The sequence below is a fragment of the Duganella sp. Leaf61 genome (assembly GCF_001421905.1).
In the GTDB taxonomy this organism is placed as follows: Bacteria; Pseudomonadota; Gammaproteobacteria; order Burkholderiales; family Burkholderiaceae_D; genus Rugamonas; species Rugamonas zoogloeoides.
Window position 1 is genome coordinate 688,477 of sequence record NZ_LMLM01000012.1, and the last position, 112,408, is coordinate 800,884.

Annotated in this window: 105 protein-coding genes, 3 pseudogenes and 1 riboswitch (2 of these 109 running past the window's edge); of the genes and pseudogenes, 39 read left to right on the plus strand and 69 right to left on the minus strand. The window is 64.0% G+C overall.

Annotated features, from left to right (window positions below; all coding sequences use genetic code 11):
* A protein-coding gene (locus tag ASF04_RS11925) for a diguanylate cyclase (RefSeq protein WP_229205025.1) crosses the window boundary here: on the plus strand, positions 1-630 show its final stretch. The gene continues 855 nt to the left of window position 1, outside the view; 630 of the gene's 1,485 nt are visible here — the last part of the coding sequence; its start codon lies beyond the left edge, outside the window; the stop codon is at positions 628-630.
* On the opposite strand, the gene ASF04_RS11930 is transcribed toward ASF04_RS11925, so the two are convergent.
* A complete protein-coding gene (locus ASF04_RS11930) occupies positions 617-1,456 on the minus strand; it encodes an AraC family transcriptional regulator (protein ID WP_082488712.1) in 840 nt (279 codons plus the stop codon). The two genes, ASF04_RS11925 and ASF04_RS11930, sit on opposite strands and share 14 nt — an antisense overlap.
* A 48-nt stretch (positions 1,457-1,504) precedes the next feature.
* Between ASF04_RS11930 and ASF04_RS11935 the strand changes: the two genes are divergently transcribed.
* Genes ASF04_RS11935 through ASF04_RS11950 form a run of 4 tightly spaced genes read left to right on the plus strand, consistent with a single transcriptional unit; the run spans position 1,505 to position 5,095 of the window.
* A complete protein-coding gene (locus tag ASF04_RS11935; protein ID WP_056141543.1) occupies positions 1,505-2,437 on the plus strand; it encodes a 4-hydroxyproline epimerase in 933 nt (310 codons plus the stop codon).
* Complete coding sequence (locus tag ASF04_RS11940) at positions 2,434-3,537, plus strand: FAD-binding oxidoreductase (protein ID WP_082488713.1); 1,104 nt, start codon at positions 2,434-2,436, stop codon at positions 3,535-3,537. The genes ASF04_RS11935 and ASF04_RS11940 overlap by 4 nt, the downstream gene beginning before the upstream one ends.
* Positions 3,534-3,800, plus strand: coding sequence for a (2Fe-2S)-binding protein (locus tag ASF04_RS11945; protein ID WP_056141547.1), 267 nt, complete (start codon positions 3,534-3,536; stop codon positions 3,798-3,800). Before ASF04_RS11940 ends, ASF04_RS11945 begins: the two co-directional genes overlap by 4 nt.
* Positions 3,797-5,095, plus strand: coding sequence for an FAD/NAD(P)-binding oxidoreductase (locus ASF04_RS11950; protein WP_056141551.1), 1,299 nt, complete (start codon positions 3,797-3,799; stop codon positions 5,093-5,095). The genes ASF04_RS11945 and ASF04_RS11950 overlap by 4 nt, the downstream gene beginning before the upstream one ends.
* Here the strand turns inward: ASF04_RS11950 and ASF04_RS11955 are convergent.
* Both ASF04_RS11955 and rfaE2 read right to left on the minus strand, forming a co-directional pair.
* Entirely contained in the window at positions 5,079-5,366 is a 288-nt protein-coding gene (locus ASF04_RS11955; protein ID WP_056141554.1) for a hypothetical protein, read from the minus strand. The two genes, ASF04_RS11950 and ASF04_RS11955, sit on opposite strands and share 17 nt — an antisense overlap.
* Complete coding sequence (gene rfaE2, locus ASF04_RS11960) at positions 5,363-5,848, minus strand: D-glycero-beta-D-manno-heptose 1-phosphate adenylyltransferase (RefSeq protein ID WP_056142022.1); 486 nt, start codon at positions 5,846-5,848, stop codon at positions 5,363-5,365. The genes ASF04_RS11955 and rfaE2 overlap by 4 nt, the downstream gene beginning before the upstream one ends.
* A gap of 117 nt (positions 5,849-5,965) precedes the next feature.
* Between rfaE2 and ASF04_RS11965 the strand changes: the two genes are divergently transcribed.
* The 3 genes from ASF04_RS11965 to ASF04_RS11975 all read left to right on the plus strand — a co-directional run bounded on the left by ASF04_RS11965 (position 5,966) and on the right by ASF04_RS11975 (position 8,249).
* Complete coding sequence (locus ASF04_RS11965) at positions 5,966-6,901, plus strand: hydrogen peroxide-inducible genes activator (RefSeq protein ID WP_056141557.1); 936 nt, start codon at positions 5,966-5,968, stop codon at positions 6,899-6,901.
* Positions 6,902-6,961: 60 nt separating this feature from the next.
* The gene (gene ubiA, locus ASF04_RS11970; RefSeq protein WP_056141560.1) at positions 6,962-7,816 is read left to right on the plus strand and encodes a 4-hydroxybenzoate octaprenyltransferase; all 855 of its coding nucleotides are present in this window, start codon (positions 6,962-6,964) and stop codon (positions 7,814-7,816) included.
* A gap of 82 nt (positions 7,817-7,898) precedes the next feature.
* Positions 7,899-8,249: a YqjD family protein gene (locus ASF04_RS11975; RefSeq protein WP_051120404.1), complete on the plus strand. Its 351-nt coding sequence runs from the start codon at positions 7,899-7,901 to the stop codon at positions 8,247-8,249.
* A 14-nt stretch (positions 8,250-8,263) separates the two neighbouring features.
* On the opposite strand, the gene prfH is transcribed toward ASF04_RS11975, so the two are convergent.
* The 4 genes from prfH to ASF04_RS11995 form a co-directional block, all read right to left on the minus strand.
* On the minus strand, positions 8,264-8,887 hold the full coding sequence (prfH, locus tag ASF04_RS11980) for a peptide chain release factor H (RefSeq protein ID WP_056142025.1): 624 nt from the start codon (positions 8,885-8,887) through the stop codon (positions 8,264-8,266).
* A complete protein-coding gene (locus tag ASF04_RS11985) occupies positions 8,887-10,080 on the minus strand; it encodes an RNA ligase RtcB family protein (protein WP_056141564.1) in 1,194 nt (397 codons plus the stop codon). The genes prfH and ASF04_RS11985 overlap by 1 nt, the downstream gene beginning before the upstream one ends.
* Before the next feature lie 295 nt (positions 10,081-10,375).
* Entirely contained in the window at positions 10,376-11,203 is an 828-nt protein-coding gene (gene proC, locus ASF04_RS11990; RefSeq protein ID WP_056141567.1) for a pyrroline-5-carboxylate reductase, read from the minus strand.
* A gap of 1 nt (position 11,204) precedes the next feature.
* On the minus strand, positions 11,205-11,906 hold the full coding sequence (locus tag ASF04_RS11995) for a YggS family pyridoxal phosphate-dependent enzyme (RefSeq protein ID WP_056141570.1): 702 nt from the start codon (positions 11,904-11,906) through the stop codon (positions 11,205-11,207).
* A 51-nt stretch (positions 11,907-11,957) separates the two neighbouring features.
* Between ASF04_RS11995 and ASF04_RS12000 the strand changes: the two genes are divergently transcribed.
* The 4 genes from ASF04_RS12000 (at position 11,958) to ASF04_RS12015 (ending at position 17,328) form a co-directional block, all read left to right on the plus strand.
* Positions 11,958-13,001 carry a type IV pilus twitching motility protein PilT gene (locus ASF04_RS12000; RefSeq protein WP_019924644.1) on the plus strand — a complete coding sequence of 348 codons (1,044 nt, stop codon included), beginning with the start codon at positions 11,958-11,960 and terminating at the stop codon, positions 12,999-13,001.
* A gap of 2 nt (positions 13,002-13,003) precedes the next feature.
* On the plus strand, positions 13,004-14,140 hold the full coding sequence (locus ASF04_RS12005) for a PilT/PilU family type 4a pilus ATPase (RefSeq protein ID WP_056141573.1): 1,137 nt from the start codon (positions 13,004-13,006) through the stop codon (positions 14,138-14,140).
* Between the two features lie 10 nt (positions 14,141-14,150).
* Positions 14,151-14,639, plus strand: coding sequence for a glutathione peroxidase (locus tag ASF04_RS12010; protein ID WP_056141576.1), 489 nt, complete (start codon positions 14,151-14,153; stop codon positions 14,637-14,639).
* A gap of 130 nt (positions 14,640-14,769) precedes the next feature.
* Positions 14,770-17,328: a bifunctional diguanylate cyclase/phosphodiesterase gene (locus ASF04_RS12015; protein ID WP_229205026.1), complete on the plus strand. Its 2,559-nt coding sequence runs from the start codon at positions 14,770-14,772 to the stop codon at positions 17,326-17,328.
* Here ASF04_RS12015 and glcF read toward each other — a convergent pair.
* Genes glcF through ASF04_RS12030 form a run of 3 tightly spaced genes read right to left on the minus strand, consistent with a single transcriptional unit; the run spans position 17,320 to position 21,192 of the window.
* Entirely contained in the window at positions 17,320-18,552 is a 1,233-nt protein-coding gene (gene glcF / locus ASF04_RS12020; protein WP_056141582.1) for a glycolate oxidase subunit GlcF, read from the minus strand. The two genes, ASF04_RS12015 and glcF, sit on opposite strands and share 9 nt — an antisense overlap.
* Positions 18,553-18,563: 11 nt before the next feature.
* Entirely contained in the window at positions 18,564-19,688 is a 1,125-nt protein-coding gene (glcE, locus tag ASF04_RS12025) for a glycolate oxidase subunit GlcE (protein ID WP_056141584.1), read from the minus strand.
* A gap of 10 nt (positions 19,689-19,698) precedes the next feature.
* Positions 19,699-21,192, minus strand: a complete 1,494-nt coding sequence (locus ASF04_RS12030) for an FAD-linked oxidase C-terminal domain-containing protein (protein WP_056141586.1) — start codon at positions 21,190-21,192, stop codon at positions 19,699-19,701.
* A 94-nt stretch (positions 21,193-21,286) separates the two neighbouring features.
* Here ASF04_RS12030 and ASF04_RS12035 point away from each other — a divergent pair, with 94 nt between their 5' ends.
* Complete coding sequence (locus ASF04_RS12035) at positions 21,287-21,841, plus strand: cob(I)yrinic acid a,c-diamide adenosyltransferase (protein WP_056141589.1); 555 nt, start codon at positions 21,287-21,289, stop codon at positions 21,839-21,841.
* Here ASF04_RS12035 and ASF04_RS12040 read toward each other — a convergent pair.
* Positions 21,838-22,767: a LysR family transcriptional regulator gene (locus ASF04_RS12040; RefSeq protein WP_056141593.1), complete on the minus strand. Its 930-nt coding sequence runs from the start codon at positions 22,765-22,767 to the stop codon at positions 21,838-21,840. The genes ASF04_RS12035 and ASF04_RS12040 overlap by 4 nt on opposite strands.
* Positions 22,768-22,872: 105 nt before the next feature.
* Between ASF04_RS12040 and ASF04_RS12045 the strand changes: the two genes are divergently transcribed.
* Positions 22,873-24,144 carry an SGNH/GDSL hydrolase family protein gene (locus ASF04_RS12045; RefSeq protein WP_056142027.1) on the plus strand — a complete coding sequence of 424 codons (1,272 nt, stop codon included), beginning with the start codon at positions 22,873-22,875 and terminating at the stop codon, positions 24,142-24,144.
* A 7-nt stretch (positions 24,145-24,151) separates the two neighbouring features.
* On the opposite strand, the gene ASF04_RS12050 is transcribed toward ASF04_RS12045, so the two are convergent.
* The 4 genes from ASF04_RS12050 to ASF04_RS12065 form a co-directional block, all read right to left on the minus strand.
* Complete coding sequence (locus ASF04_RS12050) at positions 24,152-24,886, minus strand: M48 family metalloprotease (RefSeq protein WP_229205027.1); 735 nt, start codon at positions 24,884-24,886, stop codon at positions 24,152-24,154.
* Between the two features lie 196 nt (positions 24,887-25,082).
* The gene (gene dxs, locus ASF04_RS12055) at positions 25,083-26,960 is read right to left on the minus strand and encodes a 1-deoxy-D-xylulose-5-phosphate synthase (protein WP_056141599.1); all 1,878 of its coding nucleotides are present in this window, start codon (positions 26,958-26,960) and stop codon (positions 25,083-25,085) included.
* A complete protein-coding gene (locus ASF04_RS12060) occupies positions 26,961-27,857 on the minus strand; it encodes a polyprenyl synthetase family protein (RefSeq protein ID WP_056141601.1) in 897 nt (298 codons plus the stop codon).
* Positions 27,854-28,120 (minus strand): exodeoxyribonuclease VII small subunit, encoded by a 267-nt coding sequence (locus ASF04_RS12065; RefSeq protein WP_056141603.1) that lies wholly within the window; start codon positions 28,118-28,120, stop codon positions 27,854-27,856. Before ASF04_RS12065 ends, ASF04_RS12060 begins: the two co-directional genes overlap by 4 nt.
* 344 nt (positions 28,121-28,464) lie before the next feature.
* Here ASF04_RS12065 and ASF04_RS12070 point away from each other — a divergent pair, with 344 nt between their 5' ends.
* Genes ASF04_RS12070 through ASF04_RS12080 form a run of 3 tightly spaced genes read left to right on the plus strand, consistent with a single transcriptional unit; the run spans position 28,465 to position 31,373 of the window.
* Positions 28,465-29,565, plus strand: coding sequence for an aromatic ring-hydroxylating dioxygenase subunit alpha (locus ASF04_RS12070; RefSeq protein WP_056141606.1), 1,101 nt, complete (start codon positions 28,465-28,467; stop codon positions 29,563-29,565).
* A 12-nt stretch (positions 29,566-29,577) separates the two neighbouring features.
* A complete protein-coding gene (locus tag ASF04_RS12075) occupies positions 29,578-30,501 on the plus strand; it encodes a DMT family transporter (RefSeq protein WP_056141610.1) in 924 nt (307 codons plus the stop codon).
* Between the two features lie 17 nt (positions 30,502-30,518).
* A complete protein-coding gene (locus ASF04_RS12080; RefSeq protein ID WP_056141613.1) occupies positions 30,519-31,373 on the plus strand; it encodes a sulfurtransferase in 855 nt (284 codons plus the stop codon).
* On the opposite strand, the gene ASF04_RS12085 is transcribed toward ASF04_RS12080, so the two are convergent.
* The 5 genes from ASF04_RS12085 to polA form a co-directional block, all read right to left on the minus strand.
* Positions 31,370-31,678, minus strand: a complete 309-nt coding sequence (locus ASF04_RS12085; protein WP_082488714.1) for a type II toxin-antitoxin system RelE/ParE family toxin — start codon at positions 31,676-31,678, stop codon at positions 31,370-31,372. The genes ASF04_RS12080 and ASF04_RS12085 overlap by 4 nt on opposite strands.
* On the minus strand, positions 31,650-31,931 hold the full coding sequence (locus ASF04_RS12090) for a hypothetical protein (protein WP_019924661.1): 282 nt from the start codon (positions 31,929-31,931) through the stop codon (positions 31,650-31,652). The genes ASF04_RS12085 and ASF04_RS12090 overlap by 29 nt, the downstream gene beginning before the upstream one ends.
* Before the next feature lie 52 nt (positions 31,932-31,983).
* Positions 31,984-32,685, minus strand: a complete 702-nt coding sequence (locus ASF04_RS12095) for a ZIP family metal transporter (protein ID WP_229205038.1) — start codon at positions 32,683-32,685, stop codon at positions 31,984-31,986.
* Positions 32,686-33,045: 360 nt separating this feature from the next.
* Complete coding sequence (locus tag ASF04_RS12100) at positions 33,046-33,927, minus strand: dienelactone hydrolase family protein (RefSeq protein ID WP_056141617.1); 882 nt, start codon at positions 33,925-33,927, stop codon at positions 33,046-33,048.
* 84 nt (positions 33,928-34,011) lie between these two features.
* Positions 34,012-36,777, minus strand: a complete 2,766-nt coding sequence (gene polA / locus ASF04_RS12105) for a DNA polymerase I (RefSeq protein WP_056141620.1) — start codon at positions 36,775-36,777, stop codon at positions 34,012-34,014.
* A gap of 272 nt (positions 36,778-37,049) precedes the next feature.
* Between polA and ASF04_RS12110 the strand changes: the two genes are divergently transcribed.
* The 3 genes from ASF04_RS12110 (at position 37,050) to ASF04_RS12120 (ending at position 39,292) form a co-directional block, all read left to right on the plus strand.
* The gene (locus tag ASF04_RS12110; protein WP_056141623.1) at positions 37,050-37,457 is read left to right on the plus strand and encodes a hypothetical protein; all 408 of its coding nucleotides are present in this window, start codon (positions 37,050-37,052) and stop codon (positions 37,455-37,457) included.
* 90 nt (positions 37,458-37,547) lie between these two features.
* Positions 37,548-38,504: a homoserine kinase gene (locus tag ASF04_RS12115; RefSeq protein ID WP_056142033.1), complete on the plus strand. Its 957-nt coding sequence runs from the start codon at positions 37,548-37,550 to the stop codon at positions 38,502-38,504.
* Entirely contained in the window at positions 38,504-39,292 is a 789-nt protein-coding gene (locus ASF04_RS12120; protein WP_056141626.1) for a BPSS1780 family membrane protein, read from the plus strand. The genes ASF04_RS12115 and ASF04_RS12120 overlap by 1 nt, the downstream gene beginning before the upstream one ends.
* Positions 39,293-39,351: 59 nt before the next feature.
* Here ASF04_RS12120 and ASF04_RS12125 read toward each other — a convergent pair whose 3' ends face one another.
* The 13 genes and pseudogenes from ASF04_RS12125 to thiC form a co-directional block, all read right to left on the minus strand.
* The gene (locus ASF04_RS12125) at positions 39,352-41,649 is read right to left on the minus strand and encodes a UvrD-helicase domain-containing protein (RefSeq protein WP_056141630.1); all 2,298 of its coding nucleotides are present in this window, start codon (positions 41,647-41,649) and stop codon (positions 39,352-39,354) included.
* A 167-nt stretch (positions 41,650-41,816) separates the two neighbouring features.
* Entirely contained in the window at positions 41,817-43,823 is a 2,007-nt protein-coding gene (locus ASF04_RS12130; protein ID WP_056141633.1) for a M56 family metallopeptidase, read from the minus strand.
* Positions 43,824-43,912: 89 nt separating this feature from the next.
* Positions 43,913-44,477 (minus strand): zinc-binding dehydrogenase (locus ASF04_RS28190; protein WP_229205028.1); only part of this gene is annotated, 565 nt, incomplete at its 5' end.
* 1 nt (position 44,478) lies between these two features.
* Positions 44,479-45,098 (minus strand): annotated as a pseudogene (locus tag ASF04_RS28195) (alcohol dehydrogenase catalytic domain-containing protein); the annotation flags it as partial.
* 1 nt (position 45,099) lies between these two features.
* Positions 45,100-45,247, minus strand: a pseudogene (locus ASF04_RS28725) (alcohol dehydrogenase catalytic domain-containing protein); the annotation flags it as partial.
* A pseudogene (locus ASF04_RS28730) lies at positions 45,230-45,334 on the minus strand (S-(hydroxymethyl)glutathione dehydrogenase); the annotation flags it as partial. The pseudogenes ASF04_RS28730 and ASF04_RS28725, both read right to left, overlap by 18 nt.
* 122 nt (positions 45,335-45,456) lie before the next feature.
* The gene (locus ASF04_RS12140) at positions 45,457-45,906 is read right to left on the minus strand and encodes a response regulator (protein WP_056141636.1); all 450 of its coding nucleotides are present in this window, start codon (positions 45,904-45,906) and stop codon (positions 45,457-45,459) included.
* Between the two features lie 226 nt (positions 45,907-46,132).
* Entirely contained in the window at positions 46,133-46,762 is a 630-nt protein-coding gene (locus tag ASF04_RS12145) for an ANTAR domain-containing response regulator (protein ID WP_019924363.1), read from the minus strand.
* 82 nt (positions 46,763-46,844) lie between these two features.
* Positions 46,845-47,477 carry a thiamine phosphate synthase gene (thiE, locus tag ASF04_RS12150; protein ID WP_056141638.1) on the minus strand — a complete coding sequence of 211 codons (633 nt, stop codon included), beginning with the start codon at positions 47,475-47,477 and terminating at the stop codon, positions 46,845-46,847.
* Between the two features lie 15 nt (positions 47,478-47,492).
* Positions 47,493-48,278, minus strand: coding sequence for a hydroxymethylpyrimidine/phosphomethylpyrimidine kinase (locus ASF04_RS12155; RefSeq protein ID WP_056141642.1), 786 nt, complete (start codon positions 48,276-48,278; stop codon positions 47,493-47,495).
* A 37-nt stretch (positions 48,279-48,315) separates the two neighbouring features.
* Positions 48,316-49,098 carry a thiazole synthase gene (locus ASF04_RS12160; RefSeq protein WP_056141644.1) on the minus strand — a complete coding sequence of 261 codons (783 nt, stop codon included), beginning with the start codon at positions 49,096-49,098 and terminating at the stop codon, positions 48,316-48,318.
* A 16-nt stretch (positions 49,099-49,114) separates the two neighbouring features.
* Positions 49,115-49,318: a sulfur carrier protein ThiS gene (gene thiS / locus ASF04_RS12165; RefSeq protein WP_056141646.1), complete on the minus strand. Its 204-nt coding sequence runs from the start codon at positions 49,316-49,318 to the stop codon at positions 49,115-49,117.
* Positions 49,319-49,328: 10 nt separating this feature from the next.
* Positions 49,329-51,245, minus strand: coding sequence for a phosphomethylpyrimidine synthase ThiC (gene thiC / locus ASF04_RS12170; protein ID WP_019924368.1), 1,917 nt, complete (start codon positions 51,243-51,245; stop codon positions 49,329-49,331).
* A gap of 70 nt (positions 51,246-51,315) precedes the next feature.
* Positions 51,316-51,425: riboswitch (TPP riboswitch) on the minus strand.
* A 651-nt stretch (positions 51,426-52,076) separates the two neighbouring features.
* On the opposite strand from thiC, the gene ASF04_RS12175 reads away from it, so the two are divergent.
* The 4 genes from ASF04_RS12175 (at position 52,077) to ASF04_RS12190 (ending at position 60,447) form a co-directional block, all read left to right on the plus strand.
* Positions 52,077-54,668: a diguanylate cyclase domain-containing protein gene (locus ASF04_RS12175; RefSeq protein WP_373922134.1), complete on the plus strand. Its 2,592-nt coding sequence runs from the start codon at positions 52,077-52,079 to the stop codon at positions 54,666-54,668.
* 66 nt (positions 54,669-54,734) lie between these two features.
* Complete coding sequence (locus ASF04_RS12180) at positions 54,735-57,527, plus strand: valine--tRNA ligase (RefSeq protein WP_056141652.1); 2,793 nt, start codon at positions 54,735-54,737, stop codon at positions 57,525-57,527.
* Positions 57,528-57,649: 122 nt separating this feature from the next.
* The gene (locus tag ASF04_RS12185) at positions 57,650-59,242 is read left to right on the plus strand and encodes a class I SAM-dependent methyltransferase (protein WP_056141655.1); all 1,593 of its coding nucleotides are present in this window, start codon (positions 57,650-57,652) and stop codon (positions 59,240-59,242) included.
* Positions 59,239-60,447 carry a methyltransferase regulatory domain-containing protein gene (locus ASF04_RS12190; RefSeq protein ID WP_056141659.1) on the plus strand — a complete coding sequence of 403 codons (1,209 nt, stop codon included), beginning with the start codon at positions 59,239-59,241 and terminating at the stop codon, positions 60,445-60,447. Before ASF04_RS12185 ends, ASF04_RS12190 begins: the two co-directional genes overlap by 4 nt.
* A gap of 18 nt (positions 60,448-60,465) precedes the next feature.
* Here the strand turns inward: ASF04_RS12190 and ASF04_RS12195 are convergent, their stop codons facing one another.
* The 3 genes from ASF04_RS12195 to ASF04_RS12205 are packed head-to-tail and all read right to left on the minus strand — an operon-like array spanning position 60,466 to position 63,033.
* Positions 60,466-61,434, minus strand: coding sequence for a threo-3-hydroxy-L-aspartate ammonia-lyase (locus ASF04_RS12195; RefSeq protein WP_056141661.1), 969 nt, complete (start codon positions 61,432-61,434; stop codon positions 60,466-60,468).
* A 14-nt stretch (positions 61,435-61,448) separates the two neighbouring features.
* Positions 61,449-62,075: a transcriptional regulator gene (locus tag ASF04_RS12200; RefSeq protein ID WP_056141664.1), complete on the minus strand. Its 627-nt coding sequence runs from the start codon at positions 62,073-62,075 to the stop codon at positions 61,449-61,451.
* Between the two features lie 19 nt (positions 62,076-62,094).
* Positions 62,095-63,033, minus strand: a complete 939-nt coding sequence (locus tag ASF04_RS12205; RefSeq protein ID WP_056141667.1) for a pyridoxamine 5'-phosphate oxidase family protein — start codon at positions 63,031-63,033, stop codon at positions 62,095-62,097.
* A gap of 101 nt (positions 63,034-63,134) precedes the next feature.
* On the opposite strand from ASF04_RS12205, the gene ASF04_RS12210 reads away from it, so the two are divergent.
* The 3 genes from ASF04_RS12210 to ASF04_RS12220 all read left to right on the plus strand — a co-directional run bounded on the left by ASF04_RS12210 (position 63,135) and on the right by ASF04_RS12220 (position 65,719).
* Complete coding sequence (locus ASF04_RS12210; RefSeq protein ID WP_056141670.1) at positions 63,135-64,067, plus strand: LysR family transcriptional regulator; 933 nt, start codon at positions 63,135-63,137, stop codon at positions 64,065-64,067.
* An 84-nt stretch (positions 64,068-64,151) separates the two neighbouring features.
* On the plus strand, positions 64,152-65,144 hold the full coding sequence (locus ASF04_RS12215) for an alpha/beta fold hydrolase (RefSeq protein ID WP_056141673.1): 993 nt from the start codon (positions 64,152-64,154) through the stop codon (positions 65,142-65,144).
* A gap of 116 nt (positions 65,145-65,260) precedes the next feature.
* The gene (locus tag ASF04_RS12220; RefSeq protein ID WP_056141676.1) at positions 65,261-65,719 is read left to right on the plus strand and encodes a DUF2147 domain-containing protein; all 459 of its coding nucleotides are present in this window, start codon (positions 65,261-65,263) and stop codon (positions 65,717-65,719) included.
* A 104-nt stretch (positions 65,720-65,823) separates the two neighbouring features.
* On the opposite strand, the gene ASF04_RS12225 is transcribed toward ASF04_RS12220, so the two are convergent.
* A complete protein-coding gene (locus ASF04_RS12225) occupies positions 65,824-66,591 on the minus strand; it encodes a ThuA domain-containing protein (protein WP_056141679.1) in 768 nt (255 codons plus the stop codon).
* A 98-nt stretch (positions 66,592-66,689) separates the two neighbouring features.
* Here ASF04_RS12225 and ASF04_RS12230 point away from each other — a divergent pair, with 98 nt between their 5' ends.
* Positions 66,690-67,070 carry a YbaN family protein gene (locus ASF04_RS12230; RefSeq protein ID WP_056141682.1) on the plus strand — a complete coding sequence of 127 codons (381 nt, stop codon included), beginning with the start codon at positions 66,690-66,692 and terminating at the stop codon, positions 67,068-67,070.
* 6 nt (positions 67,071-67,076) lie between these two features.
* Here ASF04_RS12230 and ASF04_RS12235 read toward each other — a convergent pair whose 3' ends face one another.
* The 11 genes from ASF04_RS12235 to tyrS form a co-directional block, all read right to left on the minus strand.
* Entirely contained in the window at positions 67,077-67,535 is a 459-nt protein-coding gene (locus ASF04_RS12235) for a YaiI/YqxD family protein (RefSeq protein WP_019924387.1), read from the minus strand.
* Positions 67,535-68,593, minus strand: a complete 1,059-nt coding sequence (gene ruvB / locus ASF04_RS12240) for a Holliday junction branch migration DNA helicase RuvB (protein ID WP_056141684.1) — start codon at positions 68,591-68,593, stop codon at positions 67,535-67,537. Before ruvB ends, ASF04_RS12235 begins: the two co-directional genes overlap by 1 nt.
* A gap of 109 nt (positions 68,594-68,702) precedes the next feature.
* Entirely contained in the window at positions 68,703-69,281 is a 579-nt protein-coding gene (ruvA, locus tag ASF04_RS12245; protein WP_026637748.1) for a Holliday junction branch migration protein RuvA, read from the minus strand.
* 29 nt (positions 69,282-69,310) lie between these two features.
* Positions 69,311-69,883, minus strand: coding sequence for a crossover junction endodeoxyribonuclease RuvC (gene ruvC, locus ASF04_RS12250; RefSeq protein WP_056141688.1), 573 nt, complete (start codon positions 69,881-69,883; stop codon positions 69,311-69,313).
* An 81-nt stretch (positions 69,884-69,964) separates the two neighbouring features.
* On the minus strand, positions 69,965-71,551 hold the full coding sequence (purH, locus tag ASF04_RS12255; RefSeq protein WP_056141690.1) for a bifunctional phosphoribosylaminoimidazolecarboxamide formyltransferase/IMP cyclohydrolase: 1,587 nt from the start codon (positions 71,549-71,551) through the stop codon (positions 69,965-69,967).
* Positions 71,552-71,649: 98 nt separating this feature from the next.
* The gene (locus tag ASF04_RS12260) at positions 71,650-71,883 is read right to left on the minus strand and encodes a helix-turn-helix domain-containing protein (RefSeq protein ID WP_008445162.1); all 234 of its coding nucleotides are present in this window, start codon (positions 71,881-71,883) and stop codon (positions 71,650-71,652) included.
* A gap of 124 nt (positions 71,884-72,007) precedes the next feature.
* Positions 72,008-73,036 (minus strand): tRNA dihydrouridine synthase DusB, encoded by a 1,029-nt coding sequence (gene dusB / locus ASF04_RS12265; RefSeq protein ID WP_255360913.1) that lies wholly within the window; start codon positions 73,034-73,036, stop codon positions 72,008-72,010.
* A 109-nt stretch (positions 73,037-73,145) separates the two neighbouring features.
* Positions 73,146-73,793, minus strand: a complete 648-nt coding sequence (locus ASF04_RS12270) for a histidine phosphatase family protein (protein WP_056141694.1) — start codon at positions 73,791-73,793, stop codon at positions 73,146-73,148.
* A complete protein-coding gene (locus tag ASF04_RS12275) occupies positions 73,790-74,458 on the minus strand; it encodes a YbhB/YbcL family Raf kinase inhibitor-like protein (protein ID WP_056141698.1) in 669 nt (222 codons plus the stop codon). The genes ASF04_RS12270 and ASF04_RS12275 overlap by 4 nt, the downstream gene beginning before the upstream one ends.
* A gap of 11 nt (positions 74,459-74,469) precedes the next feature.
* The gene (gene dtd, locus ASF04_RS12280; protein ID WP_056141701.1) at positions 74,470-74,928 is read right to left on the minus strand and encodes a D-aminoacyl-tRNA deacylase; all 459 of its coding nucleotides are present in this window, start codon (positions 74,926-74,928) and stop codon (positions 74,470-74,472) included.
* A complete protein-coding gene (gene tyrS, locus ASF04_RS12285; protein ID WP_056141704.1) occupies positions 74,925-76,178 on the minus strand; it encodes a tyrosine--tRNA ligase in 1,254 nt (417 codons plus the stop codon). Before tyrS ends, dtd begins: the two co-directional genes overlap by 4 nt.
* Positions 76,179-76,338: 160 nt before the next feature.
* Here tyrS and ASF04_RS12290 point away from each other — a divergent pair, with 160 nt between their 5' ends.
* Positions 76,339-77,733, plus strand: a complete 1,395-nt coding sequence (locus ASF04_RS12290) for a peptidoglycan DD-metalloendopeptidase family protein (RefSeq protein ID WP_026637750.1) — start codon at positions 76,339-76,341, stop codon at positions 77,731-77,733.
* 156 nt (positions 77,734-77,889) lie between these two features.
* Entirely contained in the window at positions 77,890-78,987 is a 1,098-nt protein-coding gene (locus ASF04_RS12295; RefSeq protein ID WP_056142036.1) for an anhydro-N-acetylmuramic acid kinase, read from the plus strand.
* A 92-nt stretch (positions 78,988-79,079) separates the two neighbouring features.
* Here ASF04_RS12295 and erpA read toward each other — a convergent pair whose 3' ends face one another.
* From erpA to rplM, 4 genes are all read right to left on the minus strand, one after another.
* On the minus strand, positions 79,080-79,442 hold the full coding sequence (gene erpA / locus ASF04_RS12300) for an iron-sulfur cluster insertion protein ErpA (RefSeq protein ID WP_026637751.1): 363 nt from the start codon (positions 79,440-79,442) through the stop codon (positions 79,080-79,082).
* A gap of 97 nt (positions 79,443-79,539) precedes the next feature.
* The gene (argC, locus tag ASF04_RS12305; protein WP_056141706.1) at positions 79,540-80,577 is read right to left on the minus strand and encodes an N-acetyl-gamma-glutamyl-phosphate reductase; all 1,038 of its coding nucleotides are present in this window, start codon (positions 80,575-80,577) and stop codon (positions 79,540-79,542) included.
* A 167-nt stretch (positions 80,578-80,744) separates the two neighbouring features.
* Positions 80,745-81,137 carry a 30S ribosomal protein S9 gene (gene rpsI / locus ASF04_RS12310; protein ID WP_019924401.1) on the minus strand — a complete coding sequence of 131 codons (393 nt, stop codon included), beginning with the start codon at positions 81,135-81,137 and terminating at the stop codon, positions 80,745-80,747.
* Between the two features lie 9 nt (positions 81,138-81,146).
* Positions 81,147-81,575, minus strand: coding sequence for a 50S ribosomal protein L13 (rplM, locus tag ASF04_RS12315; protein ID WP_019924402.1), 429 nt, complete (start codon positions 81,573-81,575; stop codon positions 81,147-81,149).
* Between the two features lie 213 nt (positions 81,576-81,788).
* Here rplM and ASF04_RS12320 point away from each other — a divergent pair, with 213 nt between their 5' ends.
* Positions 81,789-82,214 carry an OsmC family protein gene (locus ASF04_RS12320; RefSeq protein WP_019924403.1) on the plus strand — a complete coding sequence of 142 codons (426 nt, stop codon included), beginning with the start codon at positions 81,789-81,791 and terminating at the stop codon, positions 82,212-82,214.
* A gap of 17 nt (positions 82,215-82,231) precedes the next feature.
* Here ASF04_RS12320 and coq7 read toward each other — a convergent pair whose 3' ends face one another.
* Complete coding sequence (gene coq7 / locus ASF04_RS12325) at positions 82,232-82,873, minus strand: 2-polyprenyl-3-methyl-6-methoxy-1,4-benzoquinone monooxygenase (RefSeq protein ID WP_056141708.1); 642 nt, start codon at positions 82,871-82,873, stop codon at positions 82,232-82,234.
* A gap of 40 nt (positions 82,874-82,913) precedes the next feature.
* A complete protein-coding gene (locus ASF04_RS12330; protein ID WP_227012449.1) occupies positions 82,914-83,348 on the minus strand; it encodes a hypothetical protein in 435 nt (144 codons plus the stop codon).
* A 132-nt stretch (positions 83,349-83,480) separates the two neighbouring features.
* Here ASF04_RS12330 and ASF04_RS12335 point away from each other — a divergent pair, with 132 nt between their 5' ends.
* The 4 genes from ASF04_RS12335 to ASF04_RS12350 all read left to right on the plus strand — a co-directional run bounded on the left by ASF04_RS12335 (position 83,481) and on the right by ASF04_RS12350 (position 90,098).
* Entirely contained in the window at positions 83,481-84,260 is a 780-nt protein-coding gene (locus tag ASF04_RS12335) for an ATP-binding cassette domain-containing protein (RefSeq protein WP_019924406.1), read from the plus strand.
* A gap of 3 nt (positions 84,261-84,263) precedes the next feature.
* Positions 84,264-85,460 (plus strand): ABC transporter permease, encoded by a 1,197-nt coding sequence (locus tag ASF04_RS12340; RefSeq protein WP_056141712.1) that lies wholly within the window; start codon positions 84,264-84,266, stop codon positions 85,458-85,460.
* A 173-nt stretch (positions 85,461-85,633) separates the two neighbouring features.
* Entirely contained in the window at positions 85,634-86,527 is an 894-nt protein-coding gene (locus ASF04_RS12345) for an ABC transporter ATP-binding protein (RefSeq protein ID WP_056141716.1), read from the plus strand.
* A gap of 10 nt (positions 86,528-86,537) precedes the next feature.
* Positions 86,538-90,098 carry a M1 family aminopeptidase gene (locus tag ASF04_RS12350; protein WP_056141718.1) on the plus strand — a complete coding sequence of 1,187 codons (3,561 nt, stop codon included), beginning with the start codon at positions 86,538-86,540 and terminating at the stop codon, positions 90,096-90,098.
* Between the two features lies 1 nt (position 90,099).
* Here ASF04_RS12350 and ASF04_RS12355 read toward each other — a convergent pair whose 3' ends face one another.
* The 5 genes from ASF04_RS12355 to ASF04_RS12375 all read right to left on the minus strand — a co-directional run bounded on the left by ASF04_RS12355 (position 90,100) and on the right by ASF04_RS12375 (position 97,547).
* The gene (locus ASF04_RS12355; protein ID WP_056141721.1) at positions 90,100-91,638 is read right to left on the minus strand and encodes a methyl-accepting chemotaxis protein; all 1,539 of its coding nucleotides are present in this window, start codon (positions 91,636-91,638) and stop codon (positions 90,100-90,102) included.
* A 196-nt stretch (positions 91,639-91,834) separates the two neighbouring features.
* Complete coding sequence (locus ASF04_RS12360) at positions 91,835-94,513, minus strand: DNA topoisomerase III (RefSeq protein WP_056141724.1); 2,679 nt, start codon at positions 94,511-94,513, stop codon at positions 91,835-91,837.
* Positions 94,514-94,708: 195 nt separating this feature from the next.
* Entirely contained in the window at positions 94,709-95,173 is a 465-nt protein-coding gene (locus ASF04_RS12365; protein ID WP_019924413.1) for a DUF494 family protein, read from the minus strand.
* Between the two features lie 67 nt (positions 95,174-95,240).
* Entirely contained in the window at positions 95,241-96,356 is a 1,116-nt protein-coding gene (gene dprA / locus ASF04_RS12370) for a DNA-processing protein DprA (RefSeq protein WP_056141727.1), read from the minus strand.
* Positions 96,357-96,524: 168 nt separating this feature from the next.
* Entirely contained in the window at positions 96,525-97,547 is a 1,023-nt protein-coding gene (locus ASF04_RS12375; protein ID WP_082488715.1) for a LysM peptidoglycan-binding domain-containing protein, read from the minus strand.
* A gap of 197 nt (positions 97,548-97,744) precedes the next feature.
* On the opposite strand from ASF04_RS12375, the gene def reads away from it, so the two are divergent.
* The 3 genes from def to ASF04_RS12390 all read left to right on the plus strand — a co-directional run bounded on the left by def (position 97,745) and on the right by ASF04_RS12390 (position 99,964).
* Complete coding sequence (def, locus tag ASF04_RS12380) at positions 97,745-98,287, plus strand: peptide deformylase (protein ID WP_019924416.1); 543 nt, start codon at positions 97,745-97,747, stop codon at positions 98,285-98,287.
* Positions 98,288-98,301: 14 nt separating this feature from the next.
* Positions 98,302-99,249: a methionyl-tRNA formyltransferase gene (gene fmt, locus ASF04_RS12385; RefSeq protein ID WP_056141735.1), complete on the plus strand. Its 948-nt coding sequence runs from the start codon at positions 98,302-98,304 to the stop codon at positions 99,247-99,249.
* A gap of 79 nt (positions 99,250-99,328) precedes the next feature.
* Positions 99,329-99,964 carry an NAD(P)H-dependent oxidoreductase gene (locus ASF04_RS12390; protein ID WP_056141738.1) on the plus strand — a complete coding sequence of 212 codons (636 nt, stop codon included), beginning with the start codon at positions 99,329-99,331 and terminating at the stop codon, positions 99,962-99,964.
* 31 nt (positions 99,965-99,995) lie between these two features.
* Here the strand turns inward: ASF04_RS12390 and ASF04_RS12395 are convergent, their stop codons facing one another.
* Positions 99,996-100,925, minus strand: a complete 930-nt coding sequence (locus tag ASF04_RS12395; protein WP_082488716.1) for a DUF2145 domain-containing protein — start codon at positions 100,923-100,925, stop codon at positions 99,996-99,998.
* 4 nt (positions 100,926-100,929) lie between these two features.
* Positions 100,930-101,391, minus strand: coding sequence for a hypothetical protein (locus ASF04_RS12400; protein WP_056141742.1), 462 nt, complete (start codon positions 101,389-101,391; stop codon positions 100,930-100,932).
* Positions 101,392-101,621: 230 nt separating this feature from the next.
* On the opposite strand from ASF04_RS12400, the gene metH reads away from it, so the two are divergent.
* A complete protein-coding gene (metH, locus tag ASF04_RS12405) occupies positions 101,622-105,395 on the plus strand; it encodes a methionine synthase (protein WP_056141745.1) in 3,774 nt (1,257 codons plus the stop codon).
* A 22-nt stretch (positions 105,396-105,417) separates the two neighbouring features.
* On the opposite strand, the gene ASF04_RS12410 is transcribed toward metH, so the two are convergent.
* The 8 genes from ASF04_RS12410 to ASF04_RS12445 all read right to left on the minus strand — a co-directional run.
* Positions 105,418-106,740: an ABC transporter permease gene (locus ASF04_RS12410; protein WP_056141747.1), complete on the minus strand. Its 1,323-nt coding sequence runs from the start codon at positions 106,738-106,740 to the stop codon at positions 105,418-105,420.
* Positions 106,741-106,751: 11 nt separating this feature from the next.
* Positions 106,752-107,702 carry an ABC transporter ATP-binding protein gene (locus ASF04_RS12415; RefSeq protein WP_056142039.1) on the minus strand — a complete coding sequence of 317 codons (951 nt, stop codon included), beginning with the start codon at positions 107,700-107,702 and terminating at the stop codon, positions 106,752-106,754.
* Between the two features lie 229 nt (positions 107,703-107,931).
* Positions 107,932-109,209 (minus strand): EAL and HDOD domain-containing protein, encoded by a 1,278-nt coding sequence (locus tag ASF04_RS12420; RefSeq protein WP_056141750.1) that lies wholly within the window; start codon positions 109,207-109,209, stop codon positions 107,932-107,934.
* An 89-nt stretch (positions 109,210-109,298) separates the two neighbouring features.
* Positions 109,299-110,084 carry a class II glutamine amidotransferase gene (locus ASF04_RS12425; protein ID WP_056141753.1) on the minus strand — a complete coding sequence of 262 codons (786 nt, stop codon included), beginning with the start codon at positions 110,082-110,084 and terminating at the stop codon, positions 109,299-109,301.
* Positions 110,085-110,176: 92 nt separating this feature from the next.
* A complete protein-coding gene (locus tag ASF04_RS12430) occupies positions 110,177-110,434 on the minus strand; it encodes a DUF3567 domain-containing protein (protein WP_019924426.1) in 258 nt (85 codons plus the stop codon).
* A 115-nt stretch (positions 110,435-110,549) separates the two neighbouring features.
* Complete coding sequence (locus ASF04_RS12435) at positions 110,550-110,957, minus strand: hypothetical protein (protein WP_056141756.1); 408 nt, start codon at positions 110,955-110,957, stop codon at positions 110,550-110,552.
* Positions 110,950-111,675 (minus strand): response regulator, encoded by a 726-nt coding sequence (locus ASF04_RS12440; protein ID WP_019924428.1) that lies wholly within the window; start codon positions 111,673-111,675, stop codon positions 110,950-110,952. The genes ASF04_RS12435 and ASF04_RS12440 overlap by 8 nt, the downstream gene beginning before the upstream one ends.
* 77 nt (positions 111,676-111,752) lie before the next feature.
* Positions 111,753-112,408: the 3' end of an ATP-binding protein gene (locus tag ASF04_RS12445; protein WP_082488717.1), read on the minus strand. It continues 1,639 nt past the right edge of the window; the window shows 656 of its 2,295 coding nt (coding positions 1,640-2,295); its start codon lies off the right edge, out of view — the gene reads right to left on this strand; it ends in the stop codon at positions 111,753-111,755.

Sequence of the window (112,408 nt, forward strand, 5' to 3'; positions counted from 1 at the left end):
GGCTTCGCGGTGCTGATCAGCGAACTGCAAGCGCGCGAGCGCGAGCTGGAACGCCGGGTGCGCGAACGCACGCGCGAGCTGGAACGGTCGAACCGCCGCCTCACCGCCATGAACGCCACCGACGGCCTGACCGGCATCGCCAACCGCCGCCACTTCGACGAGACCCTGGCAGCCGAGTGGAGCCGCGCACGGCGCAACGGCCAACAGCTCACGCTGGCGATGCTGGACGTGGACTATTTCAAACAGTACAACGATCATTACGGCCACCAGGCCGGCGACAACGTGCTGCGCCAGGTGGCGGCCGAACTGACCAGGCGCGGGCGCCGCGCCGGCGACCTGGTGGCGCGCTACGGCGGCGAGGAATTTGCCATCATCGCCCAGGCCGGCGGCGAGGAGCACGCGCTGGCGATGGCGGACCAGATCTGCCAGGCGATCGCCAGCCTGAAACTGACGCACCCGCACTCCCCGTTCGGGGTGCTGACGGTGAGCCTGGGCGTGGCGGTAACCATCCCGGGCGACCAGGACTCCGTCGTCGACTTCCTCAGGACCGCCGACACGGCGCTGTACCGCGCCAAGCAGCTGGGGCGCAACCGGGTGGAGCTGGCAGACATGACCTCTACGGCAAATTAAGCTGGCGAAATTGCGTCGGCGTAAACCCGGTTGTGGCTTTGAACTGGCGCGTAAACGCCGAATGATCGCCATACCCGCACGCCTGCGCGATCTCCGCCACGCTGGCCTCCCCCGCCAGCAGCCGCGAGGCGGCTTCCACCCGGGTCTTGATGATCATCTGGCGCGGCGTGATGTGGAAGATGCGCAGGAAGTACCGCTCGATCTGCGCCACCGACATGTGGGCAGTGCGCGCCAGCGCCGCCAGCGGCAGCGGTTCGCCATATGCTTCCTGGATCAGGTTCACCGCCGCCGCCACCTTGCGGTAGGCGGGATTTTTCTTGTCCGCCATCGCCAGGTCGCGCGAGATGCCGGTCAGCCCCACGATGCGGCCCGCCGCGTCGCGCAAGGCGGTCTTGCGGGTGAGGCACCAGCCGGGATCGCGGCTCGGGTACAGGTGCAGCTCCAGCTGGTCTTCGATGTTGTTGCCGCCGGCCAGCACCGCCTGGTCCTGCGCCAGAAAGGTCTGGCCGAACGGCGCCCGGAACAGCTCATCGGCCGAGCGCCCCAGCAGCGCCGACTTGTGCCGCTGGCCGCAACGCTGGACCAGCGTCTGGTTGACCACTACGTAGCGTCCGCGTTCATCCTTGACGAAAAATACCACGTCGGGCAGCGCGTCGAACAGCGCCTCGGCAAAGAACGGATCGGCGATTGCGCCAGCGACCATGCGGCGTGCGGCGTCATGGGACCGGTTTTCGATGTCGTGATTGTGCATGGTGCCGATTGTGCCAGCAACGCATTGCGCCGTCGCGACAATTTTATCGGTTGTGCAGATTTCGTCATCCATCATGCTTAGCCGGTGCAAGACAGCGGGCTCCCGCAAGCCTACCATCGCGGCATGAAACTCATCTCCATCATCGATTCCCACACCGGCGGCGAGCCGACCCGCCTGATCACCGCCGGCGGTCCGCCGCTGGGCGCCGGCCCCCTCGACGAACGCCTGGCGCGCTTCCGGCAGGACCACGACAAGTTCCGTACGGCGGTGGTGTGCGAGCCGCGCGGCTCCGACGTGCTGGTAGGCGCGCTGCTGTGCGAACCGCATGCGCCCGACTGCGTGGCCGGCGTGATCTTCTTTAACAACGTCGGCTACCTGGGCATGTGCGGCCACGGCGCCATCGGCCTGGTGGCGTCGCTTGCCTTCATGGGCCGCATCGGCGCCGGCCGCCACCGCATCGACACGCCGGCCGGCGTGGTGGAAGCGGTCCTGCACGACGATGGCAGCGTCACCATCGAGAACGTGCCAGCGCGCCGTACCCGTCATGCGGTCACGGTCGACGTGCCGGGCCACGGTGCCGTCACTGGCGATGTTGCCTACGGCGGCAACTGGTTCTTCCTGGTCGATGGTCATGGCCAGGACATCAGCCTCGCCAACGTCGAACATTTGACCAGCTACAGCGTGGCCGTGGGCGCCGCCCTGGCCCAGGCCGGCATTACCGGCGACCACGGCGCGGTGATCGACCATATCGAACTGTTCGGCCCCTCGCGCACCGGCGCCGACAGCCAGAGTTTCGTGCTGTGCCCCGGCAAGGCCTACGACCGCTCGCCGTGCGGCACCGGCACCAGCGCCAAGCTGGCCTGCCTGGCGGCCGATGGCAAGCTGGCCGAGGGCGACCTGTGGCAGCAGGAAAGCGTGATCGGCAGCGTGTTCGAAGCGTCGTACCGCTACCGCGACGGCAACCTGGTGCCGTCGATCCGGGGCCGCGCCTGGGTCACGTCGCAGGCGCACCTGGTGCTCGACCCCGACGATCCTTACGCCTGGGGCATTCGTTGAATGCTGTCGATGCGATCGTCATCGGCGCCGGCATCGTGGGCGCCGCCTGTGCGGATGCGCTGAGCGAGCGCGGGCTGCGGGTGGCGGTCATCGAGCATGACACGGCCGGCGGCGGCGCCACCGCTGCCGGCATGGGCCACCTGGTGGTCATGGACGACAACCTGGCCGAGCTGGCGCTTACGTCCTACTCGGTGGCGCTATGGCGCGAGCTGGTGGGTGAACGCCCGCACCGCCACGAATACAGCAACTGCGGCACCATCTGGGTGGCTGCCGACGAAGAGGAACTCGCCGCTGCGCGCACCAAGGCGCACACCTTATCGACCTTCAACCTCGCCTGCACGATGCTGTCGCCGGCCGAGCTGTACGCGCGCGAACCGCAGTTGCGTCCTGGCCTGGCCGGTGGCTTGCTGGTGGCCGGCGACGGCCTGGTCTATGCGCCGAAAAGCACCCGCATCCTGCTCGACCGCGCCATGCGCCGCGGCGCCGTCACCCGCCGCACGCGCGTGACGGCCATCGAGGACCACGCGGTGGTGCTGGACGACGGCGCCCGCATTGAGGCGCAACACATCGTGCTGGCGGCCGGCACCGGTTCGCGCGCGCTGCTGCCGGAGCTGCCGGTGCAACCGAAAAAGGGCCACCTGGCCATCACCGACCGCTATCCCGGTTTCGTGCGGCACCAGCTGGTGGAGCTGGGCTACATCAAGAGCGCGCACGCATCCAGCGGCGACTCGGTAGCCTTCAACCTGCAGCCACGGCCCACGGGCCAGATCCTGATCGGCTCCTCGCGCCAGTTCGACACCGTCGATCCGGCCGTGGAGCCGGCCATGCTGGCGCGCATGCTGCGCCATGCCGCCACCCTGACGCCGGCGCTGGCCGAACTCAATGTACTGCGCTGCTGGACCGGCCTGCGCGCTGCCACGCCGGACGGCCTGCCGCTGATCGGCCCCTCCGGTGCGCGGCGCGGCCTGTGGCTGGCCACCGGCCACGAAGGGCTCGGCATCACCACCGCGCTGGCCACGGCGCAGCTGCTGGCGGCGCAAATGCAGGGCGAAAGTTCAGTCATTCCCTACCACCCCTATCTGCCGCACCGCTTCCAATGACCGCCACTACCCTTGACCTGACGATCGACGCGCGCACCATCCACGTGCCGGCCGGCGTGACCGTGGCTGCCGCCATTGCGCTGGCGTGCGACGGCGTGGCGCTTACCCGGCGCGCGGTGGGTGGCGCGGCGCGCGCGCCCTTGTGCGGCATGGGCGTGTGCCACGAATGCCGCGTGACCATCGACGGCCGCACCCACCAGTTGTCGTGCCAGACGCTGTGCGCGCCCGGCATGCGGGTGCAAACCCTGGGAGGCGCGACATGAAGTATTTCGACATCGTGGTGGTGGGCGCCGGGCCGGCCGGACTGGCCGCTGCAAACGCGGCGGCGGGCGGCGGCGGTTCGGTGGCGATTGTCGATGACAACCCGGTTGCCGGCGGCCAGATCTGGCGCGGCGGTCCGCAGCAGCAAAGCGACACCCGGGCCGGCGCCATGTGGGCGGCCTTGCAGGCGGCGCCCAGCGTCAGCTTCCTGCCGCACACGCGGGTGCTGTACGCGCCCGCGCCCGGCCAGTTGCAGGTGCAGACGGCCGCTGCTGCAGGTTCGGCTGGTTCAGCAACTACCCTGCACTTCAATCACCTGATCATCGCCACCGGCGCGCGCGAACGCTTGCTGCCCTTCCCCGGCTGGACCCTGCCCGGCGTGACCGGCGCCGGCGGCCTGCAGGCGCTGGTCAAGGGCGGCTACCCGGTAGCCGGCAAACGGGTGGTGGTGGCCGGCACCGGCCCGCTGCTGCTGGCGGTGGCGGCCACGCTGAGGGAACGCGGCGCCCATGTCGTCGCCATCGTCGAGCAGGCGCCCTTGCCGGCGCTGGCGCGCTTCGCCGGCGGCCTGGCAGCCACCCCGGCCAAGGCGGCGCAGGCGCTGCGCCTGTTCGCGCAATTGCGCGGCATTGCCTATGTGCGCCACAGCCACGTGGTATCGGCACGTAGCAACGCAGCAGGCGTACTGGATGCGGTGCGGGTACAACGGGGAAAGAGCGGTACAGAAAAGGTATTCGACTGCGACTACCTGGCCTGCGGCTACGGCTTGCTGCCCAACCTGGAGCTGGCGCAGGCGCTCGGCTGCGCCACCACTGTGCACGACGGCCAGACCGTGGTGCAGACCGGCAGCTGGCAGCAAACCGATGTTCCCGGCGTGTACTGCGCCGGTGAAGGCACCGGCATCGGCGGCGTGGACCTGGCGCTGGTGGAAGGCCGCATCGCCGGCCTGGCCGCCAGCGGCCAGACCCAGCGCATGCAAACGGCGCTCGACGAGCGCGCCCGCTGGAAAAAATTCGCCGCCCGCCTGGCGCGCGGTTTTGCGCTGCGCCCCGAGCTGGCCACGCTGGCGGCCGACGACACCATCGTCTGCCGCTGCGAGGATGTACCGCATGGAGAATTACGCGCGCATACCAGCTGGCGCAGCGCCAAGCTGCAAACCCGTTGCGGCATGGGCCCATGCCAGGGCCGCATCTGCGGCGGCGCGACCGAGGTACTGTATGGCTGGCGGCCGGATGCAGTGCGCATGCCGATCGCGCCGGCGCGCATCGAGACCTTGATTGCTACTGCCGGCGTTTGATGCGGTAGTACAGCGCCAGCGCACCGGCGCCCGCCGCACTGACCACGATGGTGGCGCCGGCAAACAGCGCCGCCGGATTGCGCATGCCCAGCAAGTCGGCAGTAAATGCCAGCGATACCGTGGCTAGCAACTGCGCCGGCATCATGAAGCGCAGCTGGCGAAACGAGTACGGGTCGCCGCGCAGCCACTGCCGGCGCGCCACGTACAGCACCGGTCCCCACTGAACGATGATGAAGATTAGCGTTGCCAGGATGATCAGCACCAGCCTCATTTTGGATGGAAGGCGCGTACCTTGGTCAACAGACGCGTGGTGGAGCGGTCATGTTCGAAGTCGATCGCCACGGCCCGGCCGCCGTAGGCCAGCACTGCCTGCCCTTCGGGAATCGCATCCATTTGATAGTCGCCGCCCTTGGCGTAGATATCGGGACGCGCCTGCTGCACCACTTCGAGCGCCGTGTCTTCGTCGAAGTCCACCACCAGGCTCACCGACTCCAGTGCGGCCAGCAGCGCCATGCGGTCGGCGCAGCTGTTGAGCGGGCGGTCGTCGCCCTTGCCCAGGCGCTTGACCGAGGCGTCGGTATTGGCCGCCACCACCAGCGAGGCGCCCAGTGCGCGCGCCTGCGCCAGGTACGTGACGTGGCCGCGATGGAGGATGTCGAAGACGCCGTTGGTCAGCACCACCGGCTTGGGCAGCGCCGCCACGCGGGCCGCCAGTTGGTCGCGGGTGCAGATTTTCTGTTCGAAGTCGGGCATGGCAGTCATCTCGGCTAGAATGGCTTGGTTGTTAGTGGTTGAAAATGGTTGTATTGGTTGTTCCTGCTTGGGACGCTATTATTGCATCCCCCCATCGCCTGTGTTCAAATACCTCACATGACACTGACCGAACTGAAATATATTGTCGCCGTCGCAAGAGCGAAACACTTCGGCCACGCGGCCGAAGCCTGCTACGTTGCACAGCCCACGCTGTCGGTCGCCATCAAGAAGCTCGAGGATGAACTGGGCGTGGTGCTGTTCGAACGCGGTGGCGCCGAGATCTCGGTCACGCCGCTGGGCGCGCAAATCATCGCCCAGGCCGAGCTGGTGCTCGAACAGACCGCCGCCATCAAGGAACTGGCAAAACAGAACAAGGATCCGCTGGCCGGCCCGCTGCGTCTCGGCGTGATCTACACCATCGGCCCGTACCTGCTGCCGCCGCTGGTAAAAGGCATGATCGACAAGGTGCCGCAGATGCCCCTGATCCTGCAGGAGAATTTTACGGTGCGCCTGCTCGAGATGCTGCGCCAGGGCGAGCTCGATGCCGCCATCATGGCGCTGCCGCTGCCCGACCACGGCATGACCATGCAGGCGCTGTACGACGAACCGTTCGTGGTGGCCATGCCGGCCCACCACCCGTGGACCAAGCGCCGCGCCATTCCCGCCAACGACCTCAAATCCGAAAACATGCTCTTGCTCGGCAACGGTCACTGCTTCCGCGACCAGGTGCTGGAAGTGTGCCCGGAAATGGCGCGCTTCTCCACGCCCGGCAACGGCATGCAGCGCACGTTCGAGGGCTCGTCGCTGGAAACCATCCGCCACATGGTCTCAAGCGGCATCGGCCTGACCGTGCTGCCGCGCGCCTCGGTGCCGGACATGAACGCCAACGACGGCATGCTGCAGTTCCGTCCTTTCGAAACGCCGGCGCCGTCGCGCCGCGTGGTCATTGTCTGGCGCAAGAGTTTTACCCGCAAGGCGGCCATCGACGCCGTGTGCGACGTGGTTGCCGCGTGCAACCTGCCCGGCATTACCAACCTGTGCGAAGAGCCTTGACACGATATTTGCGATAATGGCGGCCTTACTGTTATTTCACCGTCGCCGACACGCCATTCGATGAACAAGCTTGCCCTGTATTTCCGCCTGGTCCGCCTGGACAAACCGATCGGCACGCTGCTGCTGCTGTGGCCCACCCTGTGCGCATTGTGGCTGGCCTCCGACGGCCGGCCCAACCTGGTGCTGGTGCTGATTTTCTCGCTCGGCACCCTGCTCATGCGCTCGGCCGGCTGCGCCATGAACGACTACGCCGACCAGGACTTCGATCGCCACGTCAAGCGCACCGTGAACCGCCCCATCACCAGCGGCCGCGTGAGCGGCAAGGAAGCGCTGGCCATCGCCGGCCTGCTGGCGCTGATCTCGTTCTGCCTGATCCTGCCGCTCAATGCGCTGACCAAGCAACTGTCGGTAGCGGCGCTGATCATCGCCGGCACCTACCCGTACTTCAAGCGCTTCTTCGCGATTCCGCAAGCGTACCTGGGCATCGCGTTCGGCTTCGGCATCCCGATGGCGTTCGCGGCGATCCAGGATACGGTGCCAATGGTGGCGTGGGTGCTGTTGATCGGTAACGTGTTCTGGGCGGTGGCGTACGACACCGAGTACGCGATGGTGGACCGCGACGACGACCTGAAAATCGGCATCAAGACCTCGGCGATCACTTTCGGCCGATACGACGTCGCTGCCATCATGGTGTGCTACGCGGTGCACCTGCTGCTGCTGCTGTGGGTGGGCTTGCAGATGGGAATGGGCGTGTGGTTCCTGGCCGGACTGGTGGTGGCGGCCGGCATTGCCGTCTATCACTACACCTTGATACGCGGACGCGAACGCGACGCGTGCTTTTATGCCTTTCGCCACAACAATTGGTTGGGTGCGGCGGTATTTGGCGGTATCGCGTTAGACTACGTCGTGCGCTAAGCGTTTGCGGTATCCCGCAAGCACTTGGCATGGGCACTTTTGGGTATTTTTTTTCTACCGCAGCGATAACGACGAGGTGAATATGAATCAACCACAAAACGGCAACGGTACCCTGGGCGAGATCAAGGATGCCAGCAGCGCAGCGCGCGACAAGGTAGTCGCCGGTGTGAAAACCGCCGCCCACGACGCGCAAGACTATATCAGCGAGGCCAGCGACAAGGCCGGCGAAGCGATCTCGGAAGCACGCACGCGTTTCGAAGACTCGCTGCGCAACGCCCGTATCGACCTGCGCAAGCTCGAAGACACGGTCCTGGCCCACAGCCGCGACGCCGCCCGCCAGGCCGACGTCTACGTGCACGACAACCCGTGGAAAGCAGTGGGCATCGGCGCAGCCATCGGCCTGCTGGCAGGCCTGCTGGTCTCGCGCCGCTAAGCTCCCCACCGGTACTAACGCTCGATAAAGCCGGTCCCCTCGAAGCTGCGCACCGCATTGCCCCTCTCGGCATTGTGGTGCTGCCAGTGACGGGCGGACCGGCTTGTTTCATTGGCTTGCGCCATCAGTCCTGCCAGCTTGCTGGCCAGCAGCTGCGCCGCCAGCTTCTTGTTGGCGTGCTGGCTGCGCTGCGACTGCACCTTCACCGTCAAGCCGCTGGCCACGTGCGTGGCGCGGATGGCGCTGTCGGTCTTGTTCACATGCTGGCCGCCCGGTCCCGAGGCGCGCGTGGCCTCGTAGCGGATGTCGCCACCATCGACCGGCGCCTCCGGTGGCGCCCACGCCGCGCCATGCAGGAACCAGTTCTTGCGCCGGCACTGTGGCCGGTACGGGCTCTGGTTCACCCACAGCAGGCTGCCGCACCAGCGCCGCGCCAGCAGCAGATCGTGGTCGTTTGCTCCCTCGAGTTGCAGCAGGATCGAGCGCAGCGTGCCCGGCACCGGGCCGTCCACCTGCTCGATCACGCTCACTGTCACGCCCATGGCGGGCGCCTCCGCCAGCACCCGGTTGACGGCCTTGGCCACGCCCAGGCAGCATTCTGCCGGTCCCGTATTCGCGCTCAATTGCAGCCAGATCATCAGCAGCACTCCCCACGGGTTTTATACGTGAGCAGCGGCTTGCTGCGACAGACTTCACGCACCAGCCCCGCGCCCACCAGGCTGCCCAGCACCGACTCGACGTTCTTGTACGCCTGCGGCGCCTCCTCGTAAATCAGCGCCTTGTCATTGCAGATCACGCGTCCGCCCAGTGCCGTGCGACTGAGCTGGGCGGGTGTGGCCAGCCTGACCAGGCGCCCCTTGCATTCGCCGCGCTGCCACTTGCGCCCTGCCCCATGCGCGAGCGAGTGCAAACTGAGCGCGCCGTGTTCCGCCACCGGCGCCAGCAGGTAGCTGTAATCATCGCGCGAGCCCGGCAACATCACCAGGCCCTGGTCGGACGGCGTGGCGCCCTTGCGGTGCAGCCAGCCGTCGGTGCCGTCGATCTGCGCCGACGTGACGGTGTTGTGGTTCACGTCCAGCACCGGCACTGCCTCGCACCGCAGCCGGTGCAGGATGCGGGCGGCGATCACCGCGCGGTTCAGTTCCGCGAAGCGCACGGCGGCGTCATGCCGGCGCAGGTAATCCTGTGCCGCCTCCCCGCCCGCTGGCAAGCCGTCGTGCGAGCACGCTTCGATGTGCGCAGCCAGGATCGCCTGCCCCAGTCCGCGCGAGCCGCTGTGCACCAGCAGTTGCACGTGTTTGGACGAGAGCGCGGTGGACGCCAGCGACTCGGCACAGGCCACGCGGTCGATCACTTGCAGCTCGGCGAAATGGTTGCCGCGCCCGATGGTGCCGAGCGACCGCAGATGAACAGGATCGAGTCCGGCGGCGGCCAGCGCCCCGGTCACCATCGCCAGCCGCGCCGCCAGTTGCGGATCACGTGCATGCAGCAGCTGCCACTCGTGGTCGTCGAGGGGTGCGTCGAGATTGCCGATTTGCTTGTCCAGCTTGTCGAGCCGCGCTTTGCCGGCCAACAGGTCGGTTTGCCACAAGCCCATGCCGCAGCCGATGTCGTTGCCCACCAGGGCCGGGTACAGCACGCCCTCGCAGAAAAACGCTGCGCCAACCGGGTAGCCGCGTCCCGGATGCAGGTCGGGCAAGCCGACCACGCGCCGCATGCCGGGCAAGCCGGCAGTGGTTTGCGCCTGTTGTATTGCTGCGCCTTCGAGCCACAGGCGCTCGGACGCGACGATCGTTAAACGATCGGATAACACTTGAATAAAATTGCCCATGAGGAGCCTATCCTGAAAAATAGAACGAGGATTGGGCGTGGCGGTGCAACGGCAATGCCGTGAGGTTGTAGAACTTGCGGAAGTACGCGCTAACGCATCAGCGCAGGCGGATCAGTCCGGGAAGTAAGCAGCCAGGCCCAGGAAAGGAGTGATGGCGACGATGTGATGCATGGTGATCTCCTTTCAGAATGGGTGGATGGAAGTGGATGTCTATCGTAGGTGAATATCGCAGCGGCGACAAGGGATTTTTTGGGGTCCGCGCATTAAAAAAACGCAGCGCGGGCCTTGCGACACTTCAGCCGGCGGCGCCCAGTTCGTCACCAAGCTCCTTGCCGCGCGCGGCGGCAGCTTTGGCGCCGTTGACGATGGCCGCCTTGACGCCGCTCTGCTCCATGCTGGTCAATGCCGCGTACGTGGTGCCGCCCTTGGACGTCACGCGCTCGCGCAGCAGCGAAACCGGTTCGCTCGATTGCGTGGCCAGTTGCGCGGCGCCCGCGAACGTGGCCAGCGCCAGTTGCGTGCCCTGCTCGTCGGAGAGTCCCAGTTCTTTTGCCGCCTGCTGCATCGCTTCGATGAAGTAGAACACGTACGCCGGGCCGCTGCCGGAAATGGCGGTCACCGCATCGATCTGCGCTTCATCGTCCAGCCACACGGTGGGGCCCACCGCGCGCAGGATGTCGTCGGCCGCCTGCTTCTGCTGCACAGAGACGCCGGCGGTGGCGGTCATGCCGGTGATGCCCATGCCGATCAGGGCCGGCGTGTTGGGCATGCAGCGCACGATGGCGCCGTAACCGAGCCAGCGCGCCAGGTCGGCGCTGCGGATGCCGGCGGCGATCGAGACGACCAGGGGCTGGCGCGCGGTGTCGATCAGCGGCCGCAGTTGCGCCGCGACGTCGCGCATGCTTTGCGGTTTGACCGCCAGCACGATGACGTCGGCGGCCGCTACCGCTGCATCGGCGTCGGCCGCCGTGGCGGTGGTGACGCCGTACTGGGTGCGCAGGCGGTCCAGCGCGTCGGCGTTCGGGTCCACCACGTGGATGTTGGCGCCGGCGGTCAGTTTGCCGGCCAGGCCGGCGATCAGGGCGGAGGCCATGTTGCCGCCGCCGATAAATGCGATTTTCATCTTATTCCTTGTATTGTCTTGCACCGAATATGGCGGAGCCCACGCGCACGATGGTGGCGCCTTCGACCACCGCCGCGCGCAGGTCGGACGACATGCCCATCGACAGCGTATCGAGCGCCAGGCCGGCGGCGCGCAGTTGATCGTACAGCGCGCGCAGTTGCGCGAACGCCGCGCGTTGTTGTTCGAATTGCTCGGCCGGCTCGGGGATCGCCATCAGGCCGCGCAGGGTGAGATTGGGCAGCGCTGCGACCTTGTGGGCCAGCGCCGCCAGTTCGTGCGGGGCCACGCCGCTCTTGCTGGCCTCCCCGCTGATATTGACTTGCAGGCAGATTTGCAGCGGCGCCAAGCCTTCGGGGCGTTGCTCGGACAGGCGCTGGGCGATCTTTTCGCGCTCCACCGTATGCACCCAGTCGAAGTTTTCCGCAATCGGGCGGGTCTTGTTGCTCTGGATCGGGCCGATGAAATGCCATTCCAGCGCGGGCGCGCCAAGGTCCTTGAGCGCGCGGATCTTGTCCACGCCCTCTTGCAGGTAGTTTTCGCCGAAGGCGCGCTGGCCGGCGGCCACCGCCTCGTGCACGGCTTGCGGCCCGAAAGTCTTGGACACGGCCAGCAGCCGCACGGCGTCCGGGGCGCGGCCCGCTTCGGCGGCGGCAGCAACGATAGACGCGGTGACAGCTTGCAAGTTCTGGGGGATCGGGGACATAATCGTTGGGGCTCTTCAGGCAATCGTTAAAGTCAGGCACAAGGATTATAAATGGACATTTCCGAACTTCTCGCATTCTCCGTCAAGAACAAGGCCTCGGATCTGCACCTTTCGGCCGGGCTGCCGCCGATGCTGCGCGTGCACGGCGACGTGCGGCGCCTGAACGTCGATGCGCTCGAGCACAAGGAAGTGCACCGCATGATCTATGACATCATGAACGACGGCCAGCGCAAGGTCTATGAAGAACGCCTGGAGATCGACTTTTCGTTCGAGATTCCCGGCCTGTCGCGTTTTCGCGTCAACGCCTTCAACCAGGAGCGCGGCGCCTCGGCGGTGTTCCGCACCATCCCGTCGAAAATCCTCACGCTCGAAGAGCTGAACGCGCCCAAGATCTTTGCCGATTTCGCCTTGAAACCGCGCGGCCTGGTGCTGGTGACCGGCCCTACCGGTTCGGGCAAATCGACCACGCTGGCGGCCATGGTCAACCATCTCAACGAGACCGAGCATGGCCACATCCTGACGATCGAAGACCCGATCGAATTCGTGCACGACTCGAAAAAATGCCTGATCAACCAGCGCGAGGTGGGGCCGCACACGCATTCGTTCAGTAATGCGCTGCGCTCGGCGCTGCGCGAAGACCCGGACTGCATCCTGGTAGGCGAATTGCGCGACCTGGAAACCATCCGCCTGGCGCTGTCGGCCGCCGAAACGGGCCACCTGGTGTTCGGCACCCTGCACACGTCGTCGGCCGCCAAGACCATCGACCGTATCGTCGATGTATTCCCGGCCGAGGAAAAGGAAATGGTGCGCGCCATGTTGTCCGAGTCCCTGCAGGCGGTGATCTCGCAGACCCTGCTCAAGACCAAGGACGGCAGCGGGCGCGTGGCCGCGCATGAAATCATGGTGGGCACGCCGGCCATCCGCAATCTGATCCGCGAAGCGAAGATCGCGCAGATGTATTCGGCGATCCAGACCGGCAGCAACTTCGGCATGCAGACGCTGGACCAGAACCTGACGGACCTGGTGCGCCGCAACGTGATCGCGTCGGCCACCGCGCGCAGCGCGGCCAAGACCCCCGACAACTTCCCGGGCTGATCATGGAACGCGACAACGCTTCAAAATTCATGTTCGACCTGCTGCGCAATATGCTGGCGAGAAAAGGGTCGGACCTGTTCATCACCGCCGGTTTTCCGCCCGCGATGAAAATCGACGGCAAGATGACCCCGATGTCGCAGCAGGCGCTCACGCCTGCGCACACGCTGGACCTGGCGCGCGCCATCATGAACGACAAGCAGGCCGCCGGGTTCGAGCAGACCAAGGAAGCCAACTTCGCCATCAGCCCGCCCGACCTCGGACGCTTCCGCGTGTCGGCGTTCGTGCAAATGGGGTCGGTAGGCATGGTGCTGCGGGTGATCACCAGCACCATCCCCGACCTGAACAACCTGGGCCTGCCGGAGGTGCTGAAGGAAGTGGTGATGGCCAAGCGCGGCCTGGTGATCATGGTGGGCGCCACCGGTTCCGGCAAATCCACCACCCTGGCCGCCATGGTCGGCTACCGCAACGAGAACAGCTACGGCCATATCATCACCATCGAAGACCCGGTGGAATTCGTCCACCCGCACAAGAACTGCATCATGACCCAGCGCGAAGTGGGGGTCGATACCGACGACTGGGAGACGGCGCTCAAGAACACGCTGCGCCAGGCGCCGGACGTGATCCAGATCGGCGAGATCCGCGACCGCGAAACCATGGACCACGCGATCGCGTTTGCGGAGACCGGCCACCTGTGCCTGGCCACGCTGCACGCCAACAGCGCCAACCAGGCGCTCGACCGCATCATCAACTTCTTCCCCGAGGAACGCCGCCAGCAGCTGCTGATGGATTTGTCGCTCAACCTCAAGGGACTGGTTTCGCAGCGGCTGGTGCCGCGCAAGGGCGCGCCGGGGCGCGCGGTGGCAATCGAAATCCTGCTCAATACGCCGCTGATCTCGGATCTGATCTTCAAGGGCCAGGTGCACGACATCAAGGAGCTGATGAAAAAATCGCGCGAGCTGGGCATGCAGACCTTCGACCAGTCGCTGTTCGACCTGCACGAGGCGGGGCTGATCACGTACGAAGACGCGCTGCGCAACGCCGATTCGGTCAACGACCTGCGCCTGGCCATCAAGCTTGAAAGCAAAACCACGCCCGAGCAGGCGCCGCCTGCCGGCGCCAGAGAACTGGGCATCTTATGAGTTTCACATTATGAGCAGCATCTACGACTTCACCGCCAACGACCTGGCCGGCGCGCCGGTGGACCTGCGCCGGTACCAGGGCAAGGTGCTCCTGATCGTCAATACCGCCAGCCAGTGCGGCTTCACGCCGCAGTACAAGGGGCTGGAAGCCGTGTACCAGCAGTTTCGAGACAAGGGCGTGGAGGTGCTGGGTTTCCCTTGCAACCAGTTCGGCGCCCAGGAGCCGGGCGGCGCCAGCGAGATCGGCGCCTTCTGCGAAAAGAACTACGGCGTCACCTTTCCGCTGTTCGCCAAGATCGACGTCAACGGCGACGCTGCCCACCCGCTGTTCGCCAAGCTGAAACACGATGCACCGGGCATCCTCGGCACCGAACGCATCAAGTGGAATTTCACCAAGTTCCTGGTCCGCAAGGACGGCACCGTGTTTGCCCGTTATGCCCCCACCACCAAGCCGGAAAGCATCGTCGCCGACATCGAAAAGCTGCTGGCGGGACAATAATTGACTCACGCAGCAACGATTTGTGCATCACGGAAAGTAAAATCGTGAAAACGATAGGTTAAAACCGTGCTTTAGGTTAACTTTTCAGTAATAATGGTCTTCGGTCATTTCCCAACGTGAAACGTTAACTATGTCCCTGTTTGGAAAACTCCTGGCGCCATGGTTACGGATGGGCGTGTATGCGCGCTTGTTCCTGCCCATCTTCGTCATCATCACGCTGGTGCTGGTCGTGCGATATTCGATGATTTTCGAGTCGGAGACCACGAGCGCCAGTGCGCGCTACCAGCACGGCGCCAGCGAACTGGTCACCTATCTGCACAACACCTTGCGGCCGGCGGTGCAAGCCTCCGGCCGGGTTGCGATCGAACGCACCCTGCACGACGCGCTGCGGCTCAACGCCGACCTGACCGCACTCTCGCTCGACTTCCCAGGCGGCCACCTCGAAGCCCGCCGCGCGCCAGTGCCGCTGCCGTCCTATCCGGCCTGGTTCGGCACCATCGAGGCGCTGCAACCGATACGCCAGAGCGTGCGCATCGGCGACGCCAGCCTGCAACTGGCGTTCGAGCCGACCTTGCCGCTGGCCGACGTATGGCGCACGCTGCGCCAGCAGGCGGTGATCTCGGCCACCAACATCCTCATCATCTACACCCTGCTCGGCTTCATCATCTTCGTCAACAAGCGCATGCTCAAGCAGCTCAATGCCGCCACCATCCGCTTTCATGGCGGCGACTATGCCACCCGCATGAAGGTGTCCGGCACGCTGGAGGCCCGCATGCTGGCCGAGACCTTCAACAACATGGCGCAGCGGGTGCAGGCGCTGGTGGACAAGCTGCAGGACAGCCAGAAAAGCCTCAGCGAACAACTGGACCGCACCTTGCGCGCGCAGGAACAACTGCAGGCGCAGAAGGAGCGCATCGAAGTGACGCTGGCGTCGATCGGCGACGCCGTCATCACCACCGACCTGACGGGCCGTATCGAGACCATCAACGAGGCGGCGCAGCAGCTCACCGGCTGGCCCGAGTCGCGTGCGCGCGGCCGGGAGCTGCACCAGGTGTTCGTGCTGGCGAATAACTTCGGCCAGCATTCGCTGCTCAAGTCGATGGCGGCGCTGTATGCCGGCGGCGAAGTGATCAAGGTGGGCAACCAGAGCCTGCGCCACCGCTCGGGCCGGGCCCTGACGGTGGAATACACGGCCAACGCCATCCGCACCGCCCAGGGCAAGGTGGAAGGCTCGGTGCTGGTGTTCCGCGACGTGACGGAACGGCGCCAGCTGATGCAGCAGATCTCGTGGCAGAGCAATCACGACATCCTCACCGGTCTGCCCAACCGCACCGCACTGGCGGCCCGCTTCGAAAACGAAGTCACGCGCGCGCGCGAACACAACTACCTGCTGGCGGTATGCCTGTTCGACCTCGATCACTTCCAGCAGGTAAACGACCTGCTCGGCCAGCTCACCGGTGACGAAGTGCTCAAGCAGGCCGCCAGCCGCTTGCACGACTTCGCCGGACAGCGCCACTACGTGGCGCGCCTGGGCGGTGACGAATTCGTGCTGCTGCTGCCGGAACTGCGCGGACGCGGCGATGTGGAGCAAGCGATGGACAAGCTGTTGATAGCGCTATCTCGCGACTACACGTGCGACGCCAAGCCGGTGGCGATGTCGGCCAGCGTGGGCATCGCGGTTTACACCGGCAACGAGGCCAGTGCCGACAGCCTGTTGCGCCAGGCCGACCAGGCACTGTACCAGGCCAAGATCATGGGCCGCAACCGCTATCACTTTTTTGACGCCGACCTGGACGAACAGGTGCGCACCCACCACAACCGCCGCACCGAGGTGCGCGCGGCACTGCGCGCCGGCGAGCTGCGGCTGTTCTACCAGCCCAAGCTGAACATGCGGCGCGGCCGCATCATCGGCATGGAAGCGCTGCTGCGCTGGGAGCATCCGCAACGCGGCATCGTGGCGCCGATGGAGTTCCTGCCCATCGTCGAACACAGCGACGTCATCATCGACATCGGCGAATGGGTGCTGCGCGAGGCACTGCGCCAGTTGCAGCAATGGCGCCATGCCGATCCGGACTGGGTCATCAGCGTCAATATCGCCGCGCGCCATTTCCAGCGCGCCGATTTTGTCGAGCGCATCACCGCCATCCTGTCCGAGTTCCCCGACGTGCCGCCGCACATGCTGGAGCTGGAAATCCTGGAGTCGTCGGCGCTGTCGGACATCAACCATGTGCGCACCATCATGCAGGATTGCCAGGCGCTGGGCATCGGTTTCGCACTCGACGATTTCGGCACCGGCTACTCGTCGATGTCGTACCTGAAACGCCTCCCCGCCGACGTGCTGAAGATCGATCAGAGCTTCGTGCGCAATATGCTGGAAGACCGCGACGACCTGCACCTGGTGAGCGCGGTGATCGGCCTGGCGAAGTCGTTCGGCCGCGCGGTGATCGCCGAAGGCGTGGAAACGGTGGAACACGGCGCCATGCTGATGCGCCTGGGCTGCGACCTGGTGCAAGGCTACGGCATCGCCCGGCCGATGCCGGCGGACGAGGTGCTCGATTGGGTGGCGGCGTTTGAACACCGTGCGCCGTTGTGGCAGGCAGCGGCGCAACTGGCGCCGATCGTGAGTTTGCACAAGGAGGTGGTGGAGATGATGGGGCCGCCACCGACCACGCTGATCCCGCTAGCCTGAGCGGACCAGCATCCGGTCCACCAGCTCGATCCAGTGCACCACCGGCGTCTGCGTGCCCGACTGCAAATGCGCCGTGCAGCCCACGTTGGCCGAAACGATGGTGGTCGCACAGGTAGCGGCCAGCGCTTCCAGTTTGCGGTCGCGCAGTTGCAGTGACAATTCCGGTTGCAGCAGCGAATACGTGCCCGCCGAGCCGCAACACAGGTGACTGTCGGCGCACAGCACCACGTCCACGCCCACCGCGCGCAACACGCTTTCCACCTTGCCACGGATTTGCTGGCCGTGCTGCAGCGTGCACGGCGGGTGGTACGCCACACGTTCCGCGATCATTGCAGCGCGCCGTGCCAGTTCCGCCTCGAACTCCGGCATCACCTCGGACAGATCGCGCGTGAGCGCGGCGATGCGCGCTGCCTTGGCCGCATAATCGACGTCGTGCGCCAGCAAGTGGCCGTATTCCTTGACGGTGGCGCCGCAACCGGACGCCGTCATCACGATCCCTTCCACCTCGCCCCGCTCCACGTACGGCCACCAGGCGTCGATATTGCGGCGCATGTCGTCCAGCGCCGCCTGCTGGTCGTTCAGGTGATGGCGCAGCGCGCCGCAGCAGCCGGCCTTGGGCGCGACGATCAATTGCACCCCCACCGCATCGAGCACGCGCGCAGCGGCGTGGTGGATGTTGGGCGCCATGGCCGGCTGGGTGCAGCCGGCCAGCGCCAGCATCTTGCGCGCGTGGGTGCGCGCGGGCAGCTTGCCGGCCGCCTGCCGCGCCGGGATCTTGTCCTGCAAGGCGGGCGACAGCAAGGGCCGCAACAGCTGGCCCGCGCGCAGCGCCGCCGCAAACACGCCCCGGCGCGGCAGGGCTTCCTTCAACAGCCAGCGCTTGAAACGCTCGGTGGCCGGACGTGGCACGCGCTGCTCGACCACCTGGCGGCCGATGTCGAGCAGGCGCCCGTAGCGCACGCCGGACGGACAGGTGGTTTCGCAGCTGCGGCAGGTGAGGCACCGGTCGAGGTGCAACTGGGTTTTACCGGTAACGGGCTCGCCTTCGAGCACCTGCTTGATCAGGTAGATGCGTCCGCGCGGGCCATCGAGTTCGTCGCCCAGCAGCTGGTACGTGGGACACGTGGCCGTGCAAAAGCCGCAATGCACGCAGGAGCGCAGGATCGCGTCGGCCTCTTCGCCTTCGCGCGTGTGCTGGATAAAATCGGCGAGATTGGTTTGCATGGCTCAGGTGGTCAATATAAGCGTCCGGGGTTGAAGATGCCGGCCGGGTCGAACGCGGCCTTCAGGCGCTGGTGGATGGCGGCGACGGCCGGCGCCAGCGGGTGGAACACCCCGGGCGCCTTGTCTTGCGCGCGGTACAGCGTGGCATGACCGCCCGCCGCTGCCGCCGTGCGGCGAATGGCGTCCGCATCACCAGCACTGCCATCGGCCAGCTTGAGCCAGCGCTGCGCCCCACCCCACTCGATCAACTGCTCGCCGCCATTGACGATGGCGCTGGCAGCCGCTGGCACCGACAGCCGCCATACGGCGCCGCCGTCGAAAAAACCGTGGTTCTGGTCACGCAGCGCGGCCCAGAACGCGGCTGCATCGGCGCCCGCTGCTGCGCTGGTGGCCGGGGTGGCAGTGCCTGCGCCGTCACCCGCGGTGCTGGCCAGCTCCTGGCCCCCCAGTCTGCGCCGCGCCGCGTCCACCGCCGCCTGCGCGCCGGACAGGCGCAGCGTCAGCACGCCGTCATGCCAGCAACTGGCGGACAGTGGCAGCGGCTGGCCGGCCCATTCGTTCAGCCTGGTAAGTGCATCGATCTCGCTCATTTCAAACCGCAGGCTCGCTTCGCACACGGGCTTGGGCAGCACCTTGAGCGACACCTCGAGGATCAGGCCCAGCGTGCCGAGCGAACCGGCCAGCAGGCGCGAGACGTCGTAGCCGGCCACGTTTTTCATGACCTGGCCGCCGAAGCGCAGCGCCTCGCCGCTGCCATCCATCAGCACCGCGCCCAGCACGAAGTCGCGCACGGCGCCCGCATTGGCGCGGCGCGGCCCGGACAGGGCACTGGCCACCACGCCGCCGATGGTGCAGTTTGGCCCGAAGCGCGGCGGCTCGAATGCCAGCATCTGCTCGTGGCGATCGAGCAGCGCCTCGATCTCGGCCAGCGGCGTGCCGCAGCGCGCGGTGATCACCAGTTCGGTCGGCTCGTACGACACCACACCGGTGTAGGCGCGCGTATCGAGCACCTCCCCCGCCAGCGCGCCGCCGTACCAGTCCTTGGTGCCGCCGCCGCGCAGGCGCAGCGGCTGGCCGGTTTGCGTGGCGGCGAGGATGCGGGCGCTGAAGGCGCTGGCGATGTCGGTCTGGGTCATGGTCATCGCCTTAAAAGCGCGGCAGGTGGGCGAACGGCAGCAAGCCGCCGCGCACCCGCATCTTGCCGAATTCCGCGCAGCGGTTGAGGGTGGGAATCGCCTTGTCCGGGTTGAGCAGGCCGGCCGGATCGAACGCGCGCTTGACCGCGAAAAACGCCTCCAGCTCCAGTGGCGCGAACTGCGCGCACATCGAATCGATCTTCTCGATGCCCACGCCATGCTCGCCGGTGATGGTGCCGCCCACGGCCACGCACAGCGCCAGGATTTCGGCGCCGAAGCTTTCTGCCCGGGCAAATTCGTCGGGGATGTTGGCGTTGAACAGGATCAGCGGATGCAGGTTGCCGTCGCCGGCGTGGAAGACGTTGGCGCAGCGCAGGCCATACCTGATTTCCATCTGGGCGATACCGGCCAGTACCTCGCCCAGGCGCTTGCGCGGAATGGTGCCGTCCATGCAGTAGTAGTCGGGCGAGATGCGGCCGGCCGCCGGAAACGCGTTTTTGCGCCCGGACCAGAAGCGCAGGCGCTCGGCCTCCGACTGCGACACCGTGATGGCTACCGCGCCGGCCGCGCCCAGCACCGCCGACATGCGGGCGATGTCTTCTTCCACTTCCTCGGCCGTGCCATCGGCCTCGCACAGCAGGATGGCGGCGGCGTCGGTATCGTAGCCGGCATGGACGAACGGCTCGACCATGCGCGACGAGGTCTGGTCCATCATCTCCAGCCCGGCGGGGATGATGCCGGCGGCGATCAGCGCAGCCACCGCGTGGCAGCCATCGGCCACCTGCGCGAACGACGCCATGATCACGCGCGCCACGGCCGGCCTGGGGATCAGTTTGACGGTCACCTCGGTGACGATGCCCAGCATGCCCTCGGAGCCGATGAACACCGACAGCAAATCGAGGCCGGGCGAATCGAGCGCAGCACCGCCCAGTTCCACGATCTCGCCATCGATGGTGGCCATGCGCACGCGCAGCACGTTGTGGATGGTGAGGCCGTACTTGAGGCAATGCACGCCGCCCGAGTTTTCCGCCACGTTGCCGCCGATGGTGCACGCGATTTGCGATGACGGATCGGGCGCGTAGTACAAGCCATGCGGCGCGGCCGCTTCCGAGATGGCGGCGTTGCGCACGCCGGGCTGCACGACCGCCGTGCGCGAATAGGCGTCGAGGCGCACGATGCGGTTGAGGCGCGCAGTGGACAGCACCACGCCATCGACAATCGGCATGGCGCCGCCGGACAGGCCGGTGCCGGCGCCGCGCGGCACGATCGGCACGCCAAGCGCGCGACACACGCGCAGCACGGCCACCACCTGCGCCTCGCTGTCGGGCAGCGCGACGATCATCGGCAACTGGCGGTAGGCGGCCAGGCCGTCGCATTCGTAGGGACGGGTGTCTTCGGTGGCCGAGAGCACGGCGCGCGCGGGCAGCACCCGCAGCAGGGCAGCGGCCACCTGCGCACGCCGCGCGGCAAGTTCGTCAAGCCGGATTGAAACCGCAACAGTCATGGACGGGCCCTGGAAGCACTACAGGCCTCGATTGTAAGCAAAAAAATGGAACTGCTGTATTCTTCCGTGACTCTCATAACCAACCGGAACAACCATGGGCAACCGACTCTCCAAAATCGCCACCCGCACCGGCGACGGCGGCACCACCGGCCTCGGCGACGGCAGCCGCACCGACAAGGACAGCGTGCGCATCCACAGCATCGGCGAAGTCGATGAACTCAATTCGCATCTCGGCCTGCTGCTGTGCGAAGACATGCCCGCCGACCTGCGCGACGAGCTGGTGACGATCCAGCACGACCTGTTCGACCTCGGCGGCGAGTTGTGCATCCCCGGCTACCAGATGATCACCGAAGCGCACGTGGAGCGGCTCGACACGCTGCTGGCCAAGTACAACGCCACCCTGCCCGCGCTGACCGAATTCATTTTGCCGGCCGGCTCGCGCGCCGCGTCGCAGGCGCACGTGTGCCGCACCGTGTGCCGCCGCGCCGAACGCGCCATCGTCACCCTCGGCAAAGCCGAAACCATCCATGAGCATCCACGCCAGTACGTGAACCGGCTGTCGGATTTGCTGTTCGTGCTGTCGCGCGTGCTCAATCGCTACGCCGGTGGCAGCGATGTGCTGTGGCAGCATGAGCGCAAGCGCGGTTAAACCGCGCGCGCGGCGGTCACCGGCATGGCCCCGAAGCCTGGCAAGTCGCGGATCTGCTGCTCCAGGTAATCGAGCAACAGCCGCGCCCTGACCGGCTGGTAGCGGCGCGTAGGCGACAGCAGGTGCATGGGCTGCGGCGCGCCTTCCCATGGCGCCAGCACGCGCACGAGCGCGCCGCTGTCGAGCATGTCCTGCACCAGCCAGAGCGGACACAGACCAATGCCGCCTCCCGCCACCAGGCTGTCGCGGATGGCCAGTGCGTGATTCACGCACAAGCGCCCATGCGTAATCAACGATACCTTTTCATCGCCGTGGTGCAGCGTCACCGTGTCGCCCTCGGCCAGCCAGGCAAAGCGGATGTAGTCATGATTGGCCAGGTCCTGCAGCTGCTGCGGCGAGCCGCGCGCATGCAGGTACGCTGGCGCTGCCACCAGTTGGCGGGACGATATGCCCACCGCGCGGGCAACGGCATCGGGCGGCAGTTCGGTTCCCTGGCGCACCGCGATGTCCACGCCGTCCCGCACCAGGTCCACCATGCGATCGTCCAGTATCAATTCGATGTCCACCTGCGGATGCGCGGCCATGAAGGATGCCAGCAAGGCATTCAGGCGAAACTGGCCGAAGGCGGCTGGCGCGTTGACCCGTATCAGCCCGGAAGCCGTCTCGGTCTGGCCGCGCGCCTCGGCCACGGCCTCCTGGTACTGCGCCAGCACGCCCAGCGCGCGCTGGTAAAAGCGGAGGCCATCGGGCGTCGGGTGCAAGCTGGTGGTGCTGCGCTCGAGCAGGCGCACGCCCAGGTCGCGTTCGAGCGCAGCCACCAGTTTGCTCACGGTCGGTTGCGTGGTGCCCTGCTCCCGCGCCACGGCCGTCAGGCTGCCCAATTCCACAGCGCGCACAAAGCAGCGCAACGAACGCATGGTGTCCATCGATTTACCTCATTCCATTTTTGAATGAAGTATAGTCCGGCTACGCGTCTTCTCAGCTTATTTTGAATGACCTATCGTGTGCTTTTCTGGTTTATGGAGCACATCATGGTACGACGCACGATCAAGCTGGCAGCACTGGCTGCCCTGGCCACCACACTGACCACGCTGCCGGCATTCGCCATCAGCGGGGCCTGGACTGCGGCCTGGTACGCCAGTCCGCAAGCAACGTGGGGACCGGATTTCGCCTTGCCCACCGGTGTGCCGGCGCTGCTGGCACGGCAGACAGTGCGCGAGACGGCGCGCATCAGCGTGGGCGGCAACCGGGTGCGGATCGTCCTGTCCAACCGCTACGGCACGCAGCCGATACACATCGGCGCGGCGCGGGTGGCACGCGCCGCAAGGGACAACGACAACACCGGCGCACTTGCGCCCTTTGCGACGGGACTGCCGCTGACCTTTGGCGGTCTGCCACAGGCCACGATCGCCCCGGGTGCGCCGCTGGTCAGCGATCCGGTCGACCTGCGCGTGGCAGCGCTGGAGCAGCTGGCGATCAGCATCTACCTGCCGCATGCGACGCCACTTGCCACCTTCCACTGGGGCGCGCAGCAAACCGGCTGGATCCACAACGGCGATGCAACCGCCGCGCCAACCGGGCAGCCGATTGCCCTGCACGGACGTGCGCTGCTGACTGGTATCCTGGTGGAGAACAACACCCGGCGCGACGTCATCGTGGCACTGGGCGACTCGATCACCGACGGCAACGGCTCCACACCCGACCAGGACCGGCGCTGGCCCGACTACCTGGCGGCAACCATGGCACGGAAAGGTATCGCAGTGGTCAATGCCGGCATTTCCGGCGCGCGGTTGCTGGGCGACCGCATGGGCGCCAACGCCGCCGCCAGGTTTGCGCCCGATGTACTGGACCAGCCGGGCGTGACGACCGTGGTGGTGCTACTGGGAATCAACGATATCGGCTGGCCGGGCAGCGCTTTCGCGCCGGACGAGCCGCCAATGACGGCGCCACGCATGATCGCCGCGTACCGGCAGTTGATCGCACAGGCACGCGCACGCGGCGTGCGCATCATCGGCGCCACGCTGCCCCCGTTCGACGACGCGCTGCACGGCACGCCTTTCGACGGCTACTACACGCCGGCCAAGGAGGCCATCCGGCGCGACATCAATCGCTGGATAAGGGACAGCGGAGAATTCGACGCCGTCACCGACCTCGATGCAGCGCTGCGCGACCCGCAACATCCGGCGCGCCTGCTGCCACGCTTCGACAGCGGCGACCACCTGCATCCGGGCGATGCCGGTTACGAAGCAATTGCTGCCGCAGTGGCCATCACGCTCGAACGGATTTCCCTGGCTAACCCGTAAGTACGCGCTAACGACTGCCCTCCAGCAACCGCCGCATCCCGTGCGCCATGCTCAGGCGCGACGCGGCGGCCGGATGCCCGCTGAACAGCGCGGCGCCGTCGCCAGCAGCGAGCTTGCGGTAAAAGCTGACCATATCGTCGGCGCGCCAGCCGGCTCGGTGGGCCAGCAGCATGCCCAACTGGTCGGCCTCCGATTCCTGCAGGCGGGACAGCCGCGCCAGGCGCAATTGCAGCGACAGGTCGGTGTCGAGCCGCTCCATCACCACGTCCACCGGGGCCAGGGGACGGTTGAGGAACATCGCTTCGGACAGCGTTTCGCGGTGGTGTTCGGCCACCGCGTGTGCCACTTCGTGCGCCAGCAGCGTGGCCAGTTCGCCGTCGGTCAGCGCCATTGCGTGGACAAACGTGCTGCCCACCAGGATTTTTCCGCCCGCCATGCACAAGGCATCGACGCCCGGGTCACTCGTGGTGTGCACTTCCCACTGCCATAGTGCCGCTTCCGGCTTCAACGTCACGGCGGCGGCCACCAGGCCATCGGCAATGCGGCGCAGGCGTGCCAGCAGCACGCGGTCTTCATCGAGCTTGCCGGCGGCCGCCAGGCCTACCACCTGGTCGATATAGCGGTCTTCCATGCGCGCGCCCACTTCTTCGGCGCTGAAACTGAGTTCCTGGAAGCGGCCGGTTTCCGGCACCTGCGCGTACCCGCGATGCGCGACCAGGCACAGGACCATTGATAGGGCCATACATCGGACCATACAGCGGGCCGGGTATCCGGCTGCGATCATATTCATGCTGCCTCCCTCGCGCCATCCGATATAAACGATTTATATCAATATAGGTCAAGCGAGCCTAAAGGCAATGAGAAAGATCAAGGGTGTTGTTTTGGGGAACGACGGGCCGCGCCAGGACGGCGCGGCCGGAAAGAACGCAAGGCGCGGATTAGCCGTTGTTGACCACCAGCCGTGGCTCGTCGCCACTGCTGTCAAAGCGCTGCCTGATCGACGCGGTAATACCGGCCGCATCGAGACCGACACTGGAGAGCAGCTTGACCGGATCGCCGTGGTCGATGAACTTGTCGGGCAGGCCCAGCATCAGCAGCGGCTTGACGATGCCTTCGGCGGCCAGCGCTTCGGCCACGGCTGCACCGGCGCCGCCCATGATGGCGCCTTCTTCCACCGTCACCAGGTAGTCGTGGCTGGCGGCCAGTTGTTTGACCAGTTCCACGTCCAGCGGTTTGACGAAGCGCATATTGGCGACCGTGGCGTTGAGCGCCTCGCCGGCGGTAACCGATGGCGCCACCATCGAGCCGAATGCCAGGATCGCGATGCGGGCGCCCTGGCGCTTGATTTCGCCTTTACCGAGTGCAATGGTGGTCAGTTCCTGCTCCATCGCTGCGCCGATGCCGGCGCCGCGCGGGTAGCGGATGGCGGCCGGGCCCGGATAGCGGTAGCCGGTGGTGAGCATCTGGCGGCATTCGTTTTCGTCCGACGCGGCCATGATCACCATGTTCGGGATGCAGCGCAGGTAGGCCAGGTCGTAGTTACCGGCGTGGGTGGCGCCGTCGGCGCCGACCAAACCGGCGCGGTCGAGCGCAAACGTGACGTCGAGATTTTGCAGCGCCACGTCGTGCACCAGCTGGTCGTAGCCGCGTTGCAGGAAGGTCGAATAAATCGCCACGACCGGCTTCAGGCCTTCGCAGGCCAGTCCGGCGCCGAAGGTGACCGCGTGCTGCTCGGCGATGCCGACGTCGAAGTAACGGTCAGGATATTGCTGTTCGAAGCGCACCATGCCCGAACCTTCGCGCATGGCCGGCGTGATGCCGACCAGTTTTTTGTCGGCAGCGGCCATGTCGCACAGCCAGTTGCCGAACACTTCGGTGTAGGTCATCTTGGCCGGCGCCGTGGCCGGCTTGATGCCTTCGGCCGGGTTGAATTTGCCGGTGCCGTGGTACAGGATCGGTTCGGCTTCGGCCAGCTTGTAGCCCTGGCCCTTCTTGGTCACCACGTGCAGGAATTGCGGCCCCTTGAGCTGCTTGATGTTTTGCAGCGTGGGAATTAGCGAATCGAGGTCGTGGCCGTCGATGGGACCGATGTAGTTGAAGCCGAATTCCTCGAACATGGTGGCAGGCACCACCATGCCCTTGGCGTGTTCTTCCAGGCGTTTGGCCAGTTCCAGCACCGGGCCCGGCAGCACCGACTTGCCGACGTTCTTGGCGGCGGCGTAGAACTGCCCCGACATCAGGCGCGCCAGGTAGCGATTGAGCGCGCCGACCGGCGGCGAAATCGACATATCGTTATCGTTGAGGATCACCAGCAGGTTGATGTCGTCCTGGACGCCGGCGTTGTTCAGCGCCTCGAACGCCATGCCGGCGGTCATCGAACCGTCGCCGATGACGGCAATCGCGTGGCGGTGCTCGCCCTTGATCTTGGCCGCCTGCGCCATGCCCAGTGCAGCCGAAATCGACGTCGACGAGTGGGCGGTGCCGAAGGTGTCGTACTCGCTCTCGTCGCGCTTGGGGAAGCCCGAGATGCCATCGAGCTGGCGCAGCGTGTGCATGCGGCTGCGGCGACCGGTGAGGATCTTGTGCGAATAGGTCTGATGGCCCACGTCCCACACGATGCGGTCTTCCGGCGTGTTGAACACGTAGTGCAGCGCCACCGTCAGCTCGACCGTGCCCAGGTTGGACGACAAATGGCCGCCCGTCTTGGACACCGAGTCGAGCAGGTAGGCGCGCAGTTCGTGCGCCAGGGGCGTGAGTTGATGGTACGGCAGTGCGCGTACGTCGGCCGGTGAATCTATTTTTTCTAGCAAGTTCATTTATGCCTTCCGCTGCACGATCAAATCCGCGAGTTCGCGTAACCGCAGAGCCTTGTCTCCGAACGGCGCGAGCGCTGCGTGCGCATCGAGCCGCAATGTTTCTGCCAGCGCGCGCGATGGCTCCAGCCCCAAAATCGACACGTAGGTCGGCTTGTTGTCGGCCGCGTCCTTGCCGGCGGTCTTGCCCAGCGTGGCCGAATCGGCGGTGGCGTCAAGCACATCATCGACCACCTGGAACGCCAGGCCGATGGCGCGCGAATACTGGTCCAGCGCGGCCATCTCGGCCGCGTCGAGGTCTTTACCGGCCAGCGCGCCCAGCACCACGGCTGCGCGCAGCAAGGCGCCGGTTTTGAGCTGGTGCATCTGCTCCAGTTGTTCCAGGGTCAAACTCAGGCCGATGCTGTCGAGGTCGATGGCCTGGCCGCCGCACATGCCGGCCGAGCCCGATGCATGGGCCAGCACCTTCAACATGGCAGCGAGGCGCGCCGGGGGAATCACGCTGATGTCGGCCTCGGCCAGCACCACGAAGGCCTGCGATTGCAGCGCGTCGCCGACCAGCAGCGCGGTTGCTTCGTCGTAGGCGATGTGCACGGTCGGTTTGCCACGGCGCAGCGCGTCGTCGTCCATGCAGGGCATGTCGTCGTGCACCAGCGAATAGGCGTGGATCATTTCCACGGCTGCTGCCGCACGCGCCAGGGTGGCGGCATCGGCGTCGAACAGCGCACCGGCCGCGTACACCAGCAGCGGACGCACGCGTTTGCCGCCACCGAGCAGCGCGTAGCGCATGGCTGCGTGCAGCTTGGTGGGCGTGGTAGTGGCGGCCGGCAGGAAACCCGATAAATCGTGTTCCGAACCGGCTTGCACGGTTTTCATCCAGTCATCAAAAGAGGCGCTCATTGTTCGGCCTCGGCGGTTTGTTCGAATGGCTTGAGCATGTCGCCCTCGAGCACCTTGACCTGGGACTCCACTTTTTCAAGCTGGGCCGCGCACAGCTTGACCAGCTCGGAACCGCGCGCATAGGCGGCCACCGACGCTTCGAGCGGCAGCTGGCCGGCTTCCATTTTCGCAACCAGTTGGGCCAGCTCTGCCATCGCTTCTTCAAACGAGACGTTGGCGGCGGCGGCGGTCGTTGCAGCTTCGGCAGATAATTTCTTAGACATCGTTATTCGTCGTTTTCAGACATGGTCACTCAGGTTTCAAGGCAAAAAAGCTTGCCAGGCAGTGTAGCCCGTTATTTTAGAACAAACCACCCACTCCGGTGGAACAATACGGACGCCACCCGGCCGGATGACGGATTTTATCGTAATCGCCACCATCCACGTGAAGTACATGCATTTCTTGCAATTCCTTACAAGTTGGACGCGTGCGCCCTCTGCCCCCGCCCGGTAAAAAACGGTATAATTGCCGGTTCTGTCCGAAATACTATTTTCAACTTACTTGAATTCAGGAATTTGCGGATTCTGTCTCTTCTTGGTTTGATGTATTTTAATTAAGGGGGGTTTGGATGTCCGATCTGGGTACCCACGCCAAGCTGGCGCGTTCTAACGCGCAACTTCCGGTTGACGTCTATTTTGACGAAGCGCTGTTACAGCGCGAAAAGCAGCAATTATTCCAGAGTGGTCCGCGTTACGTGGGCCACGAACTGATGGTGCCCGAGGTCGGCGACTTTGCCACGCTGGCTGCCGAAAACGAAGGCCGCATGCTGGTGCGCAACGCCAATGGGCTCGAATTGCTGTCCAACGTCTGCCGCCACCGGCAGGCGTTGATGTTCAATGGCCGCGGCAACGCCAATAATATTGTGTGTCCGCTGCACCGCTGGACCTACGACCTCAAGGGTGAACTGATCGGCGCGCCCCACTTCGCCGAAACGCCGTGCCTGAACCTGCCCAAGACCACGCTGCAAAGCTGGAACGGCCTGCAGTTCGAGCAAAATGGCTACAACGTCATGGAAAAGCTCAAGAACCTGTCAGTCACGAAGGATCTCGATTTCTCCGGCTATATGTTCGACCGCGTGGAAGTGCAAACGTGCGATTACAACTGGAAGACTTTTATCGAAGTCTACCTGGAGGACTACCACGTCGAACCGTTCCACCCGGGCCTGGGCGGCTTTGTCAGCTGCGACGACCTGCGCTGGGAATTCGGCCAGGACTACAGCGTGCAAACCGTGGGCGTGAACAAGGGCCTGCTCAAGTCCGGCTCCGAAGTGTACAAGCGCTGGCAGGAGCAGGTACTGAAATTCCGTGGCGGCGAGGCGCCGCCGTATGGCGCGATCTGGCTCACGCTGTACCCGAACATCATGGTCGAGTGGTATCCGCACGTGCTGGTGGTGTCCACCCTGTGGCCCGATGGTCCGCAGCGTACCCGCAACGTGGTCGAGTTCTACTATCCCGAGGAAATCGTGCTGTTCGAGCGCGAGTTCATCGAGGCCGAGCACGCCGCGTACATGGAAACCGTGTCGGAAGACGACGAGATCGCCCTGCGCATGGATGCCGGCCGCAAGGCGCTGCGCGCCCGGGGCGAGACCGACGCCGGCCCCTATCAATCACCGATGGAAGATGGCATGCAGCACTTCCACGAATGGTACCGATCTAAGATAGATTTATAAAAAGGAAACTGGATGCAATCGCTTTGGATGTTGTTCGCTAGCTTTATGTTCGCCGTCATGGGGGTGTGCGTCAAGCTGGCATCCGAAGAATTCTCCACCTCCGAAATCGTCATGTACCGCGGGGTGGTCGGCGTGATCGTGCTGGCCATCATCATCAAGTCGCAAGGCGGCAGTTTCCGCACCACCATGCCGCTGGCCCACCTGTGGCGCTGCATCATTGGCGTGGTGTCGCTGTGGCTCTGGTACTACTCGATTGCCGAACTGCCGCTGGCCACGGCCATGACCCTCAATTACCTGTCGCCGATCTGGATCGCCGTGTGGCTGTTTGCGCTCGGCTGGTGGCATGCCAAGGGCGACATCAAGTGGCCGCTGATGCTGGCCGTGATGATGAGCTTTGTGGGCGTGGTCCTGTTGCTGCAACCGGCCTTCCACGCCAACCAGCTCACGCCGGCCCTAGTCGCCCTGTTCTCCAGCCTGTTGACAGCCATGGCCTATATGCAGGTACGCAAGCTGGGCCTGGCCGGCGAGCCGGAAAGCCGCGTGGTGTTTTATTTTGCCGTCACCAACATCGTTGCCGGCCTGCTCGGTAACATCCTGCTCACCGGCGGCAAACCGGTGGAATGGCACCCGATCAACAGCTGGCACGGCGGCCTGCTGCTGCTTGGCATCGGCATCTGCGCCACCAGCGCGCAAGTGGCCATGACTCGCGCCTACCGCCTGGGCCAGACCCTGGTGGTGGCCAACCTGCAATACACGGGCATCGTGTTTTCCAGTATCTGGGGCGTGCTGGTGTTTGGCGACGTGTTCAGCTGGATGAGCTGGACCGGCATCGCCATCATTCTCGCTTCCGGCGTGGCCGCAACGTTCTACAATACCCGCAATACAGAGCGCGGCAAGGCCATCGACAAGGCCGACCCGATTTCCAGCGAAGTGTAGTCAACGGAGTTTTCGCCATGCATACCACCCTGATCAGCGCCGCCGACCTGGCCCGGCATGTCACCGACAGCCACTGGGTCGTCCTCGATTGCCGCCACGACCTGATGAACCCGGACGCCGGCCGCGACGCCTTTGCGGCCGGCCACATCCAGAATGCCCAGTTTGCCAATATCGATACCGACCTGTCCGGCGCCAAGACCGGGCCTGACGGCGTGTTCCGTGGCCGCCACCCGCTGCCCGAGCGCGCCGCCCTGATCGAGACGCTGCGCGCCTGGGGCATCAACAACGATACCCAAGTGGTGGCCTACGACGCCCACGGCGGCATGTTTGCCGCGCGCCTGTGGTGGTTGCTGCGCTGGATCGGCCATCCGGCCGTGGCCGTGCTCGACGGCGGCCTGGTTGCCTGGCAAGCCGCCGGTGAGCCGCTGGTCACGCCGGTAGCGCCACGCGCCCGGGGTACTATTGCCGAGCGGCCAAGCCTGACGCAGACGGTAGCGATGGACGACGTGGTGGCCAACCTGGCCACGCAAATTAAAACCGTGGTCGATGCGCGCGCGGCCGACCGCTATCGCGGCGAGAATGAAACCATCGATCCGGTGGGCGGCCATATCCCCGGCGCGCGCAACCGCTTCTTCAAGGATAACCTGGCGCCTGACGGCCGCTTCAAGGATGCCGCGCAGTTGAAGGCGGAATGGACACCGCTGTTTGCCAGCGCGCCGCAGGCGATCATGCAGTGCGGCTCGGGCGTCACTGCCTGCCACAACCTGCTGGCTCTGGAAGTGGCGGGCTTGCCCGGTGCGGCGCTGTACCCGGGCTCGTGGAGCCAGTGGTGTGCCGATCCGGCACGGCCGGTGGCGACGGGGCAGGTTTAAGTTTTTCGGATGCGTACGTTGCGTACCCAACGGACGATGACGATGTCGTTGGCTGTGACGCGATACTCGATGGTGTGTCCAGTTTTGGGAACCGGATAGCGGCGTAGCGCTGGCAAATACGTCGGCGTGCCGATATCAGGCTGAGTAGACAAGAGGTCGATCACCTTGCTGACCCTCTGCAATACCAGGAGTCCGGTGGAATAATCCTGCGCGTTGATGTGCGCCATGGTCTGGTCGAGCGCTCGCTGTGCGGCTGCCGACCACCTTACAGTCCGATTAGCCTGCTTTACGCTTGCCGCGCACATTGGCGTCCAAGATGCGTCGTGCCTGTGCCATCACATCGTCGTGAGCGACAGTGCACCCTGCTGCAATGTCCTCATCGGCATTGAGATTGGCTTGCACCGAATCCTCGATATCGTCGAAGCCGTACAGGTAAATCTCGGGCCAGATACTATCCACGCTGACGTTGGCCTTGCTTGCCAGACGCTCAAGACGCGCGGAGTCCGCAGCCGATAGTGCTGCCAGCGCCGCTGCCTGCTTTTGAGAGGGAAGGTCCATCCCGCCATCTTACCCCTCCCGCGCCAGACTGCAAGCAAGCTGGGCTTTATGGTTAGCGGTGACTGGTAAAGAACACCACGATCGCCACGCCGGTGGCAATCAAGAGCACTTGCGGCACCGATTCGCGCAGCGTGGCGCGGCGTTGCATTTGCGGCATCAGGTCGCTGACCGCGATATAGATAAAGCCCGACGACGCGAACACCAGAACGTACGGAATCAGGCTGCTGGCGCGGTCGAGGAAGTAGTAGCCGAGCAGACCGCCGGCGATCGACAGCAGGCTGCACAGCAGGTTGTAGATGTAAGCGCGGGTGCGCGAGAAACCGGCGTTGAGCAGCACGATGAAGTCGCCAATTTCCTGCGGGATTTCGTGGGCGATGATGGCCAGGCCCGTCACCAGGCCCAGTTGCGGGTCGGCCAGGAAGGCGGCGGCAATCAGGATACCGTCGGTAAAATTATGCATGCCGTCGCCGACCAGGATCATCCAGCCGGCCTTGCCCGCTTCGGTCTTGTCGTGGCCGTGATGGTGGTGGTGGCCGTCGTGCTCGTGGTGGTGCGAGTGGCGCATGATGGCCAGCTTTTCCAGCACGAAGAACGCCAGCAGACCGGCCAGCAGGGTCGCGAACAGGCTGCGCGGGCTGGCGGTGGAATCGAATGCTTCGGGCAGGGCATGCAGCAGCGAGGTGGCCAGCATCAGGCCGACCGACAGGCTGACCATGCGCTCGACCACCTTCGACAGCAGCGTAAACGAGAACACGGCAGCGGCCGATATGCTGACGACGCCGGCGAGCGTGGTCGCCAGAATGATGGAAATGAGTACGGGATCGATGGTATAGCCTCTTGTGCCTGGCCCGTCCACAGAGGGGGCCGGGGCGTTATTTTACCGCCCGGCACGCATTTCTGCTCATTTTTGGCTAAAAACAGCCTTCATGGCCCATCGGTCCCTCATAGAACCTATCCCGGCAGGGAATGAGGCGCTGCTTACGCGCCTCGCCAGCGGGCCGGCGTTGCTCGTCATCGCATGGCCTGCCATGCTTCTTCCTCACGCCTTGCCCCCGCTAACGAGGCATCGCAATCCGCTGCCTCCTCCCTACCGGGATAGGTTCTTAGTCAGGCTTTATGCCACGCCGTTCTGCTTGAACCACGCCAGCATGCGGCCCCAGCCATCCTTGGCGTCCGCCTCGACGTAGCTGGGCCGGTAATCGGCGTGGAACGCGTGGCCCGAGTTCGGATACACCACGAAAGTCGACTTGTTTGCGCCCTTGGCCAGCGCCGCTTTCATCGCTTCGACCGATTCCTGCGGAATGCCGGTATCTTTCAAACCGTACAGCCCCAGCACCGGCACCGTCAGAGATGGCGCGATATCGACCGGATGCCTGGGCGTATTGGCGCTGGTAGTGCCCACCAGCCGGCCATACCACGCCGCGCCAGCCTTGATGGCCGGGTTGTGGGCGGCGTACAGCCACGTCACGCGGCCGCCCCAGCAAAAACCGGTGATGGCGATCTTGTCCGGGTTGCCGTTGTTGGCCTTGGCCCATGCCACCAGCGCGTCGAGGTCGGTCATCACCTGCGCGTCCGGGGTCTTGGCGATGATGTCGCGTTGCAGTTCGGCGATCGAGGCAACCTTTTGCGGGTCGCCCTGGCGCACGAACAGGTCCGGCGCCAGCGCCATGTAGCCGAGCTTGGCGAAGCGGCGGGCCACGTCGGCAATGTGTTCGTGGACGCCGAAGATTTCGGAAATCACCAGCACCACCGGCAGGTTGGTTTTACCCTCCGGCTGGGCGCGATAGACCGGCACGGCCTGGCCGGCCACGTCGAGCGTGATGGTGCCGGCGGTGAGACCGGCGGTATCGGTCTTGATGACGTTTTGCGCGACCACCGGCATGGCGGCCACGGCAAAGCCCGTACCGAGCGCGACCTTGATGAAGTCGCGGCGGTCGAGGCCGTCCGATAGCGGGGTTTTCAACAAACTCTCTGCGTCGCGTTGCAAGTCATCCATGCGTTTTCTCCGTTGGTGAGTAACTCAAGTCGTCAATGGATTGCCGCCTGCGCGGCAATCACGGTGCTGCGGCCGGCCCTGCTGTCAGTGCGCCTCTTCCCAGTTTTTACCGACGCCTACCTCGGCCAGCAGCGGCACTTTCAATTGCGCCACGCCTGCCATCAGTTCCGGCAGCTTCTGCTTGACCAGCTCCAGCTCGGCGTCCGGCACTTCCAGCACCAGTTCGTCGTGTACCTGCATGATCATGCGGGTTTGCAATTTGTCCGCTTCGAGCCAGTTCTGCACCGCCACCATGGCCAGCTTGATCAGGTCGGCGGCCGTGCCCTGCATCGGCGCGTTGATTGCCGCGCGCTCGGCGCCCTGGCGGCGCGGGCCGTTCGGGGAATTGATTTCGGGCAGCCACAGGCGGCGGCCGAACACGGTTTCCACGTAGCCGCGCGCTTTCGCCTGCAGGCGGGTGTCGTCCATGTACTGCTTGACGCCCGAGAAGCGCGCGAAGTAGCGGTCGATGTAATTCTGCGCGGCGGCGCGCTCGATGTTCAGGTTGGCCGCCAGGCCGAACGCGCTCATGCCGTAGATCAAACCAAAATTGATCACCTTGGCGTAGCGGCGCTGCTCGCTGGTCACTTCCGCTGGCGGCACGCCGAAGATCTCGGCGGCGGTGGCGCGGTGGATGTCCTCGCCGTCGGCAAACGCGCGCAGCATCGCTTCGTCGCCCGAGATATGGGCCATGATGCGCAGCTCGATCTGCGAATAGTCGGCCGACACCAGGTGGCTGCCCGGCGGCGCAATGAACGCTTCGCGGATGCGGCGTCCTTCCCTGGTGCGCACCGGGATGTTTTGCAGGTTGGGGTCGTTCGATGCCAGCCGGCCCGTCACCGCCACCGCCTGCGCGTAGTTGGTGTGCACGCGGCCCGTGGCCGGGTTGATCATCTTGGGCAGCTTGTCGGTGTAGGTGGACTTGAGCTTGGACAGGCTGCGGTATTCGAGCAGCACTTTCGGCAGCGGGTAGTCCTCGGCCAGCTTTTGCAGCACCTCCTCGTCGGTCGATGGCGCGCCGCTCGGGGTCTTTTTTACCACCGGCAGTTGCAGCTTCTGGAAGAAAATCTCGCCGATCTGCTTGGGCGAACCGAGGTTGAACGGCTGGCCGGCCAGCTCGTGCGCCTGTGCTTCCAGTTCAACGATGCGCGCGCCCAGTTCGGCCGACTGGATGTCGAGCAGCGCGGCGTCGATGTGGACGCCGTTGCGCTCGATTTTTTGCAGCACCACGGCGGTAGGCAGTTCGATCTGGCGGTAGATGTAGTTGAGCTTGTCGTCGCTTTCCACCTGGGCTGCCATCACGCCGTGCAGGCGCAGCGTGATGTCGGCGTCCTCGGCCGCGTAGTCGGTGGCGCGTTGCAGTTCCACCTTGTCGAACGTGATCATGTTGACGCCCTTGCCGCACACGTCCACGAACGGAATCGTGGTGTGGTTCAGGTGGCGCAGGGCCAGGTCGTCCATGCCGTGGGTGCGGTGCGATTCAAACACGTACGATTGCAGCAGGGTGTCGTGGTGGATGCCGCGCAGCTGGACGCCGTGGTTGGCGAAGATGTGGCTGTCGTACTTGAGGTTCTGGCCCACCTTGAGCTTGCTGTCGTCTTCGAGCCAGGACTTGAGTTTTGCCAGCACGTGCTCGCGCGACAGTTGCTCCGGCACGCCCGCGTACGCGTGCGCGACCGGGATGTAGCAGGCCACGCCCGGCTCGGTCGACAGCGAGATGCCCACCAGTTGCGCCGTCATCGGCTCGAGCGACGTGGTTTCGGTATCGACGGCCGTCAACGCGGCAGCGTCGATCAGCGCCAGCCATTTATCGAGCTGGGCGTCGGTCAGCACCATCTCGTAGTTGACGTTGACCTTGGGCGCTTCGCCGAACATGTCCTGCGTGGCCGAGACCGCGCCGCCGGCAGGCACCGCCTTCGCAGCAGCAGCCGTGGCCGCAGCGGTGGGTGTCACCGCGCTCAGCTCGCGCATCAGGGTTTTGAAGCCGTACGTGGTGAAGAACGTGACCAGGGTGGGACCATCCTCGGGACGCGCCACCAGCGATTCGCTGATCGACATCATGTGTTCGGCGAGGTCGCAGTCGGTTTTTACCGTGATCAGCTCACGGCTGCGCGGCAGCCACGCCAGCGCGGTGCGCAGGTTTTCGCCGACGGCGCCGGTAATCTTGTCGGCATTGCTCATTACGCCGTCGAGCGAGTCGTAGGCGGTGAGCCATTTCAGCGCGGTTTTCGGCCCGCATTTCGAGACGCCCGGCACGTTATCGACGGTGTCGCCGATCAGGGTGAGGTAGTCGATGATGCGGTTCGGCGGCACGCCGAACTTGGCCAGCACACCGGCCTCGTCCATCTTCTCGTTGTTCATGGTGTTAATCAGCATGACGTTCGGATTGACCAGTTGCGCCAGGTCCTTGTCGCCGGTGGACACCACCACCTTCATGCCGGCCTTGACTGCATCCACGCACAGGGTGCCGATCACGTCGTCCGCTTCCACTCCATCGACCATCAGGATCGGCCAGCCCATGGCCTTGACCGCCTCGTGGATCGGTTCGATCTGCAGGCGCAGGTCGTCCGGCATCGGCGCGCGCGTGGCCTTGTATTCGGGATACATATCGTCGCGGAAGGTTTTACCCTTGGCGTCGAACACGCAGGCGATGTAGGCGGCCGGGTAGTCGGCGCGCAGGCGGCGCAACATATTGACCATGCCGTGCATGGCGCCGGTGGGGTAGCCGTCCGGGCTGCGCAGGTCGGGCAGCGCGTGGAAAGCGCGATAAAGGTAACTGGAACCGTCGACTAACAGCAGGGTATTTTGCATAAGAAACTGATCTATGTGAGGGGCGTGCGGTGGCCGCAACAGTAACAGCAGCGGCGACTCGCAGAGTGAATGGCGCATTATCGCAGGTTTTAAGCAGCGCTTCGCCCGCCGCACGGGATTTCCAAAACTGAAATGGTTTCTTAAGGAAACCTTACTGATGGGGCGAAAATGGGGTTTTTAGAGCAGGGATTCGTGCACGTTTGTTACAATGGATCATACTTAAAAATATCACGCATTCCCCACCCGGTCAGACTACGTCAAGGCGATCCATCATGAAGCGCACCTCCTCCCTTTTGCCTGTCCTGCTCCTCGCCATCGGCACTCACGCCTGGGCGCAAACGCCGCCCAGCGACAAGCCGCCCAAGCTGGAAAAGCTGGAGGAAGTCACCGAAGATGGCGTCAACGTCCGCTCCAACCAGTCGCAGCAGGGTACCCAGATCAAGGATAACCGCGACAATAACGGCAACCTGATCAACACCACCGTGACCGCCGGTGGCAGCACTTATACCGTGCGTCCGGCCCACCCGGCCGGCCCGGTACCGGTCGGCGAAGGTCCGGGCCCTGCCCTCAGTGGCCCGCAATGGAAGGTGCTGGAATTCGGCGGCCCCAAGAAAAAGACCCCGGTAGAAGACGACAGCACCACTGACGTACCACCGCCAGCCGCGCCCGTCACCAAATAAGCACCTGCGGCTGCGCTCCGGCGCAGCGCAGGATTCCGGCGCGCACGCTGTGCAGCGGTGCGCCCGTTCACCGAACCCATCAAGCTTCTCATGGCAGTGTTTACTCCGGTCACCCTGGACGACGTCAACCAGTGGATCACGCAATTCCCCCTCGGCAAGCCAACCGCCTTGAAAGGCATCGCTTCCGGCATCGAAAACAGCAATTTCTTTCTCGACACCGAGCAAGGTGAGTATGTACTCACTATCTTCGAGAACCTGTCGTTCGAACAGCTACCATTCTATCTGCAACTGATGCGCCACCTGGCCGAGCGCCAGGTGCTGGTGCCGGCGCCGATTCCCAACCACCAGGGCGAGCTGATTGTCGCCCTGCACGGCAAGCCGGCAGCCATCGTCACCAAGCTCGAAGGCAGCTCGCAAATGGCGCCGCAGCCGGTGCACTGCGCCGAAGTGGGCGCCATGCTGGCGCGCATGCATCTGGCTGGCCGCGACTATCCGCTGCAACAACCGAATCTGCGCGGCCTGGACTGGTGGAACGAAACCACGCCCAAGGTCTTGCCGCACCTGTCCGACAGCAATGCGCACCTGCTGCGGGCCGAGATGCATTTCCAGGAAGCATTTGCCGGCTGCGACACATATAAGCAGTTGCAGACCGGTCCCGTGCACGCCGACCTGTTCCGCAACAACGTGATGTTCGACGGCGAGCGCCTGACCGGCTTCTTCGATTTTTATTTTGCCGGCTGCGACACCTGGCTGTTCGACGTGGCCGTCACCGTCAATGACTGGTGTATCGATCTCGACACCGGCGTGCTCGACGTGGCGCGCGTGCGCGCCCTGCTCGACGCCTACCACGGCGTGCGGCCGTTCACCGACGCCGAACAGACCGCCTGGCAACCGATGCTGCGCGCAGGCGCGCTGCGGTTCTGGCTCTCGCGCCTGTATGATTACTACCAGCCGCGCGAGGCAGAAATGCTCACGCCACACGATCCCACCCACTTTGAGCGCATCTTGCGCGAACGTATCGCCACGCTGGCGCCGAAGCTTTTTTGATGACTAAATACACCGCCCGCACCGGCGTGCACTGGGTTAAACAGGGCCTGCTGCTGTTCCGCAAGCAACCCGGCGGCCTGATGGCGCTGTTCTTTTGCTGCATGTTCCTGTCGATGTTCATCATGATCATCCCGGTGGGACAACTGGCCGTATTCCTGCTCACCCCGCTATTTTCGGTGGCCATGCTCGAAGGCTGCCGGCACGCGGACGAGGGCAAGCGCGCGCTGCCGAACTTGTTGCTGAGCGGCTTCCGCAAGCCTGCCCGCGGTCCGCTGCTGACGCTCGGTGCGCTCAACCTGGTGGTATTGCTGCTTGCTGCCGTCGTGGTCTACAGCATGTCCGGCGACGTGCTGGCCCGCATCGCCGAGCATCCGGACAAGGTCGATCCGGCCCTGCTGCAAACCATGGTGGTGCCGATGCTGATCGCCTCGGCCATGTACACCATCACCTGGATCCTGACCTGCTTTGCCGCACCGCTGGTGTTCTGGCAAAAAATCACGGTGGGCAAGGCGTTGTTCTTCAGCGTGGTATCGGTCGTGCGCGCCTTCAAGCCGATGTTCATCGCCACGGCGGCGCTGCACCTGCTGTATTTCGTCAGCTCCAACATCGTCGCGATGATCTTCGGCGCGTCGCAAATGGCGATGGCGGGGATTTTCACGCTGCTGCTGCTGTTGATCGTGCTGGCGCACTGCACCCTGTACGTGGCGTACCGCGACATGTTCGACCAACCGCAGGCAGCGGCGCCGGTGGATCTGGAAAAGCACGACAGGCCGGATACGATGGCGTAAAAAAAGGGCGCCGAGTGCGCCCTTTCTTGTATCAGCTTTCTTGTATCAGTTTTCTTGTATCAGTTTTGCCCCAACCGCTCCAGCTTGGCAATACTCAGATCGAGCACCTTCATCCCGGCGCTGCCGAAATTGATCTGCGCGCGCGCATTGGCGCCACTGCCTTCGATGTTGACGATTACGCCCTCGCCGAACTTGGCATGTTCGACCGATTCGCCGATGCGCCAGCCCGATGACTTTTGCTGCATCTTCTGGGCGATTGCGTTGTCCGAGCCGATCAATGGCGCCTCGTCCCACGCGGTTTTCTTGTTGGCGAACCAGTGGGTCTGCGCCTTGGCCGACAGCCACTTGAGTGCATCTTCCGGCAATTCGTCGAAGAAGCGCGACTTCATGTTGTAGCGCGTCTGGCCGTGCAACATGCGTGTTTGCGCAAAGCACAGGTACAGGCGCTGGCGCGCGCGCGTGATTGCCACGTACATCAGGCGCCGTTCTTCCTCCACGCCGCCCTCCTCGCGCGAACTGCTCTCGTGCGGGAACAGGCCCTCTTCCAGGCCGGTGATGAACACGTTGTTGAACTCGAGCCCCTTGGCCGAGTGCACGGTCATCATCTGCACCGCCTGCTGGCCGGCCGTGGCCTGGTTGTCGCCCGCTTCGAGCGATGCGTGCGACAGGAACGCCGACAGCGGCGACATCACCGTGGCCAGCGGCGCGTCGGCATCTAAAATTTCGACGCCATCGTCGTTGACGATCGCCGCGCCTGCCTGAGCCTGCGACTGCGGCCCCAGGTGCGCGGGAGCGCCGTGGCCGTAGCCCTCTTCCGCCACGAACTGGGTGGCGGCGCTAACCATTTGCTCCAGATTCTCGATGCGGTCGGCGCCTTCTTTTTCGGTTTGATAGTGCGTGAGCAAGCCGCTCGCTTCCAGTACCAGGCGCACCAGTTCCGGCAACGCCATCTGCTGGCTCTCGAAGCGCGCGCTTTCGACCAGTTTGACAAACCCGGCCAGCGATGTGCCGCCCTTGCCGGTCATGTACGGCACGGCCGCGTACAGCGACACGCCGTACTGGGCTGACGCACCCTGCAAGTTCTCGATGGTGCGGGCGCCGATGCCGCGCGTGGGGAAGTTGACCACGCGCATGAAGGCCGAATCGTTGTGCGGGTTGTCCATCAATTGCAGGTACGAGATCAGGTGCTTGACCTCGGCACGCTGGAAGTAGCGCAGGCCGCCGTACACGTGGTACGGAATGCCGGCCGAGAACAACGCGTGCTCGATCACCCGCGACTGCGCGTTGGACCGGTACAGCACAGCGATTTCGCTGCGCGCGGCGCCGTCGGCGATCAGGTTTTTCGTTTCCTCGATGATCCACTGCGCCTCGCCCAGGTCGGACGTGGCTTCATACACGCGCACCTGCTCGCCGTGGCCGGCGTCGGTGCGCAGGTTCTTGCCCAGGCGCTTGCTGTTGTTGGCGATCAGCACGTTGGCGGCATCGAGGATGTGGCCGTGCGAGCGGTAATTCTGCTCGAGCTTGATCAGGTTCTTGACGTGGAACTCGCGCTCGAACGCAATCATGTTGCCCACGTTGGCGCCGCGGAACGCGTAAATGCTCTGGTCGTCGTCGCCAACCGCAAACAGCGCCCCGCCGCCGCCTTCACCATGGCCGGCCAGCAGCTTGAGCCACTTGTATTGCAAATCGTTGGTATCCTGGAATTCGTCGACCAGGATGTGCTGGAAACGCTGCTGGTAGTGCTGGCGCAGCGGCTGGTTGCGGCTCAGCAGTTCATACGTGCGCAGCAGCAGCTCGGCAAAATCGACCACGCCTTCGCGCTGGCATTGATCGTCGTACAGCTGGTAGAGCTCGACCTTCTTGCGCTCATCGGCGTTGTACGGCTCGATCTTGTCGGCGCGCAGGCCCTGGTCCTTGGCGCCGTTGATGAAGTACATCACCTCTTTCGGTGGAAACTTTTCGTCATCGACATTATTGGCCTTGATCAGGCGCTTGATGGCGGACAGCTGATCTTGCGAGTCGAGAATCTGGAACGTCTGCGGCAGCGCGGCGTCGCGGTAGTGCGTGCGCAGCAGGCGGTTGCACAGGCCGTGGAAGGTACCGATCCACATGCCACGCGTGTTAATCGGCATCATGGCCGACAGGCGCGTCATCATCTCCTTGGCGGCTTTATTGGTAAAGGTCACGGCCAGGATGCCCGACGGCGACACCTGCCCGGTCTGGATCAGCCAGGCGATGCGGGTGGTCAGCACGCGGGTTTTGCCGGAACCGGCGCCCGCCAGGATCAGGGCGCTCTGGGCCGGCAGGGTGACGGCGGCCAGTTGTTCGTCGTTCAGATTATGGAGAAGATTTTGCATCCCGTGATTATACCGGGATGCCTGGTCAAGCACCGCCAGCCACCGCGCCCGGTTCGGGCGGCAACTGGCTCGGGATCGTCCCGCTTGGCGCCGGGTTGGCGCCGTGCCGACAACGAATGAGAAGTGTTACGCCGGGCAACACGCCCGGCGTGGCCATCGTTGCCCAATCAGGCCGACGGCGTGGCAGCGACCGCCTTGCCAGTGACCAGCGCCTGCTTGAACACGGCTTTCATCGCCAGTTCCGCCTCGCGCTGGGCTTGCGCGCGCTGGCGGCCCAGCGCGCCCATTTCGCGGCCCATCACACTCATCGGCTTGCTCAGTTCAGCCATGCGACGGCCCATGTCCTGGCCCACTTTGGCCGACTGCGCCACCAGGCGGAGTTGCTGGGCGTCCATTTCGCGCGCCAGCGGCGCCAGCTGCGCCTGCAACTGCGCGCGCCGGGCGTCGAGCGCGGCCCGCTTGTCGGTGTCTGCGGCGGACAAGGCCGCGCGCTCCAGCGCCACCCGCGCCAGGCTTTGGGCAATGATGGCCTGTTGGGCGGCGGCGCGGCCGATCTCGTGGCCGCGCTGCTCGACCTCGCGCATCCCGCCGTTGGCCTTCAGGTTCAGGCGCATTTTCTCGGCGGCCGCTTCCATCACCTTGCCCTGTGCCTGCATCTTGTCGCCCTGCACTTTCATTTGCGCGTCGAGTTTTTGTACCGGCACCCAGGCGGCGATCGCCTGCGCCACCAACGCCGGGTCTTCGATCACATAGCTCTTGTCGCGCTCGGCAAACCAGATGAATTCGCCCTTGATGGTCTTGCGCAGGTCGGCCACCTTGAGCATGTCGTCGGTGTTGCCAGCGATGGTCATGCGGCTACGGTCGAGCGGCACCAGCGCATACGCGCTGTCGTGCTTGCCTCTGAGCATGGTCATCCCTTCGATACTGATTGGGGAGTCCATGGCATGGTCAGCCATCGGGGCGGCTGGCGCTGCTGGTGCTGCTGGTGCTGCTGGTGCTGCCGGCGCTGCCGGCGCAGCGGGGGCTGCGGGGGCTGCGAGCGCGACCATTTCCGGGACAGCTTTCGGCGCGGCAGGGACTGGCGGCAGTGCGGGCATGGCCGGCGCGACCGCAGCCGCTGTCGGCGCCAGCGCAGCACCAGGCTGCGCAGCGGTCGGCGGGTTGGGCGCGGCCTGTACATAGAATACGGCGCTGGCCGCGCACAGGCCCAGCAGCGGGACCACCATTTTCCAGCTAACCGGTTCGACATCGGGACGCAGCAAGCGTTTAATACGAGACATAAGATTTCCTCCATGCGCCGCGTGGGCAAGTTGTACGGTATCGAACTGGAATTTATCCAGCTCGGACAAGGCCTTTGCCAGCATCTGCGGTTGACCGAGCATGGACACTGCCAGGTCATCGGCGATTTGTTCTCGCTCTATGCGGATGCGGCGCGACAAGGCCCAAACACTTGGGTGATAGAACAGCACGACTTCCACCGCGCTTTGAACCAGGTTGACCAGGTAATCACGGCGCTTGATGTGGGCCAGCTCGTGCGCCAGCAGCGCTTCGAGCAGCTCGGGCGGCATGCCGGTGATCAGGGACGCCGGCACCAGCACGATCGGACGCCAGCAGCCGGCGGTGACCGGGCTGTCGAGCCCATCGGCCACGCCGAGGCGCACGTGCAGATCGAGGCCGGCGCGGCGCGCCAGGCTGGAGAGGCGACGCTGCCAGTAATGGTTGACGGTGTAGCGGTCGCTGCGGGTGCGTTCGGCTACCCACTTGAGGCCGATGGCCAGGCGCAGCGACATCAGCGCCGCACCGGCCAGCCACAGTCCGACCACCCACGGCAACTGGCCGCGCAGCACGGCTTCCCAGCCGGCCAGCACGGGCGGGGCCAGCAAGGAGACCGGCGCAGCATCGGCGCCGGATACAAAGGAAGGAATCAGGGTGATGGCGCCGAGGCTGGCGCCAGGAGAGGCATCGGCAGAGTGCAGCTGGCTGATGACGCTGGCAACCGGCAGCGCAGCGCATAGCAGCAGGCCGGCGCAGGCCACCGCGTAACGGGTGTGCGGCCGGGCGCGGCGCAGCAGGTGCATGGACAACGCCACGGCCCAGCCGATCAGCAGGCCCTGCCAGATAAAATGCAACAGCGCCCAGCCGACGGCAGGCACCAGAGTTTGCAATACGTCCATGCCGCACTCCCCTTGTGATGGAATGTAGAATAAATTATCTAGATAATTAAGTCTAGAACTTTTTTTCTACTTCCACCGGGGAGTAAAAATTAATAAAGTACCACGGAGCGGATCGACTCTCCCGACTTCATCAGGTCGAAGCCTTCGTTGATACGCTCGAGCGGCAGGCGGTGCGTGATCAGGTCGTCGATATTGAGCTTGCCGTCCATGTACCAGTCGACGATCTTCGGCACGTCGGTACGGCCACGGGCGCCACCGAAGGCGGAACCTTTCCACTCGCGGCCCGTCACCAGCTGGAACGGCCGGGTGGAAATCTCCTGGCCCGCCGCCGCCACGCCGATGATGAACGACTGGCCCCAACCCTTGTGGGTGCACTCGAGCGCCTCGCGCATCAGTTGCGTGTTGCCCGCCGCCGCCACGCCGATGATGAACGACTGGCCCCAACCCTTGTGGGTGCACTCGAGCGCCTCGCGCATCAGTTGCGTGTTGCCCACGCACTCGAAACTGTAGTCGGCGCCGCCGTCGGTCAGTTGCACAATGTGGTCAACCACGTTTGGCGTGTCTTTCGGGTTGATGAAATGGGTCATGCCGAACTTGCGCGCCATCTCCTGGCGGTTCGGGTTGATATCGACACCGATGATTTTATCGGCGCCANGGCGTGTCTTTCGGGTTGATGAAATGGGTCATGCCGAACTTGCGCGCCATCTCCTGGCGGTTCGGGTTGATATCGACACCGATGATTTTATCGGCGCCAACCATCTTGGCCGCCTGGATCACGTTCAGGCCGATGCCGCCCAGGCCGAACACCACCACGTTGGCGCCCGCTTCCACCTTGGCCGAGAACACCACGGCGCCCACGCCGGTGGTCACGCCGCAACCGATGTAGCAAACYTTRTCGAACGGCGCATCCTYGCGGATTTTCGCCAGYGCGATTTCCGGCACCACGATGTAGTTCGAGAAGGTCGARGTGCCCATGTAATGGAACAGCGGCTTGCCGTCGAGCGAGAAGCGGCTGGTCGCATCGGGCATCAGGCCCCGGCCTTGCGTGGAGCGGATCGCCTGGCACAGGTTGGTCTTGCGCGACAGGCAGAATTTGCACTGGCGGCATTCMGGGGTGTACAGCGGGATGACGTGGTCGTCTTTTTTCAGSGTGGTCACGCCGGGRCCGACATCGACCACGATGCCCGCGCCTTCGTGGCCGAGAATGGCCGGGAAAATGCCTTCCGGGTCGGCGCCGGACAGCGTGTAGTAGTCGGTATGGCAGATGCCGGTGGCNTCAGCGTGGTCACGCCGGGACCGACATCGACCACGATGCCCGCGCCTTCGTGGCCGAGAATGGCCGGGAAAATGCCTTCCGGGTCGGCGCCGGACAGCGTGTAGTAGTCGGTATGGCAGATGCCGGTGGCTTTCAGTTCGATCAGCACCTCGCCGGCGCGCGGGCCTTGCAGGTCCACTTCCTCGATCGTCAACGGCTGGCCCGCGCTCCATGCTACGGCTGCTTTGGTTTTCATCGTTCGTCCTCTGGCTGTTATCTGGAATGCTCCATGATAACAAGCCAGAGACGATCTGTGGGCTCCCCACTTTTATGTAAGCGCCCGACAAAGCCTCCAGAGATGGAGATTTTGTCAGGCGCTTATTGAGGTTCCACGGGCATTGTTTGCCCCAGATCCAGCAAATCGGAAACCGTGCGCCACAGCTGGCGCGGCGACGTCCACGGCTTGGGCAGGAAGGCGCCGCCGGGGATGTTGGCTTCGGGATGACGCGCCGAATACACCAGCACGCGGGCGCCCGGCTGCAAATGGTGCAGGTTGTCGAGCAGCAGGCCGGCGTCGCCGTCGCGCAGTTCGGGATCGATCACCACCAGCGCGAACTGCTCGCTCAGCAGCAAGTCCTGGGCGGCAGCAATGGTGGTGACGTGGGTGACGCGGGTTTCCGGCACCAGCAGCGCGGACAGCACCAGCGCGGTGTCGGCATCGCTGTCGATGTGTAATACGCGCGGGGCGGTGACGTAGATGGAAAAGCCGATGGCGGCGCTGTGGTCCCGGTCGGAACGTTGGGTGTTGCTGGAAGTATCGAAAGGCATGGCGGTCTCCGCAAAAAATCACAGCCGTCAGCAAGACTGACGGAAACGATCGGCGGAGTTGGGCCGAAATCTGGGGGACGGGCGCAGGGAAAAGGCGGCCCGGACGGTGGCAGGCGAAGCGCGATCACGCGGCCTGCTGCATCGTGCTGCAGCATGGATATACCGCAGACAGTTGATAGTGTACAACAAAAATGCCGTAGAGCAAGCATCTCGGCGGCATTGCTGTCTATTTTTTCAGACGCTGGCTGAATGCAGCATGCAAGCCATTGAGGGTTTCTTCGGCCGCCAGCAACTGGTCGGCCACCTCGTTGACCTTGCGCCGGTTCGAGCGCGCATGGTCGCGCAACACTTCGAACGCGGTGTTGCGGTCGGTCTGGAATTTGCACATCAACAGGCCCACGGCCAGGCTGGTTTCGCGGCCGGCAGCCAGCGCCGCGTTCAGGTTCAACTCGGTGCGGCGCAGCTGGCGAATTTCGTCGGCGCGCGCCAGGCCGGCCGCAAACGCCGGCATCAGCTGCTTCTCGTCCACCGGTTTGACCAGGAAACCGACCGCGCCGTACGAGGCAGCCTGCTTGCCGGCATCGGCGTCGCCGCGACCGGACAGGAACATGAACGGCACCGAACTGGTGGCGTGCAACTGCTTGGCCAGTTCCAGGCCGGTCATGCCGGGCATGTGGATGTCCAGCAGCGCCATATCGGGCTCGCGCTGGGCGATCAGTTGCAGCGCTTGCTCTGCCGACGAGGCCTTGAGGATGTCGTAACCGGCATGGCCGAGCACTTCGCCCAGGAAATCGAGCAATAACGGGTCGTCATCGACAATCAGGATGGGACGCTTCTGGGGCAGGGAATTGGGCATATGGCGGCAACCTTGGGCTATTGCTAACGACCCCATTATAAAGCCGAAAAGCTTCCATCATTCAAGGTTTTCCTGTAGAGAATTAGCCCAAGAGCGGCCTGGAAAACAACGCCGCAAAAGCGTGCACCGCCCGCGCCACGCTGTCGGCCTGATAAACGCTGGTGATTGCCGCCACCATGTCGGCCCCGCGCGCGACCAGCGGCGCGGCCTTTGGCGGCGTCATGCCGCCGATCACCACGGTCGGCACGCGGATCACGGCGCGCGCCTGGTCGAGCAATTCGGGCTGTGTGACGAAGTCATATTTCTTGACCAGCGACGGATAAAAACCGCCGAACGCCACGTAGCTGGCGCCATCGTCTTGCGCCGCCACGGCCAGCGCCAGGTCGCCGTAGCACGAGGCGCCGATGATCCTGTCGGGGCCCAGTTGCGCGCGCACGGCAGCCACGCCGGCGTCGGTGCCGCCCAAGTGCACGCCGTCGGCACCGATGTCCTGGCACAGTTCGACGAAGTCGTTGACGATGAACGGCACGCCATAGCGCCGGCACAACGCCAGCAGCGCGGTGGCCTGCGCGCGGCGCCGGGCCGGGCCGGCGTCCTTGTGGCGGTATTGCACCAGTGCGATGTTGTCACTGCCAGCTTGCAGCGCCTGCTCGGTCACGGCCAGCAGTTGGTCGGTGTCGTCCCAGTTGGGGGTGACCAGGTAGAGTCCTTGCATGATAGTCCTTTCGAGTTAGCGCAGCGGCATGCGCTGGCCGCAGGCCACCGCGTAAGCGTCGCGCAGCGCGGTAAAGCAGTAATACTGGGCCTGCTGCAGCGCGGCGACCACGGGCAGCCCCTGCGCCAGCTGGCCGGCAATCGCGGCAGCCAGCGTGCAGCCGCTGCCGTGGAACTGGCCCGGCAGGCGCTGCCACTGCCATTGGTGATCCACTTCGCCGTAACAGTGGTTGAGCAGGTAAGGGCCATCGTCGTGGCCACCCGTGATCAGCACGTTGCGGCAGCCCTGCGCGCGCAGCATGGCCGCTTGCGCCGCCCCCTCTTCCACACCGGTGAGGCGATATGCCTCCGGTCCGTTGGGGGTGAGTATCGTCGCCAGCGCCAGCAACGGCGCCAGCGCGGCCACCGCGTCGCCGGGCGTGAGCACGTCGCCGTGGCCGCTGGCCAGCACCGGGTCCAGCACCACCGGCAAATAGGGTTGCGCAAGGCGCAGCTCGCGGATCACGTCGGCAATCGTCAGCGCATTGGCAGCGCTGCCCGGAATGCCGATCTTGACGGCGCTGATTGCCATCTTGCCGGTCAGTGCGCGCGCCTGGGCCAGGACCAGGTCGGCAGCCACCGGTTCGACCGCAAACACGCGGTCATTATCCTGCACCGTGAGCGCGGTGCAGACCGTAAGCGCATGCGCGCCCTGCGCCGCCACCGCCTGCGCATCGGCCACCAGGCCGGCGCCGCCGGACGGATCGAGGCCGGCAAACACCAGCACGCACGGGCGCTGAACCGGCGCAGTGACCGCACTCATTGGCGCGCGCGCCGCATGTCTGTTGTCACGCGGGGGGTCATGCCAGCCGGCCCGCCATCGGCGACGACGGCGAAGCCGCGAACTTGCGGGCGATGCGTCCGGCCAGGAACGCTTCCCGGCCGGCCTGCACGCCGAGCTTCATGGCGCGCGCCATGCGTACCGGGTCGCGCGCGCCGGCAATGGCCGTGTTCATCAGCACGCCGTCGCAACCGAGTTCCATGGCGATCGCCGCGTCCGACGCCGTGCCCACGCCGGCATCGACCAGCACCGGCACCCTGGCCTGCTCGATGATCAGCGACAGATTCCACGGATTGAGGATGCCCATGCCGGAGCCGATCAGCGAGGCCAGCGGCATCACCGCCACGCAGCCGATGTCCTCCAGAATTTTGGCCTGGATCGGATCGTCGCTGCAATACACCATCACGTCGAAGCCGTCCTTGACCAGGGCCTCGGCCGCGACCAGGGTTTCCGGCATGTGCGGGAACAGCGTTTTTTCGTCACCCAGCACTTCGAGCTTGACCAGCTTGTGGCCATTCAAAAGCTCGCGCGCCATTTGCAAGGTGTAAATCGCGTCCCTGGACGTGTAGCAGCCGGCCGTGTTGGGCAGGATCGTGTACTGCGACGGCGGCAGCACGTCGAGCAGGCTCGGCGCTTTCGGGTCCTGGCCGATGTTGACGCGACGAATCGCCACGGTGATGATTTCCGCGCCGGCCGCATCGGTGGCCTCGCGCGTTTGCTGCAGGTCCCGGTACTTGCCGCTGCCGACCAGCAGCCGCGATTGATAGGTTTTTCCTGCGATGGTCAATAAGTCTTCGTTCATATAGGTTCCTTGATGTTCAGCCGCCGCCGATGGCGCGCACGATGTCCACTTTGTCCTGCGGTTGCAGCTCGCGCTGCGGCCACTGCTGGCGCGGCACCACCGCGCGGTTGACGGCCAGCGCCAGCGCCTGGCCCGTCAAGGACAAGCCATCGACCAGCTGGTCCAGCGTCTGGCGTGCCGGCACCGCGTGCGGCGCGCCATTAAGTTCAATCTCGATCATGGAAATTCCTTCACAACTTGCGATACAGCTCGGCGCCGTTCCTGATGAATTCCACGGCCTTCACCTGCATGCCCTGCGCCAGCGCGGCGCCGTCGGTCATGCCGTTGGCCGCCGCGTACTCGCGCACTTCCTGGGTGATCTTCATCGAGCAGAAATGCGGGCCGCACATCGAACAGAAATGCGCGACCTTGGCCGAGTCTTTCGGCAGCGTCTCGTCGTGGAATTCGCGCGCCTTATCGGGATCGAGTCCCAGGTTGAACTGGTCGTCCCAGCGGAATTCGAAGCGCGCTTTCGACAGGGCGTTGTCGCGGATCTGGGCACCCGGATGACCCTTGGCCAAGTCGGCCGCGTGCGCGGCGATCTTGTACGTGATGATGCCGTCCTTGACATCGTTCTTGTCGGGCAGACCCAGGTGCTCCTTCGGCGTCACGTAGCACAGCATGGCCGTGCCATACCAGCCGATCTGCGCGGCGCCGATGCCGGACGTGATGTGGTCGTAGCCGGGCGCGATGTCGGTGGTCAGGGGCCCCAGCGTGTAGAACGGCGCTTCGTGGCACTGCTCCAATTGCAGGTCCATGTTCTCCTTGATCAGCTGCATCGGCACGTGGCCGGGGCCTTCGATCATCACCTGCACGTCGTGCTTCCAGGCGATTTGCGTCAGTTCGCCGAGGGTTTTCAGTTCGCCCAGCTGCGCTTCGTCGTTGGCGTCGTAGATCGAGCCTGGACGCAGGCCGTCGCCAAGCGAGAACGACACGTCATAGGCCTTCATGATCTGGCAGATCTCTTCGAAGTGCGTGTACAGGAACGATTCCTGGTGGTGCGCCAGGCACCACTTGGCCATGATCGAACCGCCACGCGAGACGATGCCGGTCAGCCGTTTGGCAGTCAGCGGCACATAGCGCAGCAGCACGCCGGCGTGGATGGTGAAGTAATCGACGCCCTGCTCCGCCTGCTCGATCAGGGTGTCGCGGAAGATTTCCCAGGTCAGGTCTTCGGCCTTGCCGTTGACCTTTTCCAGCGCCTGGTAAATCGGCACTGTACCGATCGGCACCGGGCTGTTACGGATGATCCATTCACGCGTTTCGTGGATATGCTTGCCGGTGGACAGGTCCATCACGTTGTCGCCGCCCCAGCGGATGGCCCAGGTCATCTTTTCCACTTCCTCGCCGATCGAGGACGTCACCGCCGAATTGCCGATATTGGCGTTGATCTTGACCAGGAAATTGCGACCGATGATCATCGGCTCCACTTCCGGGTGGTTGATGTTGGCGGGGATGATGGCGCGGCCGCGGGCGATTTCGTCGCGCACGAACTCGGGCGTGATCTCCAGCGGAATGCTGGCGCCGAACGACTGGCCCGGGTGCTGGCGGCCCATCAAATCGGCCAGGCGCTGGCCCATCGGGCCAGAGTCTTTCAGTTCAGCCAGGTACTCGCGGCGGCGCAGGTTTTCGCGGATCGCCACGTATTCCATTTCGGGCGTGACGATGCCCTGGCGCGCATAGTGCATCTGCGTGACGTTGCGCCCTTCCCGTGCGCGGCGCGGTAGCCGGTGCAAATTGAAACGCAGCTCGGCCAGCGCCGGATCGGCCAGGCGCGCCTGACCATACTCGGACGTGGGACCGCTCAGTTCCTCGGTATCGTCGCGCTCGAGTATCCACGGCAGGCGCGGCGTGGCGGCCAGGCCCGAGCGGATATCGATCACAGCCTCGGGGTCGGTGTACGGACCCGACGTGTCGTACACGTACACCGGTGGGTTGGTCTCGAAACCGAACGACGCGGGCGTGTCGGCCTGGGTGATGCGGCGCATCGGCACGCGCAGGTCGGGACGGCTGCCTTGTATATAGACCTTGCTGGAATTGGGCAGCGGGTGGATTGCTGCCTGGTCCACCGTGGCGGTGGCGGACAGGAATTTCTGGTGGGCGTTCATGTGGCTCCTTGGTTGGCTACAGGAGCCAGCAAAGGAGGTAGGACGACACCAGTATCCACGAAAACCGTGGCGGCGTTGTCCTGAGCTTCCCTTCGCTGGCATTATCCAGATCAGGTTCGGAGGGTATTTCTCACCCGCGCAGCAAGCTGTATGCCGTGCGCAGGACCCCTAGCGTGTGCCGCCCGGCATAGGTCCCCGGGCAGCGCGACGATTATAACCGCGCCATGCCGATTGCGCGACCCCGTATTGACAGCAGCGTGCTCGTAGCAAAAATGCCACAACCAGCACGCCACGCTGGGGTATAGTGACCTCATGCCAAGAAGCAATACTTATCGCTGTTCCGTCCTGCCGGTGCGCGCCGCCCGCGGCAGTGCGGACGCTGCATGGGCGCTGCTGCTGGCGATCACGGCCATCGTGCTGCTCCTGGCCAGCGCCACCGAGGCCCAAGCCCAAGGTGCCGAGCGCTGGGCGCCCCTGGCGCATACCGCTTTCAAGCACCACCAGCATGCCGACATGTCCGGCGCCGAAGCAATCGTTCAGGACCGCCAGGGATTTGTGTGGATCGGTACCCAGGCCGGGCTACTGCGCTGGGACGGCACCCGGCACATCCGGTACCTGGCCGACCCCGACCGGAGCGACACCCTGCCCGACAGCTATATCCTGAGCCTGCACATCGACAGCCGCGAACGGCTGTGGGTCGGCATGAATTCGGGCGGCGTGGCGCGCTACGATGCCGAGCGCGATACCTTTGTCCGCTATCGCACCGGCACCGGCATGGACGGCCAGGCCAATGGCGATGGCAGCGCCATCGCCGACGACGGCACCGGCGGGGTGCTGGTCGGCCATGGCACCGGCATCGACCGCATCGACGCTTCCGGCGCGGTCAGCCACCTGACCTATGCCGAGGGTACCATCCCGGCAGGCGGTATCAACCGGCTGCTGCGCGCCGCCGATGGCCGGCTCTGGATAGGCACCGAGCGCGGCCTGTTCCTGCTGGACGCCCAGCGGCGCCTGCGGCCGGTGGCCCTCGGTGACGCGGGGTTGCCGGCGCTGGCGGTCATTGTGCTGTTCCAGGACAGCGCCGGCCGCATCTGGATCGGCACCCGCGCCAACGGCGCGTTCCTGCTCGACCCGGCAACGCTGCAAGCTGCGCCCGTGCAAGAGCACGGGCCGGCGGCGTCGCTGCCCACCGACCGCGTGACGGCGATCATCGAAGTGGCGCCCGACGAACTGTGGTTCGGCACCGACGGCGGTGCGGGCGGCATCCTGGTATTCGATGCCCGCAGCGGCGCCTCGCGCCGTATTCGCCACAGCGCCGATGCGGCGGACAGCCTGCCCGACAACAACATCATGACCATGTTCCGCGAGCGCGGCGGCATCGTGCTGGTCGCCACCATGGGCTGCGTCAGCCAGCACGGACCGGTGACCGGGGCAATCACCACGGTGCGCCACCTGGGCCAGGCAGGCAGCGGCATCCTGAGCGTGCCGGCCATGATGCAGGCGCCGGACGGACGCATGTGGCTGTCGATTGCCGGCGGTGGCGTGACGATCGTCGACCCGGTCAGTGGCCGCGTGACCGCCGTGCCCGACCTGGCCAAGGGCAGGGTGCTGGCGATTGCGCCCGGCCCCGATGGCGACATCTACCTCGGCACCCAGCAAGGCCTGTACCGCGCCGACGCCGACGGCCGCCGCGCACGTCTGGTGCCAGTACCAGGGCGCGGGCCGGACGTGGAAGTGTGGGCGCTGGCCTGGAGCGACCGGGTGCTGTGGCTCGGCGGTCTCGATGGCGTCTGGGCGCTGCAGCTGCAGGCCCCTGGCGGACGCGACATGCTGCGCCTGCTGCGCCACGAAATGCTGCGCCTGGGCGACCACCGCGTCACTGCCCTGCTGGCAGCCGGTAACGATCTCTGGGTAGGCACCCGCACCGGGGTAGCGCGGCTCGACCGCTACGACCATGCCGCCATCGGCGTCGAGGTGCTTCCTACCGAGCTGGCCACGCCCGACCGCCTGGCGCCCGGCTACGTGTCGTCGTTGCTGGTGGACCGCCAGGGGCGGCTGTGGCTGTCGAACTTCGGCACCGGCGTGATCCTGCTTGAACGCACCGATGCCGATGGACGGCGGCGCATGCGCCGGTTTGGCCGGCAGCAGGGCATGCCCGACAATGGCGTCAACAAGCTGCTGGAAGACGGCGACGGCGCCATCTGGGCCAGCACCGAGACCGGCCTGGCGCGCATCGATCCGCGCACCCTGGCGGTCATGCCGCTCGGTGCTGGCGACGGCGTGCAGGTGCCCGTGTACTGGACCAATTCCGGCACCCGGACTGCTGCGGGCGAACTGGTGTTCGGAGGTTTGACAGGCCTGACCGTGTTGCGTCCACGCGCGCTGGCGCCATGGCGCTACGCGCCGCCGGTCGCGGTCACCCGCATCCTGCTGGGCGACCGCGAAATCCCGGGCAGCATCTACAACCTCGCCGGCCGCAAGGCTGCGCCGATCACGGTCACGCCGGAAGGACGCGAGCGCGGCTTCTCGCTTGAATTCGCCGCGCTCGACTATTCTGCGCCCGAACGCAACCGCTATGCCTACCAGCTCAAGGGCTTCGATCGCGACTGGATCGCCACCGACGCCGCCACCCGCCGCGCCAGTTATACCAACCTGCCGCCGGGCGACTACATGCTGCTGCTGCGCGGCTCGAACCGCAGCGGTGAATGGTCGGCGCCGCTGGAGGTGCCGGTGCGGGTGCTCACCGCGTGGCATCAGCAACCGTGGGCGCGCCTGAGCGCGGTGCTGCTGGCAGCGGCGCTGCTGGCCGGCCTGATGCAGCTACGCACCAGGTACCTGCGCCGGCGCCAGCGCGAACTGGAGGCGATGGTGCAAGCGCGCACCGCCGAACTACGCGCCACCCAGGCGCAGCTGGAAACCCTGGCCTACAGCGATGCCCTCACCGGCCTGGCCAACCGGCGCCTGTTCAGCGACGAGCTGCGCCTGCTGGTGGCGCAGACCGAGCGCGGCGGCCCGGCATTCACCCTGCTGCTGATCGATCTCGACCACTTCAAGCCGGTCAACGACACCTACGGCCACGACGCCGGCGACGCCCTGCTGGTGGCGGCCGCCGGACGCCTGCTGGCGGCGGTGCGCGAGTCGGACCGGGTGTTCCGCCTGGGCGGCGACGAGTTCGCCGTCTTGCTGGGCCAGGCCACCGACCGCGCCACCCTGGCGCCCATGTGCGCGCGCATGCTGCACGACCTGGCCCAACCGCTGCTGCTGCCCGCCGGGGCGACGATCGAGATCAGCGCCAGCGTGGGCGCGGCGGTGCACCAGCGCGGCCACAGCCACGAACAGCTCTACAAGCAGGCCGACGTGGCGCTGTACCGCGCCAAGGCGGCGGGACGCAATGCCTGGTGGCTGGCCGAAGACCCGGGTTAGGCCGCTGCGCGCAGCGGCGGCTGCGTCATCTATAATGGCTGTTTTCGCACATTACTCTGCCCAATCATGGAATTAGCCAAGTCTTTCGAGCCTGCCGACATTGAACAATTCTGGCGTACGGAGTGGGAATCGCGCGGTTACTACACCGCCACCCTCGACGCCGGCAAACCTTCTTTCAGCATCCAGCTGCCGCCGCCGAACGTCACCGGCACCCTGCACATGGGCCACGCGTTCAACCAGACCATCATGGATGGCCTGACGCGCTACCACCGCATGCTGGGCCATAACACGGCCTGGATTCCCGGCACCGACCACGCCGGCATCGCCACCCAGATCGTGGTAGAGCGCCAGCTCGACGCGCAAAAGATTTCGCGCCACGACCTCGGCCGCGACGAATTCATCAAGCGCGTGTGGGAGTGGAAGGAAAAATCGGGCTCCACCATCACCGGCCAGATGCGCCGCCTGGGCGCCTCGCCCGACTGGCAGCGCGAATACTTCACCATGGACGAGCCGCGCTCCAAGGTCGTCACCGACGTCTTCGTGCGCCTGCACGAGCAGGGCCTGATCTACCGTGGCAAGCGCCTGGTCAACTGGGACCCGGTGCTGGGCACCGCCGTCTCCGACCTCGAAGTGGTATCGGAAGAAGAAGACGGCTCGATGTGGTACATCAAGTACCCGCTGGCCGACGGCTCGGGCACCATCACGGTGGCGACCACCCGTCCGGAAACCATGCTGGGCGACGTCGCCGTGGCGGTCGATCCCACCGACGAGCGCTATGCGGCGCTGGTCGGCAAGATGCTGACCCTGCCGCTGGTCGGCCGCGAAATCCCGATCATCGCCGACGAATATGTCGACAAGGCGTTCGGTACCGGCTGCGTCAAGATCACCCCGGCGCACGACCAGAACGACTACGCGGTCGGCCAGCGCCACCAGTTGCCGATGCTGTCGATCTTCACGCTCGCAGCGAAGATCAACGACGAAGCGCCCGAGCAATATCGCGGCATGGACCGTTTTGTCGCGCGCAAGCAGATCGTTGCCGACCTCGAAACGGCCGGCCTGCTCGAAGAAGTCAAAAAACACAAGCTGATGGTGCCGCGCGGCGACCGTACCGGCGTGGTCATCGAGCCGATGCTCACCGACCAGTGGTTCGTCGCCATGAGCAAACCGGCGCCGGAAGGCACGTTCTTCCCCGGCAAATCGATCGCTGAAACCGCGCTGGAAAAAGTGGCCAGCGGCGACATCAAGTTCGTCCCTGAAAACTGGAGCAACACGTACAACCAGTGGCTCAACAACATCCAGGACTGGTGCATCTCGCGCCAGCTGTGGTGGGGCCATCAAATCCCGGCGTGGTACGACGAAGCCGGCAATATCTTTGTCGCCAAGACCGAAGCCGAAGCGCTGGTCAAGCAGCAGGCGGCCGGCAGCACCGGTCCGCTGCGCCGCGACGCCGACGTGCTCGACACCTGGTTCTCGTCGGCGCTGGTGCCGTTCTCCACCCTGGGCTGGCCTGAAGAGACGCCGGACCTGAAAGCGTTCCTGCCGTCGTCGGTGCTGGTCACCGGCTTCGACATCATCTTCTTCTGGGTGGCGCGCATGGTGATGTTCACCCTGCACTTCACCGGCAAGGTACCGTTCGAGACCGTGTACGTGCACGGCCTGGTGCGCGATTCGACCGGCCAGAAAATGTCCAAGTCGAAAGGCAATACGCTCGATCCGATCGACCTGATCGACGGCATTGGCATCGATGCGCTGGTGGCCAAACGCACCACCGGCCTGATGAACCCGAAAGACGCGGTCAAGATCGAAAAAGCCACGCGCAAGGAATTCCCGGAAGGCATCGCCGCCTACGGTACCGACGCCGTGCGCTTCACCATGGCGTCGTACGCTTCGCTGGGCCGCAACATCAACTTCGACCTCGGCCGCGCCGAAGGCTACCGCAACTTCTGCAACAAGCTGTGGAACGCCACCCGCTTCGTGCTGATGAACACGGAAGAGAAGGACTGCAGCGCCAGCGACGCCGACCTGTCAAACGCCGACAAGTGGATCATCTCGCTGCTGCAAAAGGCCGAGCTGGACGTGGCCAAAGGTTTCGAAGACTACCGCTTCGACAATATCGCCTCCACGATTTATAAATTCGTGTGGGACGAGTACTGCGACTGGTACCTGGAAGTAGCCAAGGTGCAGGTACAACACGGCAACGAAGGCCAGCAACGCGCCACCCGCCACACGCTGTTGCGCGTGCTGGAAGTGGTGCTGCGCCTGGCCCATCCGATCATCCCGTTCGTGACCGAAGCGCTGTGGCAGGCGGTAGCGCCGCTGGCCGGAAAAAGCGGTGCGTCCATCATGATGCAGCCGTACCCGATCGCCAACACCGCCAATATCGATGAGTCGGCTGAAGCGTGGATGCTGCAACTGAAATCGCTGATCGACGCCACCCGCAACCTGCGTGGCGAAATGCAGCTGGCGCCGTCGCTGCGCGTGCCGCTGATCGTCGAGCCTGCCAACGCTGCCGACAAAGAAGCGCTTGCCTTGTGCGCGCCGTACATCCAGGCGCTGGGCAAGCTGGCCGAAGTGCAGATCGTCGATGCCCTGCCCGATTCGCCGGCAGCAGTGGCAATTGTCGGCACGACCAAGCTGATGCTCAAGGTCGAGATCGATGTGAAAGCGGAACGCGAGCGCCTGGCCAAGGAAATCATGCGCGTGGAAGGCGAAATCGCCAAGGCCAACGGCAAGCTGTCGAACGAGAGTTTCGTCGCCCGCGCGCCGGTGGAAGTGGTGGCGCAGGAGAAGGAACGCGTTGCCAACTTCTCGGCCACGCTGGACAAGATGCGCGAGCAATTGGCCAAGCTGCCAGCCTGATGCAGTTCTGAGTCAGGTCTGCCTGCGACAGCCGCCTTCGGGCGGCTTTTTTTATCCCTGCGGCCAGGGCGGCATGCAGATCGCTGCTAGAATGACACGATACCAATTTAACAAGGCTCGCGATGATGCAGTGGACCGGTGGCTACGTGGCGGGCATCGATTACACCCACGGCTACTATCGCGAACTGGGCCCGCTGCACGCGGCCATGGCGCTGGCCCATGCCGGCGTGCCCATGCCCAGCGTTGCCACCGCCTGTGAGCTGGGCTTCGGCCAGGGCCTGTCTACCAATATTCACGCCGCCGCCAGCAGCGTGGCCTGGTACGGTACCGACTTCAATCCCGTTCAGGCCGGCTTTGCCGCTGACCTGGCGCGCAGCGCCGGCAGCAGCGCGCAACTGATGGACCAGTCGTTTGCCGAGTATTGCGCGCGCACCGACCTGCCCGATTTCGATTTCATCGCGCTGCACGGCGTGTGGAGCTGGGTCTCGCCCGCCAACCGCACGCTGTTGCGCGACTTCGTGCGCCGCAAGCTCAAGCCCGGCGGCGTGCTCTACCTGAGCTACAACTGCCAGCCGGGCTGGGCGCCGATGGTGCCGGTGCGCGACCTGCTCAGCGGCTACATCGACCGCATGACCGCGCCTGGCGCCGGCCTCGAGCGCCGCATTGACGCCGCGCTCGACTTTGCCGACAGGCTGCTGGCCACCCGCCCTGCCTACCTGGAAGCTTACCCGCAGGTGGCCGCGCGCCTGGCCGGCCTGCGCGCCCATGACCACCGCTACCTGGCCCACGAATATTTCAACGCCGACTGGCAACCGTTGGACTTTGCCGAGCAGGCCACCAGCTGGGCCGAAGCCGGCCTGTCCTACGCGTGCCCGGCCCACCACCTCGACCAGCTCGACTTGCTCAACCTGACCGCGCCGCAACGGACGCTGCTGGCGCAGTTGCCGGACCCGGTGCAGCGCCAGGGCGTGCGCGACCTGATGCTGAACCAGAATTTTAGACGCGACTATTGGGTAAAAACAGGGGTAAAAACAGGGATAAGAACCGAGGCAGGCCGCCTTGTGCCGCAGGACCGCTTCGCTCCGGCAGAGCACGACGCGGCAATGCGCGGCCAGCGCGTGGTGCTGGCGATGCCGCGCGCCGACATCGACCTGACAGTGCGCACCGGCGCCTTCGAGATCACCCTCAACCAGGCCATGTACGCGCCCCTGCTCGACGCCCTGCAAGACCACCAGCCGCGCACCGTGGCCGAGCTGGAAGAGCTGGTGCCGATGCGCGGCGGCATGCGCCAGCTGTTCGAGGCGGTATTCATCCTGTGCGGCATGGGCGTGCTGGCGCCGGCCCAGGCGCCCGATGCGGTAGCCGCCGCCAGCCCCGCCAGCCGGCGCCTGAACCTGGCGCTGTTCGACCGCGCACGCGGCAGCGACGACATCCACCACCTGGCCTCGGCGCTGGTCGGTGGCGGCCTGGCCATGCCGCGCATACTGCAATTATTTTTGCTGGCACAGGCGCGCGGACTGCGCGGCGCCACCGCCTGGCGCGATTTCACCTGGCAGCAACTGGAAGCAAACAACGCCCCGCTGCACAAGGACGGCAAGCCGCTGGCCACGGCCGAAGAAAACCTGGCCGAGCTGCAACGCAAGGCCGATATTTTTGAACGCCTGTACCTGCCACTCTATCAGGCGCTGGGCATTGCGGACACCGACACGCCATGATCGATAGCACCGACAACAATGCCGCCCACAACCATCGCGCAGCGCTGCGCATCGCGCTGGCATTTGCCAGTGCCGGGCTGCAGACGCCGGCGCCCGGCATCGTGTGCAACCTGGGGCTGGGCGTGGGCACCGAGGGTGCCGAGGTCCTGAGCCTGGAGCTAGCTCAGAGAGCGTCGCCGCTGGACCGGTCGATGGCGGCGTTTTGCGCGCGCGGCGATCTGCCCGACTTCGACATCATCGTCCTGCATCAACCGTGGTCCTGCCTGTCGTCTGGCGTGCAGGCCGTGGTTGTCGACTTCGTGCGGCGCAAGCTCAGGGTGGGCGGCGTATTCACCGTCAGTTACCACTGCCAGCCCGGCTGGGCGCCGCTGGCGCCGTTGCGCAGCCTGCTTGCGCAAACGGCCAGCCGCCTGGGCACGTCCGGCGCCAACGCCCCCGACAAGACCGCCAACGACGCTGACGACGTCGACACCGACATCGACACTGACATGATCGACCAGGTGCTGGACTTCTCCGACAGTTTGCTCGATACCAGTCCAGTCTATTTCAGCACCTACCCGCACGTGGCCGAACGTCTGCGGTCATTACGCGGCGAACCGAAACCAGCGCTGGCGCGCGACTATTTCAGCCACTGGCAACCACTCAGCTTTGCCAACATGGCCGACCTCCTCGGCGAAGCCAAGCTGAGCTTTGCCTGCCCGGTCGAGTATCTCGACCACAACGCCGACCATCACCTGACCGGGCAGCAGCAGGCGCTGCTGGCAGAGCTGACCGATCCGGTGTTTGCCGAAAGCGTGCGCGACCTCATGGTCAACCGCAGTTTCCGCAGCGATTACTGGGTCAAGGGCGCGCGGCCGCTGTCGCCGCTGCAAACGATCGAGGCGAAGCAACGTCCGTCCGTGGTGCTGGCCACGCAGCAGGAACCTTTTCATTCCGCCACCGCAGCCCCGCCGCGTGGGGCGATACATGGAGCAACCCATGCAGCGAACCATGGAGCGATAGATGAGGTTGGACAACAGCCAGCACAGCAGGCGATGCACACGCTGGTACAAGCCTCAGTATTGACACTGATGGCCGACCAGCAGCCGCGCACCATCGGCGAACTGGCAGCAACGCTGCAAGGCGCGCAGTTCACCTTGCAGCAAGTCTTCGATGCCGTCCTGGTGCTGGTGGACACCGAGCAATTAGCGCTCTACAGCGCCTGACACCGTATCGTTCTTTAATTATTCAGCCAGCAGCTCGGCGTAGCGCGTCACATCGACATTGCCGCCGCTGATGATGATGCCCACGCGCTGGCCTTGCAGCTGCTCTTTCATGGCGCGCGCGGCAGCCAGGCCCAGGCAGCCGGTCGGTTCCACCACGAGCTTCATGCGCGCGGCAAAGAAACGCATTTCCGCGCGCAACTGCTCATCGCTCACGGTCACAATATCGTCGACATCGCGGCGGATGATGGGGAACGTCAGGTTGCCCAGGTGCTGGGTCTGGGCGCCGTCGGCGATCGTCTTCGGGGTGTCGATGTGAACGATGCTGCCACTGCGGAACGATTGCTGGCCGTCATTGCCCGCTTCCGGCTCCACACCGTACAGTTTGGTGGCCGGCGACAAGGCGCGCGTGGACAGCGCCGAACCGCTCAGCAACCCGCCGCCGCCGAGGCACACGAACAACGTGTCGAGCGGGCCCACTTCCTCGAACAATTCCTTGGCAGCCGTGCCCTGGCCGGCGATCACGTCGGCGTGGTCGTACGGCGGAATGAGCGTGAGGCCACGCTGCTGCGCCAGGTCGCGGCCGATCTGTTCGCGGTCTTGCGTATAGCGGTCGTACAGCACCACTTCCGCGCCATAGCCACGGGTGGCGGCGATTTTCGATGGCGGCGCATCGTGCGGCATGACGATCGTGGCCGGGATGCCGGTCAGCTGCGCCGACAAGGCAATGCCCTGCGCATGGTTGCCGGACGAGAAAGCCACGACACCGGCACGGCGCTGCCCGGCATCGAACTTGGCCAGCGCGTTATACGCGCCGCGAAACTTGAACGCGCCCATGCGCTGCAGATTTTCACACTTGAAAAACACTTCGGCGCCCAGCTCGCTGTTGGCGGTGCGCGAAGTCATTACCGGCGTACGGTGGGCAACGCCGGCAATGCGTTCCGATGCGGCAACCACATCGGCATAGGTGGGCAGAGTTTGATCGGTCATGATGGTTTCCTTGATTAACGGGCGTCGTTGTAGACGGTGGCACGGGAGACGTTGAGGTAGGCGGCAACGATATCCATCGCGCGCCGCACGTCGGACAGGCCGCTGTCCTTGAGCTCGCGCATCAGCGCGCGGCGCTCGTCGGCCTTGAGCGCGCGGGGCGTGGTGCCGTGGCGGGCGGCAAAGTCGTCGATGCGCAGGCGGATGGCGTCGGCGCCGGTGGGCTGCAGGGTATCGTTGACGGCGGCGGCCGTGTCCACGCTGCCGAACTGGGTCAGCATGGTGTTGAGGCTGCGGAACACGGTGAGATCGACATTCAGGCACAGCGCCGCCACGTAGCGGCCATCGCTGTCCTTGATGCCGACCGATGTGCTCTTGGCCAGGCGGCCGTCCGGGAAGGTATTGGGGTAGTTGGCGATCACCTGGTCGAAGTCGGGATCGGCCGCGCGCGCCAGCCCCAGTTCGGTAGCCGGCTCGCCCACGCTGCGCCCGGACAGGTTGTTATGGATCGCCAGAATGGCGTGCTCGGGCTCGGTCAGGTCATGCAGCACCACTTCGCAAAAAGGCGCCAGCGTCTTGCCCAGGCCTTCGGCCACCTGCTGGAGCTGAGCCAGCAGGTTCTGGTGTTCGGAAGTTTTTTTCATCCAAACATATTATCTTGTTTTAGACTTTTTGTACAATGACTGGATTGAATGGCGATGCGTCGAGGTATTCCCATTCCAGCGCCAGCGGCATGTCGCGCAGCAGCCATTGTTCCACCTTGAAATCGAGCGCACGCCCGGTGTCGCCTTCGAGATGGCCAGGGGCAAGCTCGTGCCATTGCAGCGTGACGGTGCCCGTCAGTTGCAGCAGGCGGCCCTGCTCGAAGTCGGGAATGATCAGTCCGGCATGTGGATCGACCGCGAAGTTGCCCAGCGTGTTGAACATGCTGTTGCCGTGGTAGTCGGGGATGCGCAAGGTGCTGTCGTCCAGCAGTTGCACAAAGCCCCGGTTGCCGCCCCGGTGCGAGGCATCGGCGCCGCTGTCGGCGTGGTGGCTGGCGATGAACACGGTATCGGCCTGGCGTACAATTTCTGCCACGGCGCCGCTCAGCGTGGTACCACGGGCGGTCTGCTGCGGCAACACGCGCGCACCTGGCTGGCTGCGCTGGCGCAGCTGGCGGCGCTGGATGTACTGCGGGCAGTTCGGATACGCTTGCCGCACTTCAACCTCGACATGGCGCCCGTTGAGATGGCGGACCACGCCGTTGACGCGGTAGCGGCGGCGCTTGCCGAGGTCGATGAACAGCATGCCCAGTTGCCCGCCCACGGCCAGGTTGGCCCACAGCGGATCGGCGGCATCGCGCGCGGCAGCCGGCGCCTCGAGCAGCACGGCGTCGCCGTCCGCGTGGGCAAAGCCCGGTTGGCCGAACAGCACCGACGACCATATCCGTCCGGCGCTGTCCGCGCTGGCCAGCACGACCATGAACTGGCCGGCAATGAACGGCCGCGCGCCGGCCATCACGGTCGCAGAGACCATCCCGGTGCGCTGCTCGGCAATATGGCGCTGCCCGGCGCGTTGCTGCACGGCCAACTCGCCGGCATGAAAAGTAGGGTCGTCCATGGTCTGTCTCCCGATCGATTGCTGATGTTGTCATTGTGCGAAATAATGGGCCACGCGAGAATAGCCGCGCTGCGACAATCACCATTTCGCCTGGAGAAAGAATGGACCAGTTTCACCTGATGAATGTTTTTGTTGCCACGGGCGAGGAAGCCAGCTTTGCCAGGGCGGCGCGGCGCCTGGACCTGTCGCCGGCGGCAATTACCCGCGCCATTGCCGCGCTCGAGGAACTGTTGGGCGTCAAGCTCCTGCAGCGCACCACGCGCCACGTGCGCCTGACCGAGGCAGGCCAGCGCTATCTCGACGACAGCCGCACCATCCTGGCCAGCCTCGAGGAAGCCAACCAGGCTGCCGCCGGCATCAACGCAGCGCCCCGGGGCAACCTGTCGGTGACGGCGCCGGTACTGTTCGGCAAATTGTTCGTGATGCCGGGCATCGTGCAATTCCTCGACACGTATCCCGAGGTGGACGTGTCCGCCTGGTTCCTCGACCGCGTGGTCAACCTGGTCGATGAAGGCATCGACGTGGCTGTGCGCATCGGCCACCTGCCCGACTCCGGCCTGAAGGCGGCGCGCGTGGGCCAGGTGCGGCGCGTGCTGTGCGCGGCGCCCGCCTATCTCGACCGCCACGGCGTGCCCGCCAACCCGGCCGACCTGTCACACCACACCATCATCTCCGCCAATCACATGTCGCCGCGCGTGGAGTGGAAGTTCGGCGCGCAGGACGACCAGACCACGGTACGCCTGCACGCGCGCCTGACGGTCACCAGCAATGATGCAGCCATCACCGCAGCCGTCGCCGGGCTCGGTATCTGCCGCCTGCTGTCCTACCAGGTGGCCGACGACGTTGCTGCCGGCCGCCTGCGCATCCTCCTGGCCGAGCACGAGGAAACCCCGTGGCCGGTGCACGTGGTGCACCGCGAGGGCAAGTTCGGCTCAGCGAAGGTGCGGTACTTCATCGACCTGCTGGTGGCCCACCTGCGCGCGCATCCGTACGTGAACACCAGCATCGTTGCGGCTGGCGAAACGATGAATTGAGGCTGGCATTGTTTTTCTATTATGCTTGAGTGCCTAGAATGGCATCACCGCTACCCGGCGGCCACCATTCGAAAGGAAATCGCCATGTCTGCCTCCCGCCTTCTTGCCCGCAGCGCCAATGCACTGAGCCTGGCCCTGTTGACTCAATTGGCACCTGCCGCCCCTGCCGCCGCTCCAATCGCGCAGGACGCCGCCAATGTCGCCAACACCGCTGCCGTCAGCTACCGCACCGTCAAGGTCGATGGTGTCAATATTTTCTACCGCGAAGCGGGACCGAAAAATGCGCCTACCCTGTTGCTGCTGCACGGTTTCCCCACGTCGTCGCAAATGTTCCGCAACCTGATCCCGCTGCTGGCCGACAAGTACCACGTGATCGCGCCCGACTATCCCGGCTACGGCCAGAGCGACATGCCCTCGATGTCCAGCTACACCTACAGCTTCGATAACCTGGCCGCCACCATCGACAAGTTCACCACGGCAGTGGGCGTGAACCGCTACGCGTTGTACGTGCAGGATTATGGCGCGCCGGTCGGCTACCGCCTGGCCGCCGCCCATCCCGAGCGCGTGACCGCCATCGTGGTCCAGAACGGCAATGCGTACGACGAAGGACTCGACAACGCATTCTGGGCGCCGATCAAGGCGTACTGGGCCGACAAGAGCGAAGCCAACGCCGCCAAGCTGCGGCCGCTGGTGGCGCTGGAAGCGACCAAGTGGCAATACCTGGAAGGCGCGCGCAACCCGCAACGGGTCAGTCCCGACGCGTGGACCGTGGACCAGGCCTACCTCGATCGTCCCGGTAACGGCGCCATCCAGCTAGAACTGCTGCACAGCTACGGCACCAATCCGCCGCACTATCCGGCCTGGCAGGCGTATTTCCGCAAACATCAACCGCCGATGCTGATCGCCTGGGGCAAAAACGACAAGATCTTCCCGCCGGCCGGCGCCCATCCGTACCTGCGCGATTTGCCGAAAGCCGAACTGCACCTGCTCGACACGGGGCACTTCGCGCTGGAAGAGGACAGCGCCGCCATTGGCGCCCTGATGCGCGATTTTCTCGGTCGTCACGTCAAGCGCTAATCCCGCAGCGGACCGGTGCGCGGTTTTGGACACCGTCCTCTAATCCAGGCGTATCGGTGCGCCGTAGCGCGGGACAGTTCGTATAATGGTCCCACAACAACCATTGGAGACCGATCATGAAACTGCTTGCCGCCACGGCTGCCGCTGCCACCGCCCTGCTCGCTTTTGCCGCCCCGCTTGCCCACGCCGCCGACCTGGCGTCGCCGGTGGGCCTGTGGCAAAACATCGACGACGAGACCAACAAGCCCAAGGCGCTAATCCGCATCACCGACACCAACGGCACCTTGCAAGGCCAGATCGAAAAACTGTACCGCGATGCTGGCGAAGACCAGAATCCGCTGTGCGTGAAATGCGAAGGCGCCAGGAAGGACCAGCCGATCACCGGCATGGTCATCCTCACCGGCCTGAAGAAAGACGGCGACGAATACACGGGCGGCGAAATCCTCGACCCGGCCAAGGGCAAAACCTACAAGAGCAAGATGCACCTGATCGACGGCGGCAAAAAGCTCAGCGTACGCGGCTACATCGGCACGCCCATGCTGGGCCGCTCGCAAACCTGGGTACGGCAGGACTGATTCAACTGCCTGCAACGACAACCAGCCGGCGTGATGCCGGCTTTTTCATATCGCTCAGGGAAACGATGCGTTCAACGCACGATAGCGATGCGCGTGCGCCACGCCTACTGCTGTATGCCCTTGCCGGTGGCCGTCCAGTAGATGCCGCCCATCAGGTGCGCCAGGTATTGCGGGTCGCGGTACATTTCGCCGTTGTGGCCCAGCGACGTAACGAACACCCGCCCCTTTTCCACCTGGTGATACCACGCCACCGGGTGGTCACGGCCCATGCCTTGCGTGGTCTGGCCGGGCCAGATTTTGGTCGGGTCGTAGGTGCTTTCATCGACGTTCAGCACCGGGTGGATCGCGACGTTGTGGGGATTGTCGAAGATGTACCATTCGTCGCTCCAGATCCAGCGGTCGGGAATGCCGAACGTGGCCGGGAATTTTTTATCGACCACGTACGCCACGCCGGTTTGCAGCATCGGGTGGTTGCCCACCCGGCGGCCAATCAGCTTTTCAAACCACGGCCAGGTGTTGGGCGGAATGATCAGCGAGCGGTGCACCAGCATGGCGTTGCCGCCGCCGCGCATATAGTCCTCGAACTTTTTACGGCGCGCTTCGTTCAGTTCCTCGCCCGGGGTGTTGAGGAACATGATGGTGGCGTACTGTTTCAGATCGCCGTCGAATGCCTCGGGCCGGTGCGTGTACACCACCTCGAATGCATGCAGCTTGCCCAGCTTCTCCAGGCTGTCGCGGGCGATCGGGATGTATTCGTAGTGGTATTTGCCCGGCATGGCAAACACCAGAATCTTGTACTGGTTGTCAGCGCGACCGGGCGCGGCCAGCAGCAGGGCGGCGATGGCCAGCACGGCCAGCAGGATTTTTCGCATGGTTATCTCCGTGATTTTGATCTAGTTAGCGCTAACATCGCGCTGATCAATATACACGTTTTCGCCAAGTAAGTGATACAGATGCTACGATTGCGACGATGAAAATATTCCTGATCCTGATGGGGTGGATCGCCGTGGCGCTCGGCGTGCTGGGCATCTTCCTGCCGCTGCTGCCCACCACGCCGTTCCTGCTGCTCGCCTCGGCCTGCTTCGCGCGCGGCTCCTCGCGCATGCACAACTGGCTGCAAACCAACCGCGTGTTCGGCAAGTACCTGCGCGACTACGAAAACGGCCACGGCATGCCGCTGCGCGCCAAGGTCTGGGTGCTGATCTTCATGTGGTGCTCAATGGGGTATTCGATGTGGCGCCTGCAGCATTTGCCGGCGTTGCAAGTGCTGCTGGTGGTGATCGGCTCTGGTGTGACGATCTATCTGACGCGCTTTGTGCCGACCATGGTGATGGCGAAAAAGCCGGACTAAACCGGACTAAGCCGGCGGCGTCGCATGCTTGCGCAAGTGCCGGTCCAGGCTGTTGGCAAAGCTCTGGCGGTCGCTCTGGCTGAAGGCGGCCGGGCCGCCGGTATCGACCCCGCTGCCGCGCAGCTCGTCCATGAATGCGCGCATGGTCAGCATCTGGGCGATGTTATCGTTGGTGTAGAACTCGCCGCGCGGGTTGAGCGCAAAGCCGCCCTTCTTCAATACGTCGGACGCCAGCGGAATGTCGCCCGTTACCACCAGGTCGCCCGGTGCCAGCAGGCGCACGATTTCCTGGTCGGCCACGTCGGCGCCGGACGGCACTTGCACCGACCGGATGAAGCGCGACGGCGGCACCCGCAGCAACTGGTTGGCTACCAGCGTGACCTGCAGTTGCATGCGGTCGGCCACGCGGTACAGGATATCTTTTACGACAGCCGGACAGGCATCGGCATCGACCCAGATCTGCATCACAGGTCCGCCCACAGTTCGCCGTTGGGGCTGGTGCGCGGGGGCGTGACACCGAAGTGGCGGTAGGCGGCCGGCGTGGCCACGCGGCCGCGCGGCGTGCGCTGCAAAAAGCCTTGCTGGATCAGGTAGGGTTCGAGCACGTCTTCGATGGTGTCGGCCGCTTCGCCGATGGCTGCCGCCAGGTTGCCGATACCCACCGGGCCGCCGCCGAACTTGAACAGCACCGCTTCGAGCAGCTTGCGGTCCATCACGTCGAAGCCGACGGTATCGACATCGAGCATGACCAGCGCGGCATCGGCCGTGGCCTTGGTGATATCGCCATTGCTTTTCACTTCCGCGTAGTCGCGCACGCGGCGCAGCAGGCGATTGGCAATACGCGGCGTGCCGCGCGCGCGGCGGGCGATTTCCACGGCGCCGTCGGGGTGGATATTGGCCTTGAGCAGCGCGGCGCTGCGGGTGACGATCCTGGTCAGTTCCTCGGTGTTATAAAACTCGAGGCGGGCGACGATGCCGAAGCGGTCGCGCAGCGGATTGGTCAGCATGCCGGCGCGGGTGGTGGCGCCGACCAGGGTAAACGGTTGCAGGTCGAGCTTGACCGAGCGCGCAGCCGGGCCCTCGCCGATCATGATATCGATCTGGTAGTCTTCGAGCGCCGGGTACAGGATTTCCTCGACCACCGGCGACAGGCGGTGGATCTCGTCGATAAACAGTACATCGTTTGCTTCGAGGTTGGTCAGAATCGCGGCCAGGTCGCCCGGACGCTCGAGCACCGGGCCCGACGTCTGGCGCAGGTTGACGCCCATCTCGCGGGCGATGATGTTGGCCAGCGTGGTTTTACCGAGGCCAGGCGGGCCGAACAGCAAAGTGTGGTCAAGCGCCTCGCTGCGGTTGCGCGCGGCGGCAATAAAAATCTCGAGCTGGTCGCGGATCTTGGACTGCCCGACATATTCATCGAGAAGCTTGGGACGCAAGGCCCGTTCGATGGCCTCTTCGTTGGGCGACGTGGGCGCTGCGTCGATAATGCGCTGTTCGGTGAAGCTGTCGGTCTGGATGCTCATGCGTTACTTGGTCGTGGTGAATTGGTGCGAAATGCTTGCAAAACAGGCGGATGCCCGGCCTGCCAATGCACAGTGTAGGCTAGTTTGCGCAAACCGCCCAGCCAGTACATCACCCCTTGGATAACGCCTTCAACGCCTGCTTGATGCCGTCCGACACGCCGGCGCCGGCCGGGACGGTCTTGAGCGCCAGCAGCGCTTCCTTGTCGGAGTAGCCCAGCGCCAGCAGCGCGTTGAGGATGTCCGATTGCGAGTCGGGGACCGATGGCGAACCGGCCGAGCCCAGGTCCGGGCCCAGCTTGCCTTTCAATTCGAGCAGCAGGCGTTCGGCAGTTTTCTTGCCGATGCCGGGTACCTTGATCAGGCGGCCCGATTCCTGCAGCGTCACCGCCTGCGCCAGGTCGGCGATCGACATGCCGGACAGGATCGACAGCGCGGTGCGCGCGCCGACGCCGCTGATCTTGATCAGCAAGCGGAACACGGCGCGCTCGTCGGCATGGCCAAAGCCGAACAGCAAATGGGCGTCCTCGCGGATGGCCTGGTGGGTAAACAGCACCACCTTCTCGCCCACGTTGGGCAGGTTGTAGAACGTGCTCATCGAAACATCGACTTCGTAGCCGACGCCGCCGCAATCGACCAGCAATTGCGGCGGATTTTTTTCAAGCAAAATACCGGAGAGACGACCGATCATCGTGTGTACACCTTGTGAATGGGGATAAATTAGCCGACCAGGCGGCCGCGCTTCATGCGCAGACCGGCCAGCGGACCGCCCAGCGCAGTGGCGCCGGCGGTGGTGGTCTTGATGCCGGCGCTGGCGATCAGGGTCAGCGTGTCGCGGCTGTGGGCGTGGCAGATGGCGATGCCGAGCGCGTCGGCGGCGTCGGTGCCTGGCAGGCCTGGCAGCGACAGCAGCCGCGCCACCATGTCCTGCACCTGCGATTTGACGGCACGGCCGGTGCCGACGACTGCCTGCTTGATCTGGGTAGGCGAATATTCGGCCACCGCCAGGTTGGCCGACACCAGCGCGCAAATCGCCGCGCCACGGGCCTGGCCCAGCAGCAAAGTAGATTGCGGATTGACGTTGACGAACACCTGCTCGATGGCCGAGCACTCGGGCTGGTAAATGCGCGCGACTTCAGCCACGCCGTCCAGGATCACCTTGAGGCGGGTAGGCAAGTTGCCCTCGCCGCTCTTGATGGTGCCGGAAGCAATGTAGCGCAGCTTGGCGCCCTGCTTGTGGATGACGCCAAAGCCGGTAGTGCGCAGGCCGGGGTCGATGCCGAGAATAATCATGCCGGGATTGTACTATGGCTAAAAATGATCATCCCCGCAAAAGCGGGGATGAAAGATCAAACTGTCGCTAAAGATTAATGATTAATGACGGAAATGGCGAACGCCCGTATAAACCATTACTACGCCGCGCTCGTCAGCCGCATCGATCACCTCCTGGTCACGCATCGAACCACCGGGATGGATCACGCAGGTTGCGCCCGCATCGACCACCACGTCGAGGCCGTCACGGAACGGGAAGAACGCGTCCGACGCCACGACCGAACCAGCCAGCGACAGTCCGGCGTTTTGCGCCTTGATCGAGGCGATGCGGGCCGAGTCGATGCGGCTCATCTGGCCGGCGCCCACGCCCAGGGTCATGTTGTTGCCGCAGAAGACGATGGCGTTCGATTTGACATACTTGGCCACGCGCCAGGCAAACATCAGGTCTTGCAATTGCTGCGGCGTCGGTTGCAGTTTCGAGACCACTTTCAGGTCGCCGACCAGCACGTTTTTCGAGTCGGCCGACTGCACCAGCAAGCCGCCACCGACGCGCTTGAAGTCCATGGCATTGACGCCATCCCCCAAAGGAATTTCCAGCAGGCGCACGTTCTGCTTGGCCGACAGGATCTGCTTGGCTTCAGCGGTAAACACTGGCGCGATCAGCACTTCGACGAACAGCTTGGCCAGTTCCACGGCAGCCGCCGCATCGACTTCCACGTTGAAGGCGATGATGCCGCCGAATGCCGAGGTCGGATCGGTTTGCAGCGCGCGCTTGTAGGCGTCGGCAGCGTCGGCGCCCAGGGCCACGCCGCACGGATTGGCGTGCTTGACGATCACGCACGCGGCGCTCTGGTCGAAGCCGCCCATGCTTTTCACGCATTCCCACGCCGCATCGGCGTCGGCAATGTTGTTGAACGACAGTTCCTTGCCTTGTAGCTGGCGATAGTTGGCCAGCGCGCCCGGGGTGCTCACGACATCGCGGTAGAACGCGGCCGACTGGTGCGGGTTCTCGCCGTAGCGCATGTCCTGCACTTTTTCAAACGCGACGTTCAGGTTCTTCGGATACGCGCCACGGGTGCCATGGGCGCGGTCCGGGCCCAGGCTGGTCAGGTAGTTGGCGATGGCGCCGTCGTACTGGGCCGTGTGGGCATACACCTTGGTGGCCAGGCGGAAGCGGGTTTCGTAGCTGACGAAACCTGGGGTGTTATCGGTGGCTTTCATTTCCGCCAGCACCACGCCGTAGTCGGCTGGATCGCAGATCACGAGCACGTCCTTGTGGTTCTTGGCCGACGAGCGCAGCATGGCCGGGCCGCCGATGTCGATGTTTTCGATGGCGTCGTCGAGCGAGCAGTCTTCCTTGGCGACAGTTGCCTGGAACGGGTACAGGTTGACCACCACCATGTCGATGGTCGGAATGTCGTGCTCGGCCAGCTTGGCCATGTGCTCGGGGAAATCGCGGCGGGCCAGGATGCCACCGTGCACTTTCGGGTGCAGGGTCTTGACGCGGCCATCGAGCATTTCCGGGAAGCCGGTGTAGTCGGCCACTTCGGTCACGGCCAAGCCGTTGTCGGCCAGCATTTTGGCGGTGCCGCCGGTGGACAGGAGCTTGACGCCCATGGCGGACAACGCGCGGGCGAAGTCCAGCACACCGGTTTTGTCGGAAACGGAGATGAGAGCTGATTTAATCATGGCTGAAGGCTAAGTCGTTTAACTAGGTGGTTTGAATGAGGAGAAACAATCGGCACAACGGCCGATCCCCAGCCGTCCACGCCGGAAAACGCAGGCCGTTACAGCAGGCCGTGCTCTTGCAATTTCTTGCGCAAAGTATTGCGGTTGATGCCCAGCATCTGTGCCGCGTGCGACTGGTTGCCGTCCGCGCGCGTCATGACCACTTCCAGTATCGGCTTCTCGACGGTCAGCACGACCATGTCGTAGATATTCGACGCCTGCTGCTCGCCCAGGTCGTTGAAGTAGTCTTCAAGGCTTTTCTGCACTACTTCCTGGATACTTTCTTTGCTCATTTTGTACGTTCTCAATAATCTGTTGACGCTGGTAAATCATTACCAGGCTTGTGGCCCGGGCGCTTACCCTTTTGATATGACTTTTTTAGTGCTTGCTGGCTTGCGGCTCGCTGATCACGACAGGCTATGCGGCTTGCAAATCTTCGGAGAGGCGGTATTGTAACCGCTCGCCCCACTGTCGCTGCGATTCAAAGAACTGGTCCACCGCTTCGAGCTGCGCCTCGGTGCATTCCAGCAGGTTCATCCGTTGCCGGAATGCCTCGCCCCCGGGCAGGTCGCGCACGTACCAGCCGATGTGCTTGCGTGCGGTGCGCACGCCCAGATAGTCGCCGTAGAAACCGTAGTGGGCGCGCAGGTGTTCGTCCATCAGCGCACGTACCTCGGCAACATACGGCGCCGGCAGGTGGGTGCCGGTTTGCAGGAAATGGTCGATCTCGCGGAAGATCCACGGCCGGCCCTGCGCCGCGCGCCCCACCATTACCGCGTCCGCGCCCGTGTAATCGAGTACGAATTTGGCTTTTTCGGGCGTGGTGATGTCGCCGTTGGCGACCACAGGGATCAGCACCGATTGCTTGACGGCAGCAATGGTGTCGTACTCGGCGTCGCCCGTATAGCCGTCGGCGCGGGTGCGGCCATGCAGGGTGAGCATGGCAATACCGGCGTCTTCCGCGATGCGGGCAATCGCCAGCGCGTTCTTGTTCTCGCGGTTCCAGCCGGTACGGAATTTCAGCGTGACCGGCACATCCACCGCGCCGACCACGGCAGCGAGAATCTCACGCACCAGCGGCACGTTTTGCAGCAGGGCCGAACCGCACCAGCTGTTGCAGACCTTTTTCACCGGGCAACCCATGTTGATATCGATGATCTGGGCGCCACGCTCGACATTGAAGCGCGCGCAGTCGGCCAGGTCTTGCGGATCGGCGCCAGCGATTTGCACGGCTTTCGGTTCCATTTCGCCCGTGTGGTCGGTGCGGCGCGAGCTTTTTTCGGTCGCCCACAGGCGCGGATTGGACGCCGCCATCTCGGATACCGCGTAGCCAGCCCCCAGCTGTTTGCACAGCTGGCGGAACGGCCGATCGGTCACACCCGCCATGGGAGCGACAAATACGTTGTTACGCAGCAGGTGGGGGCCGATTCGGGGACCGTTTTGCACAGACGTTACCTGGTGGGAAAGGAGGAACCTTCTATTTTACCCCAAGGACTGCTCATTTAATAAGCACTATTTTTTTATTAAATCGGCAAGGGTATGCGCTTGACTTTGTTCAGATGATGTCGTCCAGGGCTATAGCCAGGTGCGCTACCTCGCCCCAGCTGTCGAGCACCAGCTTGCCCTCGGCATAATGAAACCGGTTGATACTGGCATTCTTGACCTGGAAGTCACGCGGGCTGTCGAGCTGCATGCCGACCGCCTCGCGGTACGCACATTCGAGCACGCCGCCGTGGGCCACGATGGCAATCGTCTTGCCCGGATGTTGCTCGGCCCAGCGGCCGATGGCGCCAATCGCGCGCGCATAAAACTGGCGGAAGCTTTCGGCCACGCGATCACCTGCCGGCATCACGGCGTCGATATCGCGCGCCTGCCACAGCACGAAATCCTGCGGATATTGCTGCTCGATCTCGGTGTACAACATGCCTTCGAACGCGCCATAGCCGCGCTCGCGCAAGGCGGCGTCGGTGTGCACGGTGGCGTGGTCATAGTGCACCGCCACCGCCTGCGCCGTTTGCAGCGCCCGTTGCAGGTCGCTCGAAACGACCAGGTCCAGCCCCTCCCCTGCCAGCGCCTCGGCCAGGGCGCGCGCCTGGCGCTCGCCTTCGAGGTTGAGCGGAATGTCGATATGGCCTTGCAGGCGGCGCACGGCGTTCCACGCCGTTTCGCCATGACGGATCAGTACAATCTTGGTAGTGTTCATGCAGTCTTCGGTTTGCCCCGTGCAGCTTTAGGCGCCAGGGCGGGATTGAGGGTGTAGGTGGCGATCAGTTGCGCTTCATCGATGATGTGGCCGTGGATGGCATTTAATACATCGGCACACGTAAACCGCGCGGCCAGTTCCAGGCGCGGCACGTCGAGCGCGTACAGGCGAAAAATGTAGTGATGCACGCGCTCGTCGTTCCACGGCGGGCACGGACCGTCGTAGCCGTAGTAGTTGCCAGCCATGGCTGCGTCGTGCGCGAACCAGCCGGTGTAATCGTTGAGTCCCTGGCGCAGCGCCAGGTCGCCCACGATGATCTCGGGCCCCGGCTTGCCATGCGGCGTGACAGCGTTCGACAACGCGCCGGCCGGCAGTTCGCGACGCGACACGGGAATATCGACCAGGCTCCAGTGGAAAAAATCGCCGCGTGGCTCAAGCGCGGACAGCGACACATCGACGCGGTTGGCGTGTTTGGCATCGACCGGCGCATCGCCGTCGATGCACAGCAACACCAGCGATTCGGCGCCGGCCGGCACGTCGGACCAAGCCAGGTGCGGGTTGCGGTTGCCAGATAGCACCACCTTGCCGCCCTGGTCCAGCATCCCAAAGGCATATTCGGCCGGCAAGGGGCGGCCGTTACGCACACTGTCACTCACCAGCTTCATTGCTGCTTCCTTTATGTGGGACTCGGTTTCGCCGATACTTGCAACCAGAACGTCACCGGCCCGTCGTTGGTGAGCGTCACTTTCATGTCGGCGCCGAACTGGCCGGTCTGCACCACCGGGTGCTTGAGCCTGGCCTGGCCCACGAAGTGGGAAAACAGGCGCAAGCCATCGGCCGGCGCGGCGGCGGGCGTAAACGACGGTCGCGTGCCCGAACGGGTGTCAGCGGCCAGCGTAAATTGCGGCACCAGCAGCAAACCGCCGCCAACGTCGGCGACGCTGCGGTTCATCTTGCCGGCATCGTCGCCGAACACGCGGTAGCCGAGCAGCTTGGCCAGCAAGGTGTCGGCCTCCTTTTCAGTGTCGCCGCGCTCGGCGCAGACCAGCACCATCAGGCCGGCATCGATGGCGCCGATGGTGGCGCCATCGACCACCACGCTCGCGCTGGACACCCGTTGCAACAGCGCGATCATGCGGTGAGCATGACGCGGGCGAACTTGCGCTTGCCTACTTGTAGCACGAAGGTGCCGGCTTCAACTTTTAACGATTTGTCGCTGAGCACGGTACCGTCGAGGCGTACGCCGCCTTGATCGACCATGCGCATCGCTTCCGACGTCGAAGGGCACAGGCCGGCCTGCTTGAGCAGTTGCGGCAGGCCCAGCGGCGCGCCGGTGAGCGCGACTTCGGGCACGTCGTCCGGAATGCCGCCCTTGGAGCGGTTGACGAAGTCGTTCAACGCTTCCTCGGCAGCGGCCTGCGAGTGGAAACGGGCGACGATTTCCTGGGCGATTGCCACCTTGGCATCGCGCGGGTTGGCGCCGCCGGCGACTGTCGCTTTCAGGGCGGCGATGTCGGCGATCGAGCGGAACGACAGCAAATCATAGTATTTCCACATCATCTCGTCGGACACGCTCATGATCTTGGCGAACATGGTATTGCCCGGCTCGGTGATGCCGATGTAGTTGTTCTTGGACTTCGACATTTTTTCCACGCCGTCCAAACCTTCGAGCAGCGGCATGGTCAAAATGCATTGCGGCTCTTGCGCGTAGTCTTTTTGCAGTTCGCGGCCCACCAGCAGGTTGAATTTCTGGTCGGTGCCACCCAGCTCGAGGTCGGCCTTGAGCGCGACCGAATCGTAACCCTGCATCAAAGGATAAAGGAACTCGTGGACCGCAATCGGTGTCCCACTCTTGAAACGCTTGGTGAAATCGTCGCGCTCCATCATGCGCGCCACCGTGTAGCGCGAGGCCAGCTGGATCAGGCCGCGCGCGCCCAGCGGGTCGCACCACTCGGAGTTGTAGCGGATTTCGGTCCTGGCAGCATCGAGCACCAGCGAAGCCTGCTTGAAGTAGGTCATGGCGTTTTGCTCGACCTGTTCCTTGGTCAGTGGCGGACGGGTGGCGTTGCGGCCGGACGGATCGCCGATCATCGAGGTGAAGTCGCCGATCAGGAAGATCACCTGGTGGCCCAGGTCTTGCAACTGGCGCATCTTGTTGAGCACCACGGTGTGGCCCAGGTGCAGGTCGGGCGCGGTCGGATCGAGGCCCAGCTTGATGCGCAGCGGCACACCCGACTGCTCGGAACGGGCCAGCTTCTGGGCGAACTCGCTTTCGATCAGCAACTCGTCGACACCGCGCTTGGTGATCGCGAGTGCCTCCTGTACATTGTCGCTCAATGGCAGAGCTTTCGAGGGAACCGGCGGCGTCGAGGAAGAGGTAGTCATAACTTTTGAGAGGTTTTTTTTCAGAAAAAGGTAGCAGTTGCCAGGAGTTTGTTATAATCCGTGATCCCATCAATCTTGCTCTACGAAAACGAACAACGATTAGAATTAGAAGAAAATAAACGTTCCTGAATAGTTCAAGCGGTAAATTCTAACTGATTGCATGAACCAAATACATAAATTCACGAGCTCACGCTTATATAAACTGGTCGGTTCCACGCCGAAGAAGCGCATCATCTCCGCTTCGGCCTTTGCCCTCACAGTATGTGCTTTTGGCGCTGCCGCAGTGGCGCCACTCGCTCCCGACGCGTCGGATTTGCCAGTGACATCGATTCAGGAAGCCGTTGCCATGCCGGATCTCGGCAAGCAAATCTCCGCACTCGAGCAGCAATCCTCCACCGAACAGTTCGTCCATGAAGAACGCGTACGCTCCGGCGATACGCTGGCAACGCTGTTGACCCGCCTCGGCGTGGACGATAACGACGCCGAGTCCTTCATCAAGAAGGACAAGATCGCCAAAGGCGTCATGCAGCTGAAAACCGGCAAGCGCGTTCAAGCGCAAACCGATGAAATCGGCAATCTGCAATGGCTGCGGGCGACGGTGGTCGATGGCAAGGACATGCCAGTGAAAAACATCACGGTCACCCGCAAGGGCGACAGTTTTGTTGCACAGGAAGAAGCTGCGAAGCTGGAACGCCGCGTTGAAATGCACGCGCGCACCATTTCGAGCAACCTGTACGCGGCAACCGATTCCGACAAGGATGGCGCCAAATTGCCTGACGCAATCGTCAAGCAAATCATTGAAATGTTCTCCACCAACATCGACTTCCGCGGCGATGTGAAACGTGGCGACCGTTTTAATGTGGTGTACGAAACCTTCTGGCAAGATGGTGAATTCGTCAAGGCAGGCCGCATCCTGGCTGGCGAGTTCACCAACCGTGGTACGACGTACCAGTCGGTCTGGTACGAAGATCCGCAAAGCAAGCAAGGTGGCGGCTACTATAGCTTTGACGGCAAGTCGCTGAAGAAAGCATTCCTGAAGTCGCCGGTGGAGTTCACCCGCATTTCGTCGGGCTTCTCGATGCGCGTGCACCCGGTATCGGGCCAGTGGAAAGCGCACAAGGGCATCGATTTTCCGGCGCCTATCGGCACCCCGATCCGCGCCGCAGGCGATGGCACCATCGAGTTCGCCGGTACCCAGAATGGTTACGGCAACCTGGTCACCATCAAGCACTGGAACAACTACAGCACCGCCTATGCCCACATGAGCCGTTTCGGTTCGGGCATCAAAAAGGGCGGCAAAGTGAGCCAGGGCGACATCATCGGCTACGTGGGCAACACTGGCTGGTCCACCGGCGCCCACCTGCACTATGAATTCCGTGTTGGCGGCGAAGCCCGTGATCCGAACAAGATGAACGTGCAAGCCCAGGCTCCCCTGACCGCCGCAGAAATGTCGCGTTTCAAGGTCTACGCTTCGGACATGACGCACCGCATCGCCCTGCTGCAATCGGGCCAGTCGGGCTTCAACGGTGGCAACACCCGCATGGCTGCCAAGTAATTCTTCCGCGTTGTACATCTTCATTCTAGAAAACAGGCCGCCGCATCGGCCTGTTTTTTTATCATCATGCGCCGCCACGGCGTCCGCTTCCGTGCGACAGCACACGCAAGCTCAGGCAAAATACATTTTTCCCAACGAATGACGCAAGGACGCGACATGGCTCTGTATATCGGTTTGATGTCGGGCACCAGCCTCGACGGTGTTGATGGCGCATTGGCGGACTTTTCCGGCGCCGAGATCACCACGAGTGGCGCCGCCTACATCGCCTTTCCGGCCGCGCTGCGCGCCGAACTGATGGCGCTGCAGGCGCCCGGCGACAACGAGATCGAGCGCGAAGCGGCTGCGGCGATTCAACTGGCGCGGCACTATGCCGACTGCGTGGCGGCCCTGCTGGCCGATGCCGGTCTCGCCGCCGCAGATATCACTGTGGTGGCCGTGCATGGCCAGACCATCCGCCACCGCCCCGAACTGGGCTTTACGCGCCAGGTCAACCACCCTGCCCTGCTGGCCGAGTTGTGCGGCATCGACGTGATTGCCGACTTCCGCAGCCGCGACGTGGCCGCCGGCGGCCAGGGTGCGCCGCTGGTGCCCGCCTTCCACCAGGCGCTGTTCGGCAAGGCCGGCAGCACCCGGGTGGTGGCCAATATCGGCGGTATCGCCAATATCAGCGTACTGGGCGGCGATGGCGCGGTCACCGGCTTCGATACCGGTCCCGGCAACGTACTGATGGACGCCTGGATCGCCCGCCACCAGGACAAGGAGTATGACGCCGACGGCGCCTGGGCCGCCAGCGGCGCGGTGCTGCCGGAGTTGCTGGAGGAACTGCTGCGCGAACCATACCTGGCCCTGCCGCCACCGAAAAGCACGGGCCGCGACCTGTTCCACCTGGACTGGCTCGACGCGCGCCTGGCCGTGTACCGCGAGGCTGCGCCCGCAGACGTGCAAGCCACGCTCACCCGCTTTACGGCCTTGTCGCTGGCCCAGGCCATCCAGGCCCACGGCAGCGGCGCGGACGCCGTGTATGTATGTGGCGGCGGCGCCTACAACAGCGTGCTGATGAGCGAACTCGGGGCGGCGCTGGGCAAGCAGGTGATGGTGGCGTCCACCCAGGCTCTGGGCGTGGCGCCGAACCGGGTGGAGGCGCTGGCATTTGCCTGGCTCGGTTACCGCTTCACCGAGCGGCTGGCGGGCAATCTGCCGGCCGTTACGGGCGCGGCAGGCGAGCGGGTGCTGGGCGCGTTATATCCGCGCTGACGTTTAAACGTTGGCACATAAAAAAAGGCGGCACAACCGAAGTTGTACCGCCTTTTTACATGGCGCCGGGGCGCCGCGTGTATGTCCGAAACTTACACCGAGAACGACGAACCGCAACCGCAGGTCGAGGTGGCCGACGGGTTCTTGATCACGAACTGGGCGCCTTCGAGGTCGTCCTTGTAGTCGATTTCCGCGCCGACCAGGTACTGGTAGCTCATCGAATCGATCAACAGCTCGACGCCGTTCTTGACCATGGTGGTGTCGTCTTCGTTGACGATTTCATCGAACGTGAAACCGTACTGGAAGCCGGAGCAACCGCCACCCTGCACGAACACGCGCAATTTCAGGTCGGGATTGCCCTCTTCCTCGATCAGTTGGGCGACTTTTTCGGCAGCGCTATCGGTAAACACGATAGGAGCTGGCATCACGTCCAGGCTTTCAGCAACAGCATTCATTTGAGACTCCTACGAGTTAAGCATTTAGCGGCCATTATAGACCTACCCTGACTTTCCTGCTCCGTCAACGTCAGATTTGGCGACGGAACCCAACAAATCAAGGCAACAGCGCGATTTGTTTCAGTCCGGTCGTCTCTTCCAGGCCGAACATCAGGTTCATGCACTGCACAGCCTGGCCGGATGCGCCCTTGACCAGGTTGTCCTGCACCACCAGCACGATCACGGTATTGCCGTTGTCGGGACGGTGCAGCGCCAGGCGCAGCATGTTCGAGCCGCGGGTGGAACGGGTTTCAGGATGCGAGCCGAACGGCATCACGTCGACGAACGGGCTGTCCTTGTACTGCTCTTCGAACAGTGCCTGCAGTTCCTCGTTGGTGACGTCTTTGGTCAGGCGACCGTACAGCGTGGAGTGCATGCCGCGGATCATCGGTACCAAGTGCGGCGTGAAGATCAGAGACACTTTGTCTTCGGTGAATTTTTGCAGCTGGGCCGAGGTTTCCGGTGTGTGGCGGTGGCCAGCCACGCCGTAGGCCTTGAAGTTGTCGCTCGACTCGGAGAACAAGGTGCCGATTTCTGCCTTGCGGCCGGCGCCGGACACGCCCGACTTGCAGTCGGCAATCAGGCCGCCGGCATCGATCAGGCCGGCCTTGAGCAGCGGGTAGTAGCCAAGCTGCATGGTGGTCGGGTAGCAGCCAGGATTGGCGACCAGGCGCGCACCCTGGATCGCTGCGCGGTTCAGTTCGGCCAGGCCATAGGCGGCTTCTTCCAGCAGTTCCGGGCAGGTGTGCTCGATCTTGTACCATTTTTCAAAGACCGCCTTGTCCTTGATGCGGAAGTCTGCCGCCAGGTCGATGACCTTGACGCCGGCTGCGAGCAGCGCCGGCGCCTGGGCCATGGCCACGCCGTGCGGGGTGGCGAAAAACACCACGTCGCACTGGGTCAGGTCGGCCTTGTCCGGCGACGAGAAAGCGATGTCCACGCTGCCGCGCAGCGAAGGGAACATATCGGCAACCGGCAAGCCATCTTCCTTGCGCGACGTAATGGCCGTCAACTGCACGTCAGGGTGGACTGCCAACAGTCGCAGCAATTCCACTCCGGTGTATCCGGTGCCGCCGACGATGCCAACTTTGATCATGTTCTAATCCTTGAGTAGTGATGCGTGGAGAAATATTCGAGTGCCATTTTATCAGGCAACTACTACAGCCGCATGACAGTAGCCAGATAGCAAAAAAGCCGCCCGACACAAGGCCGGCGGCTTTTTGTACGGCACGCGGGACAAGCCCGCCTGCCGGAAGCGAAAAATTAACGCTTCGAGAATTGTTTTGCGCGACGTGCTTTGCGCAGACCAACTTTTTTACGCTCAACTTCACGTGCATCGCGGGTCACGAAGCCGGCTTTGGCCAGATCCGGTTTCAGCGCTGCATCGTAGTCGATCAGGGCGCGGGTGATGCCGTGACGCACAGCACCTGCTTGACCCGACTCGCCGCCGCCGTGCACGTTGACTTTGATGTCAAAACGCTCAACGTTGCCGGTCAGTTCCAGTGGTTGACGAATAACCATCAGGCCGGTTTCGCGCGAGAAGTACTCAGCAGCTGGCTTGCCGTTAACGATGATTTGGCCAGTGCCAACTTTGATGAACACACGAGCTACTGCACTCTTGCGACGGCCGGTGCCGTAATTGTAGTTACCGATCATGTCAGTTCCTTAGATTTCGAGTGCTTTAGGTTGCTGGGCAGCGTGCGGGTGCGAACCTTCGGCGTACACTTTCAGCTTCTTGATCATGGCGTAGCCCAGTGGGCCTTTTGGCAGCATGCCCTTGACGGCTTTTTCCAGAGCGCGACCTGGGAAACGCTGTTGCATTTTCAGGAAGTTGGTCTCGTAGATGCCACCTGGGTAGCCCGAGTGACGGTAGTAGGTCTTCTCGGTTGCTTTGGTGCCGGTCACGCGCAGTTTGCCTGCGTTGATGATGACGATGTAATCGCCGGTATCGACGTGAGGAGTAAATTCTGGCTTGTGTTTGCCGCGCAGTCGGAGTGCCACTTCGCTGGCAACACGTCCGAGGACTTTGTCCGTCGCGTCAATCACGAACCAATCACGCTGGACTTCATGGCCCTTAGCGGAAAAAGTTTTCATGTTGACTTCCTAAATATTAAAACACGCTCAAATGGTGGTTCCGCCATGGTTTCAGCGGACTCGGCCTTCTTATTTACTTTCCTGAGCGAACGGAAAGCCGACAAGTATAAGCGGCAACGACCGGCTGCGTCAACCCCGCTGTGGCTTGCAGGCCCTGAAAACACAGGCTGGGCGCGGGCCATTACAATAAGGCTACATAACTTGGAGAATGCGATGGAATGCAAAGTCAGCTGGAATGGCCCGTCGGGCATGAGTTTCCTGGCCCAGACCGGTTCGGGCCACCTGGTCAACATGGATGGCGCGCCCGAGGGCGGCGGCAACAATCTGGCGCCACGGCCGATGGAAATGGTGTTGCTGGGTACCGGTGGCTGCACCGCCTATGACGTGGTGCTGATCCTGAAAAAAGGCCGCGCCGACATTCGCGGCTGCGAATGCACGCTCAAGGCGGACCGCGCCGAGACCGATCCGAAGGTGTTCACCAAGATCAACTTCCACTTCACGGTGACCGGCAAGGGCCTGAAACCGGAAGCGGTGGAACGGGCGATCTCGCTGTCGCACGACAAGTACTGCTCGGCATCGATCATGATCGGCAAGACCGCCGAGATCACCCACTCGTTTGAAATAGTAGAGGTCGCTTAGTTATTATTTAGACGCGATCAGACACGATACGCAGTCGTGGTCATCACCTTGCCCATGACTGCCATGACGGCTTTCACCGGCGCCGGCATCTGCGCCGCGCCCAGTGCCTGCGCGGCCGCGCCGTGTTCGATTTCATCGAGCCGCATTTGATCCACGATCGCGCGCGATTTGATGTCCTGCGGCGGCAGTTTTTCCAGGTGGCTTTGCAGGTGGGCTTCCACCTGGCGTTCGGTTTCCACCACAAATCCCAGGCTTTTCGGGTCGCCCAGCAAGGCTGCTACCGTGCCCAGCGCATACGAACCGGCGTAGAACAGCGGATTGAGCACGCTGGTATGCGAACCGAGTTCGCCCAGGCGTTGCGCGGTCCAGGCCAGGTGGTCTTCTTCCTCGCGGCTCGAGTGCTCGAACTGCTGGCGGATTTGCTCGGTGCGGGCAAAGCGCGCCTGCGAGTTGTACAGCGCCTGGGCGCACACTTCCCCCACGTGATTCACCCGCATCAGGCCGGCGGCGTGGCGGCGTTCTTCTTCGCTGAGCTCGGCATCAGGCGCGAACTGGCCCGGGGTCGGTCGCGAAGCCGAGGCAACGCCAGCGATCACGCGCAGGGCCTTGTCGGCGCCGGAGATAAAACGGTCGAGGGGATTGTGGAAATGGGCAGCCATGGTCAACTCGCTTGTTGAAAGCGCCATTATAAGACGCCGGTTACGAATCCGCCTCTTCGCGCAGCTGCCGCTGGCGTTCGATGTAGTCGGCCACCGGGCCGCGCACGTCGATCTTCGAAATGTCCTTGGCCACGCCCAGGTTCAGTCCCAGCAAAAACGGAATGCTTTCCACCGGCACTTCGGTGCACAGTTCGCCGAACGATTTGAGAAAGCGCTTCGATTCCACCACCCGCACCACTTTTTCCCCGCTCATGTATTGCAGGACGCTGGTGATGGTGTGGCCCTTGCCGATTGCGTGATAGATGAAACGGTTGTAGTCGCGGTCGATCTGCTTGAAATCCAGGGTCTCCTTGGTCATCAGGCTCGACAGGTAGAACAGCCCGAGCGCGGTGCGAAAAAATCCCGTCGCTTCGCTGCGGTCCACGCCGGCCTGCATGACCGCCAACATTTTGTCTTTGATTTGGGGAGTCAACATGAGCGCCTCTCTTTGTAATCACTATAGCAAGCACCGGGGGCGATTTGTAGCGCGCCAAGTAACAAAGTGTGGCTTGGACGAATGTTTTTTCTCATGTTACTCTTGGGCACATTTTAAAAAAAGGACAACTTTATGATCGAGGTGAAAGGCTTGGCGAAGCGTTTTCGCCTGCCCAAGCGTGGCGCCGCGCCGGCCTCCGCGCGCGATGTGCGCGAACACGACGGCTGGTTCCACGCGGTGCGCGATGTGTCCTTCAGTTGCGCTCCCGGCGAAGTGCTGGGTTTGCTTGGTCCCAACGGCGCCGGCAAGACCACCACGCTGCGCCTGCTCTCCACCGCGCTGACGCCGGACGCCGGCAGCATCCACGCCAACGGCGTCGACCTGTTGCGCGATCCGCTGGTGGCGCGCCAGTATATCGGCTTCCTGTCCGGCAGCACCGGCCTGTACGGTCGCCTGACCGCGCGCGAAAACGTCGAGTACTTCGGCAAGCTGCACGGCATGCGCCCCGATCATCTGAAACGCCGCTGCGACGAACTGTTTACGTTGCTGGACATGAACGAGTACGGCAACAAGCGCGCCGATCAGCTCTCCACCGGCATGAAGCAGAAATGCGCGATCGCCCGCACCGTGGTGCACGAGCCGCAAATCGTCATCCTCGACGAACCCACCACCGGCCTGGACGTGATGTCGGCCAAGATCCTGCTCGACTTTATCGCCAGCTACAAGGCGCTGCGGGTGCCGCTGATCTTTTCCACCCACCACCTGCACGAGGTGGAAAAAGTGTGCGACCGCGTGTGCATCGTCAACCACGGTGTGACCGCTTTCCACGGCACCGTGGACGCGCTGCGCCACCTGGGCGGCAGCGCCGACCTGTACGACGCCTTTGTCGGCGTCATCCATCGCGGAGGCTAGACCATGTGGACCATCTACCTGAAAGAATTGCTGGAACTGATACGCGACCGCAAGACGTTCATTTTTACCATCGTCATCCCGGTGTTTGCCATGCCGCTGATCTTTGCCGCCTTCGGCATGCTGTCGTCGTCAATGTTCAGGCAGGCGCGCGAAGCGGAGATGGCGTACGCGATCTTCGGCCAGGAGCACGCGCCCGCGCTGGCGCAGCGCTTCGCTGCCGAACCGAGCTTCAAGCGGGTGGCGCTGGCCGCGCCTGCCGACATCCGCGCCGCGATTGCCGACGAACGGATCAAGTTCGCGCTGGTGATCCCGGCAGCGGCGCAAAATACCCTGGCGCGCCGCGAACAATCGCAAATCGAGCTGCATTACAACAGCGCCGCCACCATCGACGTCACCCGTAAGCGGGTGATAGCGGTGCTGGCCGTCGAAAACAATGCCTTGCGCCAGCAGGCGCTGGCCGACATGGGCCTCTCCGCGCCGCAGCAGCGCTACGTGCTCGATCCGGTCGCCCTGCTCGACCGTTCCACCGCCAACAAGCGCGAGCAAATGGGCGCGATGATGGGCGGCATGGTGCCGTACTTGCTGCTGATGGTGTGCCTGCTGGCCGCCATGTACCCGGCCATCGACACCGGCGCCGGTGAAAAGGAACGTGGCACGCTGGAAACGTTGCTGCTCGCGCCAGTCTCGCGCACGGCCATCGTGCTGGCCAAGTTCCTGATGCTCTTTACGGTAGGGCTGACCTCGGCGCTATTGATGATTGCCAGCCTGGGCGCGGTGCTCACCTTTGGCGGCCACTTGTTCAGCGGCGACCTGGCCCAGGTGGTGCGTTCGATTAACATGCTCGACCTGGCGCTGCTGGCGCTGATGCTGGTGCCCACGGCAGCCATCTTTGCCGCCATCCTGCTGGCGATCTCGATTTACGCCAAGAGCTACAAGGAGGCGGCCGGCATGATCTCGCCGCTGATCATCGTCATCATCCTGCCCACCATGGTGGCGCTGCTGCCCGGCGTGGAAATGAACTGGGGCTGGGCCATGGTGCCGCTGACCAACGTGGCGCTGGCCATGAAGGAACTGGTCAAGGGCACCATGGAATACCGCATGTTGTCGGCCATTATGCTCTCGTCCACGGTCACGTCCGGGCTGCTGCTGGCCATGTGCCGCTGGTGGTTCAACCGCGAACAAGTGCTGTTCCGCAATTAATCCTTGATTTGCCCGCGTTTTGGTGGGCGGTTTGCGCAGTCTGGCCGGCGGTTTCGGCCGCCTGTCGCAAGCGCCCCCCAAGTATGGAACAAATTCAATACAATGCCATCATGTGAAAAGTGTATGGCCTTGTAGAAACATGGTCCATGCGCAGGCAGAATCGGGGACTCAACATGGAATTACGCATCAGCAACTTGTCCAAGACCTACGCCAATGGCGTGGTGGCGCTGGACAATATTTCGCTCACCATCCCGGCCGGGATGTTCGGCTTGCTCGGCCCGAACGGCGCCGGCAAATCGACGCTGATGCGTACCCTGGCCACCTTGCAGGAGTGCGATGCCGGCTCGGTGTTCCTTGACGATATCGACGTGCTCGACGAAAAAGACGCGGTGCGCCGCGTGCTCGGCTACCTGCCGCAGGATTTCGGCCTGTACCCGAAAGTGACCGCGTACGAGATGCTCGACCACTTCGCCATGCTCAAGGGGTTGTCGAATCGCAACCGCCGGCGCGAGGTGGTCGATGGCCTGCTGCAACAAACCAATTTGTTCGAGGTGCGGCACCAGCGCCTCGGCGGTTTTTCGGGCGGCATGCGCCAGCGTTTCGGCATCGCCCAGGCGCTGCTGGGCGACCCCAAGCTGATCATCGTCGATGAACCCACGGCCGGGCTCGATCCGCAGGAGCGGGTGCGCTTCCACAACCTGCTGTCCGACATCGGCGACGACAAGACCGTGATTTTATCCACCCACATCGTCAGCGACGTGGCCGACCTGTGCGCCAACATGGCCATCATCAACCAGGGCCACCTGCTGCTGTGCGGCCCCACCCAGGAACTGATCCACGACGTCAGCGACAAGATCTGGGCCCGTTTCATCGACAAGCGCGACCTGCCCTCGTTCCAGATCCGCCATCCGGTCATTTCCTCGCGCCTGCTGTCGGGCCGCACCCTGATCCACGTGTACAGCGAGACCGATCCCGGCGACGGCTTCGAAGAAGCGCTGGGCGACCTGGAAGACGTGTATTTCGCCACCATCGCCGGCCGCCACCACGCCGCCGCGAATTGCGACTGAAGGCCGCATCATGTTCGCCATCGCCCTCTTCGAAGCGCGCCAGCGCCTCAGGCTGCTCTCCACCTGGGTGTATTTCGCCGGCTTCCTGGCGCTCACCCTGCTGTGGATGGCCGCTGCCGGCGGTTACTTCAAGGGCTCGAGCATCGCCTTCGGCGCCACCGCCATCAACTCGCCGCGCTCGCTGATGTTTACCGTCAGCGCGCTCGGCTCGCTCGGGGTGATCGTGATTGCCGCCGTGATGGGGCGCTCGGTGCAGCAGGACTTCGAGCACGACATGCAGCACTTCTTCTTCAGCGCGCCGATCAAAAAGCACCAGTACATCTTCGGCCGCTTCCTCGGCGCTTACCTGACCCTGGCGGTGATCTTCACCAGCATCATCCTCGGCACCTGGCTAGGCAGCCTGCTGCCGGGCATCGATCCGGAACGGCTGGGCCAGCCCGGAGCGCCCGGTTACCTGGTGCCGTACCTGGTGGTGATTTTGCCGAACATCTTCATTTTCGGCGCCGTGTTCTTCATCCTGGCCGCGCTCACCCGGCGCATGCTGCCCGTGTACATCAGCAGCGTGGTCATGCTGATCGGCTACATCATCGCGCCGAGCCTGGCGCGCGATCTCGACTTCAAGACCCTGGCCGCGCTGATCGATCCGTTCGGCACCACGGCCGTGATCCGTCTCACCGAATACTGGCCCATCGTCGAGCGCAACACGCGCATGTTCTGGCCCGAAGGCGTGTACCTGATCAACCGCGCGCTGTGGTCGTCGTTCGCGCTGGCGGGCCTGCTGCTCGGCTACTGGCGCTTCCACTTCATCGCCACCAGCGACAGCGGCCGCCAGGGCGGCGCCGAGGCGCCGCGCGTGCTGACTGCCGCCGCCACCAATACCGCAGAGGCGCCCGACTTCGCCTCGCGCAGCCTGGGCCTGCTACTGGTACGCATGAGCTGGCTGAACCTGCGCGAAACCATCAAGAACATCTATTTCCTGGTGCTGGTGCTGGCCGGCGTGCTGATGATGGTGGCCAGCGGACTGGAATTCGCGCCGCTGTACGGCACCAGCACCTACCCTGCCACGTACCTGGTGCTCGAATCGGTATCCGAGACGTTCGCCCTGTTCATGATGGTGATCACCACGTTCTACGCGGGCGAACTGATCTGGCGCGAACGCGAAGCGCACATGGGGCAAATGCTCGACGCGCTGCCGGTGCCGGGCTGGCTGCCGCTGCTCGCCAAGCTGTTCGCGCTGATCGGCCTGCAGGCGCTCTTGATGCTGGTGGTGATGTTGACCGGCATGGCGATCCAGATCGGCAAGGGTTATTTTGTGCTCGAACCCGGGCTGTACCTGTACCACCTGTTCCTGCTGCAACTTCCCGGCTATGCGCTGGGCGCCGTGCTGGCGATCGCGCTGCAAGTGCTGATCAACCAGCGCTACCTGGCGTACTTCGCCATGATCGTGTACTACGTGACGGTGGTGACCATCTCCTCGCTGGGGCTGGGCGACCCGCTGCTGCTGTATGGCGAAATGCCGCGTTTCGTGTACTCGGCCATGAACGGCTACGGTCACTACCTGCCGCGCGAGCGCTGGTTCGAGGCCTACTGGGCCGGTGCGGCGATCGTGCTGATGATGCTGGCGGTGCTGTTCTGGGCGCGCGGCACCAACGACGGCTGGCGCCAGCGCCTGCAACTGGCGCGCCGCCGCCTGAGCTTGCCGGTACTGACGGCAATGGCGGCGGGCGCCCTGGTGTTTGCCGGCGCCGGCGCGGTGCTGTTCTATAACACCCACGTGCTCAACCGCTACCAGTCGGCGTGGCAAAAAGATGTGGCCCGCGCCGACTACGAGCGCCGCTACAAGCAGTACGCGGTGCTGCCGCAGCCGCGCATCACCGACGTCAAGCTTGATGTCGCCATCACGCCCGAGACGCGCAGCCTGGTCGTGCACGGCCGCTACGTCTTGCAGAACAAGACCGCGCAGCCGGTGGCCGACATCATCATCCACCAGGACCCCACCGCCACCGGCTGGCGCGCGCGCTTCAGCCAGGCGGTGCGCCCCGGCGTGCAGGATGCCAACCTGGGCTTCTACAGTTACAGGCTGGCCACGCCGCTGGCGCCCGGTGCGCGCCTGGCGCTCGAATTCGACGTGGAGTTCATCCCGCGCGGCATCCTCGGCATGGGCCAGGACACGCCGGTGGTGAACAACGGCACCTTCTTCAACAACGGCGTGCTGCCGCACATCGGCTACCAGCCCTCGAACGAACTGGCCGACGCCCGCGACCGCCGCAAGCACGGCCTGGCGGGGCGCGAACGGATGCTGCCGCGCGACGACGCCGGCGGGCTGGCCAACAACTTCGCCGCCAACGATGCCGACGCCATCACCTTCGATGCCGTGGTCAGCACCAGCGACAGCCAGGTGGCGGTGGCGCCAGGTACTCTGGTCAAGGAGTGGAGCGCCAAGGGGCGCCATTACTACCATTACCGGGTGGCGCAGCCGATGCTCAATTTCTACGCCTTCCAGTCGGCGCGCTACCTGGTAAAACGCGACTGGTGGCAGGACGTCGGCATCGAGATTTACTATCACCCTGGCCACGAGGCCAACCTCGAACGGATGAACCGGGGCATCAAGCAGTCGCTCGACTACTACACCCGCAACTTCGGCCCTTACCAGCACAAGGTGGTGCGCATCGTCGAATTTCCGCGCTATGCCACGTATGCGCAGGCGTATCCGAACACGATCGCGTATTCGGAATCGCTGGGCTTCATCGCCCGCGTCAACGACAGCAATCCGAAGGATATCGACTACCCGTTTTATGTGACCGCGCATGAAGTGGCGCACCAGTGGTGGGGCCACCAGTTAGTTGGCGGCAACGTGCGCGGCGCCAGCGTGCTGTCGGAAACCCTGGCCGAATATTCGGCGCTGATGGTGATGAAGCGCGCCTACGGCGAAGCGAAGATGCGGCGCTTCCTGTATTACGACCTGTACCAGTACCTGGTGGGCCGAGCGTTGGAGCGCAAAAAAGAAATGCCGCTGGCCGACAACGAGGGCCAGGACTATATCCACTACCGCAAGGGCAGCCTGGCGATGTACCAGCTGCAGGACCTGGTGGGCGAGGACAAGATCAACGCCGTGCTCAAGCAACTGCTGGTCGAGCATGGCCGCAGCAACGGCCCCTACCCGGGCGTGACGGTGCTGGTCGACGCCCTGCGCAAGGTGGTCACGCCCGACCAGGCCTACCTGATCGATGACCTGTTCAACCACATCGTCCTGTACGACAACCGCGCAGTCGCCAGCACCGCGCGCAAGCTGGCGGACGGGCGCTACGAGGTCAACCTGGTGGTGAGCGCCGCCAAGTCGCGCTCGAGCGGCCAGGGCGTGGAACGCGACGTGCCGTTGAAAGACTATATCGACATCGGCGTGGACGACGACAACGGCGCGCCGCTGCTGCGCGAGCGCAAGCTGATCGACCAGAAGGACAACCGCTACACGGTCATCGTCAAAGCCCGCCCCGCCAAGGCCGGCATCGACCCTGACAACAAGCTGATCGACCGCAAACCCGACGACAACATGATCAACGTCGAGCTTTGAACTAACGCAGTTTGAAGACCTGGACGACGGTGGTCAGGGCGTCGGCCTGGTCGTGCAGGGCGGCGGCTGCGGCGGCGGCCTCTTCCACCAGTGCGGCGTTCTGCTGGGTGACCTGGTCCATCTGGCTCACGGCCTGGTTGACCTGCTCGATGCCCGAGGTTTGTTCCACCGTGGCCGAGCTGATCTCTCCCATGATGTCGGTCACGCGCTGGATGCTGTCCACCACGTCGCTCATGGTCATGCCCGCTTGCGTTACCAGGGCGCTGCCGGTATCGACCTTGGCCAGCGAGTCGTCGATCAGGGCCTTGATTTCGTGGGCGGCAGTGGCGCTGCGCTGGGCCAGGGTGCGTACTTCGCTGGCCACCACGGCAAAGCCACGGCCCTGCTCGCCCGCGCGGGCCGCTTCCACGGCAGCGTTCAGCGCCAGGATGTTGGTCTGGAAGGCGATGCCATCGATCACGGAAATGATGTCGGCGATCTTGCGGGCCGAGCCGTTGATGGCCTCCATCGTCTCCACCACGTCCGACACCACCGCACCGCCACGGCGCGCCACGTCCGACGCAGTGAGCGCCAACTGGTTGGCCTGGCGCGCGTTGTCGGCGTTCTGGCGCACGGTCGAGGTCAGCTCTTCCATCGACGCGGCAGTCTGTTCCAGGCTCGAGGCCTGCTCTTCGGTGCGCGCCGACAGGTCGAGGTTGCCGGCGGCAATCTGGCTCGAGGCCGACGAGATGCTTTCGGTACCGTTGCGCACCTCGTTGACGATGCCCACCAGGCCGTCGTTCATGGTGCGCAATGCCGCCAGCAGGCGGCCGGTCTCGTCGCTGCTATCGACCTCGATGCGGCTGGTCAGGTCCTTGTTGGCGACAGCGACGGCAATGTCCACGGCCCGGCTCAGCGGCACCGTGATGCCGCGCGTCAGTCGCCATGCGAACCCGGCGCCCAGCGCCAGCGCACCGACTCCAAACAGGATCATGAAGCGGCGGCTGGAGTGGTAACTGGTTTCGATGGCTTCGGCCGTCGTGTCGATGGTGTGGCGCTGCATGGTCAGCAGCGACGCCAGCGCGTTCTGATAGGTAGCCGCCACCGGGATGAAGCGCTGTACCAGCACTTGTTCGGCCTCTTCCACCTTGCCGTCCTTTTTCAGCGCAATGATCTGGTCGCGCTCGGCCAGGTAGGTTTTGCGGGTGACCTGCATGGCGTCGAACAGGCGCTTTTCCTCGGCGGTATCGAGCAGCGGCACGATCTTCTTCTGCAACGCTTCGATTTCCGCCACCGACGCCCTGGTTTCTTCGGCAAAGAACTGTCCCAGCGACGGATCGCTGCTCTTGGCAATCGCCGACGTGCGGCGCACGCTGGTGTAGATCAGTCGATACCAGTCGCTGATCATGCGCTCCTTGGCCAGTGGCTGTTGCATCATGTCGCGCGTGGCTTCAGCCACGCCATGCATATGGCTCAGGCCGAACCAGGTTACCAGGGTCATCAAGGCTAAAACCAGGCCGAAGCCGCCCGCCAGGCGCGTGCCGATAGTCAGATTCTTCATAGTCAGAGGGAAAGGTAAAGAGGATGGACCACGGGTCCATTTGGTGCAATTAATGCATTAAGCAACATATTATTGCATTTAAGAATGATAGTGTAGCACAGCAATTATTACTGCTAGTAATGACCGCGGTATGACCGCAGGACGAAAAAAGGGCACCCGCAGGTGCCCATCATTTTTTGCCCGGCTCGCTACCAGCTTATTCGGCAGCAGCTGCCGCTTTTTTAGGTGCGGCCTTCTTGACGGCCGGCTTCTTGACAGCGGTTGCCTTGGTGGCGGTGGCTTTCTTGGCAGGCGCCTTCTTGGCCGGGGCTTTCTTGGCGACTGCCGCTTCCTCGCCGCCTTCAGCTTCCGGCTCAGCTTTCGCTGCGGCCTTGCCCTTGGCCGGGGCCTTGGCTTTGCGCTCTTCGAACTCGAAGCTGATCTTGCCGTCCTTGCCTTTTACCAGGAAGGCCTTGAACGGCCGACGCGTACGCTGCGAGACAAAGCCTGGCAGCAAATCGGTCTTGCCTTCGTTGAGCAGCTTGGCCATTTGCTCGGGCAGGATTTCCTGTTGCAAGATGATGCGGCCGCTGCGGAAGTCGCAACCTTTCGGTTTCGCCACGGTTTGTTCGCAAACATAGGCCAGGCCCATCTCGTACACGCCGCCATTGCACTTGGGGCAAGGTCCGAGCGCAGTCTGGCCGGTGAAATCGACCGGTTCCGCATCTTCCGAATCGTCGTTCTGGCCGAAGTCGAACTCGAGCTTGAAGTTCTTGATGTCTTCATCGCGGACGATGCGCAGGATGGCGGCAAACGGCCGGCCCATCTTCGAGCGGAAGCCTTGCAGCGGGCCGATGGTGCGGTCGCGCAGCAATTGCTCCACTTCGGGGATCTCGAACTGGCGGCTGCCCGGCGTTTTGCTCATCGAGAAATCGCACTTGGTGCAGGCAAAGCGGCGGTAGTTTTCCTTGACCACGCTATTGCAGTTCGGGCACGGCGTCACCAGCGTGGCATATTCGCCCGGGATGGTGTCGTTGTCGTATTCCTTGGCGCGCTTGACGATGACCTGCGTCATCTGGGAAATTTCACGCATGAATTCATCGCGCGAAATCTTGCCCTTTTCCATTTGCGACAGCTTGTATTCCCACTCGCCGGTCAGTTCCGGCGCGGTCAGCTCGTTTACGCCGAGGCCGCGCAGCAAGGTCATCAGCTGGAACGCCTTGGCGGTCGGCATCAGTTCGCGGCCTTCGCGCAGCAGGTATTTCTCGCTGATCAAGCCCTCGATGGTGGCGGCCCGCGTCGCTGGCGTGCCCAGGCCCTTGCCGGCCATCGCATCGCGCAACTCGTCGTCTTCCACCAGCTTGCCCGCGCCTTCCATGGCCGACAGCAAAGTCGCCTCGGTGTAGCGCGCTGGCGGCTTGGTGACCAGGCCGTTGGCATCGACCTTGTCGGTCAGGACTTTTTCGCCCTTGGCGACCGGCACGATGTTCTTGTTGCCGTTGGCTTTGTCACCTTTTTCGTCATCCGAGGTTTCCTTGCCATAGACCGCCAGCCAACCGGGGTTAGTCATGACCTTGCCTTCGGTCTTGAACTGGTGGCCCGACACCTCGGTGTAACGGGTGGTGACCTGGAACTCGGCAGCCGGGAAGAACACGGCCATGAAGCGGCGCGTGACCAGGTCGTAGAGCTTCTGTTCCGGCTCGGACAGGTTTTTCGGCGCAATCGTGGTCGGGATGATCGCGAAGTGATCCGAGATCTTGGTGTTGTCGAAAATCCGCTTGTTCGGCTTGACCCAGCCCTTGTCGAGGATCTGCTTGGCGAACTGGTGGTAGTTCGAATTTTCCTTGACCGTCTCGAGCGCCTGCTTGACCGTGTCCATATAGTCTTCTGGCAGGTGGCGCGAGTCGGTACGCGGATAAGTCAGTACCTTGTGCTTTTCGTATAGCGCCTGGGCCAGGCCCAGGGTGTTCTTGGCCGAGAAGCCGAAACGCGAGTTCGCTTCGCGCTGCAGGCTGGTCAGGTCGAACAGCGCCGGCGCCATCGACGTGGTTGGCTTGGCTTCTTCGGTGACCACGCCCTGCTTGCCACGGCAAGCCAGCGCGATCGAATCGGCGGCAGCCTTGCTCCACAGGCGCTCGGCACGTTTTTCCGGATCGTTGTCGTCCTTCTTGAACTTGGTATCGAGCCAGCGGCCTTCGTACACGCCGGCGGCGCACACGAACTCGGCGCGCACTTCCCAGTAGTCGCGCGGCACGAACTTCTTGATCTTCTCTTCACGCTCGACCACGATCGACAGGGTCGGCGTTTGCACCCGGCCCACGGTGGTCAGATAAAAACCACCCTCTTTCGAGTTGAACGCGGTCATGGCGCGGGTGCCGTTGATGCCGATCAGCCAGTCGGCTTCCGAGCGGCAGCGGGCGGCGTCGGCCAGCGGCATCATTTCTTCGTCGCTGCGCAGCTGGGTGAAGCCGTCGCGGATCGCGCCCGGCGTCATCGATTGCAGCCACAGGCGTTTCACAGGCTGCTTGGCCTTGGCGTTTTGCGCGATCAGGCGGAAAATCAGCTCCCCTTCGCGCCCGGCATCGCAGGCGTTGATCAGGGCGGACACGTCTTTACGTTTGATCAGCTTGTTCAGTACCTTGAGGCGCGATTCGGTCTTGGCGATCGGATTGAGCGCGAAGTATGGCGGGATCATCGGCAGGTGGGCAAAGCTCCATTTGCCGCGCTTGACGTCGTACTCTTCCGGCACAGCAATTTCCAGCAGGTGACCGACGGCGGAGGACAGCACGTACTCGTCGGATTCAAAGTACTCATCGTGCTTGGTAAAGCCGCCAAGCGTCTTCGCGATGTCGTTCGCGACAGATGGCTTCTCGGCGATGATGAGGGTTTTGCTCATATTTGGTATCTCGTTTTTTAACACTTGGGGTGGTTTAGCATGCGCATCATACATGGATCGCGCCGCAGTCTGCACTTTTGCGTCGTCGATGGCAAGGGGGTGGCGTGACAGTGTTGTCGGAATGATAGCGTGAAAATTGGATAGCCGCCTGCGCGGGTATGACGGCGCGGCGGCTAACGGTACACGCGGGTTTGCTTAGTGGAGAAGACGAGGGGGGGCGTCGTCATCGGCACCAAACAAGTCATCGAACATCAGCGCGTCCGGTTCCTTGCCCTGGCTCCACAGCAACATCAGCACGATGACCTTCAGCTGGCCCAGCGACACGGGCGCTTCTTCCAGCGACAACGCGCGCTCGATGACGATTTCGCGCTGCAGCGGCGTGAGTACCTTGGCCGATTCGAGGAACTGGATGAAACCGATTGCATCGGTGCCCAGCACATCGCGCTCTTCGTCGACGTAAATCCGCATGCCGGTGGAAGCGGCGGTGAGCGAGTGCTCGACGCCGGCCATGGCCGTGAGATCGTTAAGCCATACCAGCGCCTCGGAGATCTCGACGTCGTCAAAACCGACAGCCGACAGCTTCTTGGCCAATGCCTCCGGTTCCGGGCAGGCATCGGGACGGTAATACGTCTCGTAGAGATAAACTAGGATGTCGAACATGGCTCTACTCTATCAGTTAAAACAGATCGGACACAAGTAGCGACCCATTTACCGTGTGCAACACATTTTACGAACGCAGCCGTTGAAACCAGCCGCCCGGCAACCTTTCCAGCAGGCCGGCCAGCTCCAGCGCCAGCAACTGCCCTTGCAGCTCGGCAGCGGATTGCTGCAAGTGCACAGCCAGGGTCTCGGCGCGGATCGGTTCGTCGCCCATGGCGATCAGCACGCGATCGACAAAACTGTCGTCAAAATGCGACCCTGTTGCCACTGCATCAACGCCCATATTCAATTCCGACAACACGTCAGCTGCCGTCTCCACCAGCTTGGCGCCGTCGCGGATCAGCCGGTGGCAACCTTTCGACAAGGTTGCATGGACCGAGCCCGGCATTGCATACACGTCGCGGTCCTGGGCGACGGCCAGCCGCGCCGTGATCAGCGAACCGGACCTGGCCGCCGCCTCCACCACCAGCACCGCGCGCGCCAGGCCGCTGATCACGCGATTACGCCTTGGGAAGTTGTCACGCAGGGGCGGCGTGCCCAGCGCATATTCACTGACGATGCAGCCCTGCTCGGCGATACGGCGGGCCAGCATCTCGTTGCTGGCGGGATAGATGCGGTCGGCGCCGGTGCCGATCACGGCCACGGTACCGCCCGCGCCTGCCAGGCCGCCGGCGTGGGCGGCAGCGTCGATGCCCAGCGCCAGCCCGGAAACGATGGTCACGCCCGCCTCCGACAGCGCGCGCGCCATGCGCTCGGCGTTCTGCATGCCCATCAGGCTGGCATTGCGCGAGCCCACCATGGCCACCGACAGGCGGTGCAGCAGTGCCGGGTTGCCCTTGACATACAGCATGAGCGGCGCGGCGGCAATCTGCCGCAGCAGCGCGGGATATTCGGGATGGTCATACGTGAGCAGCAGGTTGCCCGGCTGGGCGCGCCAGGCTTGCACCGCGTCCACTTGCTGATCGAGATAGACCGACGGCGGCGCCAGCAGGGCGCGGGCCCTGGCGGACTTGACGACGGCACGCAGCGCGTCATACCCGGCCTGGAAAATCGCTTCCGGCGTGCCGAAGCGTTCGAGCAGCGCGTGTGCCGTCATCAGGCCCACGCCGCCGGTTTGCTCCAGGCGCAGCCAAGCCGCCAGCGCGGACGCCGTGGGGAGTAGAGAAGATTCCGTGGCTTGCACGGCAGAATCGAGAACCTATCTCAGCAACGAGCAAGGCGCTGCTTGCGCGTCTCGCCAACAGGGCCGGCGTTGCTCGTCATCGCATGGAAGGCCACGCTTCTTCCTCGCGCCTTGGCCCCGATGCCAATCCATCGCAATCCGCTGCCTGCTCCCTGCTGACATAGGTTCTCACTCCGGCGAGGTGGCGGCGTCGCCCACGACCACGGGCGCTGTCGCCTGCATGATCAGGCCGTAAGACACGCGGCCGAACACGCGGAAGATAAACAGGCTGCCCACCTGTTCGTCGGGCAACCTGACCTGCTGTTCGCGGCCGAACCAGCCCGTGGGGGCGGTCGCGTCGCGCACAGTTCTTCCCGCATGGTACAGGCGCAGCACCGAGCCGATATCGAGTCCGTCAAGCTTGCCGCGATTAATGCTGACCACCTGGTGCCGCCCGGCATACGTGACGCCGCCTTGCACGGCCAGCACCTTCGCGTCGATCCGCGTGGCGGGTGCGTGCGGCGCGTAGTTTTGCGCGGGCACCGGCGCCAGCGGTTTCAACTGGTCGCCCTTGCCCATTTCCTCTTTGGTGCTGGTCACGCGCGCCGTGTGCACGTCGCTGCCGGGCGCGGCCGGTTGCACCGTCACCGTGCCCAAATAATAGGCTTCGTGGGCGATCACCTGGCCGCTGTCCGGGTCTTTCAACGGCCGGCCCGGGCGATACACCTGGAACGTGGTGGCGCCACCCAGATCGCCACGCACATAAGCCTTGTCGCCTTCGCCGATAAAAACGTGGCCGTCTTCGGTGGCGACGATGCGCGGCGCGCGGGCCAGTTCGTCGTTTTCAATGATCAGGGGCTGCGACAGGAACGGCTCGATCGCGCCGGGCGGAATCGAGGGGATGGCGGCGGCGCCAATGGCACTGCTGCGCACGGCTGGCGAGCGGCGTTCGGTGGGCACCGCAGGCGTATTTTGCGCGTCAGTGTTGTCACCGAGCCGCAGCCGGCCGGCTGCGCGGTCGAACCAGATCACCTGGTCCGGGTAAATCCAGTGCGGGTTGGCAATCTCGTCGCGATTCATGTCCCACACGGTAGGCCAGCACCACGGTTGCTGGAGAAACTTGCCGGCGATATCCCACAAGGTATCGCCGCGCACGACCACGTGGCGGTCGGGTGCATCGGTGCGGAACTGGCAACTGGCCGGGGCTGCCATGGCCGGGACCGCGCTAAATAGCAGGGCTGCCGCTAAGCATGGGCCGACTGTGATAAAATTTTTCATTCGCGATCCAATCGATGCGGCAGCAAGCGTTGCCCGTATTGAATCAAATTCTGCCCACAAACCCCTGAACTAGCAAGCAAAACAGCGCCCGCCTCCGGCGTAATTGCGCGTTTACCGTACTGACTAAATATATGGCTATCCTGAACATTCTGCGTTACCCCGATCCACGCCTGCACAAGGTTGCCAAGCCGGTCACGGTTTTCGATGCGCGCCTCGAGCAACTGGTGGCCGACATGGCCGAGACCATGTACGACGCCCCCGGCGTCGGCCTGGCCGCGTCCCAGGTGGACGTGCACGAGCAGGTGGTCGTGATCGACATCACCGAAGAGAAAAACGCGCTGGTCGCGTACATCAACCCGGAAATCGTGTGGGCCAGCGACGACAAGCAAGTGTATGACGAAGGCTGCCTGTCGGTGCCGGGCATCTACGACGGCGTCGAGCGTCCGTCGAAGGTCAAGGTACGCGCCTTCGACGTCAAGGGCCAGCCGTTCGAAGTGGAAGCCGACGGCCTGCTGGCCGTGTGCATCCAGCACGAAATGGATCACCTGAAGGGCAAGGTCTTCGTCGAATACCTGTCGCCACTCAAGCGCAACCGCATCAAGGCCAAGCTGCAAAAGGAAGAACGCGGCATGGAACGCGAAGCGGCGCTGCGCGCCCAAGGCCGTCGCTACTAATCAAGAAAGAGCAGATGAAGATCGTCTTTGCCGGCACCCCGGAGTTTGCCGCCGTCGCCCTGCAAGCCCTGCACGAAGCAGGCTTCGAGATCGCGCTGGTGCTCACCCAGCCCGACCGTCCCGCCGGCCGCGGCATGCAATTGCAACCGTCCGCCGTCAAGCAGTACGCGGTAGCGCACGGCATGGAAGTGCTGCAGCCGCTGTCGCTGCGCACCAACAGCAAAGACCCCGTGCGCGCCGAGCAGGCCCTGGCTGCACACGAGCGCCTGCTGTCCACGCCGTACGAGGTGATGGTGGTGGCCGCCTATGGCCTGATCCTGCCGGTCAGCACGCTCGACATCAAGCCCTGCCTGAACATCCACGGCTCGCTGCTGCCGCGCTGGCGCGGCGCCGCGCCGATCCACCGCGCCATCGAAGCTGGCGATCTTGAAACCGGCATCACCATCATGGAAATGGAAGAAGGCCTCGACACCGGCCCGATGCTGCTGACCGAAAAAATCGCCATCGGCCCGCACGACACCACCGGCATGGTGCACGACAAGCTGGCGGCCCTGGGCGGCAAGATGATCGTCGAGGCGCTCAATCAGATGAAGCATGGCCAGCTGGAAGCCGTGGTGCAGCCGGAAGCAGGCGTCAACTACGCGGCCAAGATCAGCAAGGAAGAAGCGGCGCTCGATTTCAGCCAGCCGGCCATCGAGCTCGATCGCAAGATCCGCGCTTTTAATCCGTTCCCCGGCGCGCATGGTTCCGTGGGCGGCGTGGTCGTCAAGCTGTGGGGCGCCGAAGTCACCGAAGGCGCCGGCCATCCGGGCCAGGTGCTGACAGCCGACGCCCATGGCATCGTGGTCGCTTGCGGCAGCGGTGCGCTGCGCCTGACCATGCTGCAAAAACCGGGCGGCAAGCGCCTGCCGGCGGCGGAATTCATCAAGGGCTTCGCGCTCGAAGGACAAACCTTCGCTTGAGAAGGCGATTCAGGCGGGCTCGTACGCGGATTTGCAAGTTGCCTTAAACTGGACAACCACAATTCTTCTGGAGCCCTTGATGTCCGACCTGATCGACAAACTGAACTGGCGCTACGCCACCAAGAAATACAATCCTGCCAAAGCCCTGGAGCAGGACAAGCTCGACCGCATCCTGGAAGCGATCCGCCTGGCGCCCACCTCCTCCGGCTTGCAGCCGTTCGAAGTGCTGGTCGTGAAAAACCCCGACCTGCGCGCCAAGATCCGCGCTGTGGCGTGGAACCAGTCCGGCGTGAGCGAAGCGTCGCACCTGCTGGTGTTCGCGGCCTGGGACAACATCACCGAAGAACGCATCGACATGATGTTCGACATGACCAACGAGCAGCGCGGCTTCATCAACGAAGGCTGGGAAGCCTATCGCAAGCAGCTAAAGGCCATTGTTGCGGGCCGTACCGACGCGCAGAATGCCGAAGCCGCCGCGCGCCAGGTCTATATTGCGCTGGGCGTGGCGATGGTCGCTGCCGCCTTCGACGGCGTGGACAGCACGCCGATGGAAGGCTTCGACCCGAAAGCCGTGGACGAAATCCTGAACCTGGGCGAACGCAAGCTGAAAAGCGTGGTGATCCTGCCGCTGGGCTACCGCGAAGCCGAAGGCGACTGGCTGGCCGGCCTCAAAAAAGTGCGCCGTCCGCTGGACCAGGTCGTCTCCGAAGTGTAAGAAGCTTGAGCGCCTGCGCAGCCAGGTGCTCTTAATCGATGAGCGATATCACCCGGTCGCCCGGTTCGGGAACACAGCCGTCGGCGATCGGCGTCCAGCCGCGACGCACCACCACCTTTTTGTCGTCGTGGCACAGCTCCACCCGCTCGCTGGCAGGAAAACGGCCGCGGATAAACCGCTCGACCGCCGCTGGCAAGCTGACCACCAGCTGCCGCGCCGCGCGGTCGTGGTCGGGATGGTCGTCCAGGTGCAGCAGCGGGACGAAACGGCCGGCCTGCATCAGCCACCACGAATCGACCGGCACTGGCGCCGGCGTGTACCGCGCCTCGCGCAGCCAGTCCTGGGCCCGGTCCCGCAAGCGGTCATCGTCGGCCAGGTCGCCCCAGCCGGCGGCCAGCATCTCCACCACCCACTGGTTGCAATTCTGGTAGCGCGTACTGAAGGCATAGGCGTTGGCGCTGTACTGTGCGGCCAGCAGATGGCCCACGCGCGGGCCGTCGAGCAAGGCCGGGCGCAGCGCCAGGACCGCCTCCGGCGGCATGCGCACGATGCTGATGTAACCGAGGTGGGGGTCGTCGGTGCCGATGACGAAACCGGCCAGGCCCTGGTCGAAGATGCGCGGACGGCGTTCGTCGCAGGCGTAATAGAGCTGGCGCGCGGCCCAGACGCCGACGTCGGAACGCCAGGCCAGCGCCGCGTGCGAATAGCGGATGCCGAAGCGGGAAAGATCGAGGCCGGAGCGGCTGACCAGCGCCACGCTCTCTTCTTGCGCCCCCGCCAGTTCTTCGCGCAGCACGCCGGCAAAGCGCAGCAGGCGGCTTTGTTCGACGGCCGTCAGTTCCTGCGAGCGGTCGCAGAAGCGCGAGGTGCCCGAACTGCCTGATAAGCTGCCGGCGTGGGCGCTGCCGGCAACCGTCAACCAGGCCAGCCAGGTCAGCGCCAGCGTGGCAAAACGCTTCAAGGCGTTACAGCGTGACCGGACGCGAGGCCAGCTCGCCATACCACTCGTCGGCCAGCACCAGGTAGAACGGCTGGCGGTTGTCGATGCGGCCGAACTCGATACCGTAGACGCGGTTCTGCGCATACAGCGCATCGCCGGCAGCCAGCTTCTGCTGGGTGAACGTCGATTGCGGCATATCGAGCACCACGCGCTGCTGGCCCTCGCCTTCGCGCTGCAGGGTCAGGCGCGTGCGGTCGGCGCGGTCAGGGGTGATGCCGATCTCGAGGATGCGGTAGTTACCGTCGGCCACCTTGCGCTTGTCGCCGCTCGAGCTGTTGCTCGAATCGCCGAGCGAGTCCGAAACACTGCCGCTCGACGCGGAACCGGCGCTCGACGCCGACGAGGCGAAACTCTCGGCCTGCGCCTGCAGGGTCAGGCCAAGCGCGGCGGTGGCGACCGCCAGGCGGAGTAAAGACGAAATAGTCATCAAAAATTCCTTAAACGAGGGAGCTGCCAGTATAAAGGCAGGCGGGTGTTACTTCATAGCACCACCTGCGCCGGGCCAGCCAGTTCGGACTCCCGGAAAACCGCAGATTGTTGTTCCAACTCAGCGGTCGGCTGAAGCTTATTCAGCAATGCCGTATAATTTTAGACCCGCGATGTCCATGCCCCATCCTCTGAAGGTATCAAATGAATAACTCCGTGTTCCGTCCCGTCATGTCCAAGGCCGATGCCCAGCTGCGCGAAATCCTCGCGCGCCGCATCATGATCCTCGACGGCGCGATGGGCACCATCATCCAGCAATACAAGCTCGATGAAACCGCGTACCGTGGCGGACCCGCAGGGCGCTTCATCGACTTCGCCGCGCCGGCCGACAGCGGCGCGCGCGAGCTGTTCGTCAAGGGGAACAACGAGCTGCTCACGCTGACGCAGCCGCAGATCATCCAGGAAATCCACGAGCGCTACCTGGCGGCCGGCGCCGACCTGATCGAAACCAATACCTTCGGCGCCACCACGATCGCCCAGGACGACTATCACATGGCCCACCTGGCCTACGAGATGAACCTGCAGGCGGCCAAGCTGGCGCGCGCCGCGTGCGACAAGTACAGCAGCGCCGACAAGCCGCGCTTCGTGGCCGGCGCCTTGGGTCCTACGCCGAAAACCGCATCGATCTCGCCGGATGTGAACGACCCCGCCGCCCGTAACGTCACGTTCGACCAATTGGTCGCTGCGTACCACGAGCAAACCCGCGCGCTGGTCGAAGGAGGCGTCGATGTGCTGCTGGTCGAAACCATTTTCGATACGCTCAACTGCAAGGCCGCGCTGTTCGCCATCGAAAAATTCTACGACGAGAATCCGGGCCAGGAACGCCTGCCGCTGATGATCTCCGGGACTGTCACCGATGCGTCGGGCCGCATCCTGTCCGGCCAGACCGTGCCGGCCTTCTGGAACTCGGTGCGCCATGCGCGCCCGCTCACCATCGGCCTCAATTGCGCGCTGGGCGCGGCGCTGATGCGCCCTTACGCCCAGGAGCTGTCGCAGATCGCCGATACGTTTGTCTGCATCTACCCGAATGCCGGCCTGCCCAACCCGATGAGCGACACCGGCTTCGACGAGCTGCCGGCCGATACCTCGGCGCTGCTGCGCGAGTTTGCCGAAGCGGGCTTCATCAACATCGCCGGCGGCTGCTGCGGCACCACGCCTGACCACATTGCCGCCATCGGCCAGATCCTGGCCAAGACCGAGCCGCGCTCCGTGCCGCAAGTGCCGGTGGCGCAGCGCCTGTCGGGCCTCGAACCCTTCACGATCGACGAGAATTCGCTGTTCGTCAACGTGGGCGAGCGCACCAATGTTACCGGCTCGAAAGCGTTCGCGCGCATGATCCTCAACGAGCAGTACGACGAAGCGCTGTCGGTCGCGCGCCAGCAGGTGGAAAACGGCGCCCAGGTCATCGACATCAACATGGACGAGGCGATGCTCGATTCGCTCGCCGCCATGACGCGCTTTTTGAACCTGATCGCGTCCGAACCCGATATCTCGCGCGTGCCGATCATGATCGACTCGTCGAAATGGTCGGTGATCGAAGCGGGTCTGAAATGCGTGCAAGGCAAATCGATCGTCAACTCGATCTCGATGAAGGAAGGCGAAGAAGAATTCATCCGCCAGGCCAAGCTGTGCCTGGCCTACGGCGCCGCCGTGATCGTGATGGCGTTCGACGAGAAAGGCCAGGCCGACACCTTCGAGCGCAAGATCGAAATCTGCGAGCGCGCCTACCGCCTGCTGGTGGACCGCGTGGGCTTCCCGCCCGAAGACATCATTTTTGATCCGAACATCTTTGCCATTGCCACCGGCATCGAAGAGCACAACAACTACGCGGTGGACTTCATCAACGCTACCCGCTGGATCAAGGACAACCTGCCGCACGCGAAGATCTCGGGCGGCGTGTCGAACGTGTCGTTCTCGTTCCGCGGCAACGATCCGGCGCGCGAAGCGATCCACACCGTGTTCCTGTACCACGCCATCAAGGCCGGCATGACCATGGGTATCGTCAACGCCGGCATGGTGGGCGTCTATGACGACCTGCCGGCCGAACTGCGCGAACGGGTGGAAGACGTAGTGCTCAATCGCCGCGACGACGCCACCGAGCGCATGATCGACATCGCCGGCACTTTAAAAGCCGGCGCCGGCAAGCAGGATGCGCAAAACCTCGAGTGGCGCGACGCGCCGGTGGAAAAACGCCTGGCGCACGCGCTGGTACACGGCATCACCCAGTTCATCACCGACGACACCGAAGAGATGCGCCAGCAGGTACTCGCTGCCAACGGCCGCCCGATCCACGTGATCGAAGGCCCGCTGATGGACGGCATGAACATCGTCGGCGACCTGTTCGGCCAGGGCAAGATGTTCCTGCCGCAGGTGGTCAAGTCCGCGCGCGTGATGAAGCAGGCGGTGGCCCACCTGATTCCGTACATTGAGGAAGAAAAGCTGGCCGAGGAAAAGCGCACCGGCATCGTCGCCAAGCCGAAGGGCAAGATCGTCATGGCAACCGTCAAGGGCGACGTCCACGACATCGGCAAGAACATCGTCACCGTGGTCCTGCAATGTAATAACTTCGAGGTCGTGAACATGGGCGTGATGGTGCCCTGCTCCGAAATCCTGGCGCGCGCCAAGCTGGAAAACGCCGACATCATCGGCCTGTCCGGCCTGATCACGCCGTCGCTCGAAGAGATGGCGTACGTGGCGAAAGAGATGCAGCGCGACGACCACTTCCGCATGCTGAAAATTCCGCTCTTGATCGGCGGCGCCACCACCAGCCGCGCCCACACGGCCGTGAAAATCGCCCACAACTACGAAGGCCCCGTGGTGTACGTGCCCGATGCATCGCGTTCGGTATCGGTGGCGCAGTCGCTGCTTACGCCCGAGAGCCGCGAGCAGTACATCCAGGAGATCACCGACGACTACCAGCGCATCCGCGAACAGCACGCCAACAAGAAGGCGCTGCCGATCCTGTCGATCAAGGATGCGCGCGCCAACCGCATGAAGCTGTCGTTCGACGGCGCCTGCGCGCCGGTCAAACCAAAGTTCATCGGCCGCCGCGAGTTCCGCAATATCGACCTGGCCCTGATCGCGAAATACATCGACTGGGGCCCGTTCTTCCAGACCTGGGACCTGGCCGGCCCGTTCCCCGCCATCCTCACCGACGAGGTGGTGGGCGAAGCGGCGACCAAGGTGTTCGAGGAAGGCCAGGCCATGCTGAAAAAGCTGATCGACGGCCGCTGGCTCACCGCCAACGGCGTGATCTCGCTGCTGCCGGCCAACACCGTCAACGACGACGACATCGAGGTCTACACCGACGACACCCGCACCACCGTGGACTTCACCTATTACGGCCTGCGCCAGCAGGGTGTGAAACCGGTGGTCGATGGCGTGCAGCGCCCGAACCAGTGCCTGTCCGACTTCATCGCGCCGAAAGACTCCGGCGTCAAGGACTACATCGGCATGTTTGCCGTGACGGCCGGCCTGGGCATCGAGAAGTACGAAAAACGCTTCGAGGATGCGCACGACGACTACTCGTCGATCATGCTCAAATCGCTGGCCGACCGCCTGGCCGAAGCGTTTGCCGAATACCTGCACGAGCGCGTGCGCAAGGACTTGTGGGGCTATGCGCCGGACGAAGCACTGACCAACGACGAGATGATCGCCGAAAAATACCTGGGCATCCGCCCGGCGCCCGGCTACCCGGCCAACCCCGAGCACACGGTCAAGCGCGAGATGTTCAACACCATGCAGGCCGAAGACATCGGTATGATCCTGACCGAGTCGTATGCGATGTACCCGGGCGCCGCCGTCTCCGGCTTCTACTTTGCGCACCCGGAATCGAAGTACTTCGTGGTCGGCAAGATCGGTGACGACCAGGTGAGCGACATGGCCGCGCGCCGGGGCGTGGACAAGCTGGAAGTGGAGCGCTGGCTGGCGCCCAACCTCAGTTAAGCAGAACTAGCACCGCACCAATTTACCCGCGCCCGTCGCGGGTAAATTTTGCCACCGCCAGTCCGCCGAACAGCACCGCAAACCCCAGCAGCACCGCGATCGAAGGCGCCGCGCCGGCCAGTCCCAGGCCGCGCCACGTGACGGCGTCAAAACCATCGATGGCCCAGCGCGTGGGCATCACCAGCGTGGCCGTCTGCATCCACTGCGGGAAGATGAACGACGGCACCCACGCGCCGCCCAGCACCACCATGATCAGGGTCGCAAACACGGCGATGCCGCGCGCCGCTTCCGGCGTCTTGCCAAAGGCCGCGATCAATAATCCGAACGATGCGGTGACCAGCGCGAAGCCCACGGCCACGCCGAGGAAACCCGCCAGGCTGACCACCTGCACGCCGAAAATCAGCGCCGCGCACAGGAAGATCGCGCACAGCAGGCCGACCGCGATCACGGTCGCCGACACCGCGCGCCCCGCCACCACGGTGGCCAGCGAGATCGGCGCTGCCAGCAGCCGGTTCCAGATCCCGAGCCGGCGCGCGGCCAGCATGGCGATGCCCATCTCGATGCCCATGAACAGGATGAACTGCACGCCCATGCCGCCGAACGAATGGGCGTAGCCATTGTATTTGGGGCCGCTGGACAGGGCCTCGTCGCGAGTGGCGAACGGCATCGACATGCCGCCGGCCTCGGATGCCGAATCGGTTTTGGCGCCGGTGCGCGCCTGTTCCGCGTCCGCAACCGCGCGCTGGTCCTGGAATTTTTTCAGGCTGTCCAGGAAGTCGCCCAACTGCGCGGCGGCGGGATCGGTGCGGGCCGCTTCGCGCACTTCGGCCAGCTGCCTGGCGGTGTTGGCGGCACCGGCGCTGCCCATCACGGCCGAACTGGTGGTCTGCATCACCTGCTGCGTGAGCAGTCCCTTGACCATCGCCAGCACCGTCGATTGCGACGGGTCGTAGTACAGCGGCAGCTCGGGCTTTTTGCCTTTGGGGCCGGCGAACAGCGCGCTGTCGGCGGCGTCGCCGAAACCGGCAGGGATCACCACCGCGACCGCGAGTTTACCGGCGCGCACCTTTTCCTGCGCCTCTACCTCTGTCAGCTCGGTGACCCGCAATGTGCTTTCGGCCTTCAGGCCGGCGGCGATCTTGCGGCCGCTGGCCGACTGGTCGAGCACCACCAGGCCGATGTCGATCTTGCCGGTATTCGACTTCGACGCGCCGCCGAACAGCGAACCGAAAATCGCCGCCAGCAGCACCGGCATCAGCAAGTGCAGCATCAGCGCGCGCTTGTCGTTCACGTACAGGATCAGGTCCTTGCGGACCAGTGCCAGGAAGGGAGTGATGGCTGTCATGGTGGTTCCCGTCAGTCGCGCAGGCTGCGGCCGGTAAGGTTGAGGAAGATGTTTTCCAGCGACGTGCGGGCGGTGGCGAAATGCAGCACCGGCGTGTCTTGCGCAGCCAGCCAGGCCAGCACCGGCGCCGCGTGCACGCTGGCAGCGAGGTCGATATCGAGTGCGGCGCCCTCGGTGCGGATGGCCGTCACACCCGGCTGCGCGCGCAAGGCGCCGAGCAGCGCGGTCGTGGGCGGCACGGCCAGTTCCGCGTGCAGGGCCGCCTGCGCGGGCAGGCGCTGGTACAGCGCGGCCGGGGTTTCGTCGGCCAGTACGCGGCCGTGGTCGATGATGACGATATGGTCGGCCAGCCGCTCCACCTCTTCCATGTAATGGCTGGTGTAGATCAGCGAACGGCCTTGCGCCTGCAGGGTTTCAAGCGTGTCGAAGATGGCGTTGCGGCTTTGCGGATCGACGCCCACGGTCGGTTCGTCGAGGATCAATAATTGCGGGTCGTGCAGCAGCGCGGCGGCGATATTGAGGCGGCGCTTCATGCCGCCCGAGAAGGTCGAGGGTTTGTCGCGCGCGCGGTCGGCCAGGTTGACCAGCGCCAGTACGGCGTCGCAACGCTGCTTGAGGTGCGCGCCCTTCAAGCCATACAGGGCGCCGAACAGTTTGAGGTTGTCGATGGCGGGCAGGTCTTCGTACAGCGCCAGGTCTTGCGGCACATAACCGATGTTGGCTTTGGCAGGACTGGCGCCCTGCCCGACCGGCGCACCGTCCAGCGTAATGGTGCCGGTGTCGGGACGCAGCAGGCCGCAGATCATGCCGACAGTTGTCGATTTGCCGGCGCCGTTGGGGCCGATCAGGCCGACGGTCTGGCCCTGCCGCACCTGGAACGACACGCCATCGACCGCCCGCCGCTCGCCATACGATTTGCTGATGCCGTCCACCTGAAGCAGTACCGGTAATCTTGCCGCCATGATCATCCTTGCTGTTTTGACAGCAGACGAGCATAGCGTTTTGCTATCTATGCAGCAAGTTACAAATCAGCAATCTAGCGTTTTTCCCAAACATACAACAACCGTCTCGGGGTGCCTCGAAAACCGTAGCGAGCGGCTTGCTATCGTCTCGAGTAGCGCAAGCGTACTGAAGTACGCTGAGCAACGCAGAGGCGATAGCAAGCCGCGCAGTAGGTTTACGAGCGCCCCATCATAAAGCGTAGCGGACGACGTTATCGCTCCACTCGAAGGCGGCCAGCTCCAGCTCGACCAGCTCTTCCGGGCTCATCGCCAGTTCGCGCAGCGCGGGCAATACCTGGTGGTCGAGTTCCTCGATCCGTTCCAGCGACTCGGCCAGGGTCAGCAGCTCGCCGTAGAAACCGGTACGGTCAAGCAAGGCGGCAGCGACTTCGTCAATTACGGGAATCTGGCCGAGGATTTCGTACATCGGCATGCCAAACAGCGTGTCCATCAGCGACATGATGCCGACCGTGAATGCGACATCGGCCGCGTGCGGTTCGCGCGGACGCAGCCGGCTGGCCAGCAGTTCGAGCAGGCGGCCGCGCGTGGTGGCCAGCATCAGCAGCGGCGTCATGCTGTGGCCGCGCTTGCTCGGTTCGGCATACAGCATGATTTGCAGCCAGCGCTGCAACTGGCGCCGGCCCAGCAGGGTCAGGGCCTGGCCCAGCGAATCGATGCGCTGGCGCGCACCCACGGCCGGGGTGTTGACCAGTCGCAGCAGGTTCAGCGCCAGCGAAACGTCGCGCTTGATGGCGCGCTCGATTTCCGGGTTGTCGGCGTCGGACGTGACCAGGGTCATCAGTTCCATCACCGCCAGTTGCGACGGCGACAGCTTCTTGCCGCTCATGATCACGGGCTTGGAAAAATAATAGCCCTGGAAATAGTCGAAGCCGAGGTCGAGCGCATTCTTGAATTCCTCGCGCGTCTCGACCTTTTCCGCCACCAGCTTCTTGCGCTGCTGGTGGAACTGCGGCGCCAGCTGCATCAGGGTGGACAGCGGCGTGTGGTGCACATCCATCTTGACGTATTGCACTAGCGGCAACAGGGCAGCGGTTTGCCCCGCCTCGTGGCTGCCATGCAGGGCGAACTGGAAACCGTGGCTGGCCAATTCGTGCATGCGCTCAAGCAACTCCGGCGTGGCCACCACGGTGTCGGCAATTTCCAGCACCACGCGTTGCGGTGGCAGGAAGGCGAAGATATCGGTCATCAACACGTCGGCATCGACATTGACGAAGCCGCGGGCCTCGCCGATCGTGCGCTCCATGCCCAGCTGCGAGGCATGGGCGATCACGGCCGCCGTGGCGGACAGCTCGTCGGTGACCAGCGCCGGCCCCACCGGCTCGTTACGAAACAGCAACTCGTAGCCGAACAGCGCCTGGTTGCGGTCCAGGATGGGCTGGCGGCCCAGGTAAAATTCGCGTACGCGCAGCTTGCGGGCGCCGTCGTCGTTGGCGGAAAGATCGATCATGTGCGTCAGTCAAAAATATTGGGCAGGTCGCCTACCATTTTGACAGCAATGCCTGCCCATGTGGCGATCGCTGATTGTGTTTCGCCGCTTTAATCGCCGCTTTGCATGGTTTGTTGCGGGGCGCCATCAATAAACAGCTTCAGCTCGCCCGGCGCGAAGGCAATCCAGCGCTCGTTGGTGGTCAACGGTTCGGTGACGATTACCGCCACGCGGTCGTCCGGCGTGGTGACCTGGGCGAAATCAACCGTGACATCCTCGTCCGACAGCATGGCGGTATCGAACGGGTGCTGGCGCACCAGGTAGAACAGGCGGGTGGAGCAATGGGCAAACAGCTCGCCGCCCGACGACAGCAGCATGTTGAAGGTGCCGTGGGTGGCGATCTCGGCCACCAGCGGCTGCAGCGCCGCATGTAAATCGTCGCGCGTGGGCCGTTGCTCGCCGAAGCGCGCGCGCAGCTGCTGCAAAATATAGCAAAAAGCCCGCTCGCTGTCGGTGGTGCCCACCGGGCGGAAAGCACCGTTGAGCAGCGGATTGAATTCCTTGAGGTCGCCGTTATGGGCGAATACCCAGTATTGCCCCCACAGCTCGCGCACGAACGGGTGGCAGTTTTCCAGCGCGACCTGACCTTGCGTGGCCTTGCGGATGTGGGCAATGACGTTGGTGGACTTGATCGGGTAATTCTTGATCAGCTCCGCAATCGGCGAAGCGATCGCAGCCTGGTGATCGACGAAGTGGCGTACGCCGGCGCCCTCGAAGAAGGCGATACCCCAGCCGTCGTGGTGATGGTCGGTGCGGCCGCCGCGCATGGCGAAGCCGGTAAAGCTGAACACAATGTCGGTTGGTACATTGCAGTTCATGCCCAGAAGTTGGCACATGATGATCTCTTAAAATGAAGCTGGCGTGCGCATCGTAACCGAATCGGCCACCGATGCGCAGCCATAAAGAGCACCTGCGCCGTATTTATACCTTAATGCAACAGCACCGGCTGACTCATGAGCTCATCGTAACTGCCCAAAAATTCATCGATTTCAGCCATGGTGGGCTCGTTGGCGATCAGTTCGTTGACATCGCGACGGAAGTTTTGCGCCAGGACGCCATTGATGAAGATCTCGCGCTTGCCGCCTTTGTCGACGATTTCGTAGCCGCCAAAGCGCAGTGCGTCCAGAGTGCGGTCGGCGCCAAACTCGACAACGCTGTACTGCTCGCTGTTATAGATGAGATTCATATTGCTTCCTTTCTCCAGGGGGCCTGCTTGGTTTCACTCTCAGCTTCAGAAATGGGGCTGAAAGCATGCGATTCAAGGGCTTGCTGTAGATCAAAGAGCCGATCTGCCGGCTGATTCAGGCCGCGATATCGGGTTGCAATGCCAGCAGCGCATCGTACGGCGGCCCGGACAGCCACTCGCGCAGCAGTGCCAGGTGCTCGGCCGAGGCCAGGCTGATGTAGAGCTGAGCGGGGGGACGGCGCAGCACACGGTTCAATGTTACCCGTAAAACGAGATTACCGCTGCAATGCAAACAGCCGGGTGCGATCCGGATAACATTCGCGGCATATTTTGGAGGGGAATCTTCAAACACCAGGGCCGAGCCGCCATCGGACAGGCCCTCGAGGATGATGGCGCTGGGCACGCCCTGCTGCAGCAGCGCGGCAATGGCGGTCTCGCGCGCGCCGGCGCGGGGGCCCGTGACCAGCCACGTGGGCACCGGCGCCCGGGGGCCGGCGGCCACCGTGGCGTTGACGTCAGTCACGGGCTGAGGCGGCCTTTTTTGCCAGTTTGCCCGGCTCGACGCCCAGTTGCTTGAGCTTGCGGTACAGGTGGGTACGTTCCAGGCCGGTTTTCTCGGCCACGCGCGTCATGCTGCCGCCTTCGCGTCCCAGGTGGTGCTCGAAGTACATACGTTCGAACGCATCGCGCGCCTCGCGCAGTGGCAGGTCGAACGACAGGCTGAACGAGTGGTTGTCGGCGCCGGCCACGGTGGCGCCGCCGCGCACGGCAATCGCCGCTGCCGGGTTCGGTGCATTGAAGGCTGCGCCGGGCGCTTCCTCGGGCTGGGCCGCCAGTACCGGGCGCGGCGCCACTGGCGGCGTGCGCACGGTTTCCTGGGCGCGCGTGAGGCCCGCCTGCACTGCCTTGAGCAGTTTTTGCAGCGCGATCGGCTTCTCGAGGAAGTTCAGTGCGCCGATGCGGGTGGCCTCGACCGCCGTATCGATGGTCGCGTGGCCCGACATCATGATCACCGGCATCGTCAGCAAGCCGTCACGCTGCCATTCCTTGAGCAGGGTCACGCCGTCGGTATCGGGCATCCAGATATCGAGCAATACCAGGTCGGGTGCACCGGCGGCACGCGCCTCGCGCGCCTGCTGGGCGTTTTCCGCCAGTTGAATTGCGTGTCCTTCATCGCTGAGGATTTCCGAGAGCAACTCGCGGATGCCCATCTCATCGTCCACTACCAGTATGTTTGCCATCTTCCCTCGCCTTCTACATGTCGCCGTCGTGCGGCGTCGTTTGCTTATTTATTTTCTAAATGCGTTGCTTACTTCGATTAAACATTTTGCATTGTCGGCGCTAACTTTAACAGCAAAATCAATATGGACGCGCCACTTCTTTCAGTGTGGTTCTGGATATCGATTCTGCCGCCGTGTTCGTCGATAATCTTCTTCACCATCGCCAGGCCCAGGCCGGTTCCGCGCGCCTTGGAAGTGACATATGGTTCAAATGCGCGCGCCAGGATCTTGGGCGCGAAGCCGGGACCATTGTCGCTGATCGACAGCCGCACCGCCATCCGTTCGCCACCGTCCGCGCCCCGATAATGAATCGCTTCGGTAACCACGTCAATCCGCGGCGCCGGGGCGTCCGCCGGCAGCTCGGCCATGGCATCCTGGGCGTTTTGCAGCAGGTTGTGTATGACCTGGCGCAACTGGGTCGCATCGCCCATAACTGGCGGCAAGTTTTGCGCCAGTTGCGGGTGGATGATGTCGCTGCTCTCGCCGCTCAGGTACAGGTCGAGGATTTCGCCCACCAGCGCGTTCAGGTCGAGCGGATGCAGCACCGCCGGCGGCGTGCGCGCATAGTCGCGGAAGTCGTCCACCATGCGCTTCATGGCCGCCACCTGGTTGACGATGGTGGTCGTGCTCTTGGCCAGCAGCTCGGTATCGGGCGAGACCAGCTTGCTTTCCAGTTTCATTTGCAGGCGCTCGG

What these genes read in the sequence shown, in the direction of transcription:
- ASF04_RS11930 (WP_082488712.1), bottom strand. Translation starts at nt 1,456, where the DNA reads ATGATGGATGACGAAATCTGCACAACCGATAAAATTGTCGCGACGGCG.
- ASF04_RS11935 (WP_056141543.1), top strand. Translation starts at nt 1,505, where the DNA reads ATGAAACTCATCTCCATCATCGATTCCCACACCGGCGGCGAGCCGACC.
- ASF04_RS11945 (WP_056141547.1), top strand. Translation starts at nt 3,534, where the DNA reads ATGACCGCCACTACCCTTGACCTGACGATCGACGCGCGCACCATCCAC.
- ASF04_RS11950 (WP_056141551.1), top strand. Translation starts at nt 3,797, where the DNA reads ATGAAGTATTTCGACATCGTGGTGGTGGGCGCCGGGCCGGCCGGACTG.
- ASF04_RS11955 (WP_056141554.1), bottom strand. Translation starts at nt 5,366, where the DNA reads ATGAGGCTGGTGCTGATCATCCTGGCAACGCTAATCTTCATCATCGTT.
- rfaE2 (WP_056142022.1), bottom strand. Translation starts at nt 5,848, where the DNA reads ATGCCCGACTTCGAACAGAAAATCTGCACCCGCGACCAACTGGCGGCC.
- ASF04_RS11965 (WP_056141557.1), top strand. Translation starts at nt 5,966, where the DNA reads ATGACACTGACCGAACTGAAATATATTGTCGCCGTCGCAAGAGCGAAA.
- ubiA (WP_056141560.1), top strand. Translation starts at nt 6,962, where the DNA reads ATGAACAAGCTTGCCCTGTATTTCCGCCTGGTCCGCCTGGACAAACCG.
- ASF04_RS11975 (WP_051120404.1), top strand. Translation starts at nt 7,899, where the DNA reads ATGAATCAACCACAAAACGGCAACGGTACCCTGGGCGAGATCAAGGAT.
- prfH (WP_056142025.1), bottom strand. Translation starts at nt 8,887, where the DNA reads ATGATCTGGCTGCAATTGAGCGCGAATACGGGACCGGCAGAATGCTGC.
- ASF04_RS11985 (WP_056141564.1), bottom strand. Translation starts at nt 10,080, where the DNA reads ATGGGCAATTTTATTCAAGTGTTATCCGATCGTTTAACGATCGTCGCG.
- proC (WP_056141567.1), bottom strand. Translation starts at nt 11,203, where the DNA reads ATGAAAATCGCATTTATCGGCGGCGGCAACATGGCCTCCGCCCTGATC.
- ASF04_RS11995 (WP_056141570.1), bottom strand. Translation starts at nt 11,906, where the DNA reads ATGTCCCCGATCCCCCAGAACTTGCAAGCTGTCACCGCGTCTATCGTT.
- ASF04_RS12000 (WP_019924644.1), top strand. Translation starts at nt 11,958, where the DNA reads ATGGACATTTCCGAACTTCTCGCATTCTCCGTCAAGAACAAGGCCTCG.
- ASF04_RS12005 (WP_056141573.1), top strand. Translation starts at nt 13,004, where the DNA reads ATGGAACGCGACAACGCTTCAAAATTCATGTTCGACCTGCTGCGCAAT.
- ASF04_RS12010 (WP_056141576.1), top strand. Translation starts at nt 14,151, where the DNA reads ATGAGCAGCATCTACGACTTCACCGCCAACGACCTGGCCGGCGCGCCG.
- ASF04_RS12015 (WP_229205026.1), top strand. Translation starts at nt 14,770, where the DNA reads ATGTCCCTGTTTGGAAAACTCCTGGCGCCATGGTTACGGATGGGCGTG.
- glcF (WP_056141582.1), bottom strand. Translation starts at nt 18,552, where the DNA reads ATGCAAACCAATCTCGCCGATTTTATCCAGCACACGCGCGAAGGCGAA.
- glcE (WP_056141584.1), bottom strand. Translation starts at nt 19,688, where the DNA reads ATGACCCAGACCGACATCGCCAGCGCCTTCAGCGCCCGCATCCTCGCC.
- ASF04_RS12030 (WP_056141586.1), bottom strand. Translation starts at nt 21,192, where the DNA reads ATGACTGTTGCGGTTTCAATCCGGCTTGACGAACTTGCCGCGCGGCGT.
- ASF04_RS12035 (WP_056141589.1), top strand. Translation starts at nt 21,287, where the DNA reads ATGGGCAACCGACTCTCCAAAATCGCCACCCGCACCGGCGACGGCGGC.
- ASF04_RS12040 (WP_056141593.1), bottom strand. Translation starts at nt 22,767, where the DNA reads ATGGACACCATGCGTTCGTTGCGCTGCTTTGTGCGCGCTGTGGAATTG.
- ASF04_RS12045 (WP_056142027.1), top strand. Translation starts at nt 22,873, where the DNA reads ATGGTACGACGCACGATCAAGCTGGCAGCACTGGCTGCCCTGGCCACC.
- ASF04_RS12050 (WP_229205027.1), bottom strand. Translation starts at nt 24,886, where the DNA reads ATGGCCCTATCAATGGTCCTGTGCCTGGTCGCGCATCGCGGGTACGCG.
- dxs (WP_056141599.1), bottom strand. Translation starts at nt 26,960, where the DNA reads ATGAACTTGCTAGAAAAAATAGATTCACCGGCCGACGTACGCGCACTG.
- ASF04_RS12060 (WP_056141601.1), bottom strand. Translation starts at nt 27,857, where the DNA reads ATGAGCGCCTCTTTTGATGACTGGATGAAAACCGTGCAAGCCGGTTCG.
- ASF04_RS12065 (WP_056141603.1), bottom strand. Translation starts at nt 28,120, where the DNA reads ATGTCTAAGAAATTATCTGCCGAAGCTGCAACGACCGCCGCCGCCGCC.
- ASF04_RS12070 (WP_056141606.1), top strand. Translation starts at nt 28,465, where the DNA reads ATGTCCGATCTGGGTACCCACGCCAAGCTGGCGCGTTCTAACGCGCAA.
- ASF04_RS12075 (WP_056141610.1), top strand. Translation starts at nt 29,578, where the DNA reads ATGCAATCGCTTTGGATGTTGTTCGCTAGCTTTATGTTCGCCGTCATG.
- ASF04_RS12080 (WP_056141613.1), top strand. Translation starts at nt 30,519, where the DNA reads ATGCATACCACCCTGATCAGCGCCGCCGACCTGGCCCGGCATGTCACC.
- ASF04_RS12085 (WP_082488714.1), bottom strand. Translation starts at nt 31,678, where the DNA reads ATGTGCGCGGCAAGCGTAAAGCAGGCTAATCGGACTGTAAGGTGGTCG.
- ASF04_RS12090 (WP_019924661.1), bottom strand. Translation starts at nt 31,931, where the DNA reads ATGGACCTTCCCTCTCAAAAGCAGGCAGCGGCGCTGGCAGCACTATCG.
- ASF04_RS12100 (WP_056141617.1), bottom strand. Translation starts at nt 33,927, where the DNA reads ATGGATGACTTGCAACGCGACGCAGAGAGTTTGTTGAAAACCCCGCTA.
- polA (WP_056141620.1), bottom strand. Translation starts at nt 36,777, where the DNA reads ATGCAAAATACCCTGCTGTTAGTCGACGGTTCCAGTTACCTTTATCGC.
- ASF04_RS12110 (WP_056141623.1), top strand. Translation starts at nt 37,050, where the DNA reads ATGAAGCGCACCTCCTCCCTTTTGCCTGTCCTGCTCCTCGCCATCGGC.
- ASF04_RS12115 (WP_056142033.1), top strand. Translation starts at nt 37,548, where the DNA reads ATGGCAGTGTTTACTCCGGTCACCCTGGACGACGTCAACCAGTGGATC.
- ASF04_RS12120 (WP_056141626.1), top strand. Translation starts at nt 38,504, where the DNA reads ATGACTAAATACACCGCCCGCACCGGCGTGCACTGGGTTAAACAGGGC.
- ASF04_RS12125 (WP_056141630.1), bottom strand. Translation starts at nt 41,649, where the DNA reads ATGCAAAATCTTCTCCATAATCTGAACGACGAACAACTGGCCGCCGTC.
- ASF04_RS12130 (WP_056141633.1), bottom strand. Translation starts at nt 43,823, where the DNA reads ATGGACGTATTGCAAACTCTGGTGCCTGCCGTCGGCTGGGCGCTGTTG.
- ASF04_RS12140 (WP_056141636.1), bottom strand. Translation starts at nt 45,906, where the DNA reads ATGCCTTTCGATACTTCCAGCAACACCCAACGTTCCGACCGGGACCAC.
- ASF04_RS12145 (WP_019924363.1), bottom strand. Translation starts at nt 46,762, where the DNA reads ATGCCCAATTCCCTGCCCCAGAAGCGTCCCATCCTGATTGTCGATGAC.
- thiE (WP_056141638.1), bottom strand. Translation starts at nt 47,477, where the DNA reads ATGCAAGGACTCTACCTGGTCACCCCCAACTGGGACGACACCGACCAA.
- ASF04_RS12155 (WP_056141642.1), bottom strand. Translation starts at nt 48,278, where the DNA reads ATGAGTGCGGTCACTGCGCCGGTTCAGCGCCCGTGCGTGCTGGTGTTT.
- ASF04_RS12160 (WP_056141644.1), bottom strand. Translation starts at nt 49,098, where the DNA reads ATGAACGAAGACTTATTGACCATCGCAGGAAAAACCTATCAATCGCGG.
- thiS (WP_056141646.1), bottom strand. Translation starts at nt 49,318, where the DNA reads ATGATCGAGATTGAACTTAATGGCGCGCCGCACGCGGTGCCGGCACGC.
- thiC (WP_019924368.1), bottom strand. Translation starts at nt 51,245, where the DNA reads ATGAACGCCCACCAGAAATTCCTGTCCGCCACCGCCACGGTGGACCAG.
- ASF04_RS12180 (WP_056141652.1), top strand. Translation starts at nt 54,735, where the DNA reads ATGGAATTAGCCAAGTCTTTCGAGCCTGCCGACATTGAACAATTCTGG.
- ASF04_RS12185 (WP_056141655.1), top strand. Translation starts at nt 57,650, where the DNA reads ATGATGCAGTGGACCGGTGGCTACGTGGCGGGCATCGATTACACCCAC.
- ASF04_RS12190 (WP_056141659.1), top strand. Translation starts at nt 59,239, where the DNA reads ATGATCGATAGCACCGACAACAATGCCGCCCACAACCATCGCGCAGCG.
- ASF04_RS12195 (WP_056141661.1), bottom strand. Translation starts at nt 61,434, where the DNA reads ATGACCGATCAAACTCTGCCCACCTATGCCGATGTGGTTGCCGCATCG.
- ASF04_RS12200 (WP_056141664.1), bottom strand. Translation starts at nt 62,075, where the DNA reads ATGAAAAAAACTTCCGAACACCAGAACCTGCTGGCTCAGCTCCAGCAG.
- ASF04_RS12205 (WP_056141667.1), bottom strand. Translation starts at nt 63,033, where the DNA reads ATGGACGACCCTACTTTTCATGCCGGCGAGTTGGCCGTGCAGCAACGC.
- ASF04_RS12210 (WP_056141670.1), top strand. Translation starts at nt 63,135, where the DNA reads ATGGACCAGTTTCACCTGATGAATGTTTTTGTTGCCACGGGCGAGGAA.
- ASF04_RS12215 (WP_056141673.1), top strand. Translation starts at nt 64,152, where the DNA reads ATGTCTGCCTCCCGCCTTCTTGCCCGCAGCGCCAATGCACTGAGCCTG.
- ASF04_RS12220 (WP_056141676.1), top strand. Translation starts at nt 65,261, where the DNA reads ATGAAACTGCTTGCCGCCACGGCTGCCGCTGCCACCGCCCTGCTCGCT.
- ASF04_RS12225 (WP_056141679.1), bottom strand. Translation starts at nt 66,591, where the DNA reads ATGCGAAAAATCCTGCTGGCCGTGCTGGCCATCGCCGCCCTGCTGCTG.
- ASF04_RS12230 (WP_056141682.1), top strand. Translation starts at nt 66,690, where the DNA reads ATGAAAATATTCCTGATCCTGATGGGGTGGATCGCCGTGGCGCTCGGC.
- ASF04_RS12235 (WP_019924387.1), bottom strand. Translation starts at nt 67,535, where the DNA reads ATGCAGATCTGGGTCGATGCCGATGCCTGTCCGGCTGTCGTAAAAGAT.
- ruvB (WP_056141684.1), bottom strand. Translation starts at nt 68,593, where the DNA reads ATGAGCATCCAGACCGACAGCTTCACCGAACAGCGCATTATCGACGCA.
- ruvA (WP_026637748.1), bottom strand. Translation starts at nt 69,281, where the DNA reads ATGATCGGTCGTCTCTCCGGTATTTTGCTTGAAAAAAATCCGCCGCAA.
- ruvC (WP_056141688.1), bottom strand. Translation starts at nt 69,883, where the DNA reads ATGATTATTCTCGGCATCGACCCCGGCCTGCGCACTACCGGCTTTGGC.
- purH (WP_056141690.1), bottom strand. Translation starts at nt 71,551, where the DNA reads ATGATTAAATCAGCTCTCATCTCCGTTTCCGACAAAACCGGTGTGCTG.
- ASF04_RS12260 (WP_008445162.1), bottom strand. Translation starts at nt 71,883, where the DNA reads ATGAGCAAAGAAAGTATCCAGGAAGTAGTGCAGAAAAGCCTTGAAGAC.
- ASF04_RS12270 (WP_056141694.1), bottom strand. Translation starts at nt 73,793, where the DNA reads ATGAACACTACCAAGATTGTACTGATCCGTCATGGCGAAACGGCGTGG.
- ASF04_RS12275 (WP_056141698.1), bottom strand. Translation starts at nt 74,458, where the DNA reads ATGAAGCTGGTGAGTGACAGTGTGCGTAACGGCCGCCCCTTGCCGGCC.
- dtd (WP_056141701.1), bottom strand. Translation starts at nt 74,928, where the DNA reads ATGATCGCGCTGTTGCAACGGGTGTCCAGCGCGAGCGTGGTGGTCGAT.
- tyrS (WP_056141704.1), bottom strand. Translation starts at nt 76,178, where the DNA reads ATGACTACCTCTTCCTCGACGCCGCCGGTTCCCTCGAAAGCTCTGCCA.
- ASF04_RS12290 (WP_026637750.1), top strand. Translation starts at nt 76,339, where the DNA reads ATGAACCAAATACATAAATTCACGAGCTCACGCTTATATAAACTGGTC.
- ASF04_RS12295 (WP_056142036.1), top strand. Translation starts at nt 77,890, where the DNA reads ATGGCTCTGTATATCGGTTTGATGTCGGGCACCAGCCTCGACGGTGTT.
- erpA (WP_026637751.1), bottom strand. Translation starts at nt 79,442, where the DNA reads ATGAATGCTGTTGCTGAAAGCCTGGACGTGATGCCAGCTCCTATCGTG.
- argC (WP_056141706.1), bottom strand. Translation starts at nt 80,577, where the DNA reads ATGATCAAAGTTGGCATCGTCGGCGGCACCGGATACACCGGAGTGGAA.
- rpsI (WP_019924401.1), bottom strand. Translation starts at nt 81,137, where the DNA reads ATGATCGGTAACTACAATTACGGCACCGGCCGTCGCAAGAGTGCAGTA.
- rplM (WP_019924402.1), bottom strand. Translation starts at nt 81,575, where the DNA reads ATGAAAACTTTTTCCGCTAAGGGCCATGAAGTCCAGCGTGATTGGTTC.
- ASF04_RS12320 (WP_019924403.1), top strand. Translation starts at nt 81,789, where the DNA reads ATGGAATGCAAAGTCAGCTGGAATGGCCCGTCGGGCATGAGTTTCCTG.
- coq7 (WP_056141708.1), bottom strand. Translation starts at nt 82,873, where the DNA reads ATGGCTGCCCATTTCCACAATCCCCTCGACCGTTTTATCTCCGGCGCC.
- ASF04_RS12330 (WP_227012449.1), bottom strand. Translation starts at nt 83,348, where the DNA reads ATGTTGACTCCCCAAATCAAAGACAAAATGTTGGCGGTCATGCAGGCC.
- ASF04_RS12335 (WP_019924406.1), top strand. Translation starts at nt 83,481, where the DNA reads ATGATCGAGGTGAAAGGCTTGGCGAAGCGTTTTCGCCTGCCCAAGCGT.
- ASF04_RS12340 (WP_056141712.1), top strand. Translation starts at nt 84,264, where the DNA reads ATGTGGACCATCTACCTGAAAGAATTGCTGGAACTGATACGCGACCGC.
- ASF04_RS12345 (WP_056141716.1), top strand. Translation starts at nt 85,634, where the DNA reads ATGGAATTACGCATCAGCAACTTGTCCAAGACCTACGCCAATGGCGTG.
- ASF04_RS12350 (WP_056141718.1), top strand. Translation starts at nt 86,538, where the DNA reads ATGTTCGCCATCGCCCTCTTCGAAGCGCGCCAGCGCCTCAGGCTGCTC.
- ASF04_RS12355 (WP_056141721.1), bottom strand. Translation starts at nt 91,638, where the DNA reads ATGAAGAATCTGACTATCGGCACGCGCCTGGCGGGCGGCTTCGGCCTG.
- ASF04_RS12360 (WP_056141724.1), bottom strand. Translation starts at nt 94,513, where the DNA reads ATGAGCAAAACCCTCATCATCGCCGAGAAGCCATCTGTCGCGAACGAC.
- ASF04_RS12365 (WP_019924413.1), bottom strand. Translation starts at nt 95,173, where the DNA reads ATGTTCGACATCCTAGTTTATCTCTACGAGACGTATTACCGTCCCGAT.
- ASF04_RS12375 (WP_082488715.1), bottom strand. Translation starts at nt 97,547, where the DNA reads ATGGCAGCCCCGGCCAGTTGCCAGTTCCGCACCGATGCACCCGACCGC.
- def (WP_019924416.1), top strand. Translation starts at nt 97,745, where the DNA reads ATGGCTATCCTGAACATTCTGCGTTACCCCGATCCACGCCTGCACAAG.
- fmt (WP_056141735.1), top strand. Translation starts at nt 98,302, where the DNA reads ATGAAGATCGTCTTTGCCGGCACCCCGGAGTTTGCCGCCGTCGCCCTG.
- ASF04_RS12390 (WP_056141738.1), top strand. Translation starts at nt 99,329, where the DNA reads ATGTCCGACCTGATCGACAAACTGAACTGGCGCTACGCCACCAAGAAA.
- ASF04_RS12400 (WP_056141742.1), bottom strand. Translation starts at nt 101,391, where the DNA reads ATGACTATTTCGTCTTTACTCCGCCTGGCGGTCGCCACCGCCGCGCTT.
- metH (WP_056141745.1), top strand. Translation starts at nt 101,622, where the DNA reads ATGTCCAAGGCCGATGCCCAGCTGCGCGAAATCCTCGCGCGCCGCATC.
- ASF04_RS12410 (WP_056141747.1), bottom strand. Translation starts at nt 106,740, where the DNA reads ATGACAGCCATCACTCCCTTCCTGGCACTGGTCCGCAAGGACCTGATC.
- ASF04_RS12415 (WP_056142039.1), bottom strand. Translation starts at nt 107,702, where the DNA reads ATGGCGGCAAGATTACCGGTACTGCTTCAGGTGGACGGCATCAGCAAA.
- ASF04_RS12420 (WP_056141750.1), bottom strand. Translation starts at nt 109,209, where the DNA reads ATGATCGATCTTTCCGCCAACGACGACGGCGCCCGCAAGCTGCGCGTA.
- ASF04_RS12425 (WP_056141753.1), bottom strand. Translation starts at nt 110,084, where the DNA reads ATGTGCCAACTTCTGGGCATGAACTGCAATGTACCAACCGACATTGTG.
- ASF04_RS12430 (WP_019924426.1), bottom strand. Translation starts at nt 110,434, where the DNA reads ATGAATCTCATCTATAACAGCGAGCAGTACAGCGTTGTCGAGTTTGGC.
- ASF04_RS12440 (WP_019924428.1), bottom strand. Translation starts at nt 111,675, where the DNA reads ATGGCAAACATACTGGTAGTGGACGATGAGATGGGCATCCGCGAGTTG.